This is a genomic window from Actinosynnema sp. NPDC091369 (genome assembly GCF_044757065.1).
Classification (GTDB): Bacteria; Actinomycetota; Actinomycetes; order Mycobacteriales; family Pseudonocardiaceae; genus Actinosynnema.
On the sequence record NZ_JBIVUG010000012.1, the window covers coordinates 55200 to 170542 of the forward strand.

Genomic DNA, 115343 nt, shown 5'->3' on the forward strand with positions numbered 1-115343 from the left:
GACTCGCTGGCCAACCCGCCCGCCGTCAGCGGCATCTCCGCACCGATCGCCCGCGAGGGTGGCGCCGTGGTCGTCGGCGAGACCTCCGCGAAGGTCACCCTCGACCTGTACGAGGACTTCCTGTGCCCCGCGTGCGGCAGCTTCAAGAAAGCCTACGGCGAGCAGATCAAGCAGGAGATCGAAGCCGGCAACCTCCGCGTCCGCTACCACGCCCTGCCGTTCCTGATCCGGCTCTCCGATCCCGAGGGCTACTCCCGTGACGCGGCCAACGCGGCCCTGTGCGCGGCCGACGCGGGCAAGTTCTGGGAGTACCACGAGACGTTGTTCGCGCGGCAGCCCGAGGAAGGCGGGCCGGGGCACACCAAGGAGGAACTGGTGAAGCTCGGCACGGACCTAGGGATCACCGGTGACGCGTTCAAGCAGTGCGTGGACAGCGGTGCGCACGAGAAGGACGCCCAGGCCGAGCTGGACGCCGTGAAGGCGACCGGCAAGTTCAAGGGCACGCCGACCGTCATGAGGGACGGCGAGATCGTCTCGTGGGACGACCGGGACTGGCTGACCAACCTGCTCAAGTAGGCGGTCACACCCCCGCCGAGCAGCCCGGATGCCGTTAGGGCACCCCCCGATTTCGCCCAGGCGGGTGCCGTGTTGTACGGTATTGCCACACGAGAACGGCGGCCCCAACCGCCGGGAAACGTGCAGGCAAGGGGCTGTGGCGCAGCTGGTAGCGCATCACACTGGCAGTGTGAGGGTCAGGGGTTCGAGTCCCCTCAGCTCCACAAGTTAATAGTTCGTCTGATTCGCCCGCCACCTGCGGTAATGCAGGTGGCGGGCGGTCTTGCTTTTCTGTCTACTGTGGACTGCGGTGGCCGAGCTGGAGCAATTCTGGAGCAGGCGGTCGCTCCGGACTGGATGTTGTCAGCTGTGTGCTCCAGCTCTCACCAACCTGGCCGGGTGGATCTGCCTGAGGACTTTTCTGTGGCTGTAGGCGTCGTCAGTTTCGGCGCCGGTGCCATGACCTCAGGATCGTCGGTGCGGCCGTCAGCGGGCGTCTAGTGTCCGAACCCGCGGTTGGTTTTTCTGTTGGTCGCGGGGGACGGTGGTGGTCGCTGCGCGCATGACGATGTGGCTGAGCCTCGGCGGCGGACTTCTCCGACAACTCGTTCGTGAATCCGCCACACCGGCCGATCTCCCGAGACGACGGAGCGGTCTCGGCATCATGGGTGGTTGCCAACCCGCCCCAGGGAGCTCGCCGTGATCGTGTCCTCGGTGATGACCGACCACCCCTCCTGGCTGTCGGCAAGCGGAACCGCCTATCGCGCCGTCCTTTCCGGAAGCTCTACCTGGGTGCTGACCTGCACACCCGCGAGACCGGTGGCAACCGGACGGAGGCACACCCGGTGCGGGGCGAAGAGGACAGTCCTGTGCTCGATGTCGTCGATCCGGACGGGCTGACTGGCACCGATGAGGTGGTGGACGTGCTGCGCGCGGCCGGCACGGTGGGGCGCCGGCACAACCCGGACCTGTGGGATGCCCTGGTGACGTCGATCATCCGGCAGGTGATCCGAGCGGGTCAGGCGCGCAAGCTCTACCGGACGTTCTGCGAGGCGCACGGCGAGGAAGTCCTCACGCCCCACGGGCCAGCGTGGTTGTTCCCGACACCGGAAGCCGCCCTCGCGCTTCCGGACGACGAGTTCACCGACCTGGAGATGGCCTTCAAGCGCCGTCCGCTGAAGCCGCCGCCGAGGCGGTGCTGGAGTTCGGCGCGAGGTCACCGTGCTCCGCCGGATCTGAACTCAATTATCACGCACCTCGTGGTGATCGCTCCTGGCCACGGCTTCGTTTCACCGTAGCCAGGAGGACGCAACATCCCTCGATGCGACCAACGCAGAGGGTGTGTAGCCCAAAAGTGTGTCGTCCAGACGGAGGGGTGGAAGTCGGCAAATGCGCTCGATGTGAATAGCGTCGGTCGATCATGTGTTCCCACTACGCCTGTGCGGTGATCCCACTTCGACGGAACGGGCACCGAGTCCGCATTTATGCGGACTGAGGTGGTGTGGTGCTCACTAACATCGGGTGTCAAGTGGTGAAGTCGCTCGAACATGGTGTCGCCATACAGTATTTCCGGGATCACCTCGAATGCAAGGGGATTTCATGAGTCGTCCTTGGGAAGCCGATCCCGTCGCGCACTTCGCCAAACGACTTGGCAGGTCAGCCGTCCAGTTGGGCGTCACCAACGACGACCCCTCCTGCCCGGACATCTGGGAGCTGGGCAACGGCGACATCGCGGTCATCGGTCGAGACCTCACAGCGGACTACGCATCCCGCTTACCCGACGGCGTCCACATCGGCGCGGACGAGAAACTCGTCGTGATCCCCGGTGTCATGCTGCGAGCAGCCAAGAGGGACATCGCTGATGAGTGACCTCGAGCCTGTCCTGGGCGGCACCAGACTGAGCGTCGACGAGTACCTCGATGACTTCAAGGACAACTTCTGGCACGACAACAACGGCGTGAACTGGAAGCTGGAACGGCGTCAGGAGTTCGTCGAGTCCTCCAACGAGAGCTGGGAGGCGTCCAGACGCAACGACTGGCGCAGATCGCTCGACCTGCTGGAGGAGGGACGTGCGAACATCGCCGCCTACGAGCGCAGGATCAGCGACATGGGCATGGAGGTGCGTCGTGTGCGGGTGGTGGAGAAACCGATCACACCGTACCTGCTCTGGGAGTTGACCTCGCTCCACGTCCGCCACCAGGTAGGCGGCAAGATCCGGGTGGTCGAGTGTGACCAGGTTCGTGCGCTCGAAACCGGCGGCACGGTGCTACCCGAACTCTTCCTCCTCGGCCGGACTATCGCCTACCAGGTCCTTTACGACGATGAAGGCGTGTTGAGCGGTGCGGTGAAGTGCACGGTTCCCGATGAGGTCGGGCACTGGGGCGACGTCGTGGCTTCCCTGTACGACCAGGGCGAAGAACTTGGTTCGTTCTTCGACCGTGAGGTGGCCAGGCAATTACCCCTGGCGGGCTGACAGGTCATGACCGGACCCGACAGGCACGGATGGGGTGAATCGCACAACGACCTGAGCGGATCAGCCGAGGACGTCGTCCAAGCCCGTGATGTGATCGGCGGTGTGCACTTCCACCGCTCCGGGCGCCCCACTGCGCCGATGCCACGACAGCTGCCTGCTGACGTGCGTGGCTTCGTCAACCGTTCCGCCGACCTCGAATTGCTCACGCTGACATCGGCGGAGGTGGCGGACCGGGTCGTGGTGTGGGTGGTGGTCGGCACCGCCGGTGTGGGCAAGACGTCGCTGGCGGTGCGGTGGGCGCACCAAGTCGCCGGGGACTTCCCGGACGGTCAGCTCTACGTGAACCTGCGCGGTTACGACGCCGGGCTGCCGATCGGCCCGGACGAGGCACTCGACCGCTTCCTGCGCGCGTTGGGCGTGCCCGGCAACCTCGTGCCGGCCGACCTGGACGCACGCTCGGCGTTGTTCCGATCCCTCCTGGCAGGCCGTAGGTTCCTAATCCTGCTTGACAACGCGGCCTCACCTGCCCAGGTAAGGCCGCTCCTGCCGGGTACCGCCGGGTGCCTCGTGCTGGTGACCAGTCGCGACAAGCTCGCCGGTCTGGTGTCCCGGGACGGCGCGCGTCGGCTGCGACTGGACATCCTCCCCCTCGACGAAGCCGTGTCGTTGCTGCGGGACCTCACCCAGGAATACCGCCCCCAGGACGACGACGAAGACTTGACGCAACTGGCCAGGCTGTGTGCACGTCTTCCATTGGCACTGCGCATAGCGGCGGAGCGGGCGATCGGCAAACCGCAGACGTCACTGCAGGACATGATCACCGAACTGCGGGACGAGTCGAGCCTGTGGGATGCCCTGGGATCGGACGACAGCGACGCCGTCCGCACCGTCTTCGCGTGGTCCTACCGGGCACTGTCCAAGGGGGCGAGCCGACTGTTTCGCATGCTCGGCCTGTACCCCGGTGACAACTTCGGCCCCGCGGCTGTCGCGGCGCTGCTAGGCGAACCTGTGTCCACCGTGCGGCGCCTGCTCGACGACCTGGCCGGCGCGCACCTGCTGGAGAGCACGGCGCCGGACCGCTACGAGTTCCACGACCTGCTCCGGCTCTACGCTCAAGACCAGGCGCGAACCGAGGAACCACCGGAGGCGGCGACGGCGGCCCTGGAACGCCTGGCCGCCTGGTACCTGCACGCGGCGTGGAACGCGGTCCGGGCGCTGATCCCCGAAACCGCTGCACGCGAACTGCCGCCGCTGCCCCAGGACGTGTCCGCCCCGGCATTCGCGAACCACCAAGATGCTTTGACCTGGTACGAGCACGAGCGCCGGAACCTCCGGTCGATGATCCGGGTCCTGGGCGAGCAGGCGCGGGACGAAGTGGTGGCACTCCTGGCTGACGTCCTGCGTGAGATCTACGCCCGCTACAACCATTTCGACGACTGGGTCACGACCGGCGTGGCGGGTCTGGACGCAGCCCGCCGATCGGGGAACCGCCGCGGTGAAGCAGACGCGTTGGAGAGTCTGGGCAAGGCACACACGCAGCAGGGGAACCGGACCAAGGGGATTGAACACCAAACACTGGCGCTGTCGATCAGGCAGGAGATCGGCGACCGGCGCGGCGAGCTCGCGTCCACCAACGCGCTAGGTCTGGCGTATTTGCGCAACCACGAACCGGACACGGCGCTGCGGCACTTCCGGCGTTCCCGAGAGATCGCGGACGACTTGGCTGACGATTACTGGACAGCAGTGGCTTCCAACAACATCGCCAACGCTCTCATCGACCTCGACCGTCCGGAGGAGGCCCTACCCATGCTCCAAGTCGCCTTGGCCGGATACCGGCGCCTGTCGATCCCTGGTGGCGAAGGCGACGCGTTGCGCGGGCTTAGCCACGTGCACCGCCTGCTCGGCCTTCCGGACGAAGCGCAACGCTTCATCGGTGACGCGTTGTCGATCGCGAGAGATCGCAAGAATCCGGCGTGGGAGGCGTTCTGGTCATTGGAGGCCGGGCAGGTGTCCTTGGCTCTCGGTGATCCCGAAGCGGCCTTGGTCCTCTACCAGCGCGCGGCGTCGCTCCAGCGGCAGCTGGGCGACCGGATCAGGGAGGCCGCTGTCCTGGACGCCACCGGTGAGGCGTACCAGCGGTCCGGACGACCCGCGGATGCCGCCGCGTTCCACCGGTATGCGGTGGACGTGTTCCGTCAATCCGGAGAGAAGTGGCGGATGGCCATAGCCCTCCGGAACCTGGGAGCCGTCCTGATCGCCACGGAAGGCGCGGAAGCCGCAGCGAGCGCCCTCGACGAGGCCGCAATCCTCTTGGCTGAGTTCGACGACCCAGCTGCCCACCGTCACCACGCCGAGGTCGACGCACTCCGCCGGGACGGGGAAGACGATCCTGCAACGCTCTGATCGGCCTGTACGCGGCGCCGGTACGGTGTCCTCGTCGCGAACCTGTCGACCCATTCCGGTCCTGTTCCCTGTCTTCTGCCCAGGAGCAAATCCGATGGTGCGCCGATCGGGTGCCGTCAGCCTCTTCGGCGATCGCTGCTGTACGCCCTGCTCGAAGGGACGGCCGAGTCACGATCATGGGCGAGGTCGTGGCGGCGGTGCGGGAGTTCGTGCGGGACCTGATCGCCGACGCGGTCGGCAGGCTCGTGGTCTGGGGACTGGAACTTCTCGTCACGGGTGGTGCCGCGACGCCAGTGGTGGCGATGCAGGCCACCAGCCTGGTCGCCAAGTACGCCGCCAAGATCGCGGACGTCGTGCGCAAGCTGCTCAAGACCATTACCAACGTGGCGAAACGGCTCGACGGGCTCGCCGAGGTACTGCGCATGGCCTGGCGCATGCTGAAGGAGTTGGTCGACAGGCTCAGTCGGAAGGACCCTGATCCGCAGCACAAGGATCCGCGCGAGGTCGAGCGGCAACGTCGGGAGCAGGAGAAGCAGGAGCTCATCGCCGAAGCTCAGGATAACGGCGTGAAGATCTCTGCGGACAAGGTCGGCGAAATCGGCAGGGACCCCAACGGGAAGATTGTCTTCCTGGAGGAGGGAGGGGTCAATCCTCGTACCAACACGGAGTCCGGCCTTGCGCACGTGATGAAGCACAAGGACGAGTTCACCGCTGCGGGGATCCCTGAGGACAAGATCGCCGAGGTGGTGCACCGAGCTGCCACCGAGGGCAAGTACACGGGCTACTACCAGGGCAAGCCGCCCGGGCGACCGATCTTCGAGGTCCAGTACGGTGGCCGGACGCACTACATCACGGTGTCGGTGGGTGACAACGGTTTCATCGTCGGCGCCAACATCCGCAGTGCGTCCACACCGTTCAAGGACGCGCGACATGACCCGCGTGCGGAGGCGGATCCGAACTACCGAGGATGGGGAGAATGAGCCGACTGATCTCGGTCCGAGTGGCGCCCGAGTGGGAGTGTTTCCCCTTTTGGGTCCGTACCGCGGACGAGGTGATCGCCGACAACTGCTCTGCCGAGCGACTCGTGTCCGAGTTCGGTGCACCTGCGGACTTGGCGAAGGCAATCGACGCGTGGGATGACGAGTTCCAGGCCGTGTACAACCGCAGCGACCCGGAGAGCTCGGGCTTCCCCGACGAGGCGACCACGGCGGCGTGGCACGAGCGGGGTGAGCTGTTGGCTGAGCGGTTGGCCGCGGCGTTGCCGGTACGGGTGGAGTTCCACACCGCGCGTGGGGACCGCGTGTTCGGAGGTTGAGGTCGGCACCTGTTGGCGCCGATCACACCGCGGTGTGTGGAGCAAATCTGGAGCATACGGAAGAACTGAACGACGTGAGACGGCTGCGAACGGCCGTGAACGGCACCGGCTGACGTACTGGTTCGCTGTTTGCGCTGGTCAGGGCACTTGTGGAACAGCACTGGCGGAGTGAGGCTCTACTTCCTGTTGGCTGCACTTCTCCGCAGTTGGCGTGCTTTGGCGGGTGTTGGGCGCAGTTCGTCGATGTGGTGGGTCCGTGCGTCTCGGGTATGACTGCAGCGCGCATTGCCTGGCTGACCAGATCCGGTAGATGTTCTGAACCGCGCACCCCAATCCGCAGGGTGATGGTCGTGCCGTGGGCGTGTCGTCGGCGGGAGGCCGGTGCAGGGCTTCGACCTCGGTGCGTAGGTGGCGGGCCGTCGTAGGCCGCGAGCAGGGCTGCCTCGGTCAGGTGGGTGACACCGCTGCACCACCGGACGGTTCGCCGGCCTCGCGGCTGAAGTGGTGCGCTCGTCGCCGGGAGCGCGTCTCACTCCTCGGCCGAGGTCGCGGGTGAGGCGGCCCGGTCGGTCGCCGGTCCGTCGCCGGCGGTCGGCTTCCGCGGTGTGCGACGGTGCCGGCGCAGGCCGAACCAGGCCACGGCGGCGAGCGCGAGGACCCCGCTCGTGATCCAGGCGAGCGCGTGCCAACCGGACGGTTCGGTGATCTTCTCGGGCTGCACGAGCAGTTTCACCTGCTTGTGGCCGCGATCGGCGTAGTAAAGGTCGCCGTGCCGGTCGAGCGCGAGCGGCCCGATCCCATCACGGACGCCATCGACCGACGGGTTGGTGGACACGGTGGTGATGGTGCCGTCGCCGTCGACTCGTCGGATGCCGCCGTAGGTGCCGATGTAGAGGTTCCCGCTGTCGTCCACGGCCACATCAAGTGCACCTTCCAACCGTGCTCCCGTGGCGTCGTCTCCATCGCCGTTGCCCTCCTGACCGGTGCTCGCACCGTTGCCCGCGACGATGACGCGCTCGCCGTCGGGGTTCACGCGGTGCACCAGGCCGGAATCGTGGCCTTCGTCGGAGACGGCGATGTAGAGGTGCCTTTCGGCGTCGACGGCGATGCCGCGGAGCTGTTCGCGCCCGTCGTCCGCGCGGTCGTAAACGGTGGTCAGCTTGCCGTCGTCGAGTCGGTACGCGGCCTCCGGAGTTGCGACGTAGAGCACGCCGCCGGCGCTGACGGCCAGGTCGACGACGGAGCGGAAGTGGGCGATCGTCGCGGGATGGCCCGGCTCGACCCGGTCGTTGCCCTCGGCCACGGGACCACCACCCGCGACGAGGACCGGTGTTCCTCCCGCGGTGAGCCGGTGGACGGCTCCGCCGGACGCGATGTAGCGAGAGCCGTCCGGTCCGACGGCGACGGCTTCCGGCCGGGCGAACTCGGCGTGGTCGGCGAACGACCGGTCGATGGCGCCATCCGCGGTGATCCGGTACACCCCGCTGGTCCGGTCGGCCACGAACAGCGCGCCGTCGTGGTCGACGGCCATGCCCGCCGCGTCGACAGCCACCTCGGTCGCCGACTCGTCCGCGTCACGGCCGGCTGTCCCGCTGGGCTGCGCCGGCGTGGCGATTGTGGTGATGGCGCCTCGGTCGATCCGGCGAGTCCGATCACCCCGAAGGTTGACGGTGAGGACGGAGCCGCTGCCGTCGACGTCCACCGCCTGCGGTTCACCGACCCCGGCGGTGGTGGCGTCGCCTCCGTCACCTGAGTCGGCCCGGACCCCGGTGCCGGCGACGGTCGTGATCACGCCCTCGGCGGTCACCGCTCGGATGCGCGCGTTGTAGGTGTCGGCGATGTAGAGGGTGCCGTTCGGGCCGGTTGCGATGTCGTGGGGGTTGTTGAGCTCGGCCTCGACCGCTGGGCCGCCATCGCCGCCGAAGCCGCCTTCCTCCTCGTAGCGGTAGCTGCTGCCGGCGACGGTGCGGATGCCGCCCCGGGGGTCGATCATCCTGACGGACGGCCAGACCCCCTGGATGCCGCCGTCGAGCAGGTACACCGCCCCGTCGCGGCCGACCGCGACGGCGGACGGATGACCGAGGCCCGCCTCGACGGCGGGGTGGCCGTCAGCGGCTTCCTTCCACCGCCGGCCCCCGCCCGCCACGGTGCTGATCGTGCCGTCCGGGGCGACCCTCCTGATCCGCGAGTTCTCGCCGTCCGCGAGGTAGAGGCTGCCGTCGACGCCCACGGCGACGTCCACCGGCGTGACGGTCGCCGCCGTAGCGGGGCCTCCGTCGCCGAGGACCGCGACGTTCCCACCCCTGTCGCCCCGCCGGCCGTTGCCGGCGACCGTGGTGATCACGCCGTTGGGGTCGATCCTGCGCACCCGGTGGTTGCCGGAGTCGGCGACGTACACGCTGCCGTCCGGGCCGACGTCCAGGCCGGTCGGGTGGTTCAGGAGGGCCTGCGCCGCGGCGGCGCCGTCACCGCCGAAACCGCTCTCGCCGGTTCCGGCGAAAGGCGAGTCGCTTCCGTCGGGCGCGATCTTCACCACGCGGTTGCCCTCCGCGTCGGAGTAGTAGCGCGACCCGTCGGGGCCGCCGGCGACGCGCAACAGTCGGCTGGTCAGGTACGTGGGCGGCGAGGGGGCGAGGCGTTCGGCGTGGTCCGAGCCGGCGACCGTGCGCACCGCGCCCGGTTCGTCGTCGGAGAACCTGGGCGCGTACGTCGGTTCCGCGGTCGACCGCGCGGTGGGCTCGTCCGCACCGCGCGCCACCATCCGCACGTGTGCGCCGGTCCTGACGTAGACGTCGCCGCGCGGTCCGACGGCGAGGTCGTTGCTGTGGGCCCCGGCGGTCCGCGGCAGCGACGCGATGCTGGTGACGGTGCCGTCGGCGCCGACCACGCGCACCACGCCGTTGCCGGCGTCGTGGAAGTAGAGGTTGCCCCCTCCGTCGACGTCCACCCCGCCCAGCTCGCTGCTCACCCGCGCCGAGGCCGCCGGACCGCCGTCCCCGGAGAAGCCGGGCTCCCCGCTTCCCGCGACGGTGCGCAGCACGCCGTCGGTGTCGACCCGGTGCACGCTTGACCGCTCGCGGTTCGATCCCGGCCCGCTCGGGGCGACCAGGTACACGGATGCCCGTGAGTCGACGGCGATCCTGATGTCGTGGGAGCCCAGTCGAGCTTCGGTCGCGGCCTTGCCGTCGGCGTCGAGCGGGTCGAGTGAGCCGCCGCCCGCGATCGTGGTGGTCCTCCCGGCGGGGTCGATCTTGTGGACCCTGCCGTCGTTGCTGACGTAGATGTTGCCGTCGGCGTCGACCGCGATGTCCCCCGGGCTGTGGACGGGGTGGGCGCCGACCCGGGCGAGGGTGGTGGACGACCCGTCCCGACCGATCCTCCGGACGGTCTCGCGGCCGGCGACGTACAGCGCGCCGTCCTGGCCCACCGCGACGGCTTGTGGCCCGTCGCTGGGGCTGTGCTGCCGGCCGTTCACCTCGGGGCCGTCGTTCTGCGGCGTCCGCAGCACCCGCGTGCCGGGCACGGTGTCGATCACCCCGTCGCCGTTGACCGCGCGGACCCGGCGGGCCCACCGGTCGACCAGGTACAGCGTGCCGTCCGGGCCGACGTCGATGGTGCCGGTCCCGCTGATCCGGGCATCCGCGGCGGGTCGACCGTCACCGGAGTAGCCCTCCTCGCCGGTGCCCGCGACGGTGATTACCTGCCCGTACGTTGGCACGTCCGGTTCACCTCCCGCCTCGGCGAGGACGGGGGAACCGCTTGAAGCGCCCACGTACATCGCGACGAGCAGGGGCGGGAGGACCCGCGTGATCGACCAGGACACCGTTCCCCCAATGCGTCATCAGACTCGTGCTACGACGGGCGGGGACGTGCCGCGGTTCCGCGGGCGGCCCGGCTCGCGGCAGGATCGCGTGGAGGGCGCGGCCGACATGGCGTTCGTCCCGGATTCAAGGCTCGGACCATCGGTCCTGGTGGAGGAACGAGGTGGCTGGGTGGTGGCGCGGCGGTTGTCAAGCCGTCGACGTGGTCCCGTTCGACGCCGTGACCGGGGACGATGTCGTCGGGGGTCCACCGGAGGTCGGGGACCGCGTCCGCGCCGGTGCGGACGTCGAGGAGGACGCCGCCGTTGGACCGGGCGCAGTCTCGGCGTCGCCGAAGAACCACCGCGGCACCACCGAGCAGCGCGCGTCCGCGTTCGCCCTGATGTGCCGGCGGTTGGGCTGGGAGCCAGGGTCGTGCTCGGCTTCAAGCCCCGCGGTGACGGCGACCGGCTGCGTGTCCGAGGGCGGGACGTCTTCGCGTGGACCGAAGTCCGGTTCGAGCGGCTGGGGTGGCTGGGCCGGAGAGCGCCTTCCAGGCGTCGCGTACTGCGGAGCAGTGGCGTGAGGAGGTCGCGGCCGGCGACGACGGCACTCGGTGCGGGGCTGGGGACAGCCTGGCAGTTCAGCGACCTGCGGGGCGTCCGTCCGGTTGGTCGTGGTCATGGCCCCGCCGCGCCCCTGTAGGACCGCTCACGGCGCTCGACAACGGCCATGTCCGCGTCATCGAGTGCGCCGATCCCGCGCTCGTCGCGTTGATCGCCGGCGACCGCACGATTCGCGCGCTGTGCCGCCCGATCGGTGACCGCCACCTCGCCGTCCGGCCGGACCAGGAGCTGAAGTTCCGCAAGGCCCTGCTCGAGTTCGGTTACGTCATCCCAGCCGGAGTTCGAGGAAGTGGGGTCTGACAGGGTTGGGGCGTGCGATCGTTGAACGGGCTCGATTCCGCCGCCCTGCGGCCCTTGTGGCGGGCCGTGCACGATCGGTTGTCCTCGGGGCGGCAGGTCAGCCGGGTGAGGGTGGGCCCTCTCGATGACGAGCAGCGTTCGGCCGTGGCCGACCTGCTGGGGGACGAGCGTCTGCCGGGTGAGCACGCGATGGTGTCGGTGGCCGCGCTCGACGAGTTGCTGGTCTCGTCCGTGGGGGCAGGTGTGCGCGAAGTGGTCGCGGCGCTTCTGGGACCACTGGACGACCGGGCCGCGCGACGGGCGCTCGCAGACGTGGCGCGGGCCGAGCTCTGGGAGTGGGCGACCGGGCACCCCGTGGTGACCTCCCAGCCGGCGTTGCGCGAGTGGGTCGAAGCCGTTCGGAAGGCGGGGCTCGTCGGCGGCTCGGTCGAGCGCACCCGGGATGAGCTGGACCGGGCCTTGCGGGTTGTCGGTGCGCTGCCGGCGGCGGGTGTGCCGCTGCCGGTGTTGGCGGAAGACGTGCTCGGTGATCCGCACGCCCTGGACGAGGGGACCAGGTGCGCCGGGTTGGCCCTGCGGGCGTTGGCCGTGCTCCACAACGTCGCCCCGCCGGGAGACGCGCAGGAGCGGCGGGCGTTGTGGGAGCGCGCCGGCGTGGTCGAGGACGAGTTGTCGTCGGTCGTCCTGGCTGCCGGGCTGCGGTTGGGCGGTGTCGGTGGTCGGTTGCTCCGGGTGTGCGCCGACGAGGGGCACGTCGCGGCTCTGACGCTGGCGCAGGTCCGGGCCACGTCGTTCGTCGGGACGCCCGAAGCGGTGTGGGTGTTCGAGAACCCCAGCGTGCTCGCGGTGGCAGTCGCCCGGTTCGGGGTTTCGTGCCCGCCGGTGGTGTGCACGTCGGGCTGGCCCAACAGCGCGGTGATCGCGCTCCTGCGCGGTCTGGCCGCGGCCGGGACGGCCCTCCGCTACCACGGGGACTTCGACGGCGAGGGTGTGCGGATCGCCGCGCACGTGATGGCGCGCACCGGCGCCGTGCCGTGGCGCATGGCGACCGACGACTACCTGCTGGCGTTGGGCGACGCACGTGTCGGCACGCCGGTGGGGAGGGTCACCGAGGCGCCGTGGGACGGCGAGCTGGCGGGCGCCATGCGCAAGCACGGGTTGGCGGTCGTGGAAGAGCGGGTCACCGCGCGGTTGCTGGATGAACTCGACAGTTGCGGACGGGACGTCGGCGGTCTGCCGTAGCGTGCTCGACCGGTGGGAGGAGGGTGCCCGTGGAGGCCATGCGCGTGCCGCCGGAGATGTTCCGGTTCACCACGGGCGAGCGGGCCGAGTTGTACGTGGCGGTCCTGCACGCGTTCGGTGAGGCGAACGAGCGGTTGGAGACCGCTCTCGGTCTGGACGACGTGCGGGCGAGGCTCCGCTCGGTGGGGTGGCTCGACCCGCTGGACGACAAGGAGCTGACCGGAGCGCTGGGGAGCCTGCGCGACTGGCGGCTGCTCGACGTCACCCAGAACCACGCCGAGAACTACCGGACGGCCGACGAGTACGAGCGGCGCAACCTCCAGTACTCGTTGACCAAGCGCGGGGAAGCCGCCCTGGCCGGCGTGGTGCACGCCATGGGCGTGCTGGCCTCGACGGGTGCGCTCCAGACGGCGGTGCTCGACGCGATCGCGGACCGGCTCGGGGAGCTGGTCGCGCAGCTGGGCGATCCCGGTGTGCCGGATCGTCGGGTCTTCGGCACGCTGGTCGAGCTGGAGGGGCACCTGGAGGCGTTGCGGGGCAACACCAAGCAGTTCAACGGCGAGCTGCAGCGCCTGTTGCGGGCGGAGGGGGCCGACCAGGAGACGTTCCGCGAGGTCAAGTCGGCGACCGTGGCGTACCTCCAGGAGTTCACGACGAACCTGGAGCAGCGGGCGCACGCGATCGCCAACCGGGTCGGGTTGGTCGAGGAGCGGGGAGTGGCTCTGCTGCACCACCGCGCGCTGGTGGGTGCCGAACTCCCGCCCACCTCGGACGGTGATCCGGCGGTGGCGTGGTTGGAGCTGCGCCGGGCCAGGTGGGAGGGGTTGCGCGCGTGGTTCCTGCCGGTGGACGGCGGCACGCCCAGGGTCCAGCAACTGTTCGTGGTCGCCCGGCGCGCGATCATCGCGTTGTTGCAGGTGCTCGACCGGATCACCGAGTCCAGGCGCAGGTCGACCAGTGCGGCGGCCGACTTCCGCGAGCTGGCGCGTTGGTTCGCGGTCGCCCCGACCGAAGAGGACCTGCACCTGCTGTGGTCGACCGCCTTCGGGCTCGGCTCCGCCCGGCACGCGCACCTCGCGCACCCCGACCCGGAACTCGTGGCGTCGTCCGCCCGGTGGGTCGACGCGCCACCGGTGGAGGTATCGGCGTTGCTGCGCAGCGCGGGGCGGACCGAGCGGTTCAGCCGCACCGGACGGGTGCGCGACGTGGCCGCGGTCAAGGCGGCCCGCGCCGAGTCGGCTCGTGCGGAGCGGGCCGCGCTGAAGGCCGCGTGGGACCGGTTGGACACCGGTGGCGGCATGAGGTTGTCGCAGTTCGGGCGGTTGGACCACGAGGTGCTCGAACGGCTGCTCGACCTCCTCGGGCGTGCCTTGGCCGCGGCACCGGACCGGCACGGCGTCCACCGGGCCACCACGGGCGACGGGCGGGTGGAGGTCCTGCTGAGGTTGCCGGAGGCTCACCGGGAACAGGCGGTGCTCAGGACGCCGCGCGGTGTGTTCACCGGCCCGGACTACGACATCGAGATCCGCACGCCGGGTGGTCGCACGGCACGGCGGCCGCAAGGGGCTGCCGAAGGGGCGGCGACTGGATGAGCAACCTGGCGAACCAGATGGTGATCGCGGAGCGCGAGGAAGTCGCGCGGGCGATCCGCTTGCTGCTGGCTACACCGCTGATCAGCGTCGGGGCCGCGCCGGAAGCCTTCGACCTCGTGCGCAGGCGGCGCGAACCCGTCGAGAAGTGGTTCGACTACTACTGCGGGTGGTCGCTGATCGTCGAACCTCGCCTGGGGTACGCGCGGTTGGCCAAGGTCCGGGTCGCCACCGACCCCACCCGCCCGGCCCGACGGCACCGCACGGGGCGGGCGCCGTTCGACCGCCGCCGGTACACCCTGCTGTGCGTGGTGGCCGCCGAGCTGCTGGGGGTGCCGGTGACCACGATCGGACTGCTGGCGGACCGCGTCGTCCAAGCCTCGGCGGTGGATCCGGTGCTGCCGTCGTTCGACACGTCCAGCCGCGCCGAGCGGGTGGCGTTCGTCGACGCGCTGCGACTGCTGGAGTCGGTCGGCGCGGTCGAAGCGGTGGACGGCGCCACCGAGTCGTTCGTGGGCTCCGCCGACGCGAAAGTCCTCTACCGGGTGGACGCGACGCTGCTCATGCGCCTGCTGGCGGCACCGGTCGGCGCGTCGCAGGTCGCGGTCACCCCCGGGAGGTCGCACACCGACGAGGTGCCGCTGCGCTTCACAGAGCTGCTGACCCGGCTGTCCCGCGAACGGCGTTACGGCGATGCCGACGAGCCGGTGTCCGAGGTCCAGCGCAACCTGTGGCTGCGGCACTCGGTGTTCCGCAAGCTGGTCGACGACCCGGTCGTGCACCGCGACGACCTGACCCCCGCGGAACTGGCCTACCTGGAGTCACCGACCGGCGGGCAGCTCCTGCGCCGGGCCGCCGACCAAGCGGGGTTGCTGGTGGAGGAACGTGCCGAGGGCGTCATGTTGATCGACCCGGACGGCGTGGCCACGGACAGCCGGTTCCCCGACGACTCCGGCAACGCCAAGGTCGCCGCCCTGTTGCTCCTCGACGTGATCACGTCAGCGCCCGGACCGGTCGCCGTCGAGCAGCTGCGCACCGAGGCAGACGTACTGCTCGACCGCTTTCCGAAGTGGGCCAAGGGCTACCGCGGCGAGGACGGTGCTACTCGACTCGTCGCCGACGCGCTGGACGTGCTCAGGGCGTTCGGCCTCGTCCGGCTCGACAGCGGTGTGGTGCGTGCCCGGCCCGCCGCCGCCCGCTATGCGGTGACCCGGACGAGTGCCGATGACATCGAGGACGAATCATGACGGTGACCGAGCTGTCGTTCACGGAAAGCGGCACCGCGCCGGAAGCGGTGGCCAGGTGGGTGCCCGAACGCGCCGGGATCCTGAACGTGTGGCGCTACTACGACGAGGTGTTCAGGTTCCACAAGGGCCGGTTGTTGCTGCGCGGCCCCAACGGCACCGGCAAGTCGAAGGCGCTGGAACTGCTCCTGCCGTTCCTGTTCGACGCCAACCTGCGCGCCAACCGGCTCTCCACGTTCGGCACGTCCGAGCGCACCATGCACTGGAACCTGATGGGGGAAGGGGCGACCGGCACCACGAGGGTCGGGTACGTGTGGCTTGAGTTCCGCTTCCCCGGTGTAGACGGCTCGCCGGACACGTGGTTCTCCTGCGGCGCGCGGCTGGCCGCGACCAGGCACACCACCGCGGTGCACCCGGACTACTTCACCACCGGGCAGCGCATCGGCGTGCCGGATGGCCTCGACCTCACCGACCCGAACGGCGCGCCCCTCACCGGCAAGGCCCTGGAAGCCGCGCTCGGCGACCGCGGCACGCTCCACCAGAACGCGGCCGACTACCGGGCGGCCGTGCGCTCGACCCTGTTCCCCGGCCTGAGCGAGCAGCGCTACGACGCGCTCATCACGGCCCTGCTCCAACTCCGCACGCCCAAGCTCTCCCAGCGGCTCGACCCCGGGCTGCTCTCCACGTTGCTGTCCAAGGCGCTGCCGCCGCTGGGTGAGGCGGAGATCAGCGACCTCGCGGAGGGCTTCGAGCGCTTGGACCGGCAGCGTGAACAGCTCAAACGCCTCGACGCGGAGGTGGAGGCCGCGCGGCACCTCAAGTCCAGGCAACGCGCGTATGCGCAGCGCGTGCTGCGCGCCGCAGCGGCGAAGCTGATCTCCGCCACCACAGAGCTCGGCAACCTCGCGGACGCCGCGAAACTCTCGGAAGACGAGTTTCACCGCGCGGCACAGCGGAAGCAGGAGGCTGAAGAACGCGGCGAGCTGCTGGAACAGCGCATTGTCGAGACCGAGGGGCGCATCCAAGGGCTGACCGGCAGCGACGCGTACCGGCAGGGTGAACAGCTCGACCGGCTGCGGACCCGCGTGCGCGAGGCTCGTGCGACCGCCGGGAAGAGGCGCGCCGACGCGGTCGGCCACCGCCGGGTCGCCCGCACCGACGCGGAAGCGGCCGACACCGCCGCCCGGCACGCGGAGGCACGGGCCGAAACCGCAGGAGCGCTGGCCGACGGCGCCTCGACCGCCGCCGCCCGTGTCGGTCTCGCCTCGGTGCACGCCGAGATAGCCCGCGTCCTCGTCGACCCCTCGCGGTCGCGGGCCCTGCTGCGCGCCGCGGTCCAGGCACGTGCCGAGCAGGTCGAGGTCGTGCGTGCCGCGCTCAACGAGCACGAGGTCGCCATCAACAGCAGGCGGGACGCGGAACAGGTGCTCGACGAGGCACGGGAAGTCCTGGCGGAGGTCACCGAACGGCGGGCCGAGCTCGCCGACCGGCGCGAGGCCGCGCTCGCGGAGCTCCGGGTCGCCATCCTGACGTGGGTGGCGGGCTGCCGTGAGCTGACCTTCGCCGATCCCGAGGCACTGGCGGACCTCACGGCTTCGGAGACCGCCCTGCTGGCCGAGGTCGATTCGGCTGCGAGCCGTGTGCTGGGCACCATCACCCGAGAAGAGACCCTGGTCGGGACAGCGCTGGAGAACGCCGAGCGCGATCGGGACGCCCTGCGCGACGAGGTCCGGCGGCTGCTGATCGAGGAGGACCTGCCTCCCCAGCCGCCGCACACGCGCACCGCGGATCGCGGGACCATGACCGGCGCGCCGCTGTGGCGCTTGGTCCGCTTCGCCGACGCGGTGCCCGACGACGTCCGCGCGTCGGTGGAGGCCGCGCTCCAGGCGTCCGGGCTCCTGGACGCCTGGGTCGGCCACGACGGCGCGGTCGCCGGGCACGACACGTTCGCCGTGCCCGGTGCCGTGCCGCCTGCGCCGGATCGCTCCCTCGCCGAGGTCCTCGTACCCGAGATCGACGCACCCGTGGCCGCCGACGTCGTCGCCCGCCTGCTCGGTGCTGTGGCCTACGGGGAGGAGTTGCCCAGAGCCCACCCGGTCGCCATCGGAGCCGACGGTGCTTGGCGCATGGGCAACCTGCGCGGCACTTGGCGCAAAGACGAGGTCTCCCACATCGGTGCGCTCGCCAGGCAACGGGCCCGGGAACGCCGGCTGGCCGAACTGCGCGAGCGGATCGCCGCGTCGGAAGAACTGATCGGGACGCACACGGATGCCTTGCGATCGCTGACCGAACGCAGGTCCGACGTCAAGGCCGACCGGCGCGCTCAGCCCCCTCACACCCACGCGAATGCGGCACTGGAGGACCTGACCCGGGCCGATTCAGCGGTCTCCAGCGCCGACGGCGTGGTTCGGCGGTCACTGGACGGCCTGGCGAAGAGCGAGCAGCGCGTGGACCGCGCCCTGCGCGCGCTGACCACGTCGGCAGCCGAACACGGCCTGCCCACCGAGCGGAACGCCCTCACCGCCGTCATGGCAGCCGTGGACGCCTTCCGGACCGCGTCCGACGCCTGGATCGACGAGCACGCTGTTCTGCTCACGGCACGTCGTGAAGCGGACCGGACCGCTGAGCAGGCCCAGCGGTCCCGGCTCGCCGCCGAACAGCGCGAGGACGAGGCGGACGACGCCGAAGCCGTGGCCCGCGGGCTCGACAGCGAGCTGGACGCTGTGGAGGGCACCATCGGCGTGGACTACCGGAAGGTGCTGGACGACCTCGCCGCGCTCCGCGAGCAACTGGAGTTGGTCAGGCGGGAGGCGAGTGCCAACCAGAAGGAGATCGGCACCCTGGCCGTGCGCCTGGGAGAACTCACCGCCCAGCGGGCCACCGACGCGCGTGACCGCGACCGCGCCACCGAGGTGCGCGACCAAGCCGCACTGCGATTCCGGCACCTGGCGGACGGAAGCCTGCCCACCGACAGCGGTCTGGACGACCTGCCCGCCTTCAGGCAGGTGCTGACGGCGTCGAGCGGAGTCCGGGCAGCGCTCGACGCCGCCCGGTCGGTCGCGGCCGCGTGGCCGTCGCTGCCCCACTCACCGAAGAACCTCGGCGACGCCGCACACCGATTGGCGGAGGAGGTGCACGCCTCCCGCGAGGTGCTGGGCGGTCGGGCCGATCTCGAACTCGACTCCGACGAGGACGTCCAGGTCTTCTCCGCGATGGTGGACGGGGTCAGGATAGGCGCTTCGGCACTGTTCGACCTGCTGCGGTCCGACGCGGATCGCAGTCGAGAGGACATCACCGCGCAAGAGCGCGAGCTGTTCGACCGGGCCCTCACAGGGGACACCCGCCGCCACCTCGCCGCCCGGATACGGCAGGCGCACGACCTGGTCGACGGCATGAACGCCCGCCTGGAGCGCGTGCGCACCGCTTCCAAGGTGGCGGTGCGGTTGGTGTGGGAGGTGTCGCCCGACCTGCCGTCGGGCACGAAAGCGGCGCGTGACCTCCTGCTCAAGGACCCGGTCCGGTTGACGGAGGAGGACCGCGAGTCGCTGCACCGGTTCTTCCGCGACCGGGTCGAACAGGCCAAGGGCGACGAGACGGCCACCAACTGGGAGCAGCAGCTGGGGCAGGTGTTCGACTACACGGCCTGGCACAGGTTCGTGGTGAAGGTCGACCGCATGAACGGCACGGGCTGGCAGCCCTTGACCAAGAAGCTCCACGGCGCGCTGTCGGGCGGGGAGAAGGCGATCGCGTTGCACCTGCCGCTGTTCGCCGCCGTGGCCGCCCACTACCAGGCCGTTGCCGGATCGCCGAGGGTCATCCTGCTGGACGAGGTCTTCGTCGGTGTCGACAGCGTCAACCGCGGCCAGGTGTTCGCACTGCTGTCGGCGCTGGACCTCGACCTGGTCCTCACCTCCGACCACGAGTGGTGCACCTACCGCGAGTTGGACGGCATCGCGATCCACCAGCTGATCAGCGGTGGCGACGACGACGCCGTCACCACCGCCCGGTTCGTGTGGGACGGCGCCGAGATGGTGGACGAAGAGGTGGCGGAGGACGACTGAGCGCAGGTCATCGCCGGTCATCGCAGGTCGAAGCCCTGAACGATCAGAGATTGCTGTCGTTCACACCACTGCGGGCGGAGCAGGTGTGGAGCAGATCGTGTAGTTGAACGACGTGTGACGGCTTCGAACGGCGGTGAACCGCGCCGGCTGACGTGCGGGTTTCTATTTGCGCTGGTCAGGGCACTTGCGGAACAGCAATGGCAGAGTGCGGCTCAGGTTCGTTGGCTGCACTTCGTCGCAGCTGCATGGATTGGCGGGTGTCGGGTGCAGTGCGTTGATGTGGTGCGGTTCGTCCGTCTTCAGGGTGACTGCGACGCGATCGTCCAGCGGGATCAGGCCCTGGTGGGTGTCCTGAACCGCGCATCCTGATTCGCGGGGCGGTGGTTCGGTAGTGGCCTCCGAGGCAGTCCGTTCGGTAGATCTCGCGTTCACGTCGAGCGGCCGGTCCGACGCGACGACTCGGTGAGCGTGCCAACCTCGGCGAGGACGGCCCAGGCTTACTCCAGCGGCAGTCCAGCCCGCCGCGGATGGCGGGGAAGGCGAGTTCGCCGGTCCCGTTGCGGGCGAATTCGATGCACCCGGGCTCGATGAGGTCGGTGGTGTCCTGGTCGCACTGGTCCATCCCCACGATTCGCCACCGACCGGTCGTGCGCCCTGTGGGCTTCGCCGCGGGTAGCCCTCAGGTTGAAGTCGCTCGATGCGGGGCGAACCGCCTGCCGACGCAGCCGAGTCGAGGCGGGAGGATAAAGCCGAGCCGGTGGACGGCGGCCGAGTAGCTGCGTCGGCGGTGTGAACGGGCGACAACGCCAAGGCCACGGTCGCCGCAGCCGGAGGGCCGTTCGACCACTGCACCGGCGCCGACGCGGAGGTTGCGCCTACCAGTCACGCGTGTGACCGCCTGCGATCCCGTGTGGCTTGCTCACGAGAGGGCGTTTCCAGGTGCCGCGCGTGCTGCGGTCGAGGTTGCGCAAGGGTGGAAGGTTCTTGTTCGAGGTGGGAAGCGGCGGCGTCGGGCGTTGTCACGGCGCCGCCAGTCGAACGCGGGTTTCATGTCTTCTGTCCCACTGGCCGGTGCGGTGGTGCATCCACCGCACCGGCCGGTGAGCGGGGCAAGTGTGCGAGACCTCTACTTCGTGGCGCACAGAGCCTTGTCGAAGAGGGCGATGACCTCGTACTGGTGGACTTCGTCGTTCGTCCCGGCGACGGCGACCGCCCGGCCGTCGGGGGTGATGGCGGCGCGGGTCTGGAAGCCGTCGGCGTCGCCGCCGTGGCCGTACGCGGTGATCCCGCAGCTGAGCTTCATCTCGATGACGCCCAGACCGTAGCGCCAACCCTCGAAGAGGCCGGGCGCTTCCACGGTCTGACGCATCTCCGCCAGCCGAGCGGGCTTGAGCAGTTGACCGTCCTGCAGGGCGACCAGGAACTTGTTCAGGTCACTCGGGGTGGCGATCATCTGTCCCGCGGCACCGGCGATCGACGGGTCGAACCGGGTGATGTCGATCAGTTCACCGGCGATCGGGTTGGCCTTGTCGTCCTTGGGAAACAGGTAACCCTGGGGGTGCGGGGCACGGATGTCGCGGTCGCCCGGCCCCGGGTAGTACGTCTCCTTGAGACCGATCCGGTTGATGATCTTGTCGGTGACCACCTCGGCGAGGGGCCGTCCGGCCGCTTTTTGCGCCACCAGCCCCAGCAGCATGTAGCCGGTGTTGCTGTACGCCCACACCCTGTCCTGTCCCGGAGCGAACGTCGGTGCTTGGGTCAGCGCCGCGTCCAGCACCTCCCGGGTCTCGAAGTACCGGTCCCTGACCGGCAGGATCCCGTTGGACATGAAGGGGACTCCGGTGGGCATCCCACTGGTGTGGTTCAGCAGTTGCCTGATCGTGATCGTCCGACCGTCGATCGCCGCACCGTCGCCGGTGCCCCGCACCACGCCCGGCAGGAACTTCTCCACCGCGTCGTCCAGCGCGAGCTTGCCCTCGTCGGCCAACTGCAGGGTCGCCACAGCGGTGAACATCTTCGTGATGCTGGCGATCCGGACGTAACCGTCCGTCGGCACCTTCGACTTCGTCCGGATGTCACCCACCCCGGCGGTGTAGTTCGTCACCCGCCCGTTCCGGTCCCGCACCGACATCAGCATCCCGGGCAGGGACCCGTCGGCGACCAGCGCCTCCATGCCCGACTGCAACGCCTTGTCGTGCCCCGGCTTCGACCTGCCGTCCAACGCGCCCGCCGACGCCACGTTCGTCACCGCGAGCCCGGCGACCGCCACCGCCGCCACCGCCGCGGCGACCGCACGACGCCGGCCGCGGCCCGGGCGGTTCTCGGTCGGACGGCTGAAATCCTTCGACAAGGGACACTCCCCACTGGATGTTCTGCATTGACTCACACAGTGTTGTGACAGCCTCGGCGCCTCACGATCCCTTGTGCTGCACACTTCCGGTACAGCTGGCACTACCTCGCCGATGCCCGGCGGAGGTCGGGGGAACGGCTGGGCGTCAGTTCGCGCACAGCGCGGCGTCGAGGAGCGCGCCCCGGTCCGCGTCGACGGACTCGTCCTTCACCGACCCGGAGAGCGAGGTGACCACGATGGTCGCCGCGCGTCCGTCGTCGGTGGCCGCGTTGACGGTGGAGTACCCCGGGATGTCGCCGCCGTGGCCCCATGCGACGCCCCCGCAGCTCAGCGGTGTGCTGAACACGCCGAGGCCGTAGCCCGTCCCCGACCCCGGTCGCGTCGGGATGGTGGTGCGCAGCTGCGCCGGCTGGGCCGGTTCGAGCAGCTTCCCGTCCAGCAGCGCGCGCAGGAAGGTGTTGAGGTCGCCCGGCGTGGAGACCAGGTGGCCGGCCGCCCAACCCCAACCCGGGTCCATCCGGGTGAAGTCGACCAGCTCGTCGGTCGCCGGGTCGCGCTGGTAACCCTTGGGGTGCCGGCCGCGGATGTCCTCCTCGCCGACACCTGGTGCGTACGTGTCGCGCAGACCGATCCGCTGGATGACCCGGGTGGTCACCAGCTCGTCGAACGGGCGACCGGTGACCCGCTGGGCGAGCAGGCCGGCCAGGAGGTAGTTCGTGTTGCTGTAGGACCAACCGCTGCCGGCGGAGCGCGCGTCCTCCCTGGCGTTCGCCAGGTCGAGCAGTTGGCGAGGTTCGAGGTAGACGTGCTGGTAGGGGAGGAAGTCGGCCATGGTCTTGAACATCGAGTCGGTGTAGTCGGGCAGGCCGCTGTTGTGCTGGAGCAGTCGGCGGACCGTGATCTGGTCGGCGTCGATGCCCTTGCCGCGCACCAGGCCGGGCAGGTACGTCTCGATCGACGCGTCGAGCTCCACCCTGCCCTCCCCGACGAGCTGCAGCACGACGACGAGGCGAACATCTTGCTCGCGCTGCCGATCCGCACCCTGCCGTTCGTCGGCACCTTGCCACCGGTCCGCAGGTCGCCCACCCCGGCGGTGTAGTGGCGGGTCCGACCGTGCCGGTCCCGGAGGGAGGCCAGCGCTCCGGGGTGCCGGTCGACACCGACGAGCTCGTCCATGCCCTGCTGGATGGCGTCCCGGGGTTCGGTGTGGGCCGCCGGGATCGGGCCGGCGAACGCGAAAGCACCCGCGGTGACCACTACCGCCGCCGTCATGGCGGCCGCACGGCGATATCGCGAGGAGGGGCGATCTTCGTGGGAGGAGAACACGAACAAGGCAGACAGCTCCTGGGCTCGGAAGACGTCGGTCCTGCGACGACCGGTTGGATCCAGGCTGCTCACCCGCGCCCGTGTGGACAATCCAGCCCGCTGGACAACCGGGGTAGCGGTGGCACCCCGGAACCGGGCCGCTCCTGTCCAGCGGCTGAGCCGTGACGGGCGGGCCGGCTCACGTCCGGTGTGGGGTTGAGCCGATTGGATAGGGTTCCGGCCGGGGGAGGTGGCATGACACGGGTGCGCAAGCGCCTGCGGGCGTCGTTCGACGCCATCGCGCGCCTGGTCGGCGGCCTCGGCACGGCGTTGCTCGCCGCAGCGGCCTTCCTCTGGTTCGGCGTGGTCGCGCTGCTGTGCTGCGTCGGCGTCGGCGTCGTCCTGCTGCCCGCTGCCTTGCGCGCGGTGCGGGCGACCGCGAACCGGGAACGGGCCCGGCTCGACGTCCTCGTCCCCGGCCCGGTGCCGCCTGGGGTGCGCGACGCGCTGCGCGACGTGACCGTCCAGCGTGAGCTGGCCTGGCTGCCGCTGCACGCCACGGTCGGCTTGGCGGTCGGATTCCTCGGTCTCGCGATGCCGACCACGGCGCTGCAGAACGGGGACGTACCCGCTCTGGTACCACCTGCTGCCGCCCGAGGACAACACCCCCAGCCTCATCCCCTGGGCCGTCACCGACCTCGGCGGCGCGCTGGCCGTGGCGCTGACCGGCGTCTTCTGCGCAGCGTTCATCATCGGGCTCGGGCCGGCGCTCGTCCGGGCGCAGGAGTGGCCGGGCCGGCACTTGTTGACGCCACCGGCGGGCGCGGACCTGTCGCTGCGGGTCGCCGAGCTGACCGCCACCCGCGCCGCCGCTCTCGACGCGCACGCCGCCGAGCTGCGCCGCATCGAGCGGTCGCTGCACGACGGCACGCAGAACCGGCTCGTCGCGGTGAACGTGCTGCTCGGCGCCGCGCGGCGAGCCGTGGACCGGGACCCGGCCGCAGTCGGCGCCGTGCTGGACCGGGCCCAGGACGCCGCCGAACAGGCGCTCGCCGAGCTGCGCGCGGTGGTCCGCGGCATCCTGCCCCCGGTCCTGGCCGACCGCGGGCTCGCCGATGCCCTCGCCGGCCTCGCGGGCGGCTGCGGAGTGCCCTGCGAGGTGGTGGTGGACGTGCCGGGCCGGTGCGCCGCCTCCGTCGAGGCCACCGCGTACTTCGTGGTGGCCGAGGCCCTGTCCAACGTGGCCAAGCACAGCGGCGCCGCGAGCGCCGTGGTGGCGGTGCGCCGCGAGGGTGATCGGCTGCTGCTGCGGATCTGCGACGACGGGTGCGGTGGCGCGGACGAGCGCGGCGGGTCGGGCCTGTCCGGCATACGCCGGCGGGTCGAGGCGTACGACGGGCGACTGACCCTGGACAGCCCGCCCGGCGGGCCTACGACGATGCGAGTGGAGCTGCCGTGCGGATCGTGATCGCGGAGGACGACCCGCTGCTGCGCGAGGGGTTGGCGCTGCTGCTGCGCGCCGAGTCGCTCGACGTGGTGGCCACCACCGACACGCCGGGATCGTTCCTGGCCGCGGTGGCCGAGCACGAGCCGGACGTCGCCATCGTCGACGTGCGGATGCCGCCCACCCACACCGACGAGGGGATCGTGGCGGCCGTCGAGGCACGCCGCCGCCGGCCGGGCCTCGCGGTGCTCGTGCTGTCGGCGTACGTGGAGCAGGCGTTCGCCACCGACCTGCTCGCTGCCGGCGCCGACCGGCTCGGTTACCTGTTGAAGGAACGGGTGGGGCGGGTCGAGGAGTTCCTGAGCGCGCTGCACAGGGTGGCCGGTGGTGGCACCGCCGTCGACCCCGAGGTGGTGGGCCAGCTGCTGGCGCGCAACCCGCACACCAGCGCGCTGGCCCGGTTGAGCCCCCGGGAGCGGGACGTGCTCGCGCTCATGGCCGAAGGGCTCGGCAACGCCGCCATCGCCGAGCGGCTCGTCATCACCGAGGGAGGGGTGCACAAGCACATCCGCAGCATCTTCGCGAAGCTCGACCTCGCACCCGACGACCGTGCCGACCGGCGCGTCACCGCGGTCCTGCGCTACCTCAAGGGCACCGGGCCGAAGTAACGCCGCTGCACCACCGGTCGGTCTGCCGGCACATGGCTGAAATGGCTGCGCTGACGCCACGCCCGAGAGCCAGCCGTTCTGTCGGCTAACGGACACCTCCCCAGGCGGGCCGGTGCCGGTTCGTCGGCCACCTTGGTGAGTCGTGACTCGATGAGTGTGGAGTCGGGTGTCACCGGGGCGCTGGTGGTTGTGGTCGTGGTGTGGGCGGCGGGTGCGGTCGAGCACCCGGCCGGCAGGACAGCCGTGAGGATGATCCCCCGATTTGCATGAGCGGGGACGGCGACGGCACGCGCCGTGACGATCGTGGCTGGTAGGAGGGCTGTTCGGGTGAGGTGCTGATCACAGGCACGCCTGGCGGTCATTAAGCCGTTCGGCCGCTGTGCCGGGATTGGTTGAACCGTCATGATTCCTCCTCGGGTCGGGGGACTCAGCACAGATCGCGCGGGGAGCGCGAGCCGGGGGGCATCTTTTTCATGGGTTCGCGCGTGCACGCGCGGGGTTCGACCCTGCGCGCTTTCGGGCTGGCGCTCGTCGCCGCTGTCACTGTCACTGTTGTGGTGGTGCCGCCTGGTGCGGTGGCCCAGCCGGAAATCACGGCGCCGGAGGTGCCGAACTCGGCGCCGGACGAGGCGACTGCTGCCCGGTACGCGGCGCAGAGCGGGGAGTCGGTGGTCGTGGAGTCGGCCACCACGGAGACCGATGAAGTGCGGGCGAATCCGGACGGCACGATGACGTTCACGCAGCACGTGCAGCCGGTGCGGGTGCGGCGTGGTGACGGGTGGGTGCCCGTCGACTTGACGTTGGAGCGCAAGGCGGACGGTTCGTTCGCGCCGAAGGCGTCGACGGTGGAGGTGGCGTTTTCGCCGGGCGGTATGGCTGCCGAGGCTTTTCCGTTGGCCAAGGTTGCGCAGGGTGGTCATGAGGTCGGGTTGCGGTGGGACGGTGAGCTGCCCGTGCCGGTGGTGGACGGCGCGACGCTGACTTACCCGAACGTGCTGCCGGACGTCGACTTGCGGGTCGAGGCGCACCTGGAGGGGTTCAGCGAGCTGTTGGTGATCAAAACGCCGGAGGCGGGGCGTAACCCGGCCCTGGACACGGTCACGTTCCCGACGCACGCCGAGCGGGTGCGGGTCGAGGACGGCCCCGCGCCTGGTTCGGGTGACTTGGTGGTGAACGACCCGGAGGGCGAGCCGGTCTTCGTCGGTGATGCCTCGCACATGTGGGACTCCTCCGGAGACGGACCGCGCGGGCGTGTGGGCGAGCCGGTTCACGGTGACCGGCAGGCCACGATGGAGGTCGAGATCACCCCGGAAGCCGTGGCGATCGTTCCCGACCGGAATTTCCTCGACGATCCGACGACGACTTACCCGGTGGTCTTGGACCCGGAGTACCGGTGTGGCAACTGCGGCAAAGTGCATCACGTCGTGGTGCAGGAAGAGTGGCCGGACAACAGGAATTTCGATGCGACCAGCGGCAACCTGAGCGATCTGAAGGCCGGTTTCCTCAACGCCGCCGCACTGGGCAACGGCGCCAAGAAAGATGCGAGGTCACGCTCCTACCTGCAGATGAACACCGAGCCGCTCATCGGCAAGTTCATCCACCGTGCGACCTTGCACACGAAGGTGATCAACACGTACTCATGCGAACCTTCGGCCACCGAGCTGCGGTTGGCAGGCTGGATCGACGCCAACACGACGTGGCACAACCAGACCAGCTGGGGTGCTGTGGAGTCGACTACCACGGTGCGCAACAACCCGGGCAACTGCCCGACCGACGGCAACGCGGAATTCGGGGTGCTCAACGCCATCACGGCTGCATCATCGGGCTCGTGGGTCTGGACGACGTTCGTGCTCAAGGCCGAGAAAGAGAACGAGCTTAACACGTCGTGGCGGCGGTTCGACCTCAACCCTTACTTGGTGGTGCACTACAACAGCTACCCGAACACACCGAGCGACATGGGTATGGAGGGGTCGGCGCCGGACCATGCGTTGCCGTGCCGTACGGGTGCCGATCGGCCGGCGGTGTTCACCAAGACTCCTCGTTTGCGGGCCCGGGTGAGCGATCCGGACAACAGCAACGTGTACGGCGAGTACCGGCTGCTCACCGGGGTGGGCTCGGGTGCTGTGTGGGACGGGCGGTTGTTCGGCGGCACGGAGGTCGGCTCAGGTGCCTACAGCGAGTGGGCAGTGCCTGCGGGCCACATCGTTGAAGGTGGTCTGTACACCTGGCAGGTGGTCAGCCATGACGGTCAGCTGACGAGCCCTTTGTCGCCACCCTGTGAGTTCGAAGTGGACACCACTCCGCCGAACAAGCCCGCGGTCTCGTCTGTCGACTACCCGGACTCAAGCTTCAACCACGGCAGTGTGGGGAAGACCGGGGCGTTCACGTTCACTCCGAACGGCAACACCGGGTTCGGGGGCACGATGGACATCCGACGCTACGGGTGGTCGTTGAACAATGACACCGCCATGACGAACCTGGTCGACGTCACGTCGGCTGACGGGTCGGTGACGGTGCCGATCACGCCGACTTTGGTCGGGACGAACGTGCTGCACGTCCGTGCGTTCGATCGTGCGAACAACCCGTCGGCGCTCAATGCGACATACACGTTCCACGTCGCCGCGAAGGCTCTGCCGAAGGCGGTGTGGGCGTTCGATGAAACATCGGGCACGGTCGCGGCCGACGGCAGTGGGGGCAACCGTCCGCTCACGTTGTCCGGTGCCGCCTCGTTCGCCTCGGGGTATGACGGTAACGCGTTGACGCTCAACGGTGGTTTCGCCGCGTCGGGGTCGACGGTGGTGGACACGTCACGGGCGTTCTCGGTGTCCGCGTGGGCGAAGCTGAACAGCAAGGACTCTTACGCCACCCTCGTCAGCCAGGACGGCAACCGAGCGAGTTCGTTTTACCTGCAGTACGCCGTCAACGCGGACCGGTGGGCGATCACCACGCCGAGCGAAGACTCCGACGGACCGGCGTCCTACGCGAGGGTGACGTCGGCTGCTCCGCCGCAGGTCGGTGTGTGGACGCACCTGCTGGCGACCTACGAGCCCAACAGCAAGGCGTTGACGTTGTACGTCGACGGCAAGCCGGAGGGCATGACGACCGCGCAGCTCTGGAACCCGAGCGGCAGCCTGGTGGTCGGCCGGGCGAAGTCCGCGGGTGAGGCGTCGAACCACTTCCCGGGTGCGATCGACTCCGTGCGGGTGTGGGACCGAGTGGTGACGGCCGAGGACGTGGCGGAAGACGTGAACCGGGCGGTGTTGCGGGCCCGGCTCGGGTTGGACGAACGAACCGGGATCACGACCAGGGAATCGGTGTCCGGTCAGCAGGCCACCATCGCCGGCGGCGCGACTTGGGCGGGAACACCGATTGACCCTGATGATCCGGACCGGCCGCGCACCGGCGAGGACGAGTGGCTGCAGTTCGACACGTCCGGCTCGGGTCAGGTCACCGCTTCCCGGCCCGTGAACCTGCGCACGGACCGCTCGTACACGGTGTCGGCCTGGGTCCGGTTGGACAACGACCAAGCCGCGCGTGCGGCGGTCAGCCTGGGCGACTCGCAGTACTCGCCGTTCATGCTCCAGTACCGCCCGGAGAACCGGCAGTGGGCGTTCTTGATGACGCAGGGCCCGGCCACCTCGATGTGGTGGGTCGCCCTGTCGGACAACGCGATCGTCACGGGTCAGTGGGTGCACCTGACGGGCACGTATGACGCGGTGAGCGGTCGGATCGCCTTGTACGTCAACGGGAACAGGCAGACTGTGAACTTCTCCGGCACGACCGACGGCAGTGGCGTCACGGGGTGGAACGGCTCCGGGCCGCTGTGGCTCGGCCGCGGTCTTTGGGGTTCGCAGAAGGCGGACGTATGGCAGGGCGCTGTGGATGACGCGCGGGTGTACTCGGGCGTGCTCACGGCCGAGCAGATCGGCGTCGTATACGCGTCCACCAGGCACTTCTGAGCCACCGGTTCGATCCGAGACGTCACGAGAGGCCCTGTTGTGAGTGCTGCCGTGCGGAAGCTGGCCCGGAAGGCCGTCGCGTTCGGTGTCGTGCTGGTGTTGACCGCCTCGACCGGGCAGGCCGTGGCGATGGCCTCGACCCAGGCGTGGAGGGTGTCGCTGCAGTTGGAGCGGTCGGTCCCCACCAGGGCGGTCCCGGTCGAGGCAGTGCCGGAGGACCCGGCGAAGGACCACGTGGTGACCGCTCCGGCGCAGGCGTCCTGGCCTGCTGCCACGACTGCCGACGTGGACTTCGCGAGCGAGGGTGGCACGCCCGCGCAGGTCGCGGCCCGCGCTACGGGCAGACCGATCCGAGCTGTCGGCACACCGGTCGCAGTGGGCCTGCGCCAAGAGCCGAACGCGCGCCAGGCGGGTGCCGGCAAGGTGCGCGTGCGGGTGCATGACCGCAAGCCAGGTTCGAGCGCGGTGGTCTTCAGCCTCGCCGACGCCGGCGGGGTCAAGGACAAGCCCTTGGCCGTGACGTTCGACTACTCGTCGTTCGGGTCCGCGTTCGGTGGTGACTACGCAGCCCGCTTGCGGTTGGTCCGCCTACCGGGCTGCGCGGCGACGACACCGGACAAGGCCGAGTGCCAGGTGGCCGCCCCGGTGGACGGCGCGACGAACGACACCGCGGCTGGTGCGTTGTCCGGCACTGCGACGTTGGCGTCGTCCGAGCCCGCGGTGTTCGCGGCGGTTGCCGCCACGGCGGGCGCGGCTGGCAGCTACGGTGCGACGTCGTTGGCTCCGGCGGGGTCGTGGAGCGTGGGTGGATCGTCCGGCGACTTCACCTACGGCTACCCGATGCGGGTGCCGCCGGCGATCGGTGGCGCGGCGCCGAAGCTGTCGTTGGGGTACTCGGCGCAGAGCCTGGACGGGCGGACGTCGTCGACGAACAACCAGGCGTCGTGGGCGGGTGACGGCTGGGACCTGGCGCCGGCCGGGTTCATCGAGCGCCAGTACAAGCCGTGCAGCCTCGACCTGGGCGGCAACAACGGCCAGACGAAGACCGGTGACCAGTGCTGGGCCACCCACAACGCCACGATCAGCCTGGTCGGCGTGTCCGGGAAGTTGATCAACATCCCGGGTACCGACCAGTGGCGGGCGGAGTCCGACGACGGCGCGAAGATCGAGCGCCTGTTCGGTGCGGTCAACGGTGACAACAACGGTGAGCACTGGAAGGTCACGACGACCGACGGCACCCAGTACTTCCTGGGCTTGAACCGCCTGCCGGGTTGGACGGACGGCAAGCCGGAGACGCAGTCGGCGTGGACCGTGCCGGTGTTCGGCAACCACGGCAACGAGGAGTGCAACGCGGCGACGTTCGACGCGTCGTGGTGCCAGCAGGCGTACCGGTGGAACCTGGACTACTCGGTCGACGTGCACGGCAACGTGACGACCTACTACTACAACCGCGAGTTCAACCGCTATGGCCGCAACGGCGATGCCAACAAGGGCACCGACTACGTGCGCGGCGGGTGGCTGGACCGGGTCGAGTACGGGCTGCGCGGCGACAACCTGTTCGCGCACCCCGGCGCCAAGGTCAGCTTCGAGACCGCCGAGCGCTGCCTGCCCAAGGACGCGATCACGTGCGATCCGAGCCAGTTGAACGCGTCGACCGCCGCGCACTGGCCGGACGTGCCGTTCGACCAGGTCTGCGCGGCGGGTGAGTCGTGCACCCACCGGTTGACCCCGTCGTTCTTCACGCGCAAGCGGTTGACGAAGGTCGTGACCCGGGTGGCGAACGGCGCGTCGACGTTCCAGGACGTCGACGCGTGGTCGCTGGAGCACAAATTCCTGACCACCGGTGACCGCACGGCACCGGCTATGAACCTGACGTCCGTGACTCACACGGGCCTGGTGGGTGGGAGTGTGTCGACTCCGCCGACGGTGTTCGGGCACAAGTCGATGGACAACCGGGTCGACACCAGTAGCGACAACTACCTGCCGTTGAACCGCTACCGGCTCGCGCTGATCACCAATGAGGCGGGCGGTTACACCGCTGTCACCTACAGCGAGAAGGACTGTGTCGTCGGCACGCGGATGCCGGTTGCACCCGAGTCGAACACGCTGCGCTGCTACCCCTCGTGGTGGACGCCGGAGGGTGCGCTGGAGCCGCAGCTGCACTGGTTCCACAAGTATGTGGTCGTCACGGTTCTCGACCACGATCGCACCGGTGCTTCCCCTCCGGTCCACACGAACTACGAATACCTCGGCGACGCCGCGTGGCACTTCGACGAGGCCGAGTTCAGCGAACCGGTCCGCCGCACGTGGTCGCAGTGGCGCGGTTACGAGACGGTCCGCACGATCAAGGGAAACCAGCAGGAGAAGCGGTCCCGGACGGAGGTCGTCTACGGGCGCGGCATGCAGGGCGATAGGCAGCCCGGTGACACCAACGGCGACGGGCTGCCAGACGGCGTCCGCCCGGCCTCGATCACCGCTTCGGAAGGCCCTCCGATCCCGGACGTGCCGCGGTTGCGCGGGTTCGTCCGGGAGACCCGCCAGTACAACGACGGTGTGATGGTGTCGGCGTCGATCAACGACCCGTACCTGCCCGAGACCCCGACCGCCACCGACACCGCGGGCAACAAGGCGTTCGTCACCGGCACGTCTTCCGTGCGTGGCCGCACGCTGCTGGAGAACGGCTCCTGGCGGCGCACCAAGGTCAACAAGCTCGACTTCACCCCTGAAGGCATCGTCAAGGTCACCGAGGACCACGGCGACGAGGCCGTCACCGGCGACGAGACCTGTACCCGCAGCACGTTCGCCCGCAACGAGACCACGTGGCTGCTCACCCTCGCCTCCGAGGTGGAGACCGTGGTCGGCACCTGCGAGGTGGAGGCGTCACCGGCCACCATCCAGTCCTTGGTCCGCTCGTACTACGACGGCCAGGAACACGACGCCGCACCCACCCGCGGCCTCATCACCAAGGCAGAGGTCCTCGACAAGTGGGAGGAAGGCACCGGCCAGACCTGGGTGACCGCTTCACAGGCCACCTATGACGCCTACGGCCGGCCGCTGGACGTCCACGACGCCCGCGGCAAGAAGACCACCACCACCTACACACCGGCCACCGGCCCGCTCAAGCAGCTGACCAGCACCAACCCGCTGGGCCACGTCAACCACGAGTACGTGGAGCCCGCGTGGGGCCTCTCGGTGGCCTCGGTCGACGCCAACAACCGTCGCGCGGACCTGGCCTACGACGCGCTCGGTCGCCTGACCGCCGCCTGGACGCCGGGCTTCGACAAGGCGACGGCACCGGCGAACGCGAGGTTCGAGTACCAGTACAACAACGACAAGACCAGCGTCGTCGTCACCAAGCAGTTGCAGGACAACGGCCAGTACCTGTCGGTCTACACCCACTACGACGGCTTGCTGCGGGAACGGCAGACCCAGATGCCGTCCCCCGGCCCCGACGGCGGCCGTCAGATCACCGACACGTTCTACGACTCCCGCGGCCTGCCCTACAAGACCAACGGCGTCTACTGGAACAACACCGCCCCGGCCGGCGCCACCCTCGCCGGCGTCTTCGACAACGAAGTGCCCAACCAGACCGTCACCGAGTACGACGGCATGGGACGGCCGACCAAGGCGTCCTACCGCAAGTTCCTCCAAGAGCAGTGGCACACCACTACCGCCTACGGCGGTGACCGCGTCCACACCACCCCGCCCCCTGGCGGGACCGCGACGACGCTCGTCAACGACGCCCAGGGCCGCACGATCGAGAAGCGGCAGTACACCAACGGCCTAGGCAGCGACTTCGACACCACCAGGTACACCTACAACGCCGCCGGCCTCCTCGAAGCCCTCACCGACCCCGTCGGCAACCGGTGGACCTACACCTACGACCTGCGTGGCCGCCTGGTCGAGACCAACGACCCCGACACCGGCCGCAGCACCGTCACCTACGACGCCGCGGGCCAGGTCCTGTCGTCCACCGACGCCGAGAACCGCACCGTCGCCAACGCCTACGACGACCTCGGCCGGCTGATCGCGAAGCACAAGGACTCCCTGACCGGCCCCAAGCTGGCCTCCTGGGAGTACGACACCGCGGCCGGTGGTATCGGCATGCTGAAGTCGGCCCGCCGGTTCGTGGACAACCTCGTCTACCACAAGTACGTCACCGGTTACGACGCCGCCGGACGTCCCAAGGGCCAGAAGCTGGTGGTGCCCGCTTCACCGGGCGTGCTGCCGGCGACGTACGAGGTGAAGCAGGACTACACCTACAACGGCAAGCCGAGCTCGACCACCTACTCCGCGGTCAGCTCGGGCGGGAAGGTGATCGTCCCGTCGGAGTCGGTCGCGTCGTTCTACAACACCGCCAACGGCGCGCTCGAGTCCACCCTGTCCGGCCAAGAGGTCTACGTGTCCGCCACGGGCTACTCCAGCTTCGGCGAGGTGCTGCGACTGCAGTACGGCAGCAGCGCCGAGACCGCCAAGAACCTGGCGATCACCAACTTCTACGAGGTCGGCAGCCGACGCCCGGAACGCACGGTGGTCGAACGCGAAACCACCACCGAACCCGAACTCGCCGACCGCGCCTACAGCTACGACCCCGCCGGCAACGTCACCAAGATCGCCGACACACCCGAGGGGCGTGCTGCCGACACGCAGTGCTTCGCCTACGACCACCTGCGCCGGATGACCGACGCCTGGACCCCGTCCACCGGCGACTGCACCGCCACCAAGTCCACCACCGCCCTGGGCGGCGCCGCGCCGTACTGGCACTCGTGGTCGTTCGACAAGACCGGCAACCGCCGCACCGAAACCCAGCACACGACCGCCGGCGACATCACCCGCACCACCGGCTACCCGACCCCTGGCACCTCTCAACCGCACACCGCCTTGTCGGTCAGCACCGAGAGCCCCAACGGCGACGCGCTCGACACATTCGCCTACGACAAGACCGGACGCACGAAGTCGCGCACCATCGGCGGCGACACCCAGGTCCTGGAGTACGACGCCGAAGGCCGTGTCTCCCGCGTGGCCAACGTCGACGGCACCGACGAGTCGACCTACCTCTACGACGCCGACGGCAACCGCCTGATCAGCCGCGAGCCGTCGGCCACCACGCTGTACGCGTTCGGTCAGGAGATCCGCCTGGAAAACGGCACCTCCACCCCGTCGTGGACGCGCTGGTACTCCCACGGCGGCCAGACCGTGGCGGTGCGCAACAGCATCTCCGGCCTGAAGTGGCTGATCCCGGACCACCAGGGCACCAACCAGCTCTCCGTCGCCAACGACGCCGCTCAGTCCGTCACCCAACGCCGTCAAACGCCCTTCGGCGCTTCGCGCGGCACCGCCCCGCCGGAGTGGCCGGACCGCCTCGGTTTCGTCGGTGGCCGTAACGACGAGTCGGGCCTGACCCAGGTCGGCGCCCGCCTCTACGACCAGTCCTCGGGCAGGTTCCTGACTGCAGACCCGGTGATCGACAACAACGACCCGCAGCAGCTCAACGGCTACGCCTACGCCAACAACAGCCCGGTCACCTACAGCGACCCGACAGGTCTGATCAAGGACTGCGGCCCCGACGGTGTGCTGTGCGGCTACGACTCCCGTCTCCATCAGGACAAGAAAAGCTACGAGCGTGAGCGGGAGACCTACTACGGCCGTGAGCGGGCGTGGCAGCAGGCCAACCGGGACAACGATCGGGCGCTGAGGAACAGCCTGGCCTCAGAGGGCATCTCCTGGGAGGACTACCAGAAGGCCCTGGCCGACGCCCACAAGACCAAGTGGGACGTGATCAAGGAGGTCGCCTGGGAGGTCCTCAAGGACATCTCGGGTTGGAACGACATCGTCGACTGCTTCTCCAAGGGTGACATCTGGGCCTGCGGCGGCCTCGTGGCCGGTCTGGTGCCGTGGGGCAAGGTCGGCAAGATCCTCGAGGCGGGCTACAACGCCGTGAAGGCGGTCAGCCGCCTGGCGGGCATCGTCGACAAGGCCAAGGGCGTCCTGCGCCGAGTCCAGACCATCGCCGACGACGTCTCCCGCGCCGCAACGGAACAGTTCCGGAAGCTGACGTCGAAGGGCGGCGGGAGTTGTGCCCTGCACAGCTTCGTCGCCACGACCCTGGTCCTGATGGCCGACGGCTCGACCAAACCGATCTCCGAAGTCGAGATCGGTGACAAGGTCAAAGCCACCGACCCCACCACCGGCCACACCACCGACCGCAACGTCGTCGCCACCATCGTCCACACCGACGAAGACGACATGACCAAGCTGACCATCGGCGACGAGAACGGGGCCACCGGCAGCGTGGACGCCACCTCGTGGCACCCCGTCTGGGTGGAAGCCGAAAGCCGGTTTATCCCGATCGGGGATGTAGTGCCTGGTCAAAAGCTTATGTCGGTCGAAGGTGCATCGCCGAGGGTCGTTGAGGTTGACCGGTACGAGCACTATGAACCGGTCTACGACCTGACCGTGAATGGTGTTCACACCTACTCCGTGGTGGCTGGCGGACTGGACTTTTTGGTTCACAACTGCGGCCGACCTGGAGCCGTGGACACGGACGAATTGGCCGATAGCGCGGCGGAGTACCACGACATGCTGCACCCTGTAGCGCAAAGATTCCGCACGACGAGTGTGCTTGACGCGGAGGGCGTCGACGGCGTGACCAACATCGTCACGGGCGGGGCGAGGAGTAACCTTACCCGGGTGCAGCGTGCGGCTGTGATGGATGACGGCAACCTCGCGGTGTCGATGGCTGGTGGTGAGCACGCCGAAGTCAAGGCCGTGCTAGCAGCCGACCATCTCGGGCTCACACCGCGTGGGCTTGCTGCAAGCAGACCTTTTTGCCCGGCCTGTCGCGCGTTCCTGACGGGACGAGGTGCCACTATTACCTCGCCCAGTACAGCTGAGTGGCCATCATAACGAATAATTGACAGGAGTTTCAATTGGTGTCGATTGAAGAAAGCGACATTGTCAAGGAGTTGTGCGCGGCGCTTCCGGTGGATCGACGCACTGTATTCGTCGTAGCGGCGTTGAATCGGGTGTTGCCGATATATCAGGTCTTCGATGAGAGGTGTCGAAGCGTTCGAGGACATGGGGCGGCCTGGGACGCGCTGAGCGGGATGGTGGCGGTTCCTCTCGGTCGAAGGGGGGCCACGTCGGAGAAGGCGGGGCAGAAGGTTGCATATGCGCTGCCCGCTCTGTCGAAGGACGTCGATCGACTAGCGGAATGCAGTGGGTCGGGCGTGGCCGAGGAAATGCTACAAGTAGTACTGGAGGCGCTTCTGCTTGTGTTCGAGAATTGGAGGAATATTGACGGCGAGCTGTGCCTCCACGTAGCCAACAGTGTGCTGGAAGTGGACTCCATCTGGAGCGAAAATCGTGATGATCCCGTCGTTGTGTGGACTGGGGTGGAAGAGCACTTCCAGCTCTTGATCAGGGACCTGCGAGAGCTCGCCGAAGCTCGACCGGAGAACGCGACCGACGTCTACAAGCTTGTCAATGGCCGTGCCGGCAGAGAGGCGATGCCATACTTGGAACGAGCGGAGCGTCTGCTTGGAAAGTAATGTGATCCGGCCAATTTTCGCGTCGAAAGTGATCACATTCCGGTAGGTTGATCACGCGTGGTCGAGGGGCGCACCGGTTGCGCTTGAGTGACTAGCTGAGTAGCTACCGCAGAAACGCTTCGTGTTGCGGCAGGCGGCCCGAGAGGTGTGCGGTCTTGACTCTCTTAACCAGGGTTCGTGCGGTGCTTACCCCTGTCGATCTTGGCGAGCATGCTCACGCCCAAGGTCAAAGACTTGGTGGCGAGCCGTTCGGCAGTCCGAGCTCGCAAACGTGTGCAAGGATTCGTTCTGACTACACTGACCGTGTATCGCTCGAAAGCTCATCGCTGCTGGCTAAGCTGCGTGTCTGTACTCGTTGATGAGGCCGCCGACGATGTGGGTGCGGTGCACTCTGTGGGTGTCGAGGTCGTGAACCGCAGCGGGGTGTTGTTGGGTTTCGGGTGGTTGTTGGCCGCAGGTTGGTGAGGGTGGTGGCGGATGTAATGGTCTTGGTAGGTCGTGAGGGCCTGACGTGCGTGGTTCTCGCCCATGATCAGGGTATGGTTGAGGAGATCGCGTCTGATGGTACCGATGACCCGGTCGCAGTGGGCGTTCATCTGGGGTGCCTGTCGCGCGGTGGTGATGACGCGTGGATCATTGGACTGGGATACGGCGTCGAACGCCTGGCCGTACTTGGCGTCGCGGTCGCGTAGCGGGGATCGGAGCGTCTCCGTCCGGTGTCCGAGGCTGGCGGCGAGGGTCCTGGCCTGTTGCGTGGTCCATGCCTGGGTGGGGTGGGTGGTGACGCCGGTGATGTGCAGGCGTCGGGTGTCGTGTTCGAGGAACGCGAGCGCGTGCAGACGTGTGCCGAGCATGGTGTTGAGGTGGAGGAAGTCCGTCGCGATGATGCCCTGGGCCTGGGCGGTGCGGAACCGTCGCCAGGTCGGGCCGCCACGGCGTGGTGCCGGGTCGATGCGCGCTTTGTGCAGGATCCGCCAAACCGTCGAGCAGGCGAGGCGGTGGCCGAGTCGGGCCAGCTCGCCCTGGATCCGCCGATGCCCCCATCGTGGGTTCTCCCTGGCGAGCCGCAGCACGAGCGTCTTCAATGCCGCTCGGGTTGAGGGGCGTCCGGTGCGTCGGCGCGCGAGTAGTCCCACTTGCAGACTATGAGTTTGCGGTGCAAGGCGAGCAGAGTGCCCGGCGTGACCGGGAAGGTGCTTCCACCGTTCAAAGACGCGCGACATGATCTGCGGAGGCGGGTTCGAACTGCCGAGGATGGGGAGGATGAGCCGACTTATTTCGATCCGAGTGGCGCCGGAGTGGGAGTGCTTCCTGTTCTGGGTCCGTACTGCAGACGACGTGATCGCCGACAACTGCTCTGCCGAGCGGCTCGTGGCCGAGTTTGGTGTACCTGTGGGCTTGGCGAAGGAAATCGACGCGTGGGACGACGATTTTCAGGCCGTGTACAACCGCAGCGACCCGGAGAGCTCGGGCTTCCCCGACGAGGCGACCACGGCGGCGTGGCACCAGCAGGGTGAGTGGTTGGTCGAGCGGTTGGCTGCGGCGCTGCGTGTGCGGACCGAGTTCCACACCACGCGTGGGAACCATGTGTTCGGCGGTTGAGATCGGCACTTGTTGCCGACGTTCACACCGCGAGGCTGGTGGGTGGGGCGCGCCACGGTGGTGGTTCTTGACCGGTCGTGACGATGTCGTGTAAGCGCTTCGATGGGATGCGCTGGCCGTGGTGTTTGCGGGATAAATGGTTGATGGTGGCAGATCGGGCTTTCCTTGCGCTTTCGTGGTGATGAAAGTGGGAGGAGTTGAGGGGTTTCGGGTACGGGTGGGGTCTGGTGGAGATAGCGTTTGGTCGTGACGTTTCTTCGGATTGTTCGTGTCGTCCTCATCGTGCTCGGCATCGGCACGGCGGCGTTGGGGATAGTTCTGATCGCCGTCGATGCCCGGATGACGGGTGGTCCCATCACGGCGTCGTGGAGCTGCAAGCCCGAGGGCAGCGGCACGTCCGGGAAGGTGACGTGCAGGACCGACTCGGCCACCTACGCCGGGCCGGGAGGGTTGGTGGACACCCTCAGCTTCCTCGGCCTCACGATCGGCGGGGTGGCGTTGATCGGTGCGGCGGTCGCGATCGGGCAGTTCGACCGGACGCGGATCGCGGCTGTGCAGGGGACGGTGGGGCCACCGGCCGGAGCGCCGCCGTTGCCGCCGCCCGGTCACGGTCCGCAGACGGCGCAGGTACGGGGGCCCGGCGGTACGTGGTGACAGGGTCGGTCCGGGAGTGGGGTTACGGGGTGGCCCTGGCGGTGTGCGGTTGGGCCGTCAGGGTCTCCGCCTGGGGCATGCCCAGTTGGCGGTAGATGGTCAGGGCTCGTTGCCGGTGCGCGGTGGCGTCGGCGTGGTCACCGCATTTGGTGAGGAGGTCGCTGATGCCGAGCAGCGCGTGCGCTTGTTCGTCGCGGTGCCCGCTTGCGTGCTCCGGCTTCAACACCTCCCGGTAGAGGTCGAGGGCGGTGGCTCGGTCGTCGGTGGACGCGTGTGCCCTGGCCAGGGCGTTCAGCGCGGTCACGAGCTGGTCGGTGTCGCCGACGGCGCGGGCGATGTGCAGCGCGGTCTCCAGGTGGCGGACCGCCTGGTCGTGGTCGCCCCGGTGCAGGAAGACGACGCCCAGCACGCGCTCGGCGGTGCCTTCGAGGGTGCGGTGGCCCGTGTCACGGGCGATGGTCAGGGCGAGGCGTGCGTGGTCCAGGGTTCGGTGGTGGCGATCCGTCGCCGCGCAGACCTCCGCCAGGCCGCACAACGCGTTCGCCTCGCTGGTCCGGTTCCCGACGTCCTTCGCGATGGCCAGCGCCTGCTCGAACAGCGCGCACGCCTCGTCGTGCCGGCCCAACGTGTGCAGGATCCGCGCGAGGTTGTTGGTGGCGGGCGAGCGCAGGCGCTGGTCGCCCAGTTCTTCGTACAGGTCCAGTGCTTGGCGGAAGCGGTCCGCGGCCTCGGTCAGCTCGCCGCGTCGCCAGTGCGCGACGCCGATGTTGTTCAGCGCGGCGGACTGCAACGACCGGTCGCCGAGCTGGACGTAGCGGACCAGCGCGCGGTCCAGGTGGTCGATGGCCTGCGTGATCAGGCCGACCCGGAGGGCCGCGGCGCCGAGCACCCGGCGGGCGTTGGCCTCCGCGGCGACGTCACCGCGGGCCTGGGCGGCGTGCAGGGCGCGGGTGTGGAGCGCGATGGCGTCGTCGTGGTACCCGCCGGTGCTGAGGTAGCGCCACAGCGTGTCCGACATTTTGATCACGTAGTCCAGGTCGCCGTGCTGGGTGGCGGCGAGCAGGTTGGTCCGCTCGCGGTCCAGCCAGCGGAACGCGGCGTCGTAGCCGTCGAACGCCGGTGACCCGGTCTCGGGCGCGGTGACCCGGGGTCTGCGTTCGGCTTCGTGCGGTGCGATGACCTGCATGGCGGCGGACGCCGTGCCCAGGTAGTAGGCGGACAGGCGGGAGAGCGCCGCGGTGCGGTCGGCCGCGCTGTCGGTGGTCGCGGCCAGTTCGGCGGCGTAGGCGCGCAGCAGGTCGTGCGGCTGGTAGTGGCCGTCCGGGCTCCGGTCGACCAGGTGCGCGCAGACCAGGACGTCGAGCGCGCGACGGGTCCGCTTGGGTTCGCTGCCCGACATGGCGGCGACCGCGTGGACGTCCAAGTCCTGCCCGTGGTGCACGCCGAACAGCCGGAACACCCCGGCCACGGCGGGGTCGAGCTGCCGGTAGGACCACGAGAACACCGCCCGCACGGCGGTGTGCGGGTCGTCGTTCGCGCCCAGCAGGTCCAGCGCGTCCTGCTGGTCGGCGAGCTCGGCCGCCAACTCGCCGATGGCGCGTCCCGGCCGCGACCGGATCAGCTCGGCCGCGACCCGCAGGGCCAGCGGCAACCGCGCGCACCGCTCGACCAGCGCGACGACCGCGTCCGGTTCGGCGTCGACGCGGTCGCCGAGCAGGTCGCGCACCAGGTCCACCGCGTCGGCCGACGACAGCCGGTCCAGGCGGATCCGGTGCGCGCCGTGGCGGGCCACGAGTCCGGCCAGCGAGTCCCGGCTGGTCACCAGCACGAGGCAGGACGACCCGCCGGGCAGCAGCGGGCGCACCTGCTCGACGCTGCGGGCGTTGTCCAGCAGGATCAGCACCCGGCGCTGGTCGAGGAGGGTGCGGAAGCGGGCCGCGCGCTCGTCGAGGTGGTCCGGGATCGCGGCGCCGTCGAGGCCCGACGACCGCAGGAACGCGGCCAGCGCGTCCGCCGCGGACACCGGCTCGTCCGGACCGTGCCCGCGCAGGTCGGCGTAGAGCTGCCCGTCCGGGAACCGGTCGCGCACCTGGTGCGCCCAGCGCACGGCGAGCGCCGTCTTGCCCACGCCCGGAGTTCCGGTGACCGCGGCGATGGACACCGGTCCGTCGGCGGACAGCAACCCCTCCAGCTCCGCGAGTTCGGCCTCCCGACCGACGAAGCCGAGCACGTCCGCCGGCAGCTGGGCGGGCACGTCACGCGACGCCCGCTGGACGTCGACGGGGTCCGCTGGGAGGTCGTCGGCGAGGATGCGGCGGTGCAGCTCGCGCAGTTCCGGGCCCGGCTCCAGGCCGAGCTCGGACACCAGCGCGTGCCGTGCCCGGCGGTAGGCGTCCAGGGCTTCCGTCCGGCGTCCGGTCCGGTACAGGGCGGTCATCAGCGACCCGTGCAGGCGTTCCCGCCACGGGTGCTCGCGGACCAGGTCGGTCAGCTCGCCGACCTGGTGCACGCCGCACGCCGACTCGGCCTCGTGCAGCGACTCGACGGCGGCGAGGCGGCGTTCGGCGAGGCGGCGTGCCCAGTCGGCGAGCACCGTCACCTCCAGGTCGGCGAACGGGGTGCCGCGGTACAGCGCCAGCGCGGCGCGCAGTGACTCGATCGCTCGTTGCGGGTCATGCTTTGCCGCGGTCGTGCCTGCTTTGACCAGCGCTTCGAACCGTTCGGCGTCGACCTCGTCCGTGCGGGTGTTCAGCTGGTAGCCGTTCGGGCAGAACGTCAACCGGTCCGGCGAGTCCAGCACGCCGCGCAGCCGGTGGACGTGCAGCTGGAGCTTCTGCGCCGCCCGGGAGTCGGGTAAGTCGCCCCAGAGCGCGTGGGTCAGCACGTCGACCGGAACGGACTGGTTGGCCCGTTCCATCAGCACGCCGAGCAGCGTTCGTTGCAGTCGACCGGACAACGCCTCCACCCGGTCGCCGTGCCGCACCTCCACCGGACCCAACACCCGAAACTCCACGAGCCCCCCAGCCCTCGACGTGATCGCCGGAACCGCATGGTGACATCGCCGGCGGGTCGGGTGTGTCAGGCGTTCGCCGGACAGCGGTGGTCGGTGTTTGTCCACTTTTTGGCCCGTACCGACCGGATTGGCCACTTTTTTGTCTGTTTCCGCCGGGTGCTCGCTGCAATCATCTGTCGCGTGTCCGGCTACAAGTTCGATTTCTTCATCAGCTACGCGCGTCGTGGCACGGTCCAGCAGTGGCTGCTGAACCACTTCCTCCGAAAGCTGTCGGATTGTCTGGCCGACCAGTTCGCGCCGACGCCGAGGATCTACGTCGACCGGGAAATGCCGCGTGCGGTGCACTGGCCGGCCAGTCTGCGGCACGCCCTGCGGCACAGCAAGATCATGATACAGCTGCTGAACCCGCAGTACTTCACGTCACCATGGTGCCTGGCCGAGTGGCACAGCATGCTGGAAAGGGAGAGGATGCTCGGCCTGGTCAGTCCGGAGAAACCGCAAGGGCTGATCTATCCCATCCTCTACTCGGATTCGGACAACTTCCCGCTGGAAGGAAAGGTCCGGTCCTGGTGGAGCTTCAAGGAATTCGCCTACCCGGACCCGGTGTACCAGCAGACCCTCGAATTCGTGCGGTTCCACCACGAGGTGAACAAGCTGGCCGCCGATCTCGTGGCGCTGGTGCAGCAGGTGCCGCCCTGGCAACCCGACTGGCCGGACGTGGACCCGCCCGACCCCGTGCTCGCCCCGACACCTCCTCTACCGAGGTTCTGATGACCACAGGGACCGTCATCACCTTCTACTCCTACAAGGGCGGTGTCGGGCGGAGCTTCACGCTGGCCAACATCGCCGTGCTGCTGGCGCGGTGGGGCTATCGCGTGCTCGCCGTCGACTGGGACCTCGAAGCACCCGGCCTGCACCACTACTTCAAGCCGGTGATGGTCGAGCAGCCCAAGGGCGGCGTCATCGACCTCGCCCACGACTTCCTCGCCGGAGCGGAAAGCCCGCAACCGCACGCGGTGCGGCTCGACGTCGAAGGCAACACGCTCGCGCTGCTGGCCGCGGGCCGTGACGACGACTCGTACACGGACCGGATGCAGCGCATCGACTGGGAAGACCTCTACCGGCAGGGGTTCGCCGAGTTCCTGGAGCGCTGCCGGGCGCAGTGGACCGAGGACTACGACTTCGTACTGGTCGACAGCCGGACCGGTGTCTCGGACATCGCGGGCATCTGCACCGCGCAACTGCCCGACCGGCTGGCCGTCCTGTTCACCGCCAACGAGCAGAACCTCAAGGACATCGTGGACGTCGTACGCCGTGCCGACAGCGCGCGCGACCGCATGCCTTACGACCGGCCACGCCACCTCGTCCTGCCGATCCTGTCCCGGCTCGACTTGTCGGTGGAGTACGAGCGAGCCGAGCAGTGGCGGCGCAAGTGCGTCGAGGTGGTCGGGCCGTTGTTCCGCAACTGGCTGGTCAAGAACGTGGCGGAAGACCAGATGCTCCGGCACCTCACGCTGCCCTACATTCCGTTTTGGAGCTTCGGCGAGCAGTTGTCGGTGCTCCAGGAGCGTCCTCCGGCGGCGGGTCAGGTCTCGTTCGCGCTGGAGACGGTCGCGGCGGTGATCGCGCAGCAGTTCGACCGCACCGACGTGCTGGACGACAACCGGGACGCCTACGTGGCGTCGGCACGCGATCGGAAGCAGGACTTCGACCTGGACCTGCTGGTGTCGAGCCCGCGGGCGGCGTTGCGCATCGCGGATCGGTTGGTGAAGGAGCTGCGCGGCTTCGGCGTGCGGGTCGAGCGGTCGTCCTCCGGTGATCTGGAGATGCTGGACAAGACCAGTGAACTGGCCGAGCACTTGTGCCTGGTGGTGGACAACCAGTTGAGCCGGTGGCAGGTCACCGAGGTGGAGCGGTTCCTGCGGCACACCATCGGGCCGGACGGTGGGCAGCGGCGGCTGTTCTGCGTGCTGACCGACGGCACCGACCCCGACAACCTGCCAGGGTTCCTGCGCAACCTGCGTCACCTCCACTTCGGGCCCGGAGTGGCGCGGGACCTCTACGACATGATCACCGGCACGCCCGCCGGTGACCTCGACCCGGACCGCGACGCCCTGCGGAACGCGGCGGCGGCGTTGCGCGCCGTGCCGGACCGGCTGCCGTCGGTCGGCCGGTTGTCGCTGGTCGAGCAGACCGTGCACGGCATGGCGACCGCGCTCGACAACGGCGACCTGGCGGCGTTGCGGGACTACGCGGTGGACCTCGGTGTGCTGTCCAAGTCGCACGCGGACGACGGCCGGTTCATCGCGTCCCAAGGTCTGCTGACCGACATCACCACCCTCCTCGAACGGATCGACCGTCGGATCGACGCGTCCACCAACTGAAAGGCCAAGCCATGCCGAAGAAGTACGGGACTCAAGAACAAGCTGCGCTGCTCACGATTCGACGGCTCAACCGGGACGTGCTGAACACGGAGCTGGCGCAGAGGAACATCAAGCTGACGGTGGCCGGACGGAACAGGTTGAACAAAGACGGTCTTCTCGTGTCGGACACGGAGACCCGGCCTTACGTGCATCGCATCACCGACGAGGGTGTCCGCTGGTGCGAGAGCGTGATCGCCGCGATCGAGCCGCCATTGGGAAGTGGTGCTCTGGTGCGAGAGGTGTTCGGGTTGTTGCACGAGGCCGTGTCGGTTCTGCGGCGGTGCGGGATCGGCCCCGCAGACATCTTCCGGGCCGGTGACGACCTGGAGTCGGTGATCCGGGCCGCCTACCTGGAGCTGTCGGTCAAGCCGCAGGACTGGGTGCGGTTGGCGAAGCTGCGCCCCAAGCTCAATGGCGCGGAGAAGGACGAGGTGGACGACGTACTGCTCGAGATGTTCAAGAACGGCGAGATCCACTTGGTCCCCGAGTCCAACCGCAAGGCGCTGACCGAAGCGGACCACGCCGCTGCGATCCGGATCGGCAGCGAGGACAAGCACATCATGGCGATTGAGGAATCATGACCGAGCAGCAACGCGAGGCGCTGGCCGCGCTGCGGTTCAACTCCGCTCTGACCCCGGACGACGTCTGGACCACTCCGCCCTCGCACGTCGAAGGGCTGCACGTCAGCGCCGAGCGCCGCATCCGGGCCGGTATCACGGATGCCGCTGTAAGCAGCGGATCGAGCCCGATCGGTTTGGTGCTCCAAGGGCAGAAGGGCGTCGGCAAGACGCACCTGCTGGGCTCGGTCCGGCGCATCGTCCAGGGGAAGGGTGGTTATTTCTTCCTGGTCGAACTGACCACGGGCGCGGAATTCTGGAACGACGTCGCCCACGCCATGCGCAGCGAGCTGCGCAGAATCACCGACGACGGCGAACTCCAGCTCACCGTGCTGCTGCAGCAACTGTGCGAGCGAGCCGGTGTGCCCGGTGTGATCGCGGGAGCGATCAAAGGCGACGTGCCGCTGACACCGGATCACCTGCGCAAGTTTCTCCACCAGCTGAGCAGCCTGGACAGCCGGGTGGTGGTCGAGTGCGGTGACACGATCCGAGCGCTGGTGCTCTACGCCTCCGAGCACTTCGACGTGGGTCTCGCCTACCTGCAAGGTGTGGAGGACGCAGGCGACGAGCGTCGGTACTGGGGACTGCAGACCAAGCCGAAAGCGCCGCGCGCGCTGGTCCGGGACCTCTCGCACGTCCTGGCCCTGACCGGCCCGAGCGTCGTAGCGATCGACCAGCTGGACACGTTGGTCAACCTGAGCCAGGACCAAACCGGCGAGGGCGGGACGAACGCCGAGCTGGCCCAGGAGCTCGCGCTGGTATCAGATGGGTTGATGCAGCTCCGCGAGACGACCAGGCGGACGCTGTCCGTCGTCGCGTGCCTGCCCCACACGTGGAAGCAGTTGCACGCGATCGCGAGCGACACCGTCTCCGACCGGTTCACCGAAACCCCGTTCCTGGGCTCGATCAGCGACGCGAGAATCGGTGAGGCGCTGGTCAGTCGGTGGCTGGCGGTGGTCTACCAGCGCATCGGCTTCACGCCGCCCCACCAGACGTGGCCTGTGGCGCCGGCCGCGTTCGGCCGCGTGTGGCTGCCCCAGACGCCGCGGCAACTGCTCAGGCGCATCCACGCGCACGCCGAGGCGTGCCTGCACGGCGAGATCCGGGAGCTGGCCTCGTTCAACGAAGAAGTGATCGAGCGGGGTCCAGCCGAGCACGGTGGGGTGGAGCACGACTTCTTCCAGGAGTTCGACGCCCAGTTCGAGCGGCTGAAGGAGAAGGCGGAGATCACGGCGGCGGAGCTCAAGCTGCACAACGAGGACGAGGTGATGCCGGGGTTGTTGCTGGCCGGGCTCAAGTCGTGGATCAACGAGGTCGGCAACGACGACATGGCGTGGCAGGCCGAGCAGCTCCACGGTGGCAGCGACCTGCACGCCCGGTTGCTCCGCACCCTGAACGAGGACCTGGACACCGACGAGCGCTGGGGGTTCCGCCTCATCGCCAGCGCCCACGGCCGGTCCGTGCTCAACCGGATGCGGAAGGTGCGGGACGCGGCGCGGTTCGGGGCGCAGAACCGGCACCTGGTGCTGCTCCGCAACGGCAACGGCGGGTGGACCGGCAAGGTGACCAGGACCGAGGTCGCCGGGTTGGAGCAGGCCGGTGGTCGGTGGGTGGAGATCTCGGACGACGACCTGCGGACGTTCAGCGCGCTCAAGGAGATGCTGTCGGCGCAGACGCACCAGTTGCTGGCCTGGCTGGTGGCGCGCAAACCGGCCAGCCGGACGACGTTCCTGCGGGAGGTGCTGCCCAATCCGGGGCGGTCGGCGGCAGGCCACCAGGAGACGCGGCCCCCGCCGGTGGGAGCGGAACCGTCGTCACCGACGGAGATCGTGCTCGGCGTGGACGGTGAGGTTCGGATCGAGCTGGAGTCGTTGCGCAAGCACGCCATCGTGTTCGCGGGGTCCGGCAGCGGCAAGACGGTGCTGTTGCGGCGGATCGTCGAGGAGTGCGCCCTGCGGGGGGTGTCGGCGATCGTGCTGGACCCGAACAACGACCTGGCGCGGCTGGGTGACGCCTGGCCCGAACCGCCGGACGAGTGGTTGCCCGGTGACGCCGCCGCGGCGGCCGAGTACCTGGAGAACACCGAGGTGGTGGTGTGGACGCCCGGCCGGGCCGGTGGGCGTCCGCTCAGCTTCCACCCGCTGCCGGACTTCGCCGAGGTGCGCGGGGACGCCGACGAGTTCGCCGCGTCGGTCGGGGCGGCGGTGGCGCGGCTCGTGCCGCACGCCGGGGTGGGCGGTGGGTCGAAGACCGCCGTGCGCGGCCGGGCCGTGCTGCGGGAGGCGTTGACGCACTACGCCCGGTCGGACGGGCGGGACCTGTCGGCGTTCATCGAGGTGCTGGCCGACCTGCCGGACGGGGTGAGCACGCTGAGCACGGCCCGTGCGACGGCGGCGGACCTGGCGGAGACGTTGCGGGCCGCGATGGTCAACGACCCGCTGCTCGGCGGGGCGGGCGAGCCGACCGACCCGGCGCTGCTGCTCACCCCGTCGCCGGGCAAGCGGGCGCGGATCTCGGTGATCAGCTTCATCGGGTTGCCGGCGGAGGAGCAGAAGCAGGGGTTCGTCAGCCAGCTCCAGCTGGAGGTGTTCGCCTGGGTCAAGCGCAACCCGGCGGTGGACCGGCCGCTCGGCGGGCTCGTCGTGATGGACGAGGCGCAGACGATCGCGCCGTCCGGCGGGTGGACGGCGAGCACGCAGAGCACGATCCTGCTGGCCTCGCAGGCCCGCAAGTACGGGCTGGGACTGCTGTTCGCCACCCAGGCGCCGAAGGGCGTGCACAACCAGGTCGTCGGCAACGCCACCACGCAGTTCTTCGGCAGGTTGAACAGCCCCGCGCAGATCGCCGCGGCGACCGAGATGGCCCGGGCCAAGGGCAGCTCGGTCGAGGACATCTCGCGGCTGGAACGCGGCCGGTTCTACGCCACCGGCGAGACCTTCGGGTTCCGCCGGATGCGGACGCCGCTGTGCCTGAGCCACCACCCGCCCAGCCCGCTGCGGCTGGAGGACGTGCTGGAACGGGCCCGCGACGGCCGGCACTGACGAAGCGCTCCCCGCCCTCGACGAGGACGGGGAGCGCTTCGGCGTGCGCGGTCAGCCGACGGTCGAGGCCAGCACCGACTCGATCCGCTGCCACAGCGCGTCGAACAGGTCCTCCCGGCGGTAGGAGCGCGGCGCGCCGCCGCCACCGAGCACCGAGAAGTCGTGCACCTCCAGCACGGCCGCGCCCGCGCCGGTGTCGTAGACCGGGCGCGCCCAGCCGTTGGTGAGGGCGCTGCCGTCCTGCCTGCCCACCACGAAGTTCACCGTCTCGTCGCCGCCGATGCCGCCGCGCTGGATGTCCAGCGCGTAGACGGTGTCACCGGCCCGCTCGACCCGCACGGCGATCCGCATGTCGCCGACGTGCGCGGTGCCCGCGAACCCGCGTCGCGCGAGCCCCGGCAGCGCCGCGGCGAACTGCTCGCCCAGGTAGCGCAGCGTCGCGTCCTGCTCGGCGTAGCGGCTGAACGTGGCCGGCACGACCGGCTCCGGGTCCTCCGCCACCGGCGTGACGTCCTTGATCCCGGTCACCACGTCGGCGACGAGCGCGCGGGCCGACCCGACCGCCTCGGCCGCCTCGATCCGCGCCACCAGCGCCTCGGTGAGCCGGTCCGACCGCGTGCCGCGCACGTAGGCCACGTGCGGGTGCAGCAGGTCCGATGGCACGACCACCTCGCCCAGCAGCACGGGCAGCACGTGCTCGTCGCCCGCCTTGACCGCGCGCAACGCGGCCGTGGTGAAGTCGTCCACCTCCGACACGAACGGGACGAAGAACCGCACCCGCGCGTCCGGCAGGTCACCGCCTTGCTTGTGCGCCCACCACTCGTGGGTCTGCTCCGGCCCGTGCAGCACGGTCAGGCCGCGCTGCCGGAACGCCTCGACCACCTCCTCGACCGCGGAGCGCTGCTCCTCGGCGAACGACACGGCGACGTCGTACTCGCTCACAACCGAACCTCCCTGTCCACGCCGGCGCGGTGCCGGCCCGATCTGCTGCGCACAGCATCGGGACCGGGTGTCGACCAGAAGTGGACGAAGAGTGGATGCGCGGTGTTGCCCGTCCTCCGCGAGGCCGGGAAACGGGCAACACCTGGTCACCCCCAACGTGCTGGTGAACCATTGTCGGTGAGGGCGGAAGGAATTCGGAAAACGCCCCGGCAAAACATTCACCGATTTATCGTGGAGGACAGTCGTGTCCATTTTCGGGTCAGGTTTCGCGGCCAAGGCCGGTTTCTCGCTGGCGGTGCTGGGGGCGGTCGTGGCGGTGGTCGCGTCGGGTGGCGGCGCGGCTGCCTCGTCGTTCGAGGAGTGCCCGCCGCCGGTCACCACCACGGTCACCGTCGGTCCCGACGGCAACCCGTGGTACGGGTGACCGCAGAAATGCGCCCGGCCGCCCGCGGAATTCCCGCGGGCGGCCGGGCGATTGCGCCGCACCGGGCGCGGTGGTGTACTCGGACGTCAGCCGGACCAGGAGGCTCAGGTGACCGGATCGTTTGGTGAATTACTCCGCGAATGCCGCGTGGCCGCGGGTCTGTCGATAGGGCAACTGGCCAAGCGCGTGCACTACAGCAAAGGGCACCTCAGCAAGATCGAGAACGACCTGAAGCTGCCGCACGACACCATGGCCCGGCTGTGCGACAGCGTGCTGGGCGCGGGCGGGAGCCTCATCGAGGCCGCCCGCAGGGCCCGGGACCAGGCCGTCGAGCGGGCCGCCGACGCCGGGCTCACGCTCGACCGCCGCCAGGTGCTGGTGGCCGGCACCGGCACGGTGCTCGGGATGGCGCTCGCGGGCGGTCCCCGGCCCGCGCCGGACGAGCGGGTGGTGGCGGGGATGCGGACGTCGTTCGAGCACCTGCGCTCCCTGGGCATGCAGACGAGCCCCGTCGTGGTTCTCGAACCGCTGGTGGCACTGCTGCGGACGGTGCACGCGCTCGCGCACGAGAACCCGGAGCCGGTCCGGTCCCGGCTGCTGCTGCTCGCCGCGCGGATCGCCGAGTACACGGGGTGGATGAACCAGGAGGTGGGTGACGAGCAGCGCGCTCTGTCGTGGACCCGGCACGCCTCCGAACTGGCGCGGGCGGGCGGTGACCGGGAGATCGTGGGCTACGCGTTCGTCCGGGAGGCCGGGCTCGCGCTCTACCGGCAGGACGCGGTCGGCACGATCGAGCTCGCCCGGCAGGCGCAGGGCATCGATCGGGCGAGCGCGCGGACCCGGGGCCTGGCGGCGCGGCGGGAGGCGCAGGGGCACGCCCTGGCGGGTGACCTCGGGGCGTTCGACCGGGCGATGGACCGCGCCGCGCACCTCCTCGACGGGGCCACCGCGGACACCGGCGCGTACCCGGTGCTCGGCTCGACCGCGCCGGACCCGGCGGAGCTGGCCCGCGGCTGGTCGCTGTGCGACCTCGGCCGGACCGCGGAGTCGGTGACCGTGCTGGAGCGGGAGCTGGTCCGGCTGCCCGCCACGTCCCGCCGGTCCCGGGCCAGGTTCGGCACCCGACGCTCGCTGGCCCTCGCGCTCGCCGGTGAGATCGACCAGAGCTGCGCCACGCTGGCCGGCACGCTGGACGACGTGGCGCACGTCGACTCGGCGACCGTGCGGGCGGACCTGCGGGAGCTGTCCAGGACGCTGGGCCGGTGGCACAACCACGGCGCGGTCCGGGAGGTGTACCCCGAGCTGAGGCGCGTGCTGCGGCAGCGGTTCTGACCCCGCCCGGCGGGTCGCGGTGACCGGCGACCCGCCGGGCGGGGATCAGCGGCACGCGCAGGTCAGGCTCGCGTGCTCGGCCCGGACCTCGTCCGCTTCCGGCTGGCCGAGCGCGACGAACTCCGCCTCGGCCGCGTCCCAGTGCCCGGCAGCCTTGCTGTGCTGCCCCAACGCGTGCAGGGCACGGGCGACGCCGTGGTGGGCACGAGCGCCGTGCCCGCGGTTCCCGGCTCCCGTCGCCAGGTCCAGCGCCGCGCGGTAGGCGTGCAGCGCGCCCGAGCGGTCGCCGCCCGCCTGCGCGGTCGCGGCCCGGTCGAGGAACAGGCGGGTGCGCAGGTCGATGTTGGACACGTCGGCCGCCGCCACCCTGGCCCGCTCGTGGTGGTGCAGGGCTTCGGCCACCCTGCCCTGCGACCGGTGCACGTTGGCGGTGTAGTTCAGCGCGTAGGCCGCGAGGCAGTCGTCGCCCAGCTCGACGGCCAGGTCGTGCGCCTCCAGGTGGGCGTCGAGCGCCTCGTCGGCCAACCCCAGCCGCTGCTGCACCGTGCCGAGGTTGTTCAACGCGTGCGCCAACCCCTGCCGGTGGTCGACCTGGCGCAGGAGCGGCACGGCGGCCCGGTGCTGGCGCAGCGCGAGGTCCAGGTTGCCGCGTTCCTCGTTCAGCGTGCCGAGCATGCTCAACGCGTGCGCCTGGCCACGCCGGTCACCGCACCGCTCGAACTTCTCCAGCGCGGCCGAGAAGTGCTCGATCGCCTCGGCGTGCCGGCCGAGCTGCATCTGGGAGATCGCGAGCATGTTCAACGTGTCGGCCTCCCCGAGCACGTCACCGAGCCCCCTCCACAGCGACAGCGCGCGGGTGGCCAGCTCCAACGCGTCCTCCAACCGCCCCAGCCGGTCGTAGGCGGTGGCCAGCCGGAGCAGCACGTGCGCGCGGCCGTGCTCCTCGTCCGGCACGGCGCGCACGGTCGCCCAGGCCAGCTCCATCGTCTGGACCCAGTCCTCGAACCGGCTCGTGGTGTGGAAGTGGCGCCAGATCAGCACCGCGAGCCGCCACACGTGGCCGGGCAGCTCTCGTTCGGCGGCGCAGCGGATCGCGGCGACCAGGTTGTCCCGCTCGGCCGCGATCCAGGCGGTCGCGTCCTGCTTGCCCCCGAACGCGGGCACGATCCGGCTGGTGCGGTGCACCGCGGGCAGGTGCGCCCGGTCGAACGGGTAGGCCGCGCCCACCGCCTCGGCCAGGCCGACCAGGTAGAAGTCCAGCAGCCGCAGCAGGGCGTCCACGTGCTCGGTCGGCGTGGTCGCCGACGGCTCGGCCGCGGCGAACTCCTTGAGCGGGTCCAGCATCCGGTAGCGCTCGGGCGCGACCTCCTCCAACAGACACACCTCGTGCAGGTCGTCGAGCACCGCGCGGACGGCGGGCACGTCACGGGCCGCCAGCGCCGCCGCGCCCGCCACGTCCAGGTCGGGTCCGGGCAGGTGGCCGAACAGCCGGAACACCTCCCGCTGCGCCCCGTCGAGTTGCAGGTACGACACCCGGACCGCGGCGCCGTCCGCGCCGTCGTCGGCCGCGGGCCACGGCCCGTTCTCCTCCAACTTCCGCAGCAGGTGCTCCACCGGCCACCCGTCGTGCCGGCGGAACAGCGCGGCGGCCACCCGGATCTGCATCGGCATGTAGGCGCACCGCTTGACCACCCCGGCCACCTCGGCCGACCGGCCGCGCAGCCGCAGCGGACCGGCCAGCGAGCGGAACAGCGCGACCGCGTCCTCGGGAGGCAGCTCCAGCAGCCGCAGGTGCTCGCCGGTGTCCGGCTCGCCGACGCGCCTGCTGGTCACGATCGCGAAGCAGCCCGCCTCCTCCGGCAGCAGCGACCGCACCTGCTCCGGCGAGTGCGCGTTGTCCAGCACCACCAGCGTCCGCGTGCCGTACAGCTCGGTCTGGTAGAGGGTGAACTTCCGGTTCACCGACGCCGGGATCAGCTCGGGCGGCACGCCCAGCTCGCCCAGGAGCTGGTCGAGCGCGTCCGACACCGTCGTCGGCGACACGTTCGGCGTGTACCCGTTGAGCCGCACCAGCAGCTGCCCGTCCGGGAACCGGTGCCGCAGCCGGTGCGCCGCCTCCACGGCCAGGCCGGTCTTGCCCACGCCCGGCGCGCCGCTCACCCACACCGCGCGCCGCTCGCCCGGCGTCGCGGCCACCGCCTCGACCGCCTCCAGCTCCGCGTCACGGCCGGTGAACCCGCCCTCCCGCGACGGCAGCGAGCTGGTCGGCTCGCCGCGTTCCGCGCGGGCGGCCAGCTTGCGCAGCTGCGGCCCCGGCTCCCAGCCCTGCTCGGCCAGCGCGGCCTCGGTGGCGTGGAAGACCCGGCCCGCCTCGGTCCGGTCGCCGTTGGCGATCAACGCCCGCATCAGCAGCCCGGCGTGCTTCTGCCGGGCCGGGTCGGTGCGCACCACCGGCCGCAGCCGGTCCCGCACCGACCGGTGGTCGCCCGCGTCCAGCTCCAGCTCGGACAGGTCGCCGACCGCGTCGTAGTAGCTGTCGTCCGGCGAGATCAGCTCGGTGCCGCCGACCCGGTCGTGGTCGATGTCCTCCAGGAACCGGCCGCGCCACAGGTCGACGGCCGCGCGTAACAGCGCGATCGCCCGGCGCGGGTCCTCCGCCCGCGCCGCCTCCGCCTGCGCGCGCAGCCGGTCGAACCGGACGGTGTCGAGCCGGTCGTCGTCGACCCGCAGCAGGTACCCCGTCGGCGTCGTCTCGATCGCCGCGTCCGTGCCCTGGAACGCCTTGCGCAGCTTGTTGATGTAGCCGCGCACGAGGTTGCGGCGGTCGGGGTTGCCGCCCCACACGATCTCGGTCAACTTCTCGGTGGACACCGGTTTGTTCGCGTGCAGCAGGAGCACCACGAGGACGAACCGCTGCTGCTGGTCCCCCAGCGGCAACCGGGCACCGTCGTGCCACGCCTCCAGCGGACCCAGCATCCGAAATTCCACGCCGCCTCCCGGTTCGCGAGCTTCACGTCTACGGCGGATGTCGCACAAGGGGTCGTCCGTGTGTCGGAATCCGCCTCGGGTCCACCTTCGGTAGACAAACACCGGCCACGCTCCGACCTGTCCGCAAAAGTTGTGCGAAGGAGGAGCTCGATGGTGTCCGACGTGCTGCCGTGCTACTTGGTGTGCGACGTGTCGCTCTCCATGACCGACCACCTCGGCGAGGTGAACGCCGGGTTGCGGGAGTTCCGGGGCGCGGTGCACGCCGACCCGTCGGCGGCCGCGCTGACCAGGGTCTGCGTGGTCGGGTTCGCCGCGGCGGCCACCGTGCTGCAACCGCTGCGACCGGCGGCGGAGCTGACCGAGCTGAGCGCGTCCAGACCCCGGACCGGGACCAACTTCGGCCCCGCGTTCGCGCTGTTACGCGAGACCATCTCGCACGACGTCCGCGCCCTGAAGGCCGACCGGTTGCGGGTGCACCGCCCGGTCGTCTTCTTCACCTCCGACGGCCGACCGACCGACCCGGGGGTGTGGCCCGCGGCGTTCGCGGCGCTGGCCGACCCGGGCTGGTCGTCCCGCCCGACCGTCGTCGCCTACGGCCTCGGCGCGGTCGACCGGGACACGCTGGACCGCATCGGCACGTCCCGCGTGTTCCTCGGCCAGGACGGCATCCGCCTGGGCACCGCGCTGGCGGTGTCGGTGACCCGGACGGCGCGGCGGACCGACCGCGTCTAGGCCATCCACGATCCGTCCACCCCCGGTCCACTGGCCGACCGCACCCTGCACCCCGAAGCACCGTGGAGATCGACGGGGGTGAGCCGATGAACGCGTACGTGGACCTGGTCCGGGAGCTGAAGTCGCTCCGCAAGGGTCGCGGCGTGTTGGCCGGCCGGATCGGGGACAGGGTCGGACCGACCCTGCGCGCGACGTGCGGGGTGACCGAGGGCGACGCGCCGGGCGCGATCCGCCGGAAGGTGTCCGAGAGGTTGGCGGAGCTGGCCGGGCGGCTGCCGGAGGACCTGCGCCTGGCCACGCTCGCGGCGTTCGCCATCGAGGACGAGGCGCGGCTGCCGCTCTACCAGGACCGGGTGTACTGGGCGGCGATCCGGCTGGACCGGGACCCGCGCACGGTCCGCCGCCGGGTCGACGAGGCCATCAACCACCTCGCCGAACTGGCCGCCGACGCGCCGCGCGAGCGGTCGGCCGCGCGGTCGGGCGGGTGGCGCACCGCCGAGCTGCACACCGTGCTGACGCTGGACGGGCCCGAGGTGATCGAGCGGCACCGGGTCGTCGCCGAGCGGGACGGGCTGCGCGAGCTGCCCCTGACCCCGCCGCTGCCGCTGGACCGGCCCGACGTGCGGGTGCTGTACGGCGGCACGCTGGTCGACCGCGCCACCCCGACCCTGGCGCTGCCGACCCCGGTCGACAGCGGCCACGCGCACGACTTCGCGATCCACTACCGGCCGCCGGGCGGGCGCGTGCTGCGGGCCCACCTCGGTTACGTGCCGCGGCACCCGTGCGACCTGCTGGATTTGCGCGTGCGCTTCGGCCCCACCCCCGCCCCGCCCCGCGTGTGGGCGCTGGAAGGCGCCGACCCGCAGGACGACCTGACCCGCGGGGGCGTCGCGCACCCGGTGGACCAGGCCGGTGAGGTGCACCTGCGGTTCCGCCACCCCACCCCGGGGCTGGCCTACGGGGTGAGGTGGCGGGTGACCGGACTCGGGTGAGGTGCCGGCCGCGCTGGTCGGCCGCGGGTTGACCAACCGCGAGATCGCCGAGGCGCTGTTCCTGTCCCGGCGCACGGTGGACAACCACGTGGCGCACGCGATGCGGAAGCTCGGCGTCACCTCCCGCACCGCGCTGCGCGGCGTCGGTCAGTCGAGCACGGCGAACGCCTCCACCTCCACGAGCACATCGGGTTCGAACAGGTAGTCAACGCCGATCAGCGAGGCGGGCGGGAACGGTTGCGGGATGCCCAACTCCTCGGCGACCGCGGTGATGCCGGCCAGGAAGGCGTCCATCCGGTCGGGGCTCCACCGCGTCACGAAGAACCTGAGCCGCACCACGTCGGTGAAGTCGGCCCCGGCGCCGGCCAGGCCGAGCGCGGTGTTGCGCAGCGCCTGCGCGACCTGGCCGGTGAGGTCGCCGGTCGCGACGGGGTTGCCCGCCGCGTCCCGCGCGATCTGCCCGGCCACGTGCACGTGCCGCGTGCCCGTGCCGATGGAGACGTGGTGGTAGGGGACGGGCTGGAACATGCCCTCGGGGCTGAGCAGCTGCACGGTCACGTGGAGTCCTTCATGCTGGTCGTGAGTGGTATCCAACGTCTACCTGGTGCACGAAGGGAACTTCAACGAGACTAGGTGTCGTGCAGGAAACCTCGCAGGCCGACCAGGTCGCCATCACCGCGCCGCACCGCGAACTGCTCGACCAGGTGCTGGACAAGTGGTCGCTCCAGGTCCTCGACAAGCTGTGCGGCCGGCCGTTGCGGTTCAACGAGCTGCGCCGCGAGATCCCCGTCGTGACGCAGAAGTCGCTGACCACCACGTTGCGACGCCTCGAGCGCAACGGGATGGTCGAACGCGTCATCGTGGCCACGCGCCCGATCGCCGTCGAATACCGCATCACGCCGCTCGGGACGACGTTGCAGGACCTCATCGACGCGTTGCTGCGCTGGAGCACCACCAACATGGCCGACGTCGAACGGGCCCGCGCGCGTTTCGACACGGAGGCGTGAATTCGTTCGACGCCATTCGACCGCATTCGACGCCCGTGCGCCGTGTCGGATTTCCGATGGCGGCCGACGTGGTGATTGACAAGGTCACAGGTGCGCCGCACAGTTTGGGAGCGCTCCCAGTTCATCACCGTCGATGGGGAAAACTCTGATGAGACCGCGTCTCGCCGCGCTGCCGGCACTCGCCGCGCTCGTGGCCGCCCAAGTTGCGCTGACCGCCGGTTCTCCGGCGCACGCCGCCGATTCCGCCGTCACCGTCACGGTGAACACCCGGGCCGGGCTGGAGGTCGTGCACGAGGCCGCCACCGGCGTCAACCACGCCATCTGGGACACCCACCTCGGCAGTGACGCCGTCGCCGACCTCCTCAAGGACGCGGGCGTCAAGGCCATGCGCTACCCCGGCGGGTCCTACTCGGACATCTACCACTGGGCCGACCACACCGCGCCCGGCGGGTACGTGGCCCCGAACACCGACTTCGACACGTTCATGAGCGGCGTGCGGCGGGCGGGCGGTCAGGCGATCGTGACGGCGAACTACGGCACCGGCACGGCCGAAGAGGCGGCGGCCTGGGTGCGGTACGCCAACGTCGAGAAGCGCTACGGCGTGAAGTACTGGGAGATCGGCAACGAGAACTACGGCAACGGCCACTACGGCTCCGGGTGGGAGGCCGACGACCACCCCGACAAGAGCCCGACCTACTACGCCACCCTGGTCCGCGACTACGCCACCGCGATGAAGGCCGTCGACCCGACCATCAAGGTCGGCGCGGTGCTCACCACGCCGGGCGAGTGGCCCGACGGCATCACGGCGGCGGGCGACTCCGCGTCGTGGAACGAGGTCGTGCTGTCCATCGCCGGTCCCGTGGTCGACTTCGGCATCATCCACTGGTACCCCAGCGGCGACACGGCGGCGCAGGTGCTGGCCAAGACCGACCGGGTGAAGGACCAGATCGCCCTGGTGCGCGAGCAGTCCCACCGGTTGGCGGGCAAGGACCTCGGCATCGCGCTGACCGAGGTGAACACGTCGTTCGGGCGCAACACCCAGCCCGGCGCGCTGTTCGCCGCCGACGCCTACGCGACCATGATCGGCCACGGCGTGTTCAGCGTGGACTGGTGGAACGTCCACAACGGCATCGGCCAGGTCCGCGAGATCGCGGGCCACACCGACTACGACGACTACGGCCTGCTCTCCAGCGGCACCTGCAACGCCGAGGGGACGGTGTGCCAGCCAGCGCTGAACACGCCGTTCGCGCCGTACCACGGGATCGCGATGGTGTCGAAGTTCGCCCGGCCGGGCGACCAGCTCGTCACGGCCGCGTCCACCGACCCGCTGGTGCGCAGCCACGCGGCACGCCGGACCGACGGCGGCCTGTCCGTGATGCTGGTCAACCAGGACCCGGACGCCTCCCGGACCGTGGACCTGCGGCTCGCGGGCTACTCGGCTGCCGCCGGCGCGACCGTGCACACCTTCGCCAACGGCGACACCGGTATCACCACGGCCGCCGGCTCGTCGTCCACCGTGACGCTGCCGCCGTACTCGATCACCACCGTGCTGCTCAAGCCGTCCGGTTCGGTGGGCGGCCCGGCCGCGCCCGCCCGCCCGGTCGCGGGCGAGGTCACCGACCGCACGGCCGCGCTGTCCTGGCCCGCGCCGCCCGCGGGCGTGAAGTACGAGGTGCACCGGCGGGTCGACGGCGCGCGCACCGAGCAGTGGGGCGAGACGACCGGCACCACGTTCACCGCGGCCAACCTCGTGCCCGGCACGGAGTACACGGTCAACCTGGTGGCCCGGGACAACGCGGGCCGCGTCTCCTGGTCCTCCCCGCCGCTGACCTTCACCACCCGCACCCCGGCGACGTCGACGTGCGCGGTGACGTACAAGGAGAGCACCAACTGGGGCAACGGTTTCGTGGCCGACCTGGAGATCACGAACACGGGCACGCGGCCGGTCGCCGGGTGGACGTTGACCTACACCTGGCCGACCACCTGGCAGCAGGTCTCCAGCGGCTGGAACGCCACCTGGTCGCAGACCGGGACCCAGGTGACCGTCGCCAACACCGCCACGCTGGCCGCGGGCGAGTCGACGACGGCCGGTTTCGTGGGCGCGTACCAGGGTCCGAACGTGCACCCGGTGAAGTACTTCCTGAACGGCAAGCTCTGCACCACCCGGTGACGTGACGCTGCCCCCGGCCCAGGCCGGGGGCAGCTCACCAAAGATCGAGCCGTTCGCGCCGGCTGTTGTCGTCGGCGGATACGGCCTGTCGCCATTGTCCGACAAAGCCGGTGCATCACCGCTCTATTCAGCAGGAATCGGTACTCCCGCCGGGTGTGAACAGCACCGGAACCTTCCCGTCGAGCCCTGTTGTGGGTCGCCTTTCCTGTGCTGAGAAGCAGGAAGGTGCTCGGTTCACCCGGCGTCGCCACGGCCCCGGTCGTCCAGCACCAGCGGGGCGCGGCCGGTGACGGTGTAGCGGATGTGGGTCACGTCCGGCGCGTGCAGGACCCTGGTGGGGATCAGCTCGATGCCTTCCTTGTGGCCCAGGCCGAGGTCGGGCTCCAGCAGGCGCATACCCGTGCCCAGGACCACCGGGACGACGTGCAGTTCCAGTTCGTCCAGCAGGCCGGCGGCCAGGACCTGGCGGACCAGCGTGCCGCCGCCCGCGACCGCGACGTCCTTGCCGCCGGAAGCGGCCTTCGCCTGGGCCACGGCGCTCGCCACGCCGTCGGTGACGTAGGTGAAGCTGGTGCCGCCCTTGCGCTCCAGGGTCTGGCGCGGCCGGTTGGTCACCACGAACACGGGTGCGCGGAACGGCGGCTCCTCGCCCCACGGCACCTCGCCGCCGTCGGCCATGCGCCGGCCCATCACGTACGCGCCGGCGGCCTCGAAGGACTCCTGGATGACGTCGGAGTTGACGTCGCGCACGCCGCCCGCGAAGCCCTGCCGCTCCCGCCACGCCATCGCGCTGATCGCCCACCGCGTGACGCGGAAGAACGCCGCCGCCTCCGCCGACCCCAGCCAGTCGCCGTCGCCGTCGTGGCGCGGGCCGGCGTAGAAGCCGTCGAGGGACACCGACATCTGCGCGGTCACCTTGGTCATCGCTCTTCCTTCCTCCCGGCGACGCCCGGCGGGGTCGCTCGGGAGGGGATCGGAGCCGTCGACCCGATTTCTACGTCGACCCGGAACAATCTTCGGCGGAGGTGCAGCGGGCCGCGCGCAGGAGCAGGAACCGCTGCTCGGCGACGTTGCCCGCGAGCCGTGCGGCCTGCCGGAACGCCTCGCTCGCGGCGTCGGCGTCACCGGCCCGTTCGAGCAGGTGGGCGCGCACGGCGAGCAGGCGGTGGTGGCCCGCCAGGACACCGCGCCCCAGGTCGTCGAGGAGGTCCAGGGCGACCCGCGGCCCGTGCACCTCGGCCACGGCGACGGCCCGGTTCAGCGCGGCGACCGAGCTGGGCGCGAGGCGGTGCAGCACGTCGTACAGCGCGAGGACCTGCGGCCAGTCGGTGTCCGCCGCCGTGGCGGCCTCGCTGTGCACGGCCGCGATGGCCGCCTGCACCTGGTACGGGCCGACGGGGTGGGCGGCCAGGGTGCGGGTGATCAGGTCGGTGCCCTCGGCGATGGCCGCGCGGTCCCAGCGCGACCGGTCCTGCTCGGCCAGCGGGACCAGGATGCCGTCGGGTCCGGTGCGGGCCGCGCCGCGGGCCTCGGTGAGCAGCATCAACGCGAGCAGCCCCGCGGTCTCGCCGTGGTCGGGCAGCCGGGCGTGCAGCTCCCGGGTCAGCCGCACGGCCTGCGCGGTCAGGTCGGGCCGGCGCAGCCGGGGACCGGCGCTGGCGCTGTAGCCCTCGTTGAACAGCAGGTAGAGCACGTGCAGCACGACGGTCAGCGCGCGTTCGGTGTCCGCGGGCAGCTCGAACCGCGCGCCCGCCTCCAGCAGCCGCTGCTTGGCCCGCGAGATCCGCTGGCCCATGGTCTTGTCCGGCACCAGGAACGCGGCGGCGATCTCGGTGGTGGTCAGCCCGGCGACGGCCCGCAGCGTCAGCGCCATCTGCGCGGGTGGCGTGAGCGCCGGGTGGCAGCACAGGAACAGCAGTTCCAGCAGGTCGTCGCGGGCGGGTTCGGCGTCCGGCGGCGGTGCCAGCAGCTCGTCGCGCGGCACGGCGTCGTGCACGGCCTGCTCCCGGCGCGCTCGCGCGACGTCGGACCGCACGAGGTCGACGTAGCGGCGTCCGGCGACGGTGGTGAGCCAGCCCAGGGGGTGTTCGGGGACGCCGTTGCGCGACCAGGCGTCGGCGGCGTCGATCAGCGCCTCCTGCACGGCGTCCTCGCACCGGGCGAAGTCGCCGTGCCGGCGCACGAGGATGCCGAGCACCTGCGGCGTCAGCGTCCGCAGGAGGTGCTCGTCGGCGGTCAAAGGTCGCCGCCGCCCGGCTCCATCAGCGGCCACACCTCGAGGCCGCCGCCCAGGCCGCGGCTGTAGCGCAGGGCCGGGTACGAGCGCGCGATGTCCATCGCCCGCTCCTCGCTGTCCACGTCGACCACGAAGTAGGAGCCGACGTACTCCTTGGCCTCCAGGTACGGCCCGTCGGTGACGACCGGCGCGCCCTCGACCACGCGCACCGACCGGGGGCGCTCGACCAGGCCGCGGGAGTCGACCAGCTCGCCGGACTCGCGCAGGGCCGCGTTGAACGCGTCCACGTCGGCGACCAGCTTGGTGAACTCCTCGGCGTCCACGCTGTTCCAGACCTGCTCGTTGCCGTAGATGAGCATCAGGTACTTCACCGCGCGCCTCCTGCGGTCGGGAGTGGACAGCGGGATTCTGCCGGCTCCTCCGCTTTCGAAAAAGTTGCGAAACCGCGCGGTGCCTGCGAGAGCTCGGACAAGGAAGATTCGGGCGCGTCTGTGAATCGTTGCAGTTCAGAGGGCTCGTTGTGTTTCGCCGTATTTCCGATAGTGTCGGAAACCGTGAGCGGGCTGAAGATCCTGGAGCGCACGTGCCGCGTGAGCAGGGCGCGGGTCGACCGGCCGCACCCTCCCGCGCCGCTGGTGGAGCTGGTCTTCCCCGCCCTCAACAGCGCCTGGGCCATGGAGGTCATGCGGGGCGTGGTCGACTCCGGGCTGGACGTGGTGCTGTCCTCGGCGGTCGGTCGCGGCACGTCGTGGGCCGCCGACGTGGTCCGGGCCCGGCGCGCGGGCGTGCTGCTGGTGACGTGCCCGATCAGCGTCGCCGAGGAACGGGTGTTCGCCCGCGCCGGGGTGCCGCTGGTGCACATCGACCCGGTCGACGCGGCCGCGCCGGACCTGATCGGCGTCGCCGCGACCAACCGGGCGGGCGGTGTCACGGCGGTGAAGCACCTGCTGGCGCTCGGGCACAGGCGGATCGCCGTCGTGGGCGGGCCGCGTGACGTGCTGTGCAGCCGTGCGCGCGTGGAGGGCTACCGCGCCGCCCTCGAACGCGCCGGCATCGCGTTCGACGCCGACCTGGTCCGGCACGCCGACTTCACCCGCGAGGGTGGTCGCCGGGAGGCAGACGGGCTGCTGCGCCGACCCGACCGGCCGACGGCGGTGTTCGCGGCCAACGACGAGCAGGCGCTCGGCGTGGTGGAGGCGGCGCGGTCGGCGGGCCTGTCCGTGCCGGGCGACCTCAGCGTCGTCGGCTTCGACGACCTGCCCGCCGCCCGCCGCGCCGCGCCCGCCCTCACCACGGTCCGCCAACCGCTCGCCGCGATGGGCAGGCAGGCGGGCTGGATGCTGGCCGACCTGATCGCGGGCCGCCCTCCGGCGCCCGGCCGGGTAGAGCTGGCCACCGACCTCGTCGTCCGCGACTCGACCGCCCCGCCGCCCCGGGGCTGACGCCGGTCAGCCGGTGGTCGTCACCGTCGTGGGCGCGGTCGTCGCGGACTCGCTCGCGGTGGGCGCGGGGGACTGGGTGACCGTCGACGGGGTGGTCGTGGGCGTGGTGGTCGTCGGCATCGTGGGCATCACGACGGTGAAGGGGACACCCGGCTCCTCGTGGCAACCGCGCTCGTCGTGGACGACCCGCGGGCGGGGGAAGCGGTTGTCGTTGCGGTTGTCGCCCTCGCAGCCGTACCACGGGGCGTTCAGCGGCCTGCCGTCCTCGTCGTAGAGGTGGACGTCGGTGAGCGGCTTGCCGTCCTTGTCGAACACGTAGATGTTGTCCGGTGCCGAGGGCGAGGGCGTGTACGAGACCGGCGCGCTGCCGACCGGGTAGTCGTCGAAGCGCGAGCCCAGCGTGCCGAGGACCATCAGCAGGAGCCCCAGGGCGAACCCGGTCGCGGGCAGGCTGATCCACAGCCACCGGCGGTCGGTCCGCGCCTTCGGGCCCGCCACCAGCGACAGCGCGGCGAGCGCCACGGCCACCACGAAGCCGAACTCCGGCCGGTGCACCATCACGCCTCCGGCGGCGATGAGCAGCGCGCGGGCGACCCACCACGCCGGCTGGAGGGCGCGCAGCGGCGCGAACGCCTTGCGCAGGTCGGTCTTCGCGGCACGGGTCAGCACGTCCTGGACGGCGATCGTCTCCGGCAGCCTCGCGACCTCGGCGAGCAGGCCGACCTGCCGGAACACCAGCAGGGCCGCCGCCGCGCCGCAGAGGCCGACGAGCACGGTCACCTCGATGGTGTCGCCGCGGGTGACGGCGAAGCCGAACGCCATCACCGTGGCGGCCACGAGGCTCCAGAACGCGAACCGGGCCACCAGGACCGACTGGCCGCCGCCGGTCGCGGGGGAGGAGGGCAGCGGGTAGCCGGCCGCGACGCGCAGCTCCTCCGCGTACGCGCGCGGCGTGCCGAGCCGGTCGACCAGCGCGGCCAGGGAGAACTCGTCGCCCATCTCCTCGGCGACCTCGGCGACGTGCGCGCCCGCGTCGTCCATGATTTCGGCGACCTCGGCGGCGGGCAGGTCGGACAGCGCGTCGCGCATGCCGTCCAGGTAGTGCTTGACCTCGGTGTTCGTCTGCGTGTTCATGCACCCTCCCCCAACAGGTCGTCCAACGCCCGCGCGAACGACTTCCAGGTCTTGCCGGATTCGAGCAGGCGTTCCCGGCCCGGCTCGTTGAGGCTGTAGTACTTGCGGTGCGGGCCCTCTTCGCTGGGCACGACGTAGGACGTGAGCAGGCCGGCGTTGTAGAGCCGGCGCAGGGTGCCGTAGACCGACGCGTCGCCGACACCGTCCAAGCCGCCTTGGCGCAGTCTGCGCAGCACGTCGTAGCCGTACCCGTCCTCCTTGCGCAGCACCGCGAGGACGGCGAGGTCCAGCACCCCCTTGAGCAGCTGGCTGGTGTCCATGGCTTCTCCCCAGGTGGTGTGCGAACGATGGTACTACGGATAGCGGAGTACCGCGTACGGAGGGGTAGTGCGAGGATCGCGTCCGTGGCGACCGAGTTCGTGGGAGATCCCTCGTGGGTGTGGGGCCTGGCGGCGCGCGACGACGACGTCCGCCGGCGGGCCCTGGCCCGGCACCGGGAGTTGGTGGAGCACGCGCGGCAGGCGTTGCACTGGTCGAACGACGTGTGGGCACGAGCGGGGTCGCCCGCGCCCGACGAGCCGCACCTGGCCGCCGAGATGGACCAGGCCCGGGCCGCGTTCCGCTACCACCGGGGTCGGACGATCTTCGGCCTCACCGCTTCGCTGTGGGACGACGACCACGAGGTCCGCGAGCGCCACGCGCCGTTCGTGCTGCTCTACCTGGCGTGGGAGGGGCGGTACCCGGACGACTGGCGCGCCGAGGCGAACAACCTGTGGTCGCCGTGGGGGCGCAAGGAGTCGTTGCTGCGCACGATGGCCGAGGACGGCGTCCCGGCGGCGATCCGGCCGCAGCTGACGGACCTGATCACCGACGTGGTCCGCCGCCGCTACCGCTGCAAGGACTGGATGTACGCGGGACTGGTCCGGCACGTCGCCGACGACCGGTTCCACGAGCGGATGCGCGCCCTGCTCGGTGACGACGACCCGGTGGTCCGGCTGCGGGCGCGGTTCCTGCTGCACGTCGCCGCGCACCCCGGGGTGAGGGTGCGGCGGGCCAGTTGGCGGAGGTGGCTCGAAGCCGACCCGGACCGGGCGCGCGCGGTGGCACCCGGACCGGGGGACGTCGGCGGCTGAACGCGGGCAGTGCCGCCCCGACCGGCGCCGAGGGGCAGTGTCCTCGTTACGCGTCCTCGTCGTCGCTGGACTTCAGCACGGCCACGCCGCCCGCGGGCACGCGCAGCTCCGACGCGCACCGCTGCCCGGTGAGCAGCTCGGTGCCGGACGCGGCCACGCCCACCTCGGCGTCGGTGTGGTTGAGCACGAACAGGTAGTCGGCGCCCGCGCCGCGCCGCCGCACCACCTCCACGTCGCGCGGCAGGTCGTCGCGCACCCGCACGCCCGCGGTCGGGAACACCTCGCGCAGCACCTGGTCGAGCGCCGCGCCGCGCAACCGGGTCGAGACGTACCAGGCGGTGCCCGCGCCGAGCCGGTGCCGCGTCACCGCCGGACCGCCCGACGCCGGACCGTCCACGTAGGAGCGCACGGTCTCCGCGCCGGCCAGGCGGACGTGCTCGGCCCACACGTCACCGCGCAGCCCGCCGTCGAGCGAGACCTCCTCGCCGGCGCGCAGCGGCAGGAACTCCTCGACCTCCAGCCCCAGCACGTCGCGCAACGCACCGGGGTGCCCGCCGGGGTGCACGGTGTCGTTGGCGTCCACGATGCCGGAGAAGTACGAGACGACGAGCGTGCCGCCACCGGCCACGTAGTCGTGCAGCACGCGGGCCGCCGCCGTCGACATCAGGTAGAGCGACGGCACGACGACGAGCCGGTAGCCGCTCAGGTCGGCCTCCGGCGCGACGAAGTCCGCGGTCAGGTGGGCGTCCCAGAGCTGTTCGTAGAACGCGCCGACGCGTTCCCGGTAGGACAGGTCCACCGACGGCCGCCAGTCCAGCTCCAGCGCCCACCACGACTCCCAGTCCCACAGCACGGCGACGTCCGCCCGCACCACGCTGCCGCGCACCTCGCGCAGTGCGCCGAGCTCGCCGCCCAGCCGCACGACCTCCTGCCACAACCTGCTGCGCGTGCCGGAGTGGGGCAGCATCGCGGAGTGGAACTTCTCCGCGCCGAAGCGGGAGGCCCGCCACTGGAAGAACATCACCGCGTCCGCGCCGCGCGCCACGTGGGTGAGGCTGTTGCGGCGCATCTCGCCGGGCCGCTTGGCCAGGTTGCGCGGCTGCCAGTTCACCGCGCCGGTGGAGTGCTCCATCAGCATCCACGGCCGCCCGCCCGCCACCGCGCGGGTCAGGTCCGCCGACAGGGCCAGGTCGACGTGGTTGCGGTCGGCCTCGGCGGTCAGGTAGTGGTCGTTGGCCACCACGTCGACCTCGCGGCCCCAGCGCCAGTAGTCGATCGACTTGCAGTTGCTGGTCATGAAGTTCGTGGTGATCGGCACGGCCGAGTGCGCGCGCAGGACGTCGCGCTCGGCGGTGTAGCAGGCCAGCAGCTCGTCCGAGCAGAACCGGGCGAAGTCCAGCTCGTGCGCGGGGTTGCCGGTGGTGCCGGACACCCGCGGCGGCTCGACCTCGGCCCACTCGCCGTAGCGCTGGCCCCAGAAGCTCGTGCCCCAGGCTTCGTTGAGCGCGTCGAGCGAGCCGTGCCGGTCGCGCAGCCAGCGCCGGAACGCGGTGGCCGACTCGGGGCAGTAGCACGCGCCGACCGGTGCGCCGTACTCGTTGTGCACGTGCCACAGCGCCACCGCCGGGTGCTCGCCGTACCGCGCGCCGAGCTGCCGGGTGATGGTCGCGGCGGCCTGCCGGTAGGCGGGTGAGCTGGGGCAGAACGTCGCCCGCGACCCGCGTTCCAGCTCGGTGCCGTCCCGGGTGACCGGCCGGATCTCCGGGTGCGCGCGGTAGAGCCACGCGGGGGGCACGACGGTCGGCGTGGCCAGGTTGACCGCGATGCCCGCGCCGTGCAGCAGGTCGAGCAGCCGGTCCAGCCAGCCGAAGTCGAACTCGCCGGGCCGCGGCTCCAGCAGCGCCCAGGCGTGGATGGCGACGCTGACCAGGTTCACCCCCGCCTGCCGCATCAGCTCGACGTCCTCGACCCACACCTCCTCGGGCCACTGCTCGGGGTTGTAGTCCCCGCCGTAGACGAGCCCGTCCACGCCTGCCGGCATGCGCGGCGCGACCGGGTCCTCCGCGGCCCGCCCGTCGGCCGGACGAGGCACCACAAACGTCATGAACACTCCAGTGGCTGTGAACGTGCACGGTCTCTTCGCAGATTACGGTGCAGATAAGACGGGGTGTCAAGTAGTTGACAGGCGCGCTGTGCGGACAACTACTGTGCACGTTCACAGCGCGGTTCTCGCTGGCAGTGGCGTCAGCGACGCGGAACCCCCGGAGACCTCATGCGACTCGACATCGCGAAGAAGGCCGCGGCACTCGGCCTCGGCCTCGCCCTGCTCGCCGGCTGCGGCGCAGGCGCCGAGCAGGCCGCCGACGGCCCGGTCGAACTCTCCTTCTGGGCCTGGGCGCCCAACATCGACAAGGTCGTCGACAAGTGGAACGCGGGCCACCCGGACGCCAAGGTCGTGGTGAGCAAGCAGGCCCAGGGCGACGACCTGGTGACCAAACTCCTGACCAGCGCCAAGGGCGGCAACCCGCCGGACCTCGCGCAGGTGGAGTTCCAGGCGCTGCCGACGCTGGTCAGCAACGACGTGCTGGCCGACATCTCCGAGGGCGCCGCGGCCGCCGAGGACAAGTTCGCGCCCGGCATCTGGGACCAGGTCACGCTGGGTGGCAGCGGCGTCTACGCCGTGCCCCAGGACTCCGGCCCGATGATGTTCTACTACCGCGCCGACCTGTTCGAGCAGTACGGCCTGGAGGTGCCGACCACCTGGGACGAGTACGCGCAGACCGCCCGCGACCTGCGGGCCAAGGCCCCGGACAGGTTCCTCGGCACGTTCTCGTCCAACGACCCGGGCTGGTTCGCGGGCCTCGTGCAGCAGGCCGGCGCGTCGTGGTGGTCGGTCGACGGCGACGCGTGGAAGGTCTCCGTTGACGACGCCGCCACCAAGAAGGTCGCGCAGTACTGGAGCGGCCTGGTCGCCGAGGGCGCGATCGACAAGTCCCCGATGTACACGCCCGAGTGGAACAAGGCGCTCAACGACGGCACGCAGGTCGGCTGGCTCAGCGCGGTGTGGGCGCCGGGCGTGCTCAAGGGCAACGCGGAGAGCACGGCGGGCAAGTGGGCGATGGCGCCGATGCCGCAGTGGGACGCCGCCAAGCCCCGCACCGGCAACTGGGGCGGTTCCACCACGGCCGTGACCGCCGGTTCGAAGAAGCAGAAGGCCGCGACCGAGTTCGCGCTGTGGCTCAACACCGATCCCGAAGCCGTCGAGCTGCTGGTCAAGGAGAGCGGCATCTACCCGGCGGCCACGTCGGCGCAGCAGGCGCAGTCCCAGCCGCCCGCGTTCTTCCCCAACCAGCCCGACTTCTACACCCGGGCCGCGGAGATCGCCGCCACGTCCTCCGGCTTCACGTGGGGGCCGAACGTCAACGTCACCTACACCGCGTACAAGAACGCGATGGGCGAGGCCATCAGCGCCGGCGCGGACCTCGTGCCCGCGCTCGCGAAGATGCAGAGCGCGACCGTGGACGACATGAAGGCCAACGGCTTCACGGTCGGCGGCTGAGCCCGTGGCGTCGACGCGTGTTACCGCGCGGGGTGGTGCGGCGCCCAGGGTGGCGCCGTACGCCTTCATAGCCCCGGCGGTGGTGCTGTTCGTGCTGGTGTTCGCGCTGCCGATCGCCTACACGGTGTACCTGAGCCTGTTCCGCACCGAGGTCAAGGGCCTCGGGCTGGGCCGGGGCAGCCGCTCCGAGGTGTTCGTGGGCCTGGACAACTACGTGCGCGCGCTCACCGACTCCGAGTTGGGTGCGGGCGCGTTGCGGGTGGTCGGCTACGGCGCGATCCTCGTGCCGACGATGCTGGGCCTGGCCCTGGTGTTCGCGCTGCTGCTGGACGAGGACCGGGTTCGGGCCCGCGGGTTCAGCCGCATCGCGATCTTCCTGCCGTACGCGGTGCCGGGCGTGATCGCGTCGCTGCTGTGGGGCTTCCTGTACCTGCCCGGCACCAGCCCGTTCAACCAGCTGCTGCGCGAGCTGTCGCTGCCCGGGGTGGACCTGCTGTCGCCCACCGGGATCTACTTCGCGCTGGCCAACATCGCGGTGTGGGGCGGTGTCGGCTACAACATGGTCGTCCTCTACACCGCGCTGCGGTCCATCCCGCGCGACCTGTACGAGGCGGCCCGGATCGACGGCTGCACGCCGTGGCAGGTCGCGGTGCGGATCAAGATCCCGCTGCTCGCGCCCGCGCTGGTGCTGACGTCGTTGTTCTCGGTCATCGCGACGCTTCAGGTGTTCGCCGAGCCGACCACGCTGGCGCCGCTGACCAACTCGCTCTCGCTCACCTGGACGCCGTTGATGAAGGTCTACCAGGACGCGTTCGGCCGCGGTGACCTCTACTCCGCCGCCGCGACGTCGGTGCTGATCGCCGCGGTGATGTTCGTGATCTCGTTCGGGCTGCTGCGGGTGACGCGGTCGCGGGCGTTCGGGGGTGAGCGGTGAGGGCGCGGCTGGGCGGCCTGCCCACGTTCGTGCTGCTCCTGGGTGCGGTGTACTGCCTGTTCCCGGTGGCGTGGGTGCTGGTCGCGGCGACGAAGAGCACCGGTGAGCTGTTCTCCACGACGACGCTGTCGGTCGGGTCGTCGCTGGTGGCGAACCTGGGCGAGCTGAACGGCTACCGCGGCGGCGTGTTCTGGCGGTGGATGGCGAACTCCGCGCTGTACGCGGGGCTGGGGGCGCTGCTGTCCGCGGCGCTGTCCGGCGTGACCGGGTACGCGCTGGCCAAGTACGCGTTCCGGGGTCGGGCGCTGATCTTCAACGCGCTCATCGCGGGCGTGCTCGTGCCCGCCGTGGTGCTGGCCGTCCCGCAGTACCTGCTGCTGGCGGAGGTCGGCCTGACCGACACCTACCTGTCCGTGCTGCTGCCGAGCGTGATCAGCCCGTACGGCATCTACCTGGCCCGCATCTACGCCGCCGCGTCCGTGCCGGAGGACGTGGTCGAGGCGGCCCGCACGGACGGGGCGAGCGAGGTGCGCATCCTGGGGTCCATCGCGCTGCCGATGATGGTCCCGGGCCTGGTCACCGTGTTCCTGTTCCAGTTCGTGTCGATCTGGAACAACTTCATGCTGCCCTACATCATGCTCGGCGACGACGGGAAGTTCCCGGTCACGCTGGGGCTCTACACGATGCTCAAGCAGGGCAACACCACGCCCGCGCTCTACACCCTGGTCGTCACCGGATCGCTGGTGTCGGTGCTGCCCTTGATCGCGCTGTTCCTGACGTTGCAGCGATACTGGCGCATCGACTTGCTCTCCGGAGCGGTGAAAGCATGAGGGAGTCATGAGCGTCGAGCGCAGCAAGGCGGCGCGGCACCGGCCGACCATCCACGACGTGGCGGCGGCCGCGGGCGTGTCCCGGGGCACGGTGTCGCGCGCGCTCAACGGCGGCCGCAACGTCAGCCCCGCCGCGCTGGAGGCCGTGCTGAAGGCCGTGCGGACCACGGGGTACGTCGCCAACCCGGCCGCGCGCAGCCTCGTCACCCAGCGCGCGCACTCCGTGGCGTTCGTGCTCACCGAGCCGCAGCAGCGGCTGTTCGAGGACCCGAACTTCAGCATCCTGCTCCAGGGCTGCACCCAGGAGCTCGCCGAGGTCGACGTGCCCGTGCTGCTCATGACCGCCAGCACCGAGGTGGAGCGCAAGCGCACGAGCCGCTTCATCGCCGCCGGCCACGTGGACGGCGTGCTGCTGGTGTCGTCGCACACCGGCAACCCGCTGCTGGAGGAGCTGCGCGACTCGGGCATCCCCGTCGTAGCCTGCGGCAAGCCGATCGGCCACGAGGGCCAGGTCGCCTACGCCGCCGCCGACGACCGCTCCGGCGCGCGGCTGATGGTCGAGCACCTGCGGTCGCGCGGGCGTCGGCGCATCGCCACCATCACCGGCCCGCCCGACACACCGGGCGGCGTCGAACGGCTCGCCGGCTACCGGGACGTGCTCGGGGCCGACGCCACCCCGGACCTGATCGCGCACGGCGACTACAGCCGTGCCGGCGGCGAGGCCGCCATGTCCGCCCTGCTGGACCGCGCCCCGGACCTGGACGCGGTGTTCGTGGCGTCCGACCTGATGGCCGCCGGCGCGCTGAACGTCCTGCACGACTCGGGCCGCCGCGTGCCGGAGGACGTCGCCGTGGGCGGCTTCGACGACTCCAGCATCGCCACCTCCACCCGCCCCGCCCTGACCACGGTGCGCCAACCGTTCCAGCGCATCACCCGCGAGATGGTCCGCCTCCTGCTGGAGCAGATCCAAGGCGAACCACCGGCCGCCTCCATCCTGCCGACCGAACTGGTCGTGCGGGCCTCGACCTGACGCCCCCGGGCGGGCGGCGTGCCCGTCAGCGGGCGAGTTCCACGGCTCTGCGGCGGGCCGTGACGGCTTCCGGGTCGTTGCCGTGCACCAGCAGTTGCAGGGTGCTGAGCACGGCCGGGTTGTCGGTGCGGGTGGTGTCGTGGCCGGAGGTGATGAGCACGCCGCCCGCGTCCAGGGCCGGGCGGACGTGGGCGAGCAGGTCGGCCAGCGGGGTGGCGGCCGTCAGCTTCACCGACTCCGCGTAGCCGTCGAGCGCGTCGGGGCGCAGCGACTGCAGGGCGAGCAGCGGGATCGAGCCGCTGGTGATCCGGAAGTTCAGGTCGAGCATGACCAGCCGGCCGTCCAGCGTCTCGGCGCAGTCCAGGCTGCACAGGCCGCGGTAGCCGAGGTCGGCGGCGCGTTGGGTGATCGCGAGGCACTCCGCGAGCAGGTCCGGCGGCAGCGGGCTGACCGGGCCGAAGCGACCGCCGACGTAGACGCCGGTGTCGTCCACGCGTTGTTCGGTGACGGCGAGCAGGCGGGCCGCGGCGTCCGGTCCGACGTAGAGCTGGACGCCCCAGTTGCGCACGAGGTGCAGGTACTCCTCGACCACGAACTCACCCAGCAGGTCGGTGAACGCCGGGAACGCGACCCGGTCGCCCGCCTCGTGCAGGTAGACGTCGAGGCTGCCGCCGTGCGCGTCGTCCGTGGCGGCCTTGAGCACCCAGGACCGCCCGGCGGGCGCGGCCTCGGCGAGGTCGGCGCGCGTGACGACGTCGCGGCGGGCGTGGAAGCGCGGGGCGACGAACGTGCTGATGGTGGCCTTGTTGTTCAGGTAGCCGACGAGGCGCGCGGTCTTGACCAGGCGGTCGTCGGGGCACAGCGCGGTCGGGTGCGGGTACTCCATGGAGATCGGCAGGCCGTCGGCCATCGCCTCGGTGACGCGGGCGGCGAACCCGGCCTCGTCGCGGAAGTCGCGCAGGTCGTCGCCGACCGGCAGGCCGCCGTCGCGCAGCCGCGCCAGCAGTTCCGGGTCCGTGCCGCCCGCGCTGCAGATGACCGGCGTGGCGCCGGCGACGGCGATCGGGCGTGCGGAGAGCGCGTCGACGGTGGTGCGGTGCCGGGGGTCGGCGGCGGCCGGGCGGGCGCAGACGGCGATGTCGGGTCCGTACACGTCGGTGAGCGCGCGAGGTGCGACTACGGCCTGAGGCAGCGGGGTGGAGGTGCTGATGGCGTGCTCCCGTGGGGGTGAGTCGGGACGGCCTCGAACGCCACACGGTGGTGTGGAGGTCGGTGCCGCAAGAGCCCGCCGGTCGCGGGGTGGGAGCGTGAAGCGTGCCGTTGGCCCGGCCGAGCGCCGGGAGCCGACTGCGCACCGTGGATGACCAGCCCGAACGGGGCTGTGCGCCTCAGCGTCCCACGTCACCCCCACCTCACCCAAACCCGAGAGTCGAACACTCAGGTCTCGAGAGTCGAACGCTCAGGACCCCCGAGTTCAACGCTCACGCCTAACGGTGTGTGGCGCGAGCGTTGAATTCAGGGGTCCTGAACGTAGGACTCTCGGGACCTGAGCGTAGGACTCTCGGGACCTGAGCGTTCGACTCTCGGGACTTGAGCGTTCGACTCGCGGGTTAGTGGGGGGTGAAGGTCAGGCAGAGGCGGAGGGGGTGTTCGGACCACGTGTTCATCGCGTACATGGCCAGCAGGCCGCCCGCCTCGACGGTCTCGGGGGTGGCCGGGGCGTTCAGGGACGCCTGGCCCAGCCACATCGGCGTTTCGGCCGGCGGGGTGGGGGAGGTCTGGGCGATCGAGATCCGCTGACCCTCGTGCTCCCGCACGGCCAGCAGCACGTAAGGCTCGGCCAGGTCGGCGGTGTGCGTGCCCGGCTCCACGGCGACGTACTCGCCCCGCTCCGCCGCCGCCGCGCTCACCCGGCCGATCCAGCGGAACGCCTCCAGCAACGTGTCCGTGGTCAGCGCCTCGTGCGCCTCGACCCCGGCCACCCGCGTCACGCCCGTCACGACGCCCTCGATCCCGCCGCCGTCCGAGCGGTAGCGGTGGGGCAGCATGATCGTGGACGACGACTCGTCCAGCGCGACCAGGTCGCGGAACCGCCGATCGGTCAACGGCGTGCGCGCGAGCGCCCCGAGCCCCAGCTTGCCCAGCACCACGTCCGGCTCGGCCATCCGCCAGAACGTGCACTCGTCGTCGATCCACAGCGGCAGGTACCCGCCCACCGGCAGGCCGGGCACGACGGTCGTCAGCGTCGACCCCACCTCCGGCACCGCCGCACCCGGCGAGAACGGCGGCAGCTCGGCGAACCGCGGGTCGACCCGCGCGGTGCGGATGACGTGGTGCGCCCACGCCCGGACGCGGGTCAGCGGGTGGTCGGCGAACTGGGCGTCGTAACGCGGGTCGTCGCCCTTGTGGAACGGCAGCCGCCCCTGCACCTCCGGCGCGTACGGGTGCGGCATGACCCACCCGTCGAACCCGAGCTGCGCCACCAGCACGGCCTCCCGCATGCCGGTCCGCCCCTGCTCCGCCGCCTGCATCTTGAGCACGGCGCTGCTGCCGGCCTTGGGCACGGTGAACGAGCCGATGAACACCTGCCCCGACGGCTGGTTCGGCAGCGGCACCTTCACCACCTGGAACAACGCGGGCACGTCGCCCAGCCGCACGTGGTGCGCCTCGATCAGGCACCCCACCTCGCCGGTGGCGACCGCCAGGTCGTGCCGCAGCTTCGGCATGTCGTCCAACGACGCGGGCAGGTCCGGCACCAGGTCGAAGTAGCTGAGGCTGACCTGGTCACCGGTGGTGGGGTTCACCCAGGTGTTCTGGTCGTGGTGGTGGAGGCCGGTCGTGTCGAATGCGATGGGCACCCGTTGACCCTATTGGGCGACACCCGTTCGTCCACCACGCCCACTGTCACCGCACCAGGCCGTGCTCGTAGGCGTAGATCACCGCGTGCACCCGCGTGCGCAGCCCGAGCTTGGTGAGGATGCGGGCGACGTGCGTCTTCACCGTGCCCTCCTCGATGGTCAGCGCACCGGCGATCTCCGCGTTGCTCAGCCCCCGCACCACGTGCGCCAACACCTCCCGCTCACGCGCGGTGAGCCGGTCGACCGGGCGGGGCGCCGGTCGGGGTGACAGCTGGGCGAACCGGGCGATGAGCCGTCCGGTGACCCTGGGGTCGATCAACCCCCGTCCCCCGTGCAGCCCGCGCACGGCGTCCAGCAACAACGCGGGGTCGCTGTCCTTCAACAGGAACCCACCCGCGCCCGCCGCCAACGCCCCGAACAGGTACTCGTCCACGTCGAACGTCGTCAGCGCCAGGACCTTCGGCCCGGCCCCGCCCAGCCGGGTGATCGCCGCGATCCCGTCGCCGTGCGGCATCCGCAGGTCCATCACGACCACGTCGGGCCGCCGGGCCAGCGCCACGTGCACGGCCTCCGCGCCGCTCGCCGCCTCACCGACCACCTCGATGTCCGGCTCGCCGTCCAGCACCATCCGCAGCGCGTCCCGCACCGCCGCCTGGTCGTCGGCGACGACCACCCGGATCGCCACTACGCCGTCCCTCCCGTCGGCAGCTCGGCGCGCACCCGCCACCCGCCCGACTCGCGCGGCCCGACGGCGAGCGTGCCACCGAGCTGCCGCACCCGTTCCCGCATCCCCCGGATGCCCTGCCCCTCCAGCCGCGGCGAGTCCGCCACCGGTCCGTCGTCGACGACGGTGACGACCAGCCGGTCCCGGTCCCGGTGCAACCGCACCTCCACCCCGCCCGCGCCGGAGTGCCGGACGACGTTGGTCAACGCCTCCCGCACCACTTGGTACGCCGTCCGGTCGACCGGGGCCGGCACCGCCCGCGCGGCCTGGCCGGACCACGTCACCGCGATCCGCCGATCCGGCCCGGACAACCGCTCGACCAGCCGGTCCAGCTCCGCCAACCCCGCACCGACGGGCACGTCCCGCAGCGTGCTCAACAACCCCCGCACCTCGTCCAGGGCGGACGACGACAGGTCCGCGATGGTCCCCAGCGCCCGGTCGGCGACCGGGGGCTCGCCGCCCAGCACCCGCCGCACGGCCGTCGCCTGCATCCGGATCGCGGTGAGGTGGTGGCCGACGCTGTCGTGCACGTCCCGGGCCACCTGCGCCCGTTCCTCGGCCAGCACGCGGTCGGCCTCCGCCCGCTGCACCCGCAACGCCTGCTCCGCCCGGTCCCGGTGCAGCCGCAGCGCGTACCCGGTCGCCACCGGCGCGACACCCATCACCACCAGGTCCGTCACGGTGAACACCTGCACCGGGCTGCCCGCGATCACCGCGCTGACCAGCACCCAGCACCCGCACACCGCGAGCACCAGCCCCGGCCCGCGCTCGCGGTGGTACACGGCCGCGCAGAACGCGCCCATGGTGACCAGCATGCCCGGCCACGCGGGCAGGAACCCGAGCCCGCCCAACCCCACCACCGCCGACAGCACCGCCGACGTCAACGGCAGCACGCGCCGCAGCACCAGCGGCAGGGTGACGCAGAGGCTGGAGCCGACCAGCAACCCCAGCCCCTGCGGCGGTCCACCCGGCCCCTCCCACCGCGCCAGGAGCACCAACGCCGCCGTGACGCCGACGACGAGCAGGACTTCCCGCAGGACCCTCACGCGGACCATCGTCTACGCAACGCCGCAAGCCGTCCCGTCCGGCGGCAGCACGCCGTCGACCAGGTACCGGTGGACGTGCTCGCGGACGCACGGGTGGCCGCTCAGGTACAGCGCGTGCCCGCCTTTCACCGGCAGGTACCGCGCGTTCCCGAGCTGCGCCGCCACCCGCCGCGCGTCCTCCGGCGGCGTGGTGGAGTCGTGCTCGCCACTGGCGATCAGCACCGGCCCCAGCCCGGAGACCCGCAGCGGGCGCGGCGGGTACGTGCCGGTGTCGGGCAGGCCGGCGCAGTGGTACGCCATCGGCCACGTAGCGACCCACCCGATGTGCGGCGTGACGCGGCGCAACCCGTCCTCCCAGGACTTCAGCACCCGGTGGTCGGAGGGGTACGGGAAGTCGGCGCAGAACGCGATCCGGGACAGGTCCGGGTCGCGCCCGCCGACGGGCTGCTCGGCGAACCGGGTCGCGTCGCCCGCGTGCGCCTCGGCGATGGCGCGCGCCAGGTCGGGCCACTCGCCTTCGAAGCCGGGGTTGGTCCGCGACGCGATCCTGGACGCGTTCACCGTCGCGTCGCCGGCCGGGATCGGCTCGCGCGCGGCCCGGGCGAGCACTTCGTCCCAGACCGCCAGCACGTCACGCCCGTGCAGCGCGCAGGTGGCCTCCGCGTCGCACCACCGCGCGAACCGCACCATGTTGTGCTCCATGGTCCGCGCCCGGGGCAGCAGCCAGTCCGTCCACGTCCGGCGGGTGTGGTCCAGCACGCTGTCCAGGTACATCCGCCCGACCCGGTTCGGGAAGAGCCGCGCGTACGCCTGCGCGATCACCGTGCCGTAGGAGTTGCCGTAGTAGTCCAGCCGCTCCTGCCCGAGCGCGGCCCGGATGGCGTCCACGTCGTGCGCGACCTGCCACGAGTCGAGCCGGCCCGCCAACGGCCCGGCGGCCACCCGCCCGCAGTCGACGCCGAACCGGTGGTTCGCCGTCCGGTACCGCTCGTAGGTGGCCCGGTCCGGGGACGCCCACTCCACGTTCTCCGGCAGCGGCGCCGGGTACGGGCACGCGATGCCGGCGCTCTCCTCGAACCCTCGCGGGTCGGAGACCACCACGTCGAACCACCGGGTCAGGTCGGTGAACGCGCCCTGGGCGACGCGCAGCACCGAGATCTGCTGCGCCGGCCCGCCGAGGTTGACGAACAGCACGCCCTTCTTCGTCGCCTGGTCCCGCGCGGGCAACCGGGCGACACCCAGCCGGACCCGCGCGCCGCCCGGCCTGCCCCAGTCCGCCGGCACGGTCACCCCGCCGCACTGCAACCCGTCACCGCAGTCGACCCACGACACGGCGTTCCCGGTGGCCTGCGCGACCCCCGGCGCGACGACGAGCGCGGCGACCAGGCCGACCGCGCCCACCACACCTGTGAACGTTCTCCTCATGCGCCCAGCCTGGGCGGCCGGCACCTGCCCGCGCGTCTGCCTTCCGACAGATCTTCCGAGCGGGAGCGGCACGTCCCGGAAGCGGGATCCCGCGCGGCGAGACGACGGGGCCGATCACGCCCACCGGCTTGTCCGTCAGCGGTCGGCGGTGGTCGGTGGGTCGGCGGCGAACAGGTCCACCTGGGGCAGGTCGTGGCCGAGGCGGTCGCGCTTGGCGGTCAGGTAGCCGATGTTGTGCCGGTTCGGCGGGGCCAGGTGCGGCACGCGGGCCGAGACCTCGATGCCGCGGGCCGTCAGCGCCGCGATCTTGTCCGGGTTGTTCGACATCAACCGCACCGACGTGACGCGCAGGTGCTTGAGGATGCGCGCGGCGGGGGAGTAGTCGCGGACGTCGACCGGCAGGCCGAGCGTGGTCGCGGAGTCGAGCGTGTCCAAGCCCTGCTCGTCCTGGAGCACGTGCGTGCGCACCTTGTCCACCAAGCCGATGCCGCGCCCCTCGTGGCCGCGCAGGTAGATCAGGATGCCGCCGCCCTCGGCGACGATCCGGTCCAGCGCCGCGTCCAGCTGGTCGCCGCACTCGCAGCGCATCGCGCCGAAGATGTCGCCGGTCATGCACTCGGAGTGCACGCGCACCAGCACGTCCTCCCGCGCGTCCGCCGCGCCGTGGACCAACGCCATGTGCTCGTGCCCGTCGGCCCGGAACGCCACCGCGCGGAACGTGCCGCGGCGCGTCACCAGGTCCGACTCCGCCACGTCCTCGTCGTTGAAGGCTCCTTCGCGCATCCGGCTCCCTCGTCGCACCCGACACCGGCGGGCGCGTTCACTACGCTCGGCCGGTACTCGCACGGTAGCTCGCAAGATCGGCGGAGGTCACCCTGTTCAGCATCACCGTTCGCGACCACGTGATGGTCGCCCACAGCTTCCGCGGCGAGGTCTTCGGCCCGGCACAACGGCTCCACGGGGCGACGTTCGTGGTGGACGCCCGGTTCAAGCGGGACGAGCTCGACGCGGACAACATCGTCGTCGACATCGGACTCGCGACCGAGCGGCTGCGCGCCGTCCTCGCCGAGCTCAACTACCGCAACCTGGACGACGTGCCGGAGTTCGCCGGGGTGAACACGTCGACCGAGTTCCTGGCCAAGCACATCGCGGACGCGCTGGCGGACGCCGTGCACGCGGGGGCGCTCGGCGAGGGCGCGCGGGGGCTGTCCGGGATCGAGGTCACGCTGCACGAGTCGCACGTCGCCTGGGCGAGCTACGAACGCGCGCTGTGACGGTCCACTTCGTCCGTCCCCGTGACGACCCGGCGTCGCCCAGCGGCGGCAACGCCTACGACCGGCGCGTCATCCAGGAGCTGGGTTCGGTGCACGACGTCGAGGTGCCCGGCGCGTGGCCGCGACCCGACCCGGCGGACCGTGCGGCGCTGGGCCGGGTGCTGGGCGGGATCGGGGACGGCTCGGTCGTCGTGCTCGACGGGCTGGTGGCGTGCGGTGTGCCGGACGTCGTCGTGCCGCACGCCGACCGGTTGCGGTTGGTGGTGCTGGTGCACCTGCCGTTGGCCGACGAGACGGGGCTGGAGCCGTCCGAGGCGTCCCGGTTGGACGCCGCCGAACGCGAGTGCCTGCGCGCGGTCCGCGCCGTCGTGGCCACGAGTCCGTCGGCGGCGCGGCGGCTCGTGTCGCACCACTCCCTCGCCCGGGTCCACGTCGTCACGCCCGGCGTCGACCCGGCGCCGTTGGCCACCGGCACGGACGGTGCCTCCCGGTTGCTCTGCGTGGCTTCCGTGACGCCGCGCAAGGGGCACGACGTGCTGGTGCGCGCGCTGGCCTCGGTGGCAGACCTGCCGTGGACCTGTGCGTTCGTCGGCGCGGAGCGGTGGCCGGTGCGCGAGGTGGTCGAGCGGCACGGCCTGGGCGCGCGGATCGAGCTGACCGGTCCCCTCGACGGACCGCCCCTGGACCGCGCGTACGCGACGGCGGACCTGTTCGTGCTGGCGTCGTGGGCCGAGACGTACGGGATGGTGGTGACCGAGGCGTTGGCGCGGGGCGTGCCGGTGGTGGCCAGCGCCGTGCCGGACGCGCTCGGCGACGGCGGGGTGCTGCTGCCCTCCGGTGACGTGGAGGCGTTCGCCGACGCCGTGCGGCGGTGGTTGACGGATGACGCGTGGCGGCGCGACCTGCGCGGTCGTGCCCTGGCGCGCCGTCGCGAACTGTCCACTTGGGACGAGACGGCGACCCGGCTGGCCGAGGTGCTGGCTAGTCTGCGGCCATGAGCACCTTCGCCCCGGAATGGCTGTCCCTGCGCGAGAAGGCCGACGCGGAGGCCCGCGCGCTCGACCTGGTCGACCGGCTCCGCAAGATCGTTCTGAACCGGTCACCCCTCGTGGTGCGTGATCTCGGGTGTGGCACGGGATCGTTGGGACGATGGCTCGCCGGACGGCTGGGAGGTCCGCAGCACTGGGTGCTGCACGACCGGGACCCCCGGCTGCTCAGCATCGCGGCGGCGACCGTGAGCGGGGTGACGATCGAGACGCACGAGGGTGACGTGACCGGCATGACCGGCGCGGACCTGGCCGGGACGTCGCTGGTCACCGCGTCGGCGCTGCTGGACCTGCTGACCGCCGAGGAGGTGGACGGGCTGGCGGGCGCGTGCGTGGACGCGGGGTGCCCGGCGCTGTTCACGCTGTCGGTGGTGGGCCGGGTGGAGTTCGACCCGGCGGAGGCGCTGGACGCGGACTTCGCGGCGGCGTTCGACGCGCACCAGCGCCGGGTGGTCGACGGGCGTCGCCTGCTGGGCCCGGACGCGGTCGACGTGGCGGTGGCGGCGTTCGAGCGGCGCGGCGCGGAGGTGACGACGAGCCCGAGCCCGTGGCGGCTGGGCCCGGAGCAGGCCGCGCTGGCGGGGGAGTGGCTGCGCGGGTGGGTGGGGGCGGCGGTCGAGCAGGACCCCCGACTGGCTGCCGGGGCACCGGCTTACGTGCGCCGCAAGCTCGAACACGGTCCGCGCGTGGTGGTCGGCCACGCGGACCTGCTGGCCGTGCCCCGGTGACGCGGCGGACGGCGGGGCGGTCGGGTCGGGTGGCACCCGGGGCACCGGGCGGTGCTGCGGCGGACCGCCCAGGAGCCGCGGGCGGTGTCCCGGCGGGCCCGCCCGCGACCGGACCCAGGCAGCGGGTCCGGCCGTGGCTCCGCCTCGTCGCCGCGGTGGCCATCCTCGCCGGCCTGGGGTGGCGGTGGGGTGCCGACGCGTTCCTGGACGGGCTCCGGGCGGTCGACGCGCGATCCGTCGCCGCCGCCCTGGGCATCGGCCTGCTGACCACCGTGGCGAGCGCGTGGCGGTGGTGCCTCGTCGCCCGCCGCCTCGGCCTGCCGCTCACCCTCGCCGCCGCCGTCTCCGACTACTACCGCGCCCTGCTGCTCAACGCCGTCCTGCCCGCGGGCGTGCTGGGCGACGTGCACCGGGCCGTGAGCCACGGCCGGCGGGCCGGCGACGTCGGGCGCGGAGTGCGTGCGGTGGTGTTCGAGCGCGCAGCCGGCCAGGCCGTGCTGATCGCCGTCGGCGCGGCCGTGGTGGTCACGGGGTCCGTGCCGGTCGGGGTTCCCGGGCCGGCCGTGCCGGTGGCCCTGCTCGTCCTGGCGTCGGCGTCCCTGTCGGCGAAGGTCCGCCGAGCGGTGCGCACCACCTGGCACGACGCGCGCACCGGCCTGCTCAACCGCGCGGTCCTGCCGAAGGTCGCCCTGCTGTCCGCCGTCACGGTGGCCGGGCACGTGGCGTTGTTCGCCGTCGCGGCCGGGGCCGCCGGCGCGCACGCCCCGCTCACCCGGCTGCTCCCGCTGCTCGTGCTCGCCCTGCTGGTGATGGCCGTCCCGCTGAACGTGGGCGGCTTCGGGCCGAGGGAGGCGTTCCTCGCGGTGGCGTTCGGGGCCGCCGGGCTCGGCGCCGCGCACGGCGTCACCACCGGCGTCGTCTACGGCGTGCTGGCGCTGATCAGCAGCCTGCCCGGCGTGCTCACCCTGTTCCGGACCTCAGAACAGCGCCAGGTACGGCCGGAACGACTCGACGAGGGCCGCGAGCACGTCCCGGCCCTTGTCGGCTGACGCCAGGGAAGGCCGCCCGACCACCCCGGACGTCGTGTACGGGCCGAGGCCCAGCGTGAGCAGGTGCGGCCGGTCGTCGGCCAGGTGGTCGGCCGTCTCGTAGCCTGGTCGCACCAGCTCCGGGTGGGCGTGCAGGAGGATGGACGTCTCCAGCTCACCGGCGTGCATGTCGCTGCGCGACGACGTCACCACCCCGGCGGCGGCCCGTGCCGCGGCCCAGTCGCCGCTGCCGGGGAACAGCGCCATCCCCTCCGACTCCTGCACCACGTTCGCCAGCACGTAGTTCCCGCCGTGCCCGCTGACCAGCACCAGGTTCGGCACGCCCGCCCGGCGCAACGAGTCCGCGACGTCCCGCACCACCGCGTGCAGCGTGCGCGCCGAGATGCTCACCGTCCCGGGCCACGCGGCGTGCTCGTGCGAGCACGAGATCGTGATCGGCGGCAGCACCTGCACGGGGTGCGCGTCGCCGATCGCCCGCGCGATGGCGCAGGCGACGACCGTGTCCGTGGCCAGCGGCAGGTACGGGCCGTGCTGCTCGTGGCTGCCGACGGGCAGCACCGCCACGGTCGCCGCGCGTGCCCGCACGTCCTCGGTGGTGTCAGGCAGGAACATGCCCGGAACCGTAGTCAACGCGGTGGCACAGCGGCGGCAGCGCGCCACCGGCCAGCAGCGACGGCAGGTCGTCGAACCGGCTCGCCCCGGTGATCAGCGCGTCGAACGCCGGATCGGCGAGCAGGTCCAGCGCCAACGCCATCCGCTCGGCGTACGTGCGGTCCGGCCGCGCCACCACGCCCACCTGGCTGCTGCGCACCCGCAGCCGCCGCGAGTGGAAGAACTCGCCCAGCGGCACCGACACCGGCCGGTCGCCGTACCAGCTCAGCTCCACCACCTGCCCTTCCGGCGCGAGCAGCGCCAACGACCGGGCCAGCCCTTCCTCGGACGCGCTCGCGTGCACGACCAGGTCGCAGTTCCCCTCGGCGTCCCCGGGCGACGCGAACGCGACCCCCAACGCGTCGGCCACCGCCGCACGGCCCGGATCGGCGTCCACGAGTTGCAGCCGCACGCCCGGGAACCGGGCCAGCACGGCCGCCACGCTGCACCCGACCATCCCGCCGCCGACGACCGCGATCCGGTCGCCGATCAACGGCTTGGCGTCCCACAGCGCGTTCACCGCCGTCTCCACCGTCCCGGCGAGCACGGCCCGTGCGGCGGGCACCGCGTCCGGCACGGGCGTGACGGCGTCGGCCGGCACCACGTAGTGCGTCTGATGCGGATGGAGGCAGAACACCGTGCGGCCGAGCAGCGGCCCCTGCTCCACCACGCCGACGTTGAGGTAGCCGTACTTCACCGGCCACGGGAACTCGCCCTCCTGGAACGGCGCCCGCATCACGTCGTGCTGGCTCTCCGGCACGCCACCGCGCAGGACCAGGCTCTCCGTGCCCCGGCTGATCCCCGAGTGCAGCGTGCGCACCAGCACGTCGTCCGGTCCGGGTTCGGGCAGCGACACCGCCCGGATCTCACTTTTTCCCGGAGAGGTGAACCAGAGGGCCCTCGCAGAGCGTGTCACCTAGTACAACCTCCGAACGACGAGGGGCACGATGACGACACTTCACCACACCTCGGCCCGGCTCGACACCGAGCCGGCCGCGTGGGCCGGGGGCCAGCTGGTCCTGCTCGGCGTGTTGGAGGGCACGGTCGGGCTGGGTCTGCTCGGGTGGCTCGCCGGCATCGCGCACGCGGTGGCCAACCAGGCGTTGCTCGGCGGTGCGGTGCGACGGGCGGGGTCGGCGCTCGGACCGGCCGACCGCGTCACGTCGGCCAGGGGGCTGCTGGTCGGTGCCGTCACGGCCCTGGTGGCCGACGGCGGCGACCACACCGCGCTGCTGGTCGTGCTCGCGTCCGCGGCGCTGGCCCTGGACTTCGTGGACGGGCAGGTCGCGCGCCGCACGGGCACGGCGTCGGCGCTGGGCGCGCGGTTCGACATGGAGGTCGACGCGTTCCTGATCCTGGTGCTCAGCGTGCACGTCGCCGCGGACCTCGGCCCGTGGGTGCTCGTGATGGGCGCGCTGCGGTACGCGTTCGTCGCGGCGTCCTGGGGCTGGGGGTGGTTGAGGGGCGCGCTGCCGCCGAGTCGGGCCCGCAAGGTGGTGGCGGCCGTGCAGGGGGTCACCCTGGTCGCCGCCGCTTCCGGCCTGCTGCCGCTCCCGACCGTCCTCGTCGGACTCGCGCTCGCCTCGCTCCTCTGGTCGTTCGGCCGTGACATCGCCTGGTTGTGGCGCAACGCCCCCGCACCGCTGGGAGGAGCCACCCGTGGCTGACGCAGCTCGCCCGAACGTCGTCCGCACCGTCGCCGGCATCGCCCTGTGGGTGTTGCAGGTGCTGCTGGCCGCGTACTTCGTCCACAGCGGTGTGTCGCTGCTCGGCGACGACTTCGTGGGCAAGTTCGACAGGATCGGGTCCGGTCAGTGGCTGCGGTACGTGACGGGGGTGCTGGAGATCGCCGGCGCGCTCGGCTTGCTCGTGCCGATCCTCTGCGGGCTCGCCGCGTCGGGCCTGGTCGGCGTGATGGCCGGCGCGGTCGTCACGGAGCTGTTCGTGCTGAACGACTCGTCGGGCGCGGTGCTGCCCGCCATGCTGCTCGTGACGGCCGCCATCGTGGCGTGGGGTCGCCGCGGCACCACCCGGGACCTGCTTCAGCGCTTCGGGAAGTAGCGCAGCACGGCGACGTCGCCGAGCCGGGTCACGTCCTCCAGGTGGAAGCGGCGCGCCGGACCGCCCGGGAACTCCGCCGGGTTGACGAACCGGGGCGCTTCGGCCTGGCCGATGAGCATCGGCGCGACCGCCATCCGGATCTCGTCGGCCAGCCCGGCGGCCAGGAACGCGGTGTGGACCGTGCCGCCGCCCTCCACCATGAGCCGGTCCACGCCCCGCGCGCCGAGGTCGTCCAGCACCGCCCCGAAGTCGACCGACGGGCCGAGCGACACCACCTCCGCCAGCTCGCCGACGGCCGTGACCGCCCGCCCGTGCCCGTGCTCGGCGGTGTAGACGAGCTTGTCGCCGCCGTGGTGCCAGAACGCGCGCGTCGGGTCGAGGTCGCCGCTGCCGGTCACGGTCACCTTCAACGGGTGCTCGGGCCGGCCAGCCGCCACCCGGGCGGCACGGCGGCGCGCGTGCCTGACCAGCAGGCGCGGGTTGTCGCGGCGGATCGTCGCCGCGCCGACCAGGATCGCGCCGGACTCCGCCCGCGCCTGGTCGACGTGGTCGAAGTCCTCGGCGTTGGACAGCGGGAACCGTTGCGCGCCGCGGTCGTCGATGTGGCCGTCCACGCTGACGGCCACGCTGAGCAGGACGTACGGACGGGTCACGACCCCACCGTACCGACGGCGGCGTCTCGTACTTAAGGCCGATCCGCGGCGGGCGCGGCTCTCCTACCATCAGCGGGTGCCGCACGTCCTGCGCTCCACCTGGGCCGAACCCCGGCCGCACCACGCCCCGACGCGGGTGTGGCGCGACTGGGCGCTGGTGGGCGCGCTCGTGCCCGCCGCGCTGCTGGAAGCCGTCCTCCGACCGGACTTCCCGTGGCGCTTCCTGTGGGCGGCCGTCACGATCGCCCTGCTGCCCGCGCTGCTGTGGCGCCGAACCCGGCCGCTGCTCGTGGTCGTCCTCGCCTTCGGCGTCACGGGCCTGGTCCCGCTGATCACCGGCTACGCCCGCGGCGAGCCGTACACGACGGCGTTCCTGCTGGTCCTGGTGTACTCGGTGGTGCGGTGGGGTTCCGGCCGCGAAGCCGTGCTGGGCCTGGCCCTGGTGACCGGCAGCGCGTGCGTCTCCATGGCCCTGCGCGACCTGTCGCTCGCCGACGCGATCGGCGGCCTGACCGTCGTCTTCGCCGCCACCGCCCTCGGCGTCGCCATGCGCTACCGGTCCCGGCTGCGGACCCGCGAGCTGGACCGGGTCAAGCTCCTGGAACGGGAACGGCTGGCAAGGGACCTGCACGACACCGTCGCCCACCACGTGTCCGCCATCGCGATCCGCGCCCAGGCGGGCCTCGCGGTGGGGCAGCCGGACGCGGCCGTGGACGCGTTGCGCCTGATCGAGGCCGAGGCGTCACGCGCCCTCGCCGAGATGCGCGCGATGGTGCGCGTGCTGCGGCGCGGCGAATCGGCCGACCTCGCACCCAGCCCGCGCATCGCCGACCTCGAACACCTGGCCACCGCGCACCGCGCCGGCCCGTCGGTCGACGTGGGCATCACCGGCGACCTGGACGACGTGCACCCGTCGATCGACGCGGCGGTCTACCGCCTGGCCCAGGAAGCCGTCACCAACGCGCAGCGGCACGCCCGGCACGCCACCCGCATCGAGGTCCGCGTCGCCGCCGACGCCACGTCCGTGCACCTGCGCGTCAGCGACGACGGCGAGGGCACCGCGCCGACCACCCCGGGCTACGGGCTCATCGGCATGTTCGAGCGGGCGGACCTGCTCGGCGGCACCTGCGCGGCGGGCCCCGACGCCCGTGGCTGGACCGTGACCGCCACCCTGCCCCGGACGGGAACACCCGCATGAGCGTCCGCGTGGTCGTCGCCGACGACCAGGAGATCGTCCGCACCGGCCTGACCATGATCCTCGACGCCCAACCCGGCATCGAGGTGGTCGGCGCGGCGGGCGACGGGCGGGAAGCCGTGCGCCTGGCCCGGGGCCTGCGCCCCGACGTGTGCCTGTTCGACATCCGCATGCCCGGCGTCGACGGCATCGAGGCCACCCGGCTGCTGGCCGGCCCGGACGTGCCGGACCCGCTCGCCGTCGTCGTCATCACCACGTTCGACCTGGACGAGTACGTCTACGCCGCCCTGCGCGCGGGCGCCGTCGGCTTCCTGCTCAAGGACGCCGGACCCGCCCTGCTCACCCAGGCCGTGCACGCCGCCGCCGAGGGCGACGCGCTGATCGCACCCAACATCACCGCCCGGCTGCTCAAGACCTTCGCCGCCGCCGAACCCGCGTCACCCGCCCAACCCGTCGAACCGCTCACCGACCGCGAGGAACAGGTCCTGGCGACCGTGGCGCGCGGCCGCACCAACAGCGAGATCGCGAGCGAGCTGCACATCACCCTGAGCACGGTCAAGACGCACGTCGCGAGCCTGATGGCCAAGCTGGGCGCCCGCAACCGGGTCGAGATCGCCCTGTGGGCCTACGAGACCGGCCGGAAGTACTAGACCCCACCCGCCCGGAGGTACCGCCCGGCTCCGGCCCTTCGCCCGATGTCCCGCGCCGCGCCCGTCCGCAGACTTCCGCCATGACCTCCTCCCGCAGGGCCGCCTGGCTCGTGCCCACCGCGTTGATCGCGCTGACCCTCATCCCGATGGGAGGCGGCGCGCTGCGCCTCACCGACCTGGCCGCGGGCGAGGTCACCCCCGAGAACGCGCGGTTCTTCGCCGCACCCGTGCCCGTGCTGCTGCACATCTTCAGCGCCGTCGTCTACTGCCTCGGCGGCGCCTTCCAGTTCACCTCGACCAGACGCCGCCACCGCTACCTCGGCCGGCTCCTCGTCCCGGCCGGCCTCCTGATGGCACTGACCGGCCTGTGGATGACCCTCTTCTACCCCTACCCGGAAGGCGACGGCGACCTGCTGGCCGCGTTCCGCCTCGTGGCCGGCTCCACCACCGTCCTGGCCCTCGTCCTCGGCTTCCTGGCGATCCGCCGACGTGACGTCGCCCGCCACCGCGCGTGGATGATCCGCGGCTACGCGCTCGCCCAGGGCGCGGGCACGCAGGCGCTGGTCACGATCGCGTGGGTGCTGCTCGTCGGCCCGGCCGCCGGCCTGACCAGGACCCTCCTGCTCGGCCTCGCCTGGGTGATCAACGCCGCCGCCGCGGAATGGGTCATCCGTGAACCGCTCCGCCGCCGCCGCGCGTTGTACCGGTCAGGACCACTGGAGAGGACGGCATGACCGAACACGTCGCACGCCGGGCCGGCACGGCCCTGGCGGCCCTGTTCGTCCTGTTCGCCCTGCTCCTGCCGAGCGACGTCGACGCGCTGACCTTCACCACGTTCCTGCGCCTGCCGGTGGAAGCCCTGCTGGGCGTCGTCCTGGTGCTCGTGCTCCCCGAACGCGCGCGCGAACCGGCGGCACTCACCGCCGGCGCGTTCCTGGGCCTGCTGCTCGTGCTGAAGGCCCTGGACCTCGGCTTCGACGCGGTCCTGTTCCGCCCGTTCGACCTCGTGCTCGACTGGCCCCTGCTCGGTCCCGCCGTCGACTACGTGGACGTGACCGCGGGCAGGTTCGCCGCCGTCACCGCCGTGATCGCCGCCGTATCCCTGGCCGCCGCACTCGTCGTCCTGACCGCGCGTTCCGCCGCACGGCTCTCCAACGCGGTGACTCGCCACCGACAACCCGCCGCCCGCGCCGTCGCCGTGCTCGCCGTCGTGTGGACCACCCTGCCGATCGCCTCGCACGGCACCGCCGCGTTCGTCCACGACCAGGCGCTCCGCGTCGAGGCTGGCCTGCGCGACCGCGACGACTTCGCCGCGGAATCGGCCAACGACCCCTTCGCCACGAACGACGCACTGCTCACTCGACTGCGGGGCAAGGACGTCGTCGTGGCGTTCGTCGAGAGCTATGGCCGATCCGCCGTGGAACACCCGGACATCGCCCCGCACGTGACCGCCGCGCTCGACACCGGCACCCGCCGCCTGGCCGCCGCCGGCTACGGCTCCCGCAGCGCGTTCCTCACCTCGCCGACGGCCGGCGGCGGCAGCTGGCTCGCCCAGGCCACCCTCCTGTCCGGACTGTGGGTCGACAACCAGCAGCGCTACCGCACCCTGCTGGCCAGCGACCGCTTGACGCTCGGCGGCGCGTTCCGGCGCGCGGGCTGGCGCTCGGTCGGCGTCATGCCGGGCATCACGAAGACCTGGCCGGAAGGCGACTTCTTCGACTACGACCGGATCTACGCGTTCGACGACCTCGACTACCGCGGTCCGCGCTTCGGCTACGCCACCACACCCGACGAGTTCACCCTGTCGAGGTTCCAGCAGTTCGAGCGCGCCGACGCGCACACCCCCGTGATGGCCGCCATCCCCCTGCTGTCCAGCCACGCCCCGTGGTCGCCCGCACCCGGCACGGTCGGCTGGGACGGCCTCGGCGACGGCTCGGTCTACCACTCCATGGCCAACGGCGAGGCCCCCGCCGAAGCCATGTTCGGCCGCGACCCGACCCTCGTGCGCGCCGACTACGCCCGCACCGTCGAGTACTCCGTCAACACCCTCGTGTCCTACGTGGAGACCTACGGCGACGACGACTTCGTGCTCGTGTTCCTCGGCGACCACCAACCCGCCCCGTTCGTCACCGGACCCGACGCGAGCCACGACGTGCCGATCACCCTCGTGTCCCGCGACCGGACCGTCCTCGACCACGCGACCGCCTGGGGCTGGACCGACGGCCTGCGCCCCGGCCCCGGAGCACCCGTGCGCCCCATGAACACCTTCCGCGACCAGTTCCTGACCACGTTCGGCTAACGCCCGGTCACGCACAGGCGGCGAATGCACTACCGTCGATGAGGCAAACGGATCACTTCATGGGGGAGTGCAATGAGATCCTTCCGACGCAAACTGCTCGCCGTCACCACCGCCTCGGTGCTGCTCTCGGCCACGCCCGCGATGGCGATGAGCGAGGACGTGAGCACCCTCCTGGCCGAATCCCTGCGCCAGGCCGTCGTCGCCCAGGACTTCAAGGACGTGCTCGACCTGACCCCGCCGGACCTCGTCGCGGCGTCCAAGGCAGGCGCACCGGAGAAGTACGACCCGCTGCCCGCCGAGCTGACCACGGAGCTCGCCGCCGCCCGGCCACTGCACCAGACGCCGAACATGGACCTCGCCGTGATCGAACTCGACCGCCTCGGCCGACCGATCGCGATGGCCGACGTCCTGCTCAGCCCCCAGTACCCCAACGGCGTGGTCGTCCCGCTGAACAAGCGCAAGCTGTCCACCGACCGGATCCGCTACCGCTGGTGGGACGACACCGAGTGGGACGTCAACGGCGGCCGTGGCACCCGTGACGTCCTGCCCGGCCGGGAGAACGCCCCGATCGACTTCTCCTCCCCGTACCCCGCGTCCGTCCTCAAGCTGATGGTCGGCTTCGGCGTCCTGCGCCTGGCCGACCAGGGCCGGGTGGATTTGGACGCCGTCTACGACTACCGACCGGTCACCCAGCACCCGGTGTGCGGCGCCGCGTCCAGCAAGGTGATCCGCCGGCACTTCGACGAGATGATCACCAAGTCGCAGAACGAGTCCACCTGCGCGCTGATCAAGATGCTGCACGACCTGAACGCCTGGGACGAGGTCAACCGCACCTTCGCCGACCTCGGCATGCCGACCCTGATGGTCACCGGCACCAACCCGGAGAACGGCGGCCGGTGGATCGGCTCGAACATGAGCAGCATCGACACCGCCAAGCTCCTCCTGCTGGTCAACGGCGGCGCCGGCGTGCTCTGGACCACCGACACGGGCCGCGAGATCACCCGCCTCGAACTGAGCGAGACCTCCCGCGCCCAGTTCCTGGAGTCCCTGGCCGACCAGGGCCACAACGAGATGCTGTCCACCACCAACCACTGCGGCCGCGACTACCCGGTCCAGGGCATCCCCCAGAGATCACCGGCCCGCTGGATCCAGCCGGACGGCACCATGCGCGTCGGCTCGGCCGTCTACGACAGCGACGTGCGCCCCTGCGACCAGGCCGCCGAGGTCACCTTCAGCCACAAGACCGGCTGGGTCGACACCACCGGCAGCGACGCGGGCATCGTCAAGTCCCTGTCCTACAAGAACCGGCGCAACTACATCGTCGTCGCCTTCTGCAACCTGGGCACCGACTACGTCGACACCTACCGCCCCGCCAACCGCCCCAACGTCTTCCCGGTCCTCTACACCGAGAAGTACGCGAAACTGGGCAAGGCCGTCGACCACATCATGACCACCATCCAACCCCTGCCCCACATCACCGCCCACCCCGCCTAACCCCACCTGCACACATCGAATCCGGAGCCCACCTCCGAGGCTCGATGTGACATGGGTTCGGGTGCTTTGGCCTGCCCGGAGTGCCCGTAAGGGCCCCATGTCACATCGAGCCGAACCCGACCACCGAGCCGCTCACACCCCACCCCAACCCTCACCCATCCGTGAAAAGCCTTTGGCACCACCACCCACCATCCGCTGAACTTCGTGCATGAGCGACCAACCCGCCGTCCGACCAACGCCCGTGAGCGGCTTCCCGGAGTGGCTGCCCCACGTGCGCCTGATCGAACTGCGCTGGCTGGACACGATCCGCGCGGCCTTCGAGCGCTACGGCTTCTGCTCCGTCGAAACCCCGTCCGCCGAACGCCTGGACGTCCTCCTCTCGAAGGGCGACACCTCCAAAGAGGTCTACACCCTGGGCCGCCTCCACGAGCCTGACGAAGAACCAACCCGGGACTCCACCAGGGACTCCACGCGGGACGACACCCGACTGGGCCTGCGCTTCGACCTGACCGTGCCCCTCGCCCGCTACACCGCCCAGCATTTCAACGACCTGGTCTTCCCGTTCAAGCGCTACCAGATCCAACGCGTGTGGCGCGGCGAACGCCCCCAGGACGGCCGGTTCCGCGAGTTCACCCAGTGCGACATCGACGTCATCAACCCCGACACCGTGCCGATCCACTTCGACGCCGAGCTGCCGCGCATCGTGCACGAGGTGCTGACCTCCCTCGGCCTCCCCGCCTGGACCGTCAACGTCAACAACCGCAAGGTCCTGCAAGGCTTCTACGAAGGTCTCGGCATCACGCAGCCGCTCGACGTCATCCGCGCCGTCGACAAGATCGACAAGATCGGCGCGGACGGTGTCGCGCGCGTCCTGGCCGACCGGCTCGACCCGTCCCAGCTCCGGTCCGTCCTCCGCCTCGCCCAACTGCGCGGCGGCCCGGCGGAGGTGCGCGAGCTCGGCGTGCGCTCCCCGCTGCTGGACGAGGGCCTGGAGGAACTGGACTTCGTCCTCCGCGAGCTGTGCGACCTGCCGAACGTGGTCGCCGACTTCTCCATCGCCCGCGGCCTGGACTACTACACCGGCACCGTCTACGAGGGGAAGTTCGTGGACTGGCCGGAGTACGGCGCGATCTGCTCCGGCGGTCGCTACGACGACCTGGCCGGGTCGTTCATCCGGCGCGAGCTGCCCGGCGTGGGCATGTCGATCGGGTTCTCCCGGATCTTCGCCAAGATGCTGTCCGCCGGCCTGCTCGACCCGGGCCCCAGCTCGCCCGCCGACGTCCTCGTCGTGCTCCCGAAGGACCGCCGCCCGGCCGCCACCTCGACCGCGAAGATCCTTCGGGACCGGGGGTTGAACGTCGAGCTGTACCACCAGGAGGACAAGGTCGCCAAGCAGCTCCGGTACGCCTCGCGCAAGGGCATCCCGTTCGTGTGGTTCCCACCGTTCGAGGACGGACGCCCGCACGAGGTGAAGGACCTCTCCACCGGCGCGCAAACCACGGCCGACCCGACCGCCTGGTCACGCCATCCCTGAATGACCCGCCGGCTCGAACACCTGTTGCCATGCCGACCGGTAATGGGGAGGCCCGCACAGGCCCCGGTGCGCCACCATGCCGTCGTGGACCAACTGGAACGCCTGGAACGCCTCCTGGACGACCGGCAGCCGCGATCACGGCCCTGGACCGAGCCGGGCCCCGTGCTGGCCCTGCTGACCTCCCTCGCCGCCGCCCCCGGCCACGAGGCGGCCGGCCGAGCGGCGTTGGCGGCGCTGGCCCGTCGTCCGGGCGCGGTGATCCGGCTCGACGCCGCCGCCCGCCGCGAGGACTGGTACCGCTCCGCGAGCCCCGCCTCGTGGACACCTCCGTCGTCACCGCTGGGCCTCGCACTGGCCTGCACCCACGGCAACGGCCGCATCCGGGAACGCGCCGTGCGGGAGATCCTGGCGAACCCGTTGCCGGAGCTGGTGCCGTTCCTGGTGGTGCGGACCGGCGACTGGGTCCGGGAGGTGCGCGACCGCGCCCGCGCCGGGCTGGCCGTGCTGCTGCACGAGGACCCGGCGCGGTTCCTGCCGCCGGCGGCGGCGGTGGGGTTGCGGATCGAGCGGTGGTTGCGCGGGACGTTCGTGCGCAACCAGCTCCTCGCCACCGCGACCGATCCCCGTGCGCCGCTGGAGTCGTTGTTGGCGTCACCGGACCGGCAGGTGCGGGTGTTCGCGTTCAACGCCGGGACGTGGCGGCTGGACCGGAAGGTGTCGGTCGCGCTGACGGCGTCCGACGTGCGACTGCGGTCGACGGCCGCGGAGGCGGCGGCGCGGGACTGCGTGTGGACGGGGCGGGTGGAGGTGCTGCGGCGGCTGGCCTCGTCACCGCACGCCGAGGTGCGGGTGCAGGCGTTGACCGGGTTGGTCAGGCTGGGGCGGGACGCGGAGGTCGTGCCGTACTTGGACGACAGGTCGTCCCTGGTGCGGGCCTTGGCGCGGGCTGCCGCGTCACGGGAGGGCGTGGACGTGCCCGCCTACTACCGCTCGCGCGTGACTCCGGGTGCGCTCGACGGCTTCGCCGAGGCCGGGGCCGGGGCCGGGGCCGGTGGCGACGGTGGGCACCTGATCGCGCTCCTGTCACACCCTTCGGCGACGATCCGCGCACGTGCTCTCCGGGCGTTGCGGGTGCTGGAGCGGGTACCGGAGGACCGCGTGCTGTCGATGCTGCGCGACCCGGCGTCCCCGGTGGTGCGTGAAGCGACCGCGGCCGTGCGGTCGGTGCCGGAGGCGTTGCCGTGGGAGCTGCTCGCCGACGAACGGCCCGCCGTCCGGCTGGCCGGCTACCGGTTGGCGCGACGGCTGGGTCCGGTCGCCGAGCTGCGGGCGGCGTTGACGGTGGTGGGGGACGGGCACGTCCGGTTGGCGCGGCGCGGTCGGGCGGACGCCACGCGGATCGCGCGGTCCCTGGAGTCGGTGCCCTGGCGGCGGCGGACCGTCGCGCCGCTGGAAGTGGTTGCGGCGGACGCGCCGGGGCTGCGGGCGTTGCTGGCGCGTGCCGCCGCCGAGCTGGACGAACACACCTCGTACCTCTTGGCCAAGCACCTGGCGTGACCAGCACCGCCATGCGGTCGGCCGGCCTCGGGGGAGGAGTGGTCCAGCCGGCTGTCCGTCTTCGGCCGGCCACTCCCGCCCGGCGTCGACCTCAGGTGCGCATCTCGCGCGTGCGCCACAGCACCAGCACGAAGTACGGCGTGCCGACCAGCGCGATCACCAGCCCGGCGGGCACCTGCGCCGGTGCGATCACCGTCCGGCCCACCGTGTCCGCCACGCTCACCAGCACCGCGCCCAACGCCGCCGCGACCGGCAGCACGCGCGCGTGCCGACCACCGACCAGCGACCGCGCCAGGTGCGGCGCGACCAGCCCGACGAACGCCACCACGCCGATCGCCGACACCGCCGTGGCCGCCAGCACGCCCGCCGCCAGCAGGATCACCAGCCGCGACCGCTCCACCCGCATGCCGAGCACGCGCGGCGTGTCCTCGTCCAGGCTGTGCAGGTCCAGCTCCCGATGCCGCGCCCACAGCAACGGCGTCAGCAGCACCAGCGCCAGCGCCGTCGGCACGACCTGCTCCAGCGTCCGCCCGTAGGTGGAGCCGGACATCCACGTCAACGCCTTCGCCGTGTTCCACGGGTCCGACGTCACGATCAGCAGCGTGATCAGCGCCATCCCGGCCGACCACATCGCGATGCCGATCACGACCAGCCGGTCCGAGTCCAGCCCCGACCGCCACGCCAGCCCGTAGACCAGCGCGAACGCCGCCATCGCGCCCACACCGGCCGCGCCCGCGACGTGCCACGCGCCGGCCATCGGCACGGCCGTGATCAACGTGATCGCGCCCAGCCCCGCGCCCGCCGTGATGCCCAGCAGACCGGGTTCGGCCAGCGGGTTGCGGCTCACCGACTGGATGCCGCACCCGGCCACGGCCAGCGCCGCGCCCGCCACCAGCGCCGCCAGCACCCGCGGCAGCCGCTGGTCCAGCACGAACGTCAACGCGGTGCCGGTCCGCCCGGCGAACCAGTTCGCGAGGTCGCCCAGCAGCACCACCCGGTCGCCGAGCATCAGCCCGACCGCCGGCGCGGCGACCAGCAGCACGGCCAGCGCCACCGACGTCACCACCAGCCGCCGGGACGACGTGGCCACCCCGACCCGACCGGCGGGGGCCTGCCGGGGCGTCCCGCTCGACCGCCCGCGCCGCGCCAGCCAGATCAGCACGACCGCGCCGAGGATCGTCGTCATCACGCCCGTCGGCACCCGCACCGCCGCGGCCGACCCCATGACCGCCCGCAGCAGCACGTCCGCGCCCAGCACGATCACCACGCCGACCAGCCCGGACACCGGCAGCAGCAGCCGGTGCCTGCCCAGCCCCGGCACGAACGGCGTCAGCAGCCGGGTGATCACCGGCGCGCTCAGCCCGACGAACCCGATCGGCCCGGCGATCGTCACCGCCGCCGCGGTCAGCGCCACGGTCAGCAGCACCGCGCCCACGCGCGTCCGCCGCACCTTCAACCCCAGCACGGTCGCGTTGTCGTCGCCCAGCGCGAGGACGTCCAGCGACCGGCCCATCAGCAGCAGCGCCGCCACCGCGACCACCACGACCGGCGTCATCTGCGCGGTCGCGTCCAGGTCGCTCACGGTCAGCGAGCCGGAGCCCCAGGCGAACAGCCCGGTCGTCTCCTGCTCGAACAGCAGCAGCAGGAGGATCGTCGCCGACTGGAGCGTCAGCATGACCGCCGAGCCGACGAGCACCAGCCGCGGGCTGGTCGACCCGCCGCCGGACAGCCCCAGCACGACCACCGACGCCGCGAGGCCGCCGACGAACGCCGCCGCACCCGCGGGCAGCGTGGGCAGGCTCAGCCCGAACGCCGCGATGGCGACCACGGCCAGGTGCGCGCCCGCGTTCACCGCGAGCGTGTCCGGCGAGGCCAGCGGGTTGCGCGCGACGGACTGCATGCCCGCGCCCGCCACGCCGAGCGCGACGCCGAGCAGCAACGCGGCCAGCAGGCGGGGCACGCGCGAGCCCTCCAGCACGGCGAGGGTCTGCGCGTCCCCGTCGCCCACCAGCGCGCCGAGCACGTCGAGCACACCGGTCGACGCGGTGCCCTGGGTGAGGTGGACGGCGGAGAGCACGGCGATGAGCGCCACGATCCCCGCCGTCACGACGGCGGTGCGCATCATCAGGCGGTGGCAGCCTTCACGAACTGCTCGGCGACGTGGATGACCGACTTCGGCCCGCCGAACGTCCACGTGCCCGGCTCCAGCTTGACCACCTTCTTGTTCACCACGAACGGCAGCCGCTGCCACACCGGGTTCTCCGCGAGGCCGGTGGTGAACACGTCGTCCTCGGAGGCGCTGTAGAACAGCATGGTCTTCGGGTCGGTGAGCGCGGTCAGGCCCTCGACGTCGGTGGCGCCCAGGCCCCACTGCGGGTCGACCTCGCCGGTCCACGCGTTCGTGAAGCCGACGGCCTCGGCCGCGTCGGAGACCAGCGAGCCCTTGCCGAACGGGCGGATGTTGACCGTGCTGCCCTCGAGCCAGCCGTCGGCCATGAGGAACGGCGTGCCGGCCGCGCCCTTGGCCTCGACGGCCTTCTTGCCGTCGGCGAGCGCGGTGTCCAGTTCGGACAGCAGCTTGTCGCCTTCCGCGGACTTGCCGAGCGCCTGCGCGATCAGCTTGGTGTCCTCGCGCAGCCGGTCGAGGTTGCGGGTGGCGTCACTGGCCTGGGTGACGACCACGGGGACGTACTTCTCCAGCTGACCGACCAGCGTCTCGTCCCGGCCCTTGGCCATGATCACCAGGTCGGGGTCGAGCGCGACGATCGAGTCGACGCTGGGCTCGTTGCGCTTGCCGACGTCCTTCACGTCGGCGGCGAGCGGCACGGCCGCGTCCCACGTCTTGTAACCGGTGGCGTCCGCGACACCCACCGGCATGACACCCAGGGAGGCGACGGTCTCGGTCTCGGCCCACTCCAGCGTGACGACCTTCGTCGCCGGGGCGTCGAGCTTGACCTCCTTGCCGCGGGAGTCGGTCACGGTGACCGGGCCACCGGCGGCGGACCCGGTCGGGGTGGTCGTGGGCGTTTCCGTCGTGCCGCACGCGGACAGCAGCACGACCGCCGTCACGAGCGCAGGGGCGAGCAAGCGCATGGCTGGTACCTCTCAGGGGTGAAGGGGGAAGGGCTCAGGCCGGTCGCGGGGTGTGCCTGCCGAGGGGGCGGCAGTGGATGGCCCCGGTCACCGGGTCGTCGGCGACGTGCACCGCGACGCCGTAGGCGTGGGTCAGGTGCTCGCCGGTGAGGACGTCGCGGACCCCGCCCGCCGCGACGACCCTGCCCTCGCTGAGCAGCACGACCTCGTCGGCGATGATCGCCGCGTGGTCGAGGTCGTGCAGCACGACGCCGACCGCCACGTCGTGGTCGTTCGCCAGGTCGCGCACGACGTCGAGGACTTCGACCTGGTAGCGCAGGTCCAGGTGGTTGGTGGGCTCGTCCAGCAGCAGCACGGCGGTCTGCTGCGCCAGGCACGACGCGAGCCACACGCGCTGCAACTCGCCGCCGGACAGCTCGTCCACGCCCCGGTCGGCCATCGGGGCGACGCCGGTCAGGTCCATGGCGCGCTGGATCGCGGCGCTGCCCTCCAGGTCCACCCCGCGCCACCCGGTCCGGTACGGGTACCGGCCGTAGGAGACGACGTCGCGCACCGACACCCCCGACGGCGTCGGCCGCTGCTGGGTGAGCAGGGTGACGTTGCGGGCGAACTCCTTGCCGGACAGGGGCGAGTGCCCCCACACCGACCGCTCGCCCATCCGCACCTGCCCGCCGCGCGGCCGGTGCAGGCGTGCCAGGGAGCGCAGGACGGTCGACTTGCCGGACCCGTTGGGCCCGACGAGAGCCGTGACGGTCCCGGCCCGCAGCCCGAGCGAGACACCGTGCACCACCGCGCGGTCGTGGTGCGCGAGTACCAGTTCCTCACCGGCGAGCAGCGCGTCTCCCTTGGACATGAGGGGAGCCTAACCTAAGGTCGCGAATCACCCATATGGGCGTGATCTACTGCACTCCTTGGCCTATTCGGTAACGCGGAGCAGGGTGCATCCGGGGTGGATGGACCCGTAACGGCATCACCGCCCAGCTCGACAACCCCGCTGTCACACGCACGGGACGGGGTCGGTCAAGTGAAGAAGCTCGAAGCGCACGAGGTGGCGCTCGCCAAGGTGTTCTCCAGCGACTACGAGTTCGTCGTCCCGGACTACCAGCGCCCCTACACCTGGGAGCCCGCGCAGGCGACGCAACTGCTCGCCGACCTGGTCGAGGCGGTCGACCGGGAGCCTGAGGACCCGTACTTCCTGGGGTCCGTGGTGCTCGTCAAGCGCCCGGACGACCCGCGCGCGGAGGTCATCGACGGCCAGCAGCGGCTCACCACGTTGACCATCCTGCTGGCCGTGCTGCGGGAGCTCACCGAGGACCGGCGCGACGCGGACCACCTCGACCTGCTCATCCGGGAGCCGGGCAACACCATCCTGGACCTCGAGTCCCGCCCGCGGCTGCGGCTGCGCCCGAGGGACGAGGAGTTCTTCCGCAAGCACGTGCAGGCACGGGGTGGGATCGACCTGCTCCACCCGGACGCCAAGTACCCCAACGACGCGCAGGCCCGCATCGCCGCCAACGCCCGCGCGCTGCGCAAAGCCCTGGCCGAGTTCACGTCGGCCCAGCGCCTGGCGCTGGCCAAGGCGGTGGTCCAGCGGACGTTCCTGGTCATGGTCTCCACCTCCGAGCTGACCAGCGCCTACCGCATCTTCTCGGTGATGAACTCGCGCGGGGTGGAGCTGTCTCCGGCCGACATCTTCAAGTCGCAGGTCATCGGGGCGCTGCCGGACGCCGACAAGGCCCGTTACGCGGAGAAGTGGGAGGACCTGGAGGCCGACCTGGGGCGCGAGGCGTTCGCCGACCTGTTCTCGCACATCCGCATGGTGGTGCTGAAGTACCGGGCGCGGCAGCAACTGCTCACCGAGTTCGGCGACCACGTCCTCAAGGGCTTCCTCGCCGAGGGCAAGGCCGCGGTCTTCGTCGACGACGTGCTGGAGCCGTACGGCTCGGCTTACCGCGACATCCTCTCCTGCGACCACCAGTCCCTGTCCCTGGCGACCCAGGTCAACGACTGGCTGCGCCGGCTCCACCTGCTCGACAACTTCGACTGGCAGGCGCCCGCGCTGTGGGCGCTGAAGACCCACCGCAACGACGGTCCGTGGCTGGTCGAGTTCCTGCGCCGCCTCGACCGACTCGGCGCGTGGATGCTGGTGACCCGCTGCAACGCCCAGGTGCGCGGTCAGCGGATCGCCAAGCTGCTCCAGGAGCTGCAGGACGGGCACGGCCTGGGCGCACCCGCCCTGGACCTCGAACCCGACGAGCGAGCGGAGCTCCGGGACGGGCTGAACGGCGACGTCTACCGGAGTGCCGCCGTGCGGAAGTACGTCCTGTTGCGGCTGAACGAGCTGGTCTCGGATCCGTTCGTGGCGCAGGACGTCAAGATCGTCACGGTCGAGCACGTCCTGCCGCAGAGCCCGCCGCCGGGCAGCGGGTGGCGCGAGGTCTTCACCGAGTCGGATCGCGAGCGCTGGACCCACCGGCTGGCCAACCTCGTCCTGCTCAGCCGGACGAAGAACTCGGCCGCGGGCAACCTGGACTTCGCCGCGAAGCGGGACAAGTACTTCGCGGGCGGCAAGTCGCCGAGCTACGGGCTGACCACGGAGGTGCTGCGGGAGAAAGCCTGGACGCCCGACGTGCTGCACGCCCGGCAGGAGCGGCTGGTCGGCACGCTCGCCGGGCACTGGCAGGCGTCCCTCAGCTGAAGTGCCGCCGGGTGTCGGCCACCAGGGAGTCGAACACCAGGGCGTTCAGCCGGTCGCCCGCCTTGATCGCGGGTTCGTAGGCGAACGTCCACGTCAGCCTGCTGCCCTCCGCCGCACGCTCCACCAGGTAGTCCTCGCCGAACCGCCGGAACACCGGCAGGTTCGCCCGGTCCACCGCGAACGACTGCCGCCTGCCCTCCTCCCAGCGGATGAAGACCTCGCGCAGGCGCAGCACGCCCAGCACCGACGCCGTGCGCGTCGTGCCCACCCCGAACGGGCGAGGGGAGGTGTACTCGACCGACGACAGCAGGCGGCACCACCACAGCGGGTTGGAGGCGGCCAGGCCGCGCCACACACGTTCGGGTGACACCGGCAGGTCCAGCACGTAGCTGCGGCGCTGCGGCGCGGCGTCGTAGAAGTCCACGTCGAACGGCTCCAGGCTGGGCACGTCGTCCAGTGTGACGCCTGCGTGCCGGTTTCACCGCTCGTCCACGCGGTCGTACCGCACCGGTCGAACCGACGACGGCCGTCGACCACCCACAGCGCCAACCGTTGATCCGGTCGGGCGGACCCGGTGCTCGAACGTGTGGATCAGCGCCGCCGACCCTTGGCCGTTGCACCCGGCACTGGTTGCGTACACCGGGCAGGTGTCCCGACGAGAGGTGCGAGCCGATGGCGCAGCCGTTCCAGCTGCCGGAGTTCTACATGCCCCACCCGGCGCGGCTGAACGCCAACCTGGACCGCGCGCGGGCGCACACCAAGGCGTGGGCCCGCGAGATGGACATGATCGACGTGCCGCAGCACGGCACCGTCATCTGGTCCGAGCGGGACCTCGACTCGCACGACTACGCGCTGCTGTGCGCCTACACCCACCCGGACGCGTCCGCGGACGACCTCGACCTGGTCACCGACTGGTACGTGTGGGTCTTCTACTTCGACGACCACTTCGTGGAGCTCTACAAGCGCAACCCGGACGTGGCGGGCGCGAAGACCTACCTGGACCGGCTGCCGCTGTTCATGCCGGTCGACGGCGCGATCACGGCCGAGCCGACGAACCCGGTGGAGAAGGGCCTGGCCGACCTGTGGACCCGCACGGTCGGCAGCCACTCGCCGGACTGGCGGCGTCGGTTCGCCGACAACACCAAGCACCTGCTGGACGAGTCCATGTGGGAGCTGCTCAACATCTCCGAGGGCAGGCTCTCCAACCCGATCGAGTACGTCGAGATGCGCCGCAAGGTGGGCGGCGCGCCGTGGTCGGCGAACCTGGTCGAGCACGTCACCGGCATGGAGGTGCCCGCCCGGATCGCCCTCACCCGTCCGATGGGCGTCCTGCGCGACACGTTCGCCGACGCCGTGCACCTGCGCAACGACCTGTTCTCCTACGAGCGCGAGGTGCTCGACGAGGGCGAGCTGAGCAACGGCGTGCTGGTGCTGGAGAAGTTCCTGGACATCCCGACCCAGGAGGCCGCCGAGAGGGTCAACGACCTGCTCACGTCCCGCCTGCACCAGTTCGAGCACACCGCCGTGACCGAGGTGCCGCTGCTGCTGGACGAGCACGCCGTCGACCCGGCGGGCCGGCTCGCCGTGCTGGCGTACGTGAAGGGTTTGCAGGACTGGCAGTCCGGCGGCCACGAGTGGCACGCCCGCTCCAGCCGCTACATGAACGAGGGCGCGGTCACCGCGAACCCGGTGCTGGGCGGCCCGACCGGGCTGGGCACGAGCGCGCTGCGCTCGCTCGTCGCCACCGCGCCGCAACGCCTGCGCAGCTTCCGCCACGTGCCGTTCGAGGAGGTGCCGTCGCTGCCCGAGCCCGCGCTGGACATGCCGTTCCAGGTGGCGGTCAGCCCGCACTGGGCGGACGCGCGGGAGAAGAGCGTCGCATGGGCGCGGGACATGGGCTTCTTCGACGACGTGCCGCAGGTGTGGTCCGAGGGCAAGCTGCGCGACTACGACCTCGCGCTGTGCTCGGCGGGCATCGACCCGGACGCCACCGCGGCGGAGTTGGAGATCAACGCGCTGTGGCTGACCTGGGGCACCTACGGGGACGACTTCTACCCGGTCGCGTTCGGCCGCACGCCGGACCTGGCCGTCGCCAAGGCCGTCACCGACCGGCTCAAGCAGATGATGCCGCTGGACGGCGCGCCGCCGTCGCCGGTGACGCCGCTGGAACGCGGTCTCGCCGACGTCTGGCAGCGCACGACCGCCCGGATGCCGCTGGGCAACCGGCAGCAGCTGCGCCACGCGCTGGAGCTGATGCTCGACAGCTGGATGTGGGAGCTGAAGAACCAGCACGAGAACCGGGTGCCCGACCCGGTCGACTACGTGGAGATGCGCCGGCACACGTTCGGCTCGGAGCTGACCATGAGCCTGGCCCGGCTGGGCCACGGCAGGCTGGTGCCCGAGGAGGTCTACCGGACCCGCACCCTCCGCAACATCGAGAACTCGGCGATGGACTACGCCACCATCCTCAACGACCTCTACTCGTACCGGAAGGAGATCCAGTTCGAGGGCGAGGTGCACAACGCGGTGCTCGTCGTGCGCACTTTCCTCGACGTGGACCTGGACCGGGCGATCGAGGTGTCGACGGACCTGGCGAACGCGCGGCTGAAGCAGTTCCAGCACTCGGTCGCGGTGGAGCTGCCCGCGTTGTTCGAGGAATTCCGGCTCGACCGGGAGGCGCGGGGCGCGCTCGACGCCTACGTCGGCGAGTTGGAGGACTGGCTGGCGGGCATCCTCCACTGGCACCGCGAGGTGGTCCGCTACCACGACGCGGACCTGGCCAAGCACTTCGGCGGCCGGACCGCGGCGTTGCCGTCGCACGTCCTGCGCGGACCGACGGGCCTGGGCACGAAGTCGACCCGCATCCTGGTGAACAACGGGTGACGCGAATCCGGAACCCGCGGGTCCCGTCCGCCCGGCTCGGACACGAGGACGGCCGCCCCCAGGTCGACCGTCCTCGTGGGTTCGAGGTGACCGCGTCCTCCTGAGGGGGCGGGCACGCCGCGGCGTCCCGACCGGCAGGGGGAGCACCGGTCGGGACGTCGACCCCTCGTTCCGGCGGAGGTGTGGGGCAGCTCCACCGGGGTTACTTCTCATCGATCCGCGGTCATGGGGACACCCTGCCGGGCCGAACGTGAGCGAACCTAGGATGAACCTTGAACCGGCTGTTCGAGGGGGCGCGAGCGTGGACTTCGGGCTGCTCGGCGGTGTCCGGGCACGGGTCGGCGGCGCCGACCTCGACATCGGGCACACCCGCCGGCGCAGCGTGCTCGCGGCGTTGCTGCTGGAGGCGGGCCGGCCGGTGCCCGCGGAACGGCTCGTCGACCGGGTCTGGGGCGAGCAGCCGCCGCTGCGGGCCAAGGAGACGCTGTACGGGTACGTCTCCAAGCTGCGGACGGCCGGGATCGACATCCAGCGCCGGCCGGGCGGCTACCTGCTGGAGACCGACCGGGTCGACCTGGTCGAGTTCCGCGCCCTGGCGCAGCAGGCCCGCGGCGAACCCGACGACGAGCGTGCCGCCGAGCTGTACGACCGGGCGTTGGGGCTGTGGCGCGGCGACGCGCTGGACGGGCTCGACTCGCCCTGGTTCGACCAGGTCAGGCAATCGTTGCAGGCCGAGCGGACGGCCGTGGAGCTGGACCGCAACGACGTCGTGATCCGGCTCGGCCGGCACGCCGCCCTGCTGCCCGCCCTCCGCGACGCCACGCAGGCCCACCCGCTGGACGAGCGCCTGGCCGGTCAGCTCGTGCTCGCCCTGCACCGCAGCGGCCGGTCGTCGGAGGCGTTGCGGCACTACGACGCGTTGCGCCGCACGCTCGCCGACGAGCTGGGCACCGACCCCGGCAAGCCCCTGCAAGACCTCTACCTGCAACTGCTGGGTCAGCAACCGGCACCGGAGCCGACCCGCGCGGTGCCGCGGCAGCTGCCCGCGCCGCAGCGCTGGTTCACCGGCCGGGAGAAGGAGATCGCCGACCTCGCCGAACCGTCGTCCACCGTCGTGATCACGGCCATCGGCGGCGCGGGCGGCATCGGCAAGACCGCGTTGGCGCTGCACTGGGCGCACCAGCACGTGGACGACTTCCCGGACGGCCAGCTCTACGTCAACCTGCGCGGCTTCGACCCGGTCGGCGACCCGGTCACGCCGCAGAACGCGCTGCGCGGCTTCCTCGAAGCCCTCGGCGTCGGCGACCCGCCAGCCGACCTCGACGCCCAGGCCGCCCTCTACCGCAGCCTGCTCGCGGACAAGCGGGTGCTCGTGGTGCTGGACAACGCCCGGGACACGTCGCAGGTCACGCCCCTGCTGCCCGGCGGCGCGCGCTGCACCGTGCTGATCACCAGTCGGTTGCAGCTCCTCGGCCTGCTCACCGCGCACGGCGCGCGTTCGGTCGTGCTGGACGTCCTGGACGAGCACGAGTCCCGCGCGTTCCTGGTGTCCCGGCTGGGCGCGGAACGGGTCGACGCCGAGCCGGACGTCACCCGGGAGCTGCTGGAGCTGTGCGGCGGCCTGCCGCTGGCGTTGAGCATCATCGCGGCGCGGGCCGTGACGCAGCCGGACCTGCCGCTGTCGGCCCTCACCGAGGAGTTGAAGGAGCAGCGGCTGGACGCGCTGGACGACCTCAGCGCCGACCTGCGCACGGTGTTCGCCTGCTCGTTACGGGTGCTCAGCCCCGAAGCGGTGGAGCTGTTCGGGCTGATCGGCCTGACCTCCGCGCCGGACCTGGGCCTGAAGGCGATCACCGCCCTCACCGGCCGCCCCGCCACTCGCCGCCTGCTGCGCGAACTGGAAGCCGCCCACCTGGTGCAGCAGCACCGCGTGGGCCGCTACCGCATGCACGACCTCGTCCGCCTCTACGCCGCCGAGGTCGCTCCCGCGCACGCCGACGCCAACCTGCGGGCGTTCATCGGCTACTTCGCCGCCACCGCGCACGACGGCGACCGCCTGATCGAGCCCCACCGCCCCCCGATCACCGCGCCGACCGGCGACCCCGCCCCGCTGTCGGACGTGGCCGCGGCGATGGACTGGTTCGACGCCGAGTACGAGTCCCTGCTGGCCGCCCAGCGCCTGGCCGCCGAGCACCGCCGGCACGACGTGGCCTGGCACCTGGCGTGGGCGTTGACCAACTACCACCTGCGGCGCGGGCACGCGGCGGAGGACATCGCGGTGTGGGGGATCGCGCTGGCGGCCGCGGACGCGTTGCAGGACCGGTTCAAGCAGGTGTCGGCGCACAAGTTCCTCGGCATGGCGTTGACCGACGTGGGCCGCTACGACGAGGGCGACCACCACCTGCGGCAGGCGTTGGAGCTGGTGGAGGACGACTACGGCAAGGCCGCCGCGCACCGCGCGATGGCGTGGGCGATGGAACGGCGGGGTGACGTCGCGGGTGCGCTGGTGCACGCGCAGGCGCAGCTGGCGCTGTTCCGCGCGCAGGGCCTGGAGGTGCGGATCGCCGAGGCGCTGAACGACGTGGGCTACCGGATGGCGCGGCTCGGTGACCACGAGGGAGCCGAGGCGCACTGCCGGGAAGCGCTGGCGCTGAACCGGGAACTCGGTCACGTCGACGGCGAAGCGGCCACTTCGGACAGCCTCGGCTACATCGCCCACCACCACGGCCGTGACGCGGACGCGGTGGAGCACTACCGGCACGCGTTGAAGCTGTACCGGCAGTTGGACAACTCCTACGAGGAGGCCAGCGTGCTGCGCCACTTCGGCGACGTCCTGGCCGCCCTGGGCCGCACCGACGAGGCCCGCGACGCCTGGCAACGCGCCCTCACCCTCTTCCGCGCCCAGGGCCGGGTCGAGGACGCGGACGGCGTGCTGGCCCTGCTCGCCTGACCCGACCCGCTAGCGCTGCCGGCCCGCCGCGAGCGTCCCCACGGCCACCACGGCGACCACCGCCACCACCGCGACCCCCGTCCGGAACCCGGCGTCACCGCTGCCCGCCCAGGCCGCCGCCATCGCCGCGACCGCCGGACCGACCGTCGCGCCGACCATCCGCGCGGTCGCGCTCAACCCGCCGGCCGCGCCTTCCATCCCCACCGGCGCCCCGGCCATCACCAACGTGTTCAACGCCGTGTTGAACAGCCCCTGACCCACCCCCAGCACACCCAACCGCCAGCACAACCCGCCCAGCGACGTCACCGGCACCACCAACAACCCCAGCCCGACCGCGCTGACCACCGCACCGCCCATCGCCACCAGCCACGGCCCGAACCGGTCGGCCAACGCCCCCGACACCGGCGCCAGGGCCGCCACACCCGCCACGAACACCAGCAACGCCACGCCGACGTCCTCCGGCGACCCGCCCAGCACATCGCTCACGTGGAACGGCACCAGGAAGAACGTCACCCCGCCCAACGTCGACACCAACGCCAACGTCAGCAGCGGCAACCCGAACAACCGCCGCCGCACCAGCGAGACCACCGGCCGCGACGCGGGCAGCCGCGCCCACCACACCACCAGCACCACCCCGACCAAGAGCAACCACGCCGTGCTCTCGAACGCCAGCAGCACCGACGTGATCGCCCCGCCCAGCAGCACGGCCTCCAGCACCAACCCGCGGTCCGGCACCGGCAACCCGCGCCCGTCACCCCGCAGCGCCCGCCACCCCGCCCACAACGCCACCGCCAGCACCGGCAGCTTCATCAGGAACACCGCCCGCCACCCGAGCGCACCCGCGACCACCCCGCCCAACGGCGCACCGACCAGCCCGCCCACCGTCATGATCGTGACCACGTACCCGATGGCCCGCCCCCGCTGCGCCGGCGCCACGGCCCCCACCACGATCGGCATGTACCCGGCCAGCACCACCGCACCGGCCAAGCCCTGCAGCACCCGGCCCACCAGCAACACCCAGAACGCGGGCGCGACCGCCGTCACCACGCTCGCCACCGCGACCCCGACGAGCGCGAGCAGGAACGCCGACCGCACGTCCGCCCGGTCCACCCACCGCCCCGCCGGGATGGCGACGGCCATCGGCAGCGTGTACGCCAGCAGCACCCACGCCGTGGCCGCCGGCCCCACGTCCAGCTCACCGCCCAGGCTGGGCAGCGCCACGGCCGCCACCGTCATCTCCGCGGTGACCACCAGCATCGCCGCCGCCAACGCCACCACCGGTGCCCAACGCGTCCTGACCTGCGCTTCCTGTGCCATGACCGCGACGCTACGACCGCGTCCCGACCGGTCGAATCCGTCAGGTGACCAGTCACGTGACGGATTCCCGCGCCCCCGTCCGCTCCTAGCGTCGGCACCACACAACCGAGGGAGGGAACCACCGTGATCAAGCTCGCGATCATCGTCGGCAGCACCCGCAAGGGCCGGTTCGCGCCGGTCGTGGCGAACTGGTTCGCCGACCGGGCCAAGCAGCGCGACGACCTCAGCGTGGACGTGCTCGACCTCGACGACCTGGACCTGCCGGACCGGCTGCACGCGTTCGGCGAGGACCCGGCCCCGGAGGTCGCGCTGGTCTCGCCGCGCCTGCGCGACGCGGACGCGTTCGTCGTCATCACCCCCGAGTACAACCACAGCTTCCCCGCGCCGCTGAAGAGCGCCATCGACTGGCACTTCACCGAGTGGCAGGCCAAGCCGGTCGGGTTCGTGTCCTACGGCGGCGTCGGCGGCGGGTTGCGCGCGGTCGAGCAGCTGCGGCAGGTCTTCGCCGAGCTGCACGCCGTCACCGTGCGGGACACGGTCAGCTTCCACGGCGCGTGGTCGCGGTTCGACGAGGCCGGGAACCCGGTGGAGGCCGAGTCGGTCGACAAGGCCGCCACGACCGTGCTCGACCAGCTCGTCTGGTGGGGCACGGCGCTCAAGGAGGCCCGGGCCAAGCGGCCTTACGGGGCCTGACGTGCGGGCCGTGCGGCTGCACGCGTTCGGCGAGGACCTGCGGTGCGAGCACGTCGACGACCCGACGCCAGGGCCGGGGCAGGTGCGGATCGCGGTGCGCGCGGCGGGCGTGCACCTGGTCGACGCGATGATCCGGCGCGGCCGCGCGGAGTGGGTGGCGCTGCCGGACCTGCCCGCCGTGCCGGGGTCCGAGGTGGCCGGCGTGGTCGACGCGATCGGTCGTGGCGTGGACGAGGCGTGGCTGGGGGAGCGGGTCGTGACGCAGCTCGGCCTGGCCGGCGGCGGGTACGCGGAGCTGGCGGTCCGGGAGGTCGGCGCGCTGCACGTGATCCCGGACGGCCTCGACTTCCCGGCCGCGGTGGCGATGATCTGCACCGGCAGCACCGCGCTGGGCGTGGTCGACGCGGCAGCCCCGACCCCCGACGACGTGGTCCTCGTGACCGCCGCCGCGGGCGGTGTCGGGACGATGGTCACGCAGGGGGCGGCGCGGGCCGGCGCGGTGGTCGTGGGGCTGGTCGGGTGCGGGGAGAAGCGGCGGGTGGCGTTGCGGGCGGGCGCGTCGATCGCGGTCGACTACCGGCGTGCCGGGTGGCAGGACGAGGTGGTCGTCCGGCTCGGGGGACGGGAGGTGACGGCGGTGCTGGACGGTGTCGGCGGTGAACCGGGCCGTGCGGCGGTGGACCTGCTCGCGCCGGGCGGCCGGGTGGTGCTGTTCGGGTCGTCGTCGGGGGAGGTGACCCGCCTGACGTCGGAGGACCTGTTCGCCCGCGCGCTGACCGCGACGGTCGCCGTGGGGCCGCACGTGGCCAAGCGGTCGGGCGGCCTGCGCGCTCTGGAGGCCCGAGCCCTGACCGCCGCCGCGACCCGCGCCCTGACCCCGTTCGTGCAGCCGTTCCCGCTGGCCGAGGCCGGTCGGGCGCACGCGGCGATGGAGAGCAGGCACACGGTCGGCAAGGTCGTCCTGCTCCCGGACGCCGGCTAGGGTCGTGGCCATGCTGCACGGGAGGTCCGCCGAACTGGCCGCGGTGGACGACCTGCTGTCCACCGCCCGCGCCGGCCGCAGCGGCGTCCTCGTGATCCGCGGCGAGGCGGGCATCGGCAAGTCCGCCCTGCTCTCCCACGCCGCCGAAGCCGCCACCGGCCCGGCTCCGACCCCTCCGACCTCCTCGCCCCCACCCCGTTCGCACCCGGAATTGTCAGACCCTTGGGGCACAATGAAAACAGGGGACCCCCTGGCGGGTACCCCTGCGCAGCGACCGACCGCGGCGGGCACGTCCGCCCAGCGGCCACCGACAGCGGATCTCTTCGCTCAGCGGCCACCGACAGCGGATGTCTCCGCCCAGCGACCGCCGACGACGGAACTCCTCGCCCAGCGATTGCCCGCAGCAGGCACTCCCGGCCGGCGACTCCCGGCCGAGACCGGGTTCCTGGTCCTGCGCGGCACGGCGGTCGAGTCCGAGTCGGTCGTGCCGTTCGCCGGGCTGAACCTGCTCCTCGGCCCCGTCGTCGACCGCGTCGACGCCCTGCCGCCCAACCAGGCCACCGCCCTGCGCGCCGCCCTCGGCCTCGCCCCGCCGGACGGCGGCGACCACCACCTCGTCGGCCTCGCCGTCCTCACCCTCCTCGCCGACCTGGCCGAGCACCGCCCGGTCCTCTGCCTGGTCGACGACGCCCACTGGCTGGACCAGGGCTCCGCGCACGCCCTGGTCTTCGCCGCCCGCCGCCTCCAGGCCGAGGGCATCGCGATGCTCTTCGCCGCACGCGACCTGCACGCCCCGCCGTTCCCCGCACCCGGCCTGCCCGAACTGCGCCTCACCGGCCTCGCCCCCGAGCACGCCGCCGCCCTCCTCGAAGAGCACGCCGCCGACCTGCCGCGCTACGTCCGCGACCGCATCGCCGAAGAAGCCCGCGGCAACCCGCTGGCACTGCTAGAACTCCCCGCCGCCCAACGCGAAGGCCACCTTCCCGCCGCCCACGCCTACCGCGTCGCCGCCCTGCCCACGCACAGCCGCATCCAGCAGACGTTCGCCGACCGCATCGCCGCGCTCCCCGAGCGCACCCGCACCCTCCTCCTGGTCGCCGCCGCCGACGACACCGGCGACCCGGGCGTGGTGTTCAAGGCCGCGAACCTGCTCGGCGCGTCCGTGGACGACCTCGAACCCGCCGAGCAACGCCAACTCCTGCGCTCCGACGACGGCCGGCTGACCTTCCGCCACCCGCTGATCCGCGCCGCCGCCTACCGCAGCGCGCCGCTCAAGCACCGCCTCGCCGTGCACCGGGCGCTGGCCGAAGCCGTGGACGACGCCCACCGCAGCGCCTGGCACCTGGCCACCGCCACCACCGGGCCGGACGAGGACGTCGCCCGAGCCCTCGCCCGCACCGCCGAGGACGCCCGCAACCGGGGCGGCTACCTCGCCGTCGCCTCCGCCTACCACCGCGCCGCCGAACTCACCCCCGACCCCGTCGAACGCGGCCACCGGCTGGCCGCGGCGGCGGGCGCGGCCGGTGCGGCGGGCGAGTTCGACCGGGCGGTGGAGCTCGCCGACCAGGCGTGGGACCTGGTGGGCAACCCGGTGGACGGCGCGCGGGTGGCCCGCGTCCAGGCCAGGCTGGCCAGCGAGCAGGGACGGCCCGGCCACGCCGCGGCGCAGCTCGCCCGTGCCGTCTCCTGCGCCGAGCACGTCGACCGCGAGCTGGCGGGGGAGCTGCTGTTCAACGCCGCCAACAACGCGTGGGCGGGACGCGACTTCGACCTGCTCGAACAGATCGCGGCACGCGCCGGGGACCTGCCCGGCGCGGACGACACCCGGGCCGTGGCCACCGCCGCGCTGGGCCTGGAGGGCGACGACGTCCCCGGCGGCATGGCCGCGTTGCGCGGGCTGCTGACCTCGCGCTACGTCGGCGGGCCGGGCAACGCCGTCACCGCCTGGTGGCACCTGATCCTCGGCGACGACCAAGCCGCGCACACGTGGGCGTTCGAGCTGGAACGCCAGTCCCGCGCCCAGGGCGCGCTCGGCGTGCTGCCCCGCGCGCTGGCCTACCTGGCCCGCGGCCGGCTGCACCTCGGGCAGCACCGCGACGCGCGGGCCACCGCGGAGGAAGGGTTGCGCATCGCCCGGGACATCGGCCAGGAGTTCAGCGTCGGCTTCCTGTCCAGCGTGCTCGCCGAACTGGCCGCCATCGAGGGCGACGAGGCCCGGTGCGAGGAGCTGGTGGCGACGCTGACCGGCGGCGCGCCCCAGTCCGTGCGGGCCGCGTGCGCGTCGGCGCTGCTGGACCTCGGGCTCGGCCGCCACGAAGCCGTGCTGGACCGGCTGGCCGACGTCGCCGCCGGCGCGCACCGCCTCTACGCGATCTCCAGCCTGCCCGACCTGGTGGAGGCGGCCACGCGGCTGGGCCGGCCCGGGTTCGCCGAGAACGCCGCCGCCTGGTACGACGAGTGGGCGTCGGCCGCGGACCGGCCGTGGGCGCGAGCCGTCGCCGCGCGCTGCCGCGCCCTGCTCACCGACGACGAGCGGTCGTTCGCGGACGCGGTCGAGCTGCACCGCGGGCACGAGAGCCGTCCGTTCGAACGCGCCCGCACCGAGCTGCTGTACGGGGAGTGGCTGCGCCGGGCGCGCCGCAAGGCCGACGCCCGCACGCACCTGCGGTCGGCGCTGGAGAGGTTCGAACGGCTCGGCGCGACGCCGTGGGCCGCCCGCGCCCGCACCGAGCTGCGCGCCACCGGCGAGAGCCGCGCCGTGCCGGGCCCCGACCCGCTCAGCGCCCTCACCCCGCAGGAGCTCCAGGTCGTGCGGCTGGCCGCCGCGGGGCTGAGCAACCGGGACATCGGCGCGCAGCTGTTCCTGAGCCCGCGCACGGTCGGCTACCACCTCTACAAGGCTTACCCGAAGCTCGGCGTCTCGTCCCGGGTGGAGCTGGGCAAGCTCGACCTCGCGTAGCCAAATGGTCTAGACCCATTGACAGCACCTCCCGGGCGCACGCACGCCGGACGGCAGCCGCCTCGCTCCGAGGAGGACCCACGGTGACGCCCCTCTGACCCTGAACGTTCAACTCACGCGAGAGTCGAACGCTCAGAACCCGAGAGTCGAACGCTCAGGTACCCCGAATTCAACGCTCAGGGGACGATGCGGGCGGCGGAGACGGGGCGGTCGGCCATGGGGTAGGTGCCGGCGGAGGAGGTGTTCACGCTCCACCGGTAACGGCTGAAGTCGCCGGTCTCGTTGGACGCGTAGAACATCATGTGCCCGTAACCCGCGCCGTCGGTGGACGCGGTCGCGTTGAAGATCCGGTTGTCCGGGAACCGGAAGTAGTTGCCCACCCCGTACACGCCGTGCGGCTCGGACGTGCAGTCCACGACCTCCACCGCGTACTGCGTCTCACCGGCGAAGTTCAGCCCCCGCGTCGGTGCGCGGTACGCGCCCTTCACCGAACGCACCATCACCACGTGACCGGTGTTGGTGTCCTGGTCGTTGCGGTAGTCGATGGCGATCAGGTCACCCGGACGGAGGTCGACCACCCTGGTGACGCGCTCGAAGTGCGGGATCTCCCGCTCCGCGAACGCCGCCCGGTAGTCCCGCGCGAACGGGCTCGCCACCCCGAAGTGCGTGCGGAAGAACCGCGGCGTCGCCCACCGGTACGTGCGCTTGAGCACGGCGGTCAGGAACGAAGCGCACTGGCTCTGGTTGACCCACCCGGACGCGTCGCCGGGCGAGCCCCACCGGACCACGTTCGGCTGGTCCGGCTCCTTGTAGGTGTTGTTCGCCAGCGGGCACGTCGGCAGCGACAGGTAGCCGACGAGCTGCTCGGCTTCCAGCAGGTGCGGTGTGGACGGCCGGTGTGGACTCGGCGTCCGGGCCGACGCGGCGGTCGTCCCGGGGGTCGCGGTCGCCGGTGCGGCGAGGGCGGTCCCCCCGGAGAACGATCTGCGCGACAGGTCCATCGTGCGACTCCCCCTTCGATGCGGGCCCGCATACCGTAGTCGAAGGGGGTGGGCCGCACGCGATGGTTCAGCCGGTCTCGATTCCCCCGGTCCTCGAACCAGGGCGGTAGCCGGGAACGGACCGGCGGGCACAACCGAGCGGAGGGACGCGGATGAGTGCAGCGAACTGACCCGCAAAAATCGGAGATCCGTCCGGTAGGTAGTCCATCTGCCCGCTACTCGACACAATGCCAGGTGCTGGCTGTGAGCATGCCGATACTCTGAGTATAGCCGATCAGAGAGAAGCAGCTGGGACATGTCGGAGAACAGGAAACGCGCAGAAGACCCGAAGATCGTCAACGACGTGATGGCGCCGAGCGGGATGGTTGTACAGGCAGGCTCGGTCACGGGCGACGTGCACATCCACCAAGCGGACAGCGGGGCGATGTTCGTGCCTCGGGAGCTGCCGTCAGCCGTCTACGGGTTCACCGATCGCGCCGAGCAGTTGGCGGAAATGGACCTCATGCTGACCTCTGCCGACGAGTCCACGACGTCTGCCGCAGTGGTCATCTCCGCCATCTCGGGCACTGCCGGCGTGGGCAAGACCGCGTTCGTCACCCACTGGGCGAACCGCGTGAAGGACCGCTTCCCGGACGGTCAGCTGTACGTCAACCTGCACGGCTGGGGTCCCCAGGGGCCACTCTCCTCCGCCGAGGCGCTGGCGGGCTTCCTGAGGTCGCTCGGACTGAGCAACGACCAGATTCCCCACAACGCCGACGAGCGTGCTGCGCGTTTCCGAAGCCTGGTGGCAGGGCGTCGAATGCTTATCGTCCTCGACAACGCCCGTGACGCCGGGCAAATCCGGCCGCTCTTGCCTGGAACCTCCTCCTGCGTCGTGTTGGTGACAAGCCGCAACTCCTTGCCCGGCCTCGTGTCGCGAGACGGTGCGCGGCGGATAAACTTGGACCTGCTCCCGCAGCCCCAAGCCGTGGCGTTGCTCCGCATGTTGATCGGCCGCCGCGTCGAAGCCGAACCAGCGGCCGCCGAAGCGCTGGTGAGGCACTGCGCGCGATTGCCGCTGGCTTTGCGGATCGTCGCGGAACTTGCAGTTGCCAACGCCGACGCTCCGTTGCGCGAACTGGTCCGCGATCTCGAGGACGAGGAAAGCCGGCTCGACCTGCTGGAAGCCGGTGACGACCCCTACACGGCGGTTCGGGCCGTTTTGTCGTGGTCGTATCGCAACCTCGACCCTTCCGAGGCGCGCGCCTTCCGCCTGCTCGGCCTGCACCCAGGGCGGGACTTCGATGAGAACAGCGCCGCGTCACTCATCGGCGCGTCACCGGCCGAGGCCAGGAAGCGGCTGGGTGCTCTCGTGCGGGCGCACCTGGTCGAGCGCAACCAAGCGACGCGATATCAGATGCACGACTTGCTGCGCGTGTACGCGGCCGACTTGGCGACGCAGGAAGAATCCGCTGATTCGAAGGAGGTGGCGTTGCAGAGGTTGTTCGACTACCTCCTGCGGGTCGCCGCATCGGCCGCCCAAGTCGCCTTTCCGCAGGAGCAGCGCTACCTGCCCATCGTTCCCGCCGTTGAGCGGCACGATCCCGAGCTGCTCGACGATTACCGAGCGGCCGAGTGGCTGGAGGCTGAGCGGACCACCCTGCTCGCAGTGGCCGTGCAGGCGGACAGTCGGCAGCCGCCGGCCTATGCAGGTCTGATGTCCGCCATTCTGGCGCGGTACCTCGACAGTCGGAGCCACTTCGACGACGCGGTGGCGTTGCACACCGTTGCGGTGAGCGCGAGCCGCGAGGCAGGCGACACCGAGGGCGAGGCACGGGCGACCGCGAATCTCGGCACCGTCTACCAGCGCCTCGGTCGCTATGGCGATGCCTTCGACAACCTGTCGAAGGCACTGGCACTCGCCCGTCGGATCGGTGATGTCGAGACCGAGGTGAACGCGCTCGGTGAACTCGGGCAAGTGGCTTGGCTCATGGGGCGGTACGACGACGCGCTTGAGTTCTTCACCCCTGTCCTCGCGTTCCGGCAACGCACTTCCGATCAGACCGGAATCGGTCGTGTGCTCAACAATATCGGCCTGGTTCTCGTCAGGTTGGCGCGGCACGATGAGGCGCTCGGGCACTTGGAGAGCTCTCTCGCCCTGTTCCGGGAGACGAATGACCGTCTGCGCCAAGGCTATGCCCTCAACGACATAGGAGTGCTGCTACAGCGCATGTCGCGATTCTCCGAGGCCTTCGGGTACCACTCGGAGGCAATGAAGATCGCGCGTGAGGCGGGTGACCGGGCGCTCGAAGCCGCCGTGTTGAACGGACTCGGTACGGCCCACCGGCAGACTGCCGAGCCCGACATCGCCATCGAGTTGCACGGCCAGGCACTGTCGATCGGGAACGAGGTGGGGGACCGTTACGAGCAGGCGCAGGCACACGAGGGTCTGGGGGATGCACATCTGGTCCTAGGTGACGAAGACGGCGCGCGGAACCATTGGCGGCTCGCACACGCGATCTACCGGGAGAGCGGCGCAAACGAAGCCGATTCGGTCGCCGAGCGGCTCAGGGAATTGGGAGGATGACGACCACGCAGGCCATTGACCGGCGCAGGGGAAGGTGCAGCGAGCCCGCGTCGCTGACCACCGGAGCGGCGCTTCCCATGTGGCGGAACGCTCAGTCCGCGGCCCGTCGCGGCGATTAGGCTCGCCTGCTGGGACGTAGACGGTGGGAGGGCGCATGACGAGCACCGATGGTCGGCAGAAGTGGCTGACCGTCGCCGACGAGCTGGCCGCGGCGTTGCGGGTCGACGCGGCGGAGCGCGACCGGCGGGGTGCGGAGCCCGTGGCCGAGGTCGAGGCGTTGCGGCGGTCCGGGCTGCTCACGATCGACGACTGGGCCACGCAGCAGGCCGTGACCAGGGTCGTCGGCGCGGCGGACGCCAACGTCGGCCACCTGCTCGGCTACCACTACCTCCAGGTGTGGCGCAGCGGCCTGTTCGACAACCCGAACCACCGGCCGAACGCCGATCTCTTCTGGGCGGGCGTGAGCAACCCGCTGGACGCGGCCCTGGAGCTGCGCCCGGTCGACGGCGGGTTCGAGGTCACCGGCCGCAAGACGTTCGCCACCGGCGCGTCGGTGGCCGACCGGCTCGTGGTCAGCGCCACCCACACCGAGACCGGCGACAAGATCACCTTCACGCTCGACGCGAAGGCCGACGGCATCACCTACGCCGGTGACTGGGACAACATCGGCCAGCGCCTCACCGCCAGCGGCGGCGTGGTGTTCGACCGCGTGCACGTGCCCGCCGACCAGGTCCTCGGCGCGCACGACGAGACCAGCCCCCGCCTCTCGCTGGCCGCCCTGGGCTTCCAGCTCGTGCTGGCCCAGCTGTACGTGGCGATGGCGGAGGGCGCGCTGGCC

General features: G+C 71.4%; 85 protein-coding genes, 1 tRNA gene and 1 pseudogene (2 of these 87 cut by a window edge). 58 read left to right on the top strand and 29 right to left on the bottom strand.

Annotated features, from left to right (window positions below; all coding sequences use genetic code 11):
• The 8 genes from ACIQMJ_RS32925 to ACIQMJ_RS32960 all read left to right on the top strand — a co-directional run.
• Positions 1-576, top strand: partial view of a DsbA family protein gene (locus ACIQMJ_RS32925; protein WP_499764886.1) — the 3' portion only. The gene continues 183 nt to the left of window position 1, outside the view; only the last 576 of its 759 coding nucleotides appear in the window; its start codon lies beyond the left edge, outside the window; it ends in the stop codon at positions 574-576.
• 130 nt (positions 577-706) lie between these two features.
• Positions 707-779 (top strand) — tRNA-Ala (locus ACIQMJ_RS32930).
• A gap of 645 nt (positions 780-1424) precedes the next feature.
• Complete coding sequence (locus ACIQMJ_RS32935; RefSeq protein ID WP_499764887.1) at positions 1425-1853, top strand: hypothetical protein; 429 nt, start codon at positions 1425-1427, stop codon at positions 1851-1853.
• A gap of 286 nt (positions 1854-2139) precedes the next feature.
• Complete coding sequence (locus ACIQMJ_RS32940) at positions 2140-2424, top strand: hypothetical protein (protein WP_499764888.1); 285 nt, start codon at positions 2140-2142, stop codon at positions 2422-2424.
• Positions 2417-3028: a DUF6879 family protein gene (locus ACIQMJ_RS32945; protein ID WP_499764889.1), complete on the top strand. Its 612-nt coding sequence runs from the start codon at positions 2417-2419 to the stop codon at positions 3026-3028. The genes ACIQMJ_RS32940 and ACIQMJ_RS32945 overlap by 8 nt, the downstream gene beginning before the upstream one ends.
• 6 nt (positions 3029-3034) lie before the next feature.
• Positions 3035-5431 (top strand): ATP-binding protein, encoded by a 2397-nt coding sequence (locus tag ACIQMJ_RS32950; protein ID WP_499764890.1) that lies wholly within the window; start codon positions 3035-3037, stop codon positions 5429-5431.
• A 176-nt stretch (positions 5432-5607) separates the two neighbouring features.
• On the top strand, positions 5608-6411 hold the full coding sequence (locus ACIQMJ_RS32955; RefSeq protein ID WP_499764891.1) for a hypothetical protein: 804 nt from the start codon (positions 5608-5610) through the stop codon (positions 6409-6411).
• The gene (locus ACIQMJ_RS32960; protein ID WP_499764892.1) at positions 6408-6746 is read left to right on the top strand and encodes an immunity protein CdiI family protein; all 339 of its coding nucleotides are present in this window, start codon (positions 6408-6410) and stop codon (positions 6744-6746) included. Before ACIQMJ_RS32955 ends, ACIQMJ_RS32960 begins: the two co-directional genes overlap by 4 nt.
• 529 nt (positions 6747-7275) lie before the next feature.
• On the opposite strand, the gene ACIQMJ_RS32965 is transcribed toward ACIQMJ_RS32960, so the two are convergent.
• Positions 7276-10464, bottom strand: a complete 3189-nt coding sequence (locus ACIQMJ_RS32965) for an NHL domain-containing protein (RefSeq protein ID WP_499764893.1) — start codon at positions 10462-10464, stop codon at positions 7276-7278.
• A 1152-nt stretch (positions 10465-11616) separates the two neighbouring features.
• On the opposite strand from ACIQMJ_RS32965, the gene ACIQMJ_RS32970 reads away from it, so the two are divergent.
• Genes ACIQMJ_RS32970 through ACIQMJ_RS32985 form a run of 4 tightly spaced genes read left to right on the top strand, consistent with a single transcriptional unit; the run spans position 11617 to position 19608 of the window.
• Positions 11617-12714 carry a TIGR02679 family protein gene (locus tag ACIQMJ_RS32970; protein ID WP_499764894.1) on the top strand — a complete coding sequence of 366 codons (1098 nt, stop codon included), beginning with the start codon at positions 11617-11619 and terminating at the stop codon, positions 12712-12714.
• Positions 12715-12752: 38 nt separating this feature from the next.
• Positions 12753-14306, top strand: coding sequence for a TIGR02677 family protein (locus ACIQMJ_RS32975; RefSeq protein ID WP_499765016.1), 1554 nt, complete (start codon positions 12753-12755; stop codon positions 14304-14306).
• On the top strand, positions 14303-15550 hold the full coding sequence (locus ACIQMJ_RS32980) for a TIGR02678 family protein (RefSeq protein ID WP_499764895.1): 1248 nt from the start codon (positions 14303-14305) through the stop codon (positions 15548-15550). The genes ACIQMJ_RS32975 and ACIQMJ_RS32980 overlap by 4 nt, the downstream gene beginning before the upstream one ends.
• Complete coding sequence (locus ACIQMJ_RS32985; protein ID WP_499764896.1) at positions 15547-19608, top strand: TIGR02680 family protein; 4062 nt, start codon at positions 15547-15549, stop codon at positions 19606-19608. Before ACIQMJ_RS32980 ends, ACIQMJ_RS32985 begins: the two co-directional genes overlap by 4 nt.
• 1126 nt (positions 19609-20734) lie before the next feature.
• Here the strand turns inward: ACIQMJ_RS32985 and ACIQMJ_RS32990 are convergent.
• Together ACIQMJ_RS32990 and ACIQMJ_RS32995 are read right to left on the bottom strand one after the other, a co-directional pair.
• Complete coding sequence (locus ACIQMJ_RS32990; RefSeq protein ID WP_499764897.1) at positions 20735-21958, bottom strand: serine hydrolase domain-containing protein; 1224 nt, start codon at positions 21956-21958, stop codon at positions 20735-20737.
• Positions 21959-22103: 145 nt separating this feature from the next.
• On the bottom strand, positions 22104-22958 hold the full coding sequence (locus tag ACIQMJ_RS32995) for a serine hydrolase domain-containing protein (RefSeq protein WP_499764898.1): 855 nt from the start codon (positions 22956-22958) through the stop codon (positions 22104-22106).
• Between the two features lie 560 nt (positions 22959-23518).
• Here ACIQMJ_RS32995 and ACIQMJ_RS33000 point away from each other — a divergent pair.
• From ACIQMJ_RS33000 to ACIQMJ_RS33025, 6 genes and pseudogenes are all read left to right on the top strand, one after another.
• A pseudogene (locus tag ACIQMJ_RS33000) lies at positions 23519-23854 on the top strand (sensor domain-containing protein); the annotation flags it as partial.
• 124 nt (positions 23855-23978) lie between these two features.
• Complete coding sequence (locus ACIQMJ_RS33005; protein ID WP_499764899.1) at positions 23979-24731, top strand: sensor histidine kinase; 753 nt, start codon at positions 23979-23981, stop codon at positions 24729-24731.
• Positions 24719-25375, top strand: coding sequence for a response regulator (locus ACIQMJ_RS33010; protein WP_499764900.1), 657 nt, complete (start codon positions 24719-24721; stop codon positions 25373-25375). The genes ACIQMJ_RS33005 and ACIQMJ_RS33010 overlap by 13 nt, the downstream gene beginning before the upstream one ends.
• A gap of 473 nt (positions 25376-25848) precedes the next feature.
• Positions 25849-29334 carry a LamG-like jellyroll fold domain-containing protein gene (locus ACIQMJ_RS33015; RefSeq protein ID WP_499764901.1) on the top strand — a complete coding sequence of 1162 codons (3486 nt, stop codon included), beginning with the start codon at positions 25849-25851 and terminating at the stop codon, positions 29332-29334.
• Positions 29335-29385: 51 nt separating this feature from the next.
• Positions 29386-36240, top strand: coding sequence for an RHS repeat-associated core domain-containing protein (locus tag ACIQMJ_RS33020; RefSeq protein ID WP_499764902.1), 6855 nt, complete (start codon positions 29386-29388; stop codon positions 36238-36240).
• A 26-nt stretch (positions 36241-36266) separates the two neighbouring features.
• Positions 36267-36884 (top strand): hypothetical protein, encoded by a 618-nt coding sequence (locus tag ACIQMJ_RS33025; RefSeq protein ID WP_499764903.1) that lies wholly within the window; start codon positions 36267-36269, stop codon positions 36882-36884.
• A 320-nt stretch (positions 36885-37204) separates the two neighbouring features.
• On the opposite strand, the gene ACIQMJ_RS33030 is transcribed toward ACIQMJ_RS33025, so the two are convergent.
• The gene (locus ACIQMJ_RS33030; protein ID WP_499764904.1) at positions 37205-38107 is read right to left on the bottom strand and encodes a helix-turn-helix domain-containing protein; all 903 of its coding nucleotides are present in this window, start codon (positions 38105-38107) and stop codon (positions 37205-37207) included.
• Positions 38108-38147: 40 nt separating this feature from the next.
• On the opposite strand from ACIQMJ_RS33030, the gene ACIQMJ_RS33035 reads away from it, so the two are divergent.
• Entirely contained in the window at positions 38148-38486 is a 339-nt protein-coding gene (locus ACIQMJ_RS33035; RefSeq protein ID WP_499764905.1) for an immunity protein CdiI family protein, read from the top strand.
• A gap of 246 nt (positions 38487-38732) precedes the next feature.
• Complete coding sequence (locus ACIQMJ_RS33040) at positions 38733-39140, top strand: hypothetical protein (RefSeq protein ID WP_499764906.1); 408 nt, start codon at positions 38733-38735, stop codon at positions 39138-39140.
• 22 nt (positions 39141-39162) lie between these two features.
• Here the strand turns inward: ACIQMJ_RS33040 and ACIQMJ_RS33045 are convergent, their stop codons facing one another.
• Positions 39163-42141 carry an AfsR/SARP family transcriptional regulator gene (locus ACIQMJ_RS33045; RefSeq protein WP_499764907.1) on the bottom strand — a complete coding sequence of 993 codons (2979 nt, stop codon included), beginning with the start codon at positions 42139-42141 and terminating at the stop codon, positions 39163-39165.
• Positions 42142-42333: 192 nt separating this feature from the next.
• On the opposite strand from ACIQMJ_RS33045, the gene ACIQMJ_RS33050 reads away from it, so the two are divergent.
• Genes ACIQMJ_RS33050 through ACIQMJ_RS33065 form a run of 4 tightly spaced genes read left to right on the top strand, consistent with a single transcriptional unit; the run spans position 42334 to position 48234 of the window.
• The gene (locus ACIQMJ_RS33050) at positions 42334-42924 is read left to right on the top strand and encodes a TIR domain-containing protein (RefSeq protein ID WP_499764908.1); all 591 of its coding nucleotides are present in this window, start codon (positions 42334-42336) and stop codon (positions 42922-42924) included.
• Positions 42924-44537, top strand: coding sequence for a tyrosine-protein kinase family protein (locus tag ACIQMJ_RS33055; protein ID WP_499764909.1), 1614 nt, complete (start codon positions 42924-42926; stop codon positions 44535-44537). Before ACIQMJ_RS33050 ends, ACIQMJ_RS33055 begins: the two co-directional genes overlap by 1 nt.
• 11 nt (positions 44538-44548) lie before the next feature.
• Positions 44549-45157, top strand: a complete 609-nt coding sequence (locus tag ACIQMJ_RS33060; protein WP_499764910.1) for a hypothetical protein — start codon at positions 44549-44551, stop codon at positions 45155-45157.
• Complete coding sequence (locus tag ACIQMJ_RS33065) at positions 45154-48234, top strand: ATP-binding protein (protein ID WP_499764911.1); 3081 nt, start codon at positions 45154-45156, stop codon at positions 48232-48234. The genes ACIQMJ_RS33060 and ACIQMJ_RS33065 overlap by 4 nt, the downstream gene beginning before the upstream one ends.
• 51 nt (positions 48235-48285) lie before the next feature.
• Here the strand turns inward: ACIQMJ_RS33065 and ACIQMJ_RS33070 are convergent, their stop codons facing one another.
• A complete protein-coding gene (locus tag ACIQMJ_RS33070; protein WP_499764912.1) occupies positions 48286-49176 on the bottom strand; it encodes a hypothetical protein in 891 nt (296 codons plus the stop codon).
• A gap of 244 nt (positions 49177-49420) precedes the next feature.
• Between ACIQMJ_RS33070 and ACIQMJ_RS33075 the strand changes: the two genes are divergently transcribed.
• Both ACIQMJ_RS33075 and ACIQMJ_RS33080 read left to right on the top strand, forming a co-directional pair.
• On the top strand, positions 49421-49600 hold the full coding sequence (locus ACIQMJ_RS33075; protein ID WP_499764913.1) for a hypothetical protein: 180 nt from the start codon (positions 49421-49423) through the stop codon (positions 49598-49600).
• 108 nt (positions 49601-49708) lie between these two features.
• A complete protein-coding gene (locus ACIQMJ_RS33080) occupies positions 49709-50932 on the top strand; it encodes a helix-turn-helix domain-containing protein (protein ID WP_499764914.1) in 1224 nt (407 codons plus the stop codon).
• 45 nt (positions 50933-50977) lie between these two features.
• On the opposite strand, the gene ACIQMJ_RS33085 is transcribed toward ACIQMJ_RS33080, so the two are convergent.
• Positions 50978-53908, bottom strand: coding sequence for an AfsR/SARP family transcriptional regulator (locus ACIQMJ_RS33085; protein ID WP_499764915.1), 2931 nt, complete (start codon positions 53906-53908; stop codon positions 50978-50980).
• A 162-nt stretch (positions 53909-54070) separates the two neighbouring features.
• On the opposite strand from ACIQMJ_RS33085, the gene ACIQMJ_RS33090 reads away from it, so the two are divergent.
• From ACIQMJ_RS33090 to ACIQMJ_RS33100, 3 genes are all read left to right on the top strand, one after another.
• On the top strand, positions 54071-54652 hold the full coding sequence (locus tag ACIQMJ_RS33090; protein WP_499764916.1) for a vWA domain-containing protein: 582 nt from the start codon (positions 54071-54073) through the stop codon (positions 54650-54652).
• Positions 54653-54738: 86 nt separating this feature from the next.
• The gene (locus ACIQMJ_RS33095) at positions 54739-55644 is read left to right on the top strand and encodes a hypothetical protein (RefSeq protein WP_499764917.1); all 906 of its coding nucleotides are present in this window, start codon (positions 54739-54741) and stop codon (positions 55642-55644) included.
• A 1-nt stretch (position 55645) separates the two neighbouring features.
• On the top strand, positions 55646-55849 hold the full coding sequence (locus tag ACIQMJ_RS33100) for a response regulator transcription factor (protein ID WP_499764918.1): 204 nt from the start codon (positions 55646-55648) through the stop codon (positions 55847-55849).
• On the opposite strand, the gene ACIQMJ_RS33105 is transcribed toward ACIQMJ_RS33100, so the two are convergent.
• Positions 55792-56202, bottom strand: a complete 411-nt coding sequence (locus ACIQMJ_RS33105; protein WP_499764919.1) for a RidA family protein — start codon at positions 56200-56202, stop codon at positions 55792-55794. The two genes, ACIQMJ_RS33100 and ACIQMJ_RS33105, sit on opposite strands and share 58 nt — an antisense overlap.
• 80 nt (positions 56203-56282) lie before the next feature.
• Between ACIQMJ_RS33105 and ACIQMJ_RS33110 the strand changes: the two genes are divergently transcribed.
• Positions 56283-56651 (top strand): winged helix-turn-helix transcriptional regulator, encoded by a 369-nt coding sequence (locus tag ACIQMJ_RS33110; RefSeq protein WP_499764920.1) that lies wholly within the window; start codon positions 56283-56285, stop codon positions 56649-56651.
• 148 nt (positions 56652-56799) lie between these two features.
• Complete coding sequence (locus ACIQMJ_RS33115; protein WP_499764921.1) at positions 56800-58821, top strand: cellulose binding domain-containing protein; 2022 nt, start codon at positions 56800-56802, stop codon at positions 58819-58821.
• 234 nt (positions 58822-59055) lie between these two features.
• On the opposite strand, the gene ACIQMJ_RS33120 is transcribed toward ACIQMJ_RS33115, so the two are convergent.
• The 3 genes from ACIQMJ_RS33120 to ACIQMJ_RS33130 form a co-directional block, all read right to left on the bottom strand.
• Positions 59056-59745 carry a dihydrofolate reductase family protein gene (locus ACIQMJ_RS33120; RefSeq protein WP_499764922.1) on the bottom strand — a complete coding sequence of 230 codons (690 nt, stop codon included), beginning with the start codon at positions 59743-59745 and terminating at the stop codon, positions 59056-59058.
• Between the two features lie 70 nt (positions 59746-59815).
• Positions 59816-61060 carry an RNA polymerase sigma factor gene (locus ACIQMJ_RS33125; RefSeq protein WP_499764923.1) on the bottom strand — a complete coding sequence of 415 codons (1245 nt, stop codon included), beginning with the start codon at positions 61058-61060 and terminating at the stop codon, positions 59816-59818.
• Positions 61057-61428, bottom strand: coding sequence for a YciI family protein (locus ACIQMJ_RS33130; protein ID WP_499764924.1), 372 nt, complete (start codon positions 61426-61428; stop codon positions 61057-61059). The genes ACIQMJ_RS33125 and ACIQMJ_RS33130 overlap by 4 nt, the downstream gene beginning before the upstream one ends.
• A 183-nt stretch (positions 61429-61611) precedes the next feature.
• On the opposite strand from ACIQMJ_RS33130, the gene ACIQMJ_RS33135 reads away from it, so the two are divergent.
• A complete protein-coding gene (locus ACIQMJ_RS33135; RefSeq protein WP_499764925.1) occupies positions 61612-62499 on the top strand; it encodes a substrate-binding domain-containing protein in 888 nt (295 codons plus the stop codon).
• Positions 62500-62505: 6 nt separating this feature from the next.
• On the opposite strand, the gene ACIQMJ_RS33140 is transcribed toward ACIQMJ_RS33135, so the two are convergent.
• Positions 62506-63633, bottom strand: a complete 1128-nt coding sequence (locus ACIQMJ_RS33140; RefSeq protein ID WP_499764926.1) for an HAAS signaling domain-containing protein — start codon at positions 63631-63633, stop codon at positions 62506-62508.
• On the bottom strand, positions 63630-63953 hold the full coding sequence (locus ACIQMJ_RS33145) for a PadR family transcriptional regulator (protein ID WP_499764927.1): 324 nt from the start codon (positions 63951-63953) through the stop codon (positions 63630-63632). Before ACIQMJ_RS33145 ends, ACIQMJ_RS33140 begins: the two co-directional genes overlap by 4 nt.
• Positions 63954-64037: 84 nt before the next feature.
• On the opposite strand from ACIQMJ_RS33145, the gene ACIQMJ_RS33150 reads away from it, so the two are divergent.
• Positions 64038-64766 (top strand): hypothetical protein, encoded by a 729-nt coding sequence (locus tag ACIQMJ_RS33150; RefSeq protein WP_499764928.1) that lies wholly within the window; start codon positions 64038-64040, stop codon positions 64764-64766.
• Positions 64767-64812: 46 nt separating this feature from the next.
• On the opposite strand, the gene ACIQMJ_RS33155 is transcribed toward ACIQMJ_RS33150, so the two are convergent.
• Complete coding sequence (locus ACIQMJ_RS33155) at positions 64813-66870, bottom strand: beta-galactosidase (protein ID WP_499764929.1); 2058 nt, start codon at positions 66868-66870, stop codon at positions 64813-64815.
• A gap of 168 nt (positions 66871-67038) precedes the next feature.
• On the opposite strand from ACIQMJ_RS33155, the gene ACIQMJ_RS33160 reads away from it, so the two are divergent.
• From ACIQMJ_RS33160 to ACIQMJ_RS33175, 4 genes are read left to right on the top strand one after another with little or no spacing between them, the layout of a single operon-like run.
• Entirely contained in the window at positions 67039-68325 is a 1287-nt protein-coding gene (locus tag ACIQMJ_RS33160) for an extracellular solute-binding protein (protein WP_499764930.1), read from the top strand.
• Between the two features lie 49 nt (positions 68326-68374).
• Positions 68375-69259, top strand: a complete 885-nt coding sequence (locus tag ACIQMJ_RS33165) for a carbohydrate ABC transporter permease (protein WP_499764931.1) — start codon at positions 68375-68377, stop codon at positions 69257-69259.
• The gene (locus ACIQMJ_RS33170) at positions 69256-70089 is read left to right on the top strand and encodes a carbohydrate ABC transporter permease (RefSeq protein ID WP_499764932.1); all 834 of its coding nucleotides are present in this window, start codon (positions 69256-69258) and stop codon (positions 70087-70089) included. Before ACIQMJ_RS33165 ends, ACIQMJ_RS33170 begins: the two co-directional genes overlap by 4 nt.
• 7 nt (positions 70090-70096) lie before the next feature.
• On the top strand, positions 70097-71119 hold the full coding sequence (locus tag ACIQMJ_RS33175; RefSeq protein WP_499764933.1) for a LacI family DNA-binding transcriptional regulator: 1023 nt from the start codon (positions 70097-70099) through the stop codon (positions 71117-71119).
• Positions 71120-71144: 25 nt separating this feature from the next.
• On the opposite strand, the gene ACIQMJ_RS33180 is transcribed toward ACIQMJ_RS33175, so the two are convergent.
• The 6 genes from ACIQMJ_RS33180 to ribA all read right to left on the bottom strand — a co-directional run bounded on the left by ACIQMJ_RS33180 (position 71145) and on the right by ribA (position 77955).
• Positions 71145-72272, bottom strand: coding sequence for a hypothetical protein (locus ACIQMJ_RS33180; RefSeq protein WP_499764934.1), 1128 nt, complete (start codon positions 72270-72272; stop codon positions 71145-71147).
• A gap of 457 nt (positions 72273-72729) precedes the next feature.
• Positions 72730-73977, bottom strand: coding sequence for a hypothetical protein (locus tag ACIQMJ_RS33185; RefSeq protein WP_499764935.1), 1248 nt, complete (start codon positions 73975-73977; stop codon positions 72730-72732).
• A gap of 46 nt (positions 73978-74023) precedes the next feature.
• Positions 74024-74662 carry a response regulator transcription factor gene (locus tag ACIQMJ_RS33190; RefSeq protein WP_499764936.1) on the bottom strand — a complete coding sequence of 213 codons (639 nt, stop codon included), beginning with the start codon at positions 74660-74662 and terminating at the stop codon, positions 74024-74026.
• Positions 74662-75747: a sensor histidine kinase gene (locus ACIQMJ_RS33195; RefSeq protein ID WP_499764937.1), complete on the bottom strand. Its 1086-nt coding sequence runs from the start codon at positions 75745-75747 to the stop codon at positions 74662-74664. The genes ACIQMJ_RS33190 and ACIQMJ_RS33195 overlap by 1 nt, the downstream gene beginning before the upstream one ends.
• A 12-nt stretch (positions 75748-75759) precedes the next feature.
• Complete coding sequence (locus tag ACIQMJ_RS33200) at positions 75760-77172, bottom strand: alpha/beta hydrolase (RefSeq protein WP_499764938.1); 1413 nt, start codon at positions 77170-77172, stop codon at positions 75760-75762.
• Between the two features lie 135 nt (positions 77173-77307).
• On the bottom strand, positions 77308-77955 hold the full coding sequence (gene ribA, locus ACIQMJ_RS33205) for a GTP cyclohydrolase II (protein WP_499764939.1): 648 nt from the start codon (positions 77953-77955) through the stop codon (positions 77308-77310).
• A gap of 92 nt (positions 77956-78047) precedes the next feature.
• Between ribA and ACIQMJ_RS33210 the strand changes: the two genes are divergently transcribed.
• The 4 genes from ACIQMJ_RS33210 to ACIQMJ_RS33225 all read left to right on the top strand — a co-directional run bounded on the left by ACIQMJ_RS33210 (position 78048) and on the right by ACIQMJ_RS33225 (position 81269).
• Positions 78048-78446 (top strand): 6-pyruvoyl trahydropterin synthase family protein, encoded by a 399-nt coding sequence (locus ACIQMJ_RS33210; protein WP_499765017.1) that lies wholly within the window; start codon positions 78048-78050, stop codon positions 78444-78446.
• Positions 78443-79444, top strand: coding sequence for a glycosyltransferase family 4 protein (locus ACIQMJ_RS33215; RefSeq protein WP_499764940.1), 1002 nt, complete (start codon positions 78443-78445; stop codon positions 79442-79444). Before ACIQMJ_RS33210 ends, ACIQMJ_RS33215 begins: the two co-directional genes overlap by 4 nt.
• Positions 79441-80220 (top strand): class I SAM-dependent methyltransferase, encoded by a 780-nt coding sequence (locus tag ACIQMJ_RS33220; protein WP_499764941.1) that lies wholly within the window; start codon positions 79441-79443, stop codon positions 80218-80220. The genes ACIQMJ_RS33215 and ACIQMJ_RS33220 overlap by 4 nt, the downstream gene beginning before the upstream one ends.
• A 155-nt stretch (positions 80221-80375) precedes the next feature.
• The gene (locus ACIQMJ_RS33225; RefSeq protein ID WP_499764942.1) at positions 80376-81269 is read left to right on the top strand and encodes a lysylphosphatidylglycerol synthase domain-containing protein; all 894 of its coding nucleotides are present in this window, start codon (positions 80376-80378) and stop codon (positions 81267-81269) included.
• Here the strand turns inward: ACIQMJ_RS33225 and ACIQMJ_RS33230 are convergent.
• Positions 81198-81881 (bottom strand): creatininase family protein, encoded by a 684-nt coding sequence (locus ACIQMJ_RS33230; protein WP_499764943.1) that lies wholly within the window; start codon positions 81879-81881, stop codon positions 81198-81200. The two genes, ACIQMJ_RS33225 and ACIQMJ_RS33230, sit on opposite strands and share 72 nt — an antisense overlap.
• On the bottom strand, positions 81868-82836 hold the full coding sequence (locus ACIQMJ_RS33235) for a zinc-dependent alcohol dehydrogenase (RefSeq protein WP_499764944.1): 969 nt from the start codon (positions 82834-82836) through the stop codon (positions 81868-81870). Before ACIQMJ_RS33235 ends, ACIQMJ_RS33230 begins: the two co-directional genes overlap by 14 nt.
• A gap of 31 nt (positions 82837-82867) precedes the next feature.
• Here ACIQMJ_RS33235 and ACIQMJ_RS33240 point away from each other — a divergent pair, with 31 nt between their 5' ends.
• A complete protein-coding gene (locus ACIQMJ_RS33240; RefSeq protein WP_499764945.1) occupies positions 82868-83587 on the top strand; it encodes a CDP-alcohol phosphatidyltransferase family protein in 720 nt (239 codons plus the stop codon).
• The gene (locus tag ACIQMJ_RS33245) at positions 83580-83981 is read left to right on the top strand and encodes a DoxX family protein (RefSeq protein ID WP_499764946.1); all 402 of its coding nucleotides are present in this window, start codon (positions 83580-83582) and stop codon (positions 83979-83981) included. Before ACIQMJ_RS33240 ends, ACIQMJ_RS33245 begins: the two co-directional genes overlap by 8 nt.
• On the opposite strand, the gene ACIQMJ_RS33250 is transcribed toward ACIQMJ_RS33245, so the two are convergent.
• Complete coding sequence (locus ACIQMJ_RS33250; RefSeq protein WP_499764947.1) at positions 83963-84634, bottom strand: RibD family protein; 672 nt, start codon at positions 84632-84634, stop codon at positions 83963-83965. The genes ACIQMJ_RS33245 and ACIQMJ_RS33250 overlap by 19 nt on opposite strands.
• A 76-nt stretch (positions 84635-84710) precedes the next feature.
• Here ACIQMJ_RS33250 and ACIQMJ_RS33255 point away from each other — a divergent pair, with 76 nt between their 5' ends.
• The 7 genes from ACIQMJ_RS33255 (at position 84711) to ACIQMJ_RS33285 (ending at position 93363) form a co-directional block, all read left to right on the top strand.
• Positions 84711-85832, top strand: a complete 1122-nt coding sequence (locus ACIQMJ_RS33255) for a sensor histidine kinase (protein ID WP_499764948.1) — start codon at positions 84711-84713, stop codon at positions 85830-85832.
• Positions 85829-86479, top strand: a complete 651-nt coding sequence (locus ACIQMJ_RS33260) for a response regulator (protein WP_499764949.1) — start codon at positions 85829-85831, stop codon at positions 86477-86479. Before ACIQMJ_RS33255 ends, ACIQMJ_RS33260 begins: the two co-directional genes overlap by 4 nt.
• An 80-nt stretch (positions 86480-86559) precedes the next feature.
• A complete protein-coding gene (locus ACIQMJ_RS33265; RefSeq protein ID WP_499764950.1) occupies positions 86560-87213 on the top strand; it encodes a DUF2306 domain-containing protein in 654 nt (217 codons plus the stop codon).
• On the top strand, positions 87210-88778 hold the full coding sequence (locus ACIQMJ_RS33270) for a sulfatase-like hydrolase/transferase (protein ID WP_499764951.1): 1569 nt from the start codon (positions 87210-87212) through the stop codon (positions 88776-88778). The genes ACIQMJ_RS33265 and ACIQMJ_RS33270 overlap by 4 nt, the downstream gene beginning before the upstream one ends.
• A 72-nt stretch (positions 88779-88850) precedes the next feature.
• Positions 88851-90272, top strand: coding sequence for a serine hydrolase (locus tag ACIQMJ_RS33275; RefSeq protein ID WP_499764952.1), 1422 nt, complete (start codon positions 88851-88853; stop codon positions 90270-90272).
• Positions 90273-90480: 208 nt separating this feature from the next.
• Complete coding sequence (hisS, locus tag ACIQMJ_RS33280) at positions 90481-91806, top strand: histidine--tRNA ligase (protein ID WP_499764953.1); 1326 nt, start codon at positions 90481-90483, stop codon at positions 91804-91806.
• Between the two features lie 84 nt (positions 91807-91890).
• Positions 91891-93363: a hypothetical protein gene (locus ACIQMJ_RS33285; protein ID WP_499764954.1), complete on the top strand. Its 1473-nt coding sequence runs from the start codon at positions 91891-91893 to the stop codon at positions 93361-93363.
• Positions 93364-93454: 91 nt separating this feature from the next.
• Here ACIQMJ_RS33285 and ACIQMJ_RS33290 read toward each other — a convergent pair whose 3' ends face one another.
• From ACIQMJ_RS33290 to ACIQMJ_RS33300, 3 genes are read right to left on the bottom strand one after another with little or no spacing between them, the layout of a single operon-like run.
• Positions 93455-95488, bottom strand: coding sequence for an iron ABC transporter permease (locus ACIQMJ_RS33290; RefSeq protein ID WP_499764955.1), 2034 nt, complete (start codon positions 95486-95488; stop codon positions 93455-93457).
• The gene (locus tag ACIQMJ_RS33295; protein WP_499764956.1) at positions 95488-96456 is read right to left on the bottom strand and encodes an ABC transporter substrate-binding protein; all 969 of its coding nucleotides are present in this window, start codon (positions 96454-96456) and stop codon (positions 95488-95490) included. The genes ACIQMJ_RS33290 and ACIQMJ_RS33295 overlap by 1 nt, the downstream gene beginning before the upstream one ends.
• A 34-nt stretch (positions 96457-96490) precedes the next feature.
• Positions 96491-97309: an ABC transporter ATP-binding protein gene (locus ACIQMJ_RS33300; RefSeq protein WP_499764957.1), complete on the bottom strand. Its 819-nt coding sequence runs from the start codon at positions 97307-97309 to the stop codon at positions 96491-96493.
• A 171-nt stretch (positions 97310-97480) separates the two neighbouring features.
• Between ACIQMJ_RS33300 and ACIQMJ_RS33305 the strand changes: the two genes are divergently transcribed.
• Positions 97481-99154 carry a DUF262 domain-containing protein gene (locus ACIQMJ_RS33305; RefSeq protein WP_499764958.1) on the top strand — a complete coding sequence of 558 codons (1674 nt, stop codon included), beginning with the start codon at positions 97481-97483 and terminating at the stop codon, positions 99152-99154.
• Here the strand turns inward: ACIQMJ_RS33305 and ACIQMJ_RS33310 are convergent.
• Complete coding sequence (locus tag ACIQMJ_RS33310; RefSeq protein ID WP_499764959.1) at positions 99147-99602, bottom strand: SRPBCC family protein; 456 nt, start codon at positions 99600-99602, stop codon at positions 99147-99149. The genes ACIQMJ_RS33305 and ACIQMJ_RS33310 overlap by 8 nt on opposite strands.
• A 224-nt stretch (positions 99603-99826) precedes the next feature.
• Between ACIQMJ_RS33310 and ACIQMJ_RS33315 the strand changes: the two genes are divergently transcribed.
• Positions 99827-102037, top strand: a complete 2211-nt coding sequence (locus ACIQMJ_RS33315) for a terpene synthase family protein (protein ID WP_499764960.1) — start codon at positions 99827-99829, stop codon at positions 102035-102037.
• Positions 102038-102338: 301 nt separating this feature from the next.
• Entirely contained in the window at positions 102339-104987 is a 2649-nt protein-coding gene (locus tag ACIQMJ_RS33320; RefSeq protein ID WP_499764961.1) for an AfsR/SARP family transcriptional regulator, read from the top strand.
• Positions 104988-104996: 9 nt separating this feature from the next.
• Here ACIQMJ_RS33320 and ACIQMJ_RS33325 read toward each other — a convergent pair whose 3' ends face one another.
• Positions 104997-106304: an MFS transporter gene (locus tag ACIQMJ_RS33325; RefSeq protein WP_499764962.1), complete on the bottom strand. Its 1308-nt coding sequence runs from the start codon at positions 106302-106304 to the stop codon at positions 104997-104999.
• Between the two features lie 123 nt (positions 106305-106427).
• On the opposite strand from ACIQMJ_RS33325, the gene ACIQMJ_RS33330 reads away from it, so the two are divergent.
• From ACIQMJ_RS33330 to ACIQMJ_RS33340, 3 genes are read left to right on the top strand one after another with little or no spacing between them, the layout of a single operon-like run.
• The gene (locus tag ACIQMJ_RS33330) at positions 106428-106997 is read left to right on the top strand and encodes an NADPH-dependent FMN reductase (protein WP_499764963.1); all 570 of its coding nucleotides are present in this window, start codon (positions 106428-106430) and stop codon (positions 106995-106997) included.
• A gap of 1 nt (position 106998) precedes the next feature.
• Complete coding sequence (locus ACIQMJ_RS33335; protein ID WP_499764964.1) at positions 106999-107979, top strand: zinc-binding dehydrogenase; 981 nt, start codon at positions 106999-107001, stop codon at positions 107977-107979.
• A gap of 10 nt (positions 107980-107989) precedes the next feature.
• Positions 107990-110938 (top strand): helix-turn-helix transcriptional regulator, encoded by a 2949-nt coding sequence (locus tag ACIQMJ_RS33340; RefSeq protein ID WP_499764965.1) that lies wholly within the window; start codon positions 107990-107992, stop codon positions 110936-110938.
• A gap of 176 nt (positions 110939-111114) precedes the next feature.
• Here ACIQMJ_RS33340 and ACIQMJ_RS33345 read toward each other — a convergent pair whose 3' ends face one another.
• Positions 111115-111939 carry a hypothetical protein gene (locus tag ACIQMJ_RS33345; protein WP_499764966.1) on the bottom strand — a complete coding sequence of 275 codons (825 nt, stop codon included), beginning with the start codon at positions 111937-111939 and terminating at the stop codon, positions 111115-111117.
• 295 nt (positions 111940-112234) lie between these two features.
• On the opposite strand from ACIQMJ_RS33345, the gene ACIQMJ_RS33350 reads away from it, so the two are divergent.
• Entirely contained in the window at positions 112235-114505 is a 2271-nt protein-coding gene (locus tag ACIQMJ_RS33350; protein WP_499764967.1) for an ATP-binding protein, read from the top strand.
• 154 nt (positions 114506-114659) lie between these two features.
• A protein-coding gene (locus ACIQMJ_RS33355) for an acyl-CoA dehydrogenase family protein (RefSeq protein ID WP_499764968.1) crosses the window boundary here: on the top strand, positions 114660-115343 show its 5' portion. The gene runs 441 nt beyond the window's last position; 684 of the gene's 1125 nt are visible here — the first part of the coding sequence; its start codon is at positions 114660-114662; the stop codon falls past the right edge of the window.

What these genes read in the sequence shown, in the direction of transcription:
- ACIQMJ_RS33260 (WP_499764949.1), top strand. Translation starts at nt 85,829, where the DNA reads ATGAGCGTCCGCGTGGTCGTCGCCGACGACCAGGAGATCGTCCGCACC.
- ACIQMJ_RS33035 (WP_499764905.1), top strand. Translation starts at nt 38,148, where the DNA reads ATGAGCCGACTTATTTCGATCCGAGTGGCGCCGGAGTGGGAGTGCTTC.
- ACIQMJ_RS33350 (WP_499764967.1), top strand. Translation starts at nt 112,235, where the DNA reads ATGTCGGAGAACAGGAAACGCGCAGAAGACCCGAAGATCGTCAACGAC.
- ACIQMJ_RS33325 (WP_499764962.1), bottom strand. Translation starts at nt 106,304, where the DNA reads ATGGCACAGGAAGCGCAGGTCAGGACGCGTTGGGCACCGGTGGTGGCG.
- ACIQMJ_RS33085 (WP_499764915.1), bottom strand. Translation starts at nt 53,908, where the DNA reads ATGCTGGGTCCGCTGGAGGCGTGGCACGACGGTGCCCGGTTGCCGCTG.
- ACIQMJ_RS32975 (WP_499765016.1), top strand. Translation starts at nt 12,753, where the DNA reads ATGCGCGTGCCGCCGGAGATGTTCCGGTTCACCACGGGCGAGCGGGCC.
- ACIQMJ_RS33230 (WP_499764943.1), bottom strand. Translation starts at nt 81,881, where the DNA reads ATGTTCCTGCCTGACACCACCGAGGACGTGCGGGCACGCGCGGCGACC.
- ACIQMJ_RS32955 (WP_499764891.1), top strand. Translation starts at nt 5,608, where the DNA reads ATGGGCGAGGTCGTGGCGGCGGTGCGGGAGTTCGTGCGGGACCTGATC.
- ACIQMJ_RS33060 (WP_499764910.1), top strand. Translation starts at nt 44,549, where the DNA reads ATGCCGAAGAAGTACGGGACTCAAGAACAAGCTGCGCTGCTCACGATT.
- ACIQMJ_RS33145 (WP_499764927.1), bottom strand. Translation starts at nt 63,953, where the DNA reads ATGGACACCAGCCAGCTGCTCAAGGGGGTGCTGGACCTCGCCGTCCTC.
- ACIQMJ_RS33030 (WP_499764904.1), bottom strand. Translation starts at nt 38,107, where the DNA reads ATGTCGCGCGTCTTTGAACGGTGGAAGCACCTTCCCGGTCACGCCGGG.
- ACIQMJ_RS33015 (WP_499764901.1), top strand. Translation starts at nt 25,849, where the DNA reads ATGGGTTCGCGCGTGCACGCGCGGGGTTCGACCCTGCGCGCTTTCGGG.
- ACIQMJ_RS33090 (WP_499764916.1), top strand. Translation starts at nt 54,071, where the DNA reads ATGGTGTCCGACGTGCTGCCGTGCTACTTGGTGTGCGACGTGTCGCTC.
- ACIQMJ_RS33270 (WP_499764951.1), top strand. Translation starts at nt 87,210, where the DNA reads ATGACCGAACACGTCGCACGCCGGGCCGGCACGGCCCTGGCGGCCCTG.
- ACIQMJ_RS33155 (WP_499764929.1), bottom strand. Translation starts at nt 66,870, where the DNA reads ATGACGTTTGTGGTGCCTCGTCCGGCCGACGGGCGGGCCGCGGAGGAC.
- ACIQMJ_RS33115 (WP_499764921.1), top strand. Translation starts at nt 56,800, where the DNA reads ATGAGACCGCGTCTCGCCGCGCTGCCGGCACTCGCCGCGCTCGTGGCC.
- ACIQMJ_RS32985 (WP_499764896.1), top strand. Translation starts at nt 15,547, where the DNA reads ATGACGGTGACCGAGCTGTCGTTCACGGAAAGCGGCACCGCGCCGGAA.
- ACIQMJ_RS32980 (WP_499764895.1), top strand. Translation starts at nt 14,303, where the DNA reads ATGAGCAACCTGGCGAACCAGATGGTGATCGCGGAGCGCGAGGAAGTC.
- ACIQMJ_RS33240 (WP_499764945.1), top strand. Translation starts at nt 82,868, where the DNA reads ATGACGACACTTCACCACACCTCGGCCCGGCTCGACACCGAGCCGGCC.
- ACIQMJ_RS33120 (WP_499764922.1), bottom strand. Translation starts at nt 59,745, where the DNA reads ATGACCAAGGTGACCGCGCAGATGTCGGTGTCCCTCGACGGCTTCTAC.
- ACIQMJ_RS33095 (WP_499764917.1), top strand. Translation starts at nt 54,739, where the DNA reads ATGAACGCGTACGTGGACCTGGTCCGGGAGCTGAAGTCGCTCCGCAAG.
- ACIQMJ_RS33295 (WP_499764956.1), bottom strand. Translation starts at nt 96,456, where the DNA reads ATGCGCTTGCTCGCCCCTGCGCTCGTGACGGCGGTCGTGCTGCTGTCC.
- ACIQMJ_RS33265 (WP_499764950.1), top strand. Translation starts at nt 86,560, where the DNA reads ATGACCTCCTCCCGCAGGGCCGCCTGGCTCGTGCCCACCGCGTTGATC.
- hisS (WP_499764953.1), top strand. Translation starts at nt 90,481, where the DNA reads ATGAGCGACCAACCCGCCGTCCGACCAACGCCCGTGAGCGGCTTCCCG.
- ACIQMJ_RS33065 (WP_499764911.1), top strand. Translation starts at nt 45,154, where the DNA reads ATGACCGAGCAGCAACGCGAGGCGCTGGCCGCGCTGCGGTTCAACTCC.
- ACIQMJ_RS33220 (WP_499764941.1), top strand. Translation starts at nt 79,441, where the DNA reads ATGAGCACCTTCGCCCCGGAATGGCTGTCCCTGCGCGAGAAGGCCGAC.
- ACIQMJ_RS33345 (WP_499764966.1), bottom strand. Translation starts at nt 111,939, where the DNA reads ATGGACCTGTCGCGCAGATCGTTCTCCGGGGGGACCGCCCTCGCCGCA.
- ribA (WP_499764939.1), bottom strand. Translation starts at nt 77,955, where the DNA reads ATGCGCGAAGGAGCCTTCAACGACGAGGACGTGGCGGAGTCGGACCTG.
- ACIQMJ_RS33300 (WP_499764957.1), bottom strand. Translation starts at nt 97,309, where the DNA reads ATGTCCAAGGGAGACGCGCTGCTCGCCGGTGAGGAACTGGTACTCGCG.
- ACIQMJ_RS33200 (WP_499764938.1), bottom strand. Translation starts at nt 77,172, where the DNA reads ATGAGGAGAACGTTCACAGGTGTGGTGGGCGCGGTCGGCCTGGTCGCC.
- ACIQMJ_RS32945 (WP_499764889.1), top strand. Translation starts at nt 2,417, where the DNA reads ATGAGTGACCTCGAGCCTGTCCTGGGCGGCACCAGACTGAGCGTCGAC.
- ACIQMJ_RS33275 (WP_499764952.1), top strand. Translation starts at nt 88,851, where the DNA reads ATGAGATCCTTCCGACGCAAACTGCTCGCCGTCACCACCGCCTCGGTG.
- ACIQMJ_RS33160 (WP_499764930.1), top strand. Translation starts at nt 67,039, where the DNA reads ATGCGACTCGACATCGCGAAGAAGGCCGCGGCACTCGGCCTCGGCCTC.
- ACIQMJ_RS33340 (WP_499764965.1), top strand. Translation starts at nt 107,990, where the DNA reads ATGCTGCACGGGAGGTCCGCCGAACTGGCCGCGGTGGACGACCTGCTG.
- ACIQMJ_RS33175 (WP_499764933.1), top strand. Translation starts at nt 70,097, where the DNA reads ATGAGCGTCGAGCGCAGCAAGGCGGCGCGGCACCGGCCGACCATCCAC.
- ACIQMJ_RS33140 (WP_499764926.1), bottom strand. Translation starts at nt 63,633, where the DNA reads ATGAACACGCAGACGAACACCGAGGTCAAGCACTACCTGGACGGCATG.
- ACIQMJ_RS33290 (WP_499764955.1), bottom strand. Translation starts at nt 95,488, where the DNA reads ATGATGCGCACCGCCGTCGTGACGGCGGGGATCGTGGCGCTCATCGCC.
- ACIQMJ_RS32940 (WP_499764888.1), top strand. Translation starts at nt 2,140, where the DNA reads ATGCAAGGGGATTTCATGAGTCGTCCTTGGGAAGCCGATCCCGTCGCG.
- ACIQMJ_RS32960 (WP_499764892.1), top strand. Translation starts at nt 6,408, where the DNA reads ATGAGCCGACTGATCTCGGTCCGAGTGGCGCCCGAGTGGGAGTGTTTC.
- ACIQMJ_RS33315 (WP_499764960.1), top strand. Translation starts at nt 99,827, where the DNA reads ATGGCGCAGCCGTTCCAGCTGCCGGAGTTCTACATGCCCCACCCGGCG.
- ACIQMJ_RS32950 (WP_499764890.1), top strand. Translation starts at nt 3,035, where the DNA reads ATGACCGGACCCGACAGGCACGGATGGGGTGAATCGCACAACGACCTG.
- ACIQMJ_RS33055 (WP_499764909.1), top strand. Translation starts at nt 42,924, where the DNA reads ATGACCACAGGGACCGTCATCACCTTCTACTCCTACAAGGGCGGTGTC.